At 62.8% G+C, this 110,958-nt stretch carries 109 protein-coding genes and 1 pseudogene (1 of these 110 only partly in view); 55 read left to right on the top strand and 55 right to left on the bottom strand.

What is annotated here, in order from left to right; genetic code table 11:
- The 5 genes in view from ACGYLQ_RS09230 to ACGYLQ_RS09210 are tightly spaced (at most 11 nt apart) and all read right to left on the bottom strand, a layout consistent with a single transcriptional unit that may run on beyond the window.
- Nucleotides 1-650, bottom strand: the 5' portion of a protein-coding gene (locus ACGYLQ_RS09230; protein ID WP_394442357.1) for a thiolase family protein. The gene continues 520 nt to the left of window position 1, outside the view; the window shows 650 of its 1,170 coding nt (coding positions 1-650); its start codon is at nt 648-650; its stop codon lies beyond the left edge, outside the window.
- Nucleotides 647-2,272, bottom strand: a complete 1,626-nt coding sequence (locus tag ACGYLQ_RS09225; RefSeq protein WP_394442355.1) for an AMP-binding protein — start codon at nt 2,270-2,272, stop codon at nt 647-649. Before ACGYLQ_RS09225 ends, ACGYLQ_RS09230 begins: the two co-directional genes overlap by 4 nt.
- Nucleotides 2,269-2,748, bottom strand: a complete 480-nt coding sequence (locus ACGYLQ_RS09220) for an aromatic-ring-hydroxylating dioxygenase subunit beta (RefSeq protein WP_394442352.1) — start codon at nt 2,746-2,748, stop codon at nt 2,269-2,271. Before ACGYLQ_RS09220 ends, ACGYLQ_RS09225 begins: the two co-directional genes overlap by 4 nt.
- Nucleotides 2,745-4,079, bottom strand: a complete 1,335-nt coding sequence (locus tag ACGYLQ_RS09215; RefSeq protein ID WP_067266528.1) for an aromatic ring-hydroxylating dioxygenase subunit alpha — start codon at nt 4,077-4,079, stop codon at nt 2,745-2,747. The genes ACGYLQ_RS09220 and ACGYLQ_RS09215 overlap by 4 nt, the downstream gene beginning before the upstream one ends.
- Nucleotides 4,080-4,090: 11 nt before the next feature.
- Nucleotides 4,091-5,041 (bottom strand): PDR/VanB family oxidoreductase, encoded by a 951-nt coding sequence (locus ACGYLQ_RS09210; protein WP_394442349.1) that lies wholly within the window; start codon nt 5,039-5,041, stop codon nt 4,091-4,093.
- 137 nt (nt 5,042-5,178) lie between these two features.
- Here ACGYLQ_RS09210 and ACGYLQ_RS09205 point away from each other — a divergent pair, with 137 nt between their 5' ends.
- From ACGYLQ_RS09205 to ACGYLQ_RS09185, 5 genes are all read left to right on the top strand, one after another.
- Nucleotides 5,179-5,673 (top strand): MarR family winged helix-turn-helix transcriptional regulator, encoded by a 495-nt coding sequence (locus tag ACGYLQ_RS09205; protein ID WP_394442346.1) that lies wholly within the window; start codon nt 5,179-5,181, stop codon nt 5,671-5,673.
- A 138-nt stretch (nt 5,674-5,811) separates the two neighbouring features.
- Nucleotides 5,812-6,831, top strand: a complete 1,020-nt coding sequence (locus tag ACGYLQ_RS09200; protein WP_271690273.1) for a TRAP transporter substrate-binding protein — start codon at nt 5,812-5,814, stop codon at nt 6,829-6,831.
- Between the two features lie 58 nt (nt 6,832-6,889).
- Nucleotides 6,890-7,393 carry a TRAP transporter small permease gene (locus ACGYLQ_RS09195; RefSeq protein WP_067266537.1) on the top strand — a complete coding sequence of 168 codons (504 nt, stop codon included), beginning with the start codon at nt 6,890-6,892 and terminating at the stop codon, nt 7,391-7,393.
- Entirely contained in the window at nt 7,390-8,703 is a 1,314-nt protein-coding gene (locus tag ACGYLQ_RS09190) for a TRAP transporter large permease (RefSeq protein ID WP_394442343.1), read from the top strand. Before ACGYLQ_RS09195 ends, ACGYLQ_RS09190 begins: the two co-directional genes overlap by 4 nt.
- Before the next feature lie 94 nt (nt 8,704-8,797).
- The gene (locus tag ACGYLQ_RS09185) at nt 8,798-9,850 is read left to right on the top strand and encodes a M42 family metallopeptidase (RefSeq protein WP_394442340.1); all 1,053 of its coding nucleotides are present in this window, start codon (nt 8,798-8,800) and stop codon (nt 9,848-9,850) included.
- Nucleotides 9,851-9,871: 21 nt separating this feature from the next.
- Here the strand turns inward: ACGYLQ_RS09185 and ACGYLQ_RS09180 are convergent, their stop codons facing one another.
- The 4 genes from ACGYLQ_RS09180 to repA form a co-directional block, all read right to left on the bottom strand.
- Nucleotides 9,872-11,848 (bottom strand): cache domain-containing protein, encoded by a 1,977-nt coding sequence (locus ACGYLQ_RS09180; RefSeq protein ID WP_394442337.1) that lies wholly within the window; start codon nt 11,846-11,848, stop codon nt 9,872-9,874.
- Nucleotides 11,849-11,990: 142 nt separating this feature from the next.
- A complete protein-coding gene (gene repC / locus ACGYLQ_RS09175; RefSeq protein ID WP_394442334.1) occupies nt 11,991-13,142 on the bottom strand; it encodes a plasmid replication protein RepC in 1,152 nt (383 codons plus the stop codon).
- A 178-nt stretch (nt 13,143-13,320) separates the two neighbouring features.
- Nucleotides 13,321-14,316 carry a plasmid partitioning protein RepB gene (gene repB / locus ACGYLQ_RS09170; RefSeq protein WP_394442331.1) on the bottom strand — a complete coding sequence of 332 codons (996 nt, stop codon included), beginning with the start codon at nt 14,314-14,316 and terminating at the stop codon, nt 13,321-13,323.
- Nucleotides 14,316-15,491 carry a plasmid partitioning protein RepA gene (repA, locus tag ACGYLQ_RS09165; RefSeq protein ID WP_394442328.1) on the bottom strand — a complete coding sequence of 392 codons (1,176 nt, stop codon included), beginning with the start codon at nt 15,489-15,491 and terminating at the stop codon, nt 14,316-14,318. Before repA ends, repB begins: the two co-directional genes overlap by 1 nt.
- 452 nt (nt 15,492-15,943) lie before the next feature.
- On the opposite strand from repA, the gene ACGYLQ_RS09160 reads away from it, so the two are divergent.
- The 3 genes from ACGYLQ_RS09160 to ACGYLQ_RS09150 are packed head-to-tail and all read left to right on the top strand — an operon-like array spanning nt 15,944 to nt 18,167.
- A complete protein-coding gene (locus tag ACGYLQ_RS09160; RefSeq protein ID WP_394442325.1) occupies nt 15,944-16,648 on the top strand; it encodes an ABC transporter permease in 705 nt (234 codons plus the stop codon).
- Nucleotides 16,645-17,358: an ATP-binding cassette domain-containing protein gene (locus ACGYLQ_RS09155; protein WP_394442322.1), complete on the top strand. Its 714-nt coding sequence runs from the start codon at nt 16,645-16,647 to the stop codon at nt 17,356-17,358. Before ACGYLQ_RS09160 ends, ACGYLQ_RS09155 begins: the two co-directional genes overlap by 4 nt.
- Entirely contained in the window at nt 17,355-18,167 is an 813-nt protein-coding gene (locus tag ACGYLQ_RS09150; RefSeq protein ID WP_394442319.1) for a substrate-binding domain-containing protein, read from the top strand. The genes ACGYLQ_RS09155 and ACGYLQ_RS09150 overlap by 4 nt, the downstream gene beginning before the upstream one ends.
- Before the next feature lie 42 nt (nt 18,168-18,209).
- Here ACGYLQ_RS09150 and ACGYLQ_RS09145 read toward each other — a convergent pair whose 3' ends face one another.
- Genes ACGYLQ_RS09145 through ACGYLQ_RS09125 form a run of 5 tightly spaced genes read right to left on the bottom strand, consistent with a single transcriptional unit; the run spans nt 18,210 to nt 22,675 of the window.
- A complete protein-coding gene (locus ACGYLQ_RS09145) occupies nt 18,210-18,695 on the bottom strand; it encodes a DUF6505 family protein (protein WP_271690283.1) in 486 nt (161 codons plus the stop codon).
- Nucleotides 18,692-19,408 carry a DUF4444 domain-containing protein gene (locus ACGYLQ_RS09140; RefSeq protein ID WP_394442316.1) on the bottom strand — a complete coding sequence of 239 codons (717 nt, stop codon included), beginning with the start codon at nt 19,406-19,408 and terminating at the stop codon, nt 18,692-18,694. Before ACGYLQ_RS09140 ends, ACGYLQ_RS09145 begins: the two co-directional genes overlap by 4 nt.
- The gene (gene apbC / locus ACGYLQ_RS09135; protein ID WP_394442313.1) at nt 19,405-20,475 is read right to left on the bottom strand and encodes an iron-sulfur cluster carrier protein ApbC; all 1,071 of its coding nucleotides are present in this window, start codon (nt 20,473-20,475) and stop codon (nt 19,405-19,407) included. The genes ACGYLQ_RS09140 and apbC overlap by 4 nt, the downstream gene beginning before the upstream one ends.
- 5 nt (nt 20,476-20,480) lie before the next feature.
- The gene (locus ACGYLQ_RS09130) at nt 20,481-20,684 is read right to left on the bottom strand and encodes a DUF6494 family protein (RefSeq protein WP_209219218.1); all 204 of its coding nucleotides are present in this window, start codon (nt 20,682-20,684) and stop codon (nt 20,481-20,483) included.
- A 26-nt stretch (nt 20,685-20,710) separates the two neighbouring features.
- The gene (locus ACGYLQ_RS09125; RefSeq protein ID WP_394442310.1) at nt 20,711-22,675 is read right to left on the bottom strand and encodes a 4Fe-4S binding protein; all 1,965 of its coding nucleotides are present in this window, start codon (nt 22,673-22,675) and stop codon (nt 20,711-20,713) included.
- Between the two features lie 381 nt (nt 22,676-23,056).
- Here ACGYLQ_RS09125 and ACGYLQ_RS09120 point away from each other — a divergent pair, with 381 nt between their 5' ends.
- The 12 genes from ACGYLQ_RS09120 (at nt 23,057) to ACGYLQ_RS09065 (ending at nt 34,014) form a co-directional block, all read left to right on the top strand.
- Nucleotides 23,057-23,596: a DUF3305 domain-containing protein gene (locus ACGYLQ_RS09120; protein WP_394442563.1), complete on the top strand. Its 540-nt coding sequence runs from the start codon at nt 23,057-23,059 to the stop codon at nt 23,594-23,596.
- Entirely contained in the window at nt 23,593-24,225 is a 633-nt protein-coding gene (locus ACGYLQ_RS09115) for a DUF3306 domain-containing protein (protein WP_394442307.1), read from the top strand. Before ACGYLQ_RS09120 ends, ACGYLQ_RS09115 begins: the two co-directional genes overlap by 4 nt.
- Entirely contained in the window at nt 24,222-24,830 is a 609-nt protein-coding gene (locus ACGYLQ_RS09110; protein WP_067266571.1) for a molecular chaperone, read from the top strand. Before ACGYLQ_RS09115 ends, ACGYLQ_RS09110 begins: the two co-directional genes overlap by 4 nt.
- Nucleotides 24,831-24,895: 65 nt before the next feature.
- Nucleotides 24,896-25,108: a twin-arginine translocation pathway signal protein gene (locus tag ACGYLQ_RS09105; protein ID WP_067266573.1), complete on the top strand. Its 213-nt coding sequence runs from the start codon at nt 24,896-24,898 to the stop codon at nt 25,106-25,108.
- 101 nt (nt 25,109-25,209) lie between these two features.
- Nucleotides 25,210-28,197 (top strand): formate dehydrogenase subunit alpha, encoded by a 2,988-nt coding sequence (locus ACGYLQ_RS09100; protein WP_394442304.1) that lies wholly within the window; start codon nt 25,210-25,212, stop codon nt 28,195-28,197.
- 12 nt (nt 28,198-28,209) lie between these two features.
- A complete protein-coding gene (gene fdh3B / locus ACGYLQ_RS09095; protein ID WP_067266580.1) occupies nt 28,210-28,803 on the top strand; it encodes a formate dehydrogenase FDH3 subunit beta in 594 nt (197 codons plus the stop codon).
- Nucleotides 28,804-28,870: 67 nt separating this feature from the next.
- Nucleotides 28,871-30,070, top strand: coding sequence for a formate dehydrogenase subunit gamma (locus ACGYLQ_RS09090; protein ID WP_394442301.1), 1,200 nt, complete (start codon nt 28,871-28,873; stop codon nt 30,068-30,070).
- A gap of 34 nt (nt 30,071-30,104) precedes the next feature.
- Entirely contained in the window at nt 30,105-30,230 is a 126-nt protein-coding gene (locus tag ACGYLQ_RS09085) for a hypothetical protein (protein WP_259950196.1), read from the top strand.
- A 17-nt stretch (nt 30,231-30,247) separates the two neighbouring features.
- Nucleotides 30,248-31,603: a sigma-54-dependent transcriptional regulator gene (locus tag ACGYLQ_RS09080; protein ID WP_394442298.1), complete on the top strand. Its 1,356-nt coding sequence runs from the start codon at nt 30,248-30,250 to the stop codon at nt 31,601-31,603.
- 243 nt (nt 31,604-31,846) lie between these two features.
- Nucleotides 31,847-32,605: an amino acid ABC transporter substrate-binding protein gene (locus ACGYLQ_RS09075; protein ID WP_394442296.1), complete on the top strand. Its 759-nt coding sequence runs from the start codon at nt 31,847-31,849 to the stop codon at nt 32,603-32,605.
- A 3-nt stretch (nt 32,606-32,608) separates the two neighbouring features.
- Nucleotides 32,609-33,283 (top strand): amino acid ABC transporter permease, encoded by a 675-nt coding sequence (locus ACGYLQ_RS09070; RefSeq protein WP_322329781.1) that lies wholly within the window; start codon nt 32,609-32,611, stop codon nt 33,281-33,283.
- Nucleotides 33,280-34,014, top strand: a complete 735-nt coding sequence (locus ACGYLQ_RS09065; protein ID WP_394442293.1) for an amino acid ABC transporter ATP-binding protein — start codon at nt 33,280-33,282, stop codon at nt 34,012-34,014. The genes ACGYLQ_RS09070 and ACGYLQ_RS09065 overlap by 4 nt, the downstream gene beginning before the upstream one ends.
- Before the next feature lie 237 nt (nt 34,015-34,251).
- On the opposite strand, the gene dctP is transcribed toward ACGYLQ_RS09065, so the two are convergent.
- Genes dctP through ACGYLQ_RS09050 form a run of 3 tightly spaced genes read right to left on the bottom strand, consistent with a single transcriptional unit; the run spans nt 34,252 to nt 37,172 of the window.
- A complete protein-coding gene (gene dctP, locus ACGYLQ_RS09060) occupies nt 34,252-35,340 on the bottom strand; it encodes a TRAP transporter substrate-binding protein DctP (RefSeq protein ID WP_067266589.1) in 1,089 nt (362 codons plus the stop codon).
- A gap of 19 nt (nt 35,341-35,359) precedes the next feature.
- Nucleotides 35,360-36,655 carry a TRAP transporter large permease subunit gene (locus ACGYLQ_RS09055; protein WP_067266597.1) on the bottom strand — a complete coding sequence of 432 codons (1,296 nt, stop codon included), beginning with the start codon at nt 36,653-36,655 and terminating at the stop codon, nt 35,360-35,362.
- A 16-nt stretch (nt 36,656-36,671) separates the two neighbouring features.
- Nucleotides 36,672-37,172 (bottom strand): TRAP transporter small permease subunit, encoded by a 501-nt coding sequence (locus tag ACGYLQ_RS09050; RefSeq protein ID WP_394442560.1) that lies wholly within the window; start codon nt 37,170-37,172, stop codon nt 36,672-36,674.
- Between the two features lie 242 nt (nt 37,173-37,414).
- Between ACGYLQ_RS09050 and ACGYLQ_RS09045 the strand changes: the two genes are divergently transcribed.
- On the top strand, nt 37,415-38,509 hold the full coding sequence (locus ACGYLQ_RS09045; RefSeq protein ID WP_394442290.1) for a TRAP transporter substrate-binding protein: 1,095 nt from the start codon (nt 37,415-37,417) through the stop codon (nt 38,507-38,509).
- Between the two features lie 288 nt (nt 38,510-38,797).
- On the opposite strand, the gene ACGYLQ_RS09040 is transcribed toward ACGYLQ_RS09045, so the two are convergent.
- From ACGYLQ_RS09040 to ACGYLQ_RS09005, 8 genes are all read right to left on the bottom strand, one after another.
- Complete coding sequence (locus ACGYLQ_RS09040) at nt 38,798-40,189, bottom strand: TRAP transporter large permease subunit (RefSeq protein ID WP_209219229.1); 1,392 nt, start codon at nt 40,187-40,189, stop codon at nt 38,798-38,800.
- Nucleotides 40,189-40,767, bottom strand: a complete 579-nt coding sequence (locus tag ACGYLQ_RS09035; RefSeq protein ID WP_209219230.1) for a TRAP transporter small permease subunit — start codon at nt 40,765-40,767, stop codon at nt 40,189-40,191. Before ACGYLQ_RS09035 ends, ACGYLQ_RS09040 begins: the two co-directional genes overlap by 1 nt.
- A 141-nt stretch (nt 40,768-40,908) precedes the next feature.
- The gene (locus tag ACGYLQ_RS09030) at nt 40,909-41,829 is read right to left on the bottom strand and encodes an isoaspartyl peptidase/L-asparaginase family protein (protein WP_394442287.1); all 921 of its coding nucleotides are present in this window, start codon (nt 41,827-41,829) and stop codon (nt 40,909-40,911) included.
- The gene (locus tag ACGYLQ_RS09025) at nt 41,826-42,725 is read right to left on the bottom strand and encodes a polysaccharide deacetylase (protein ID WP_394442284.1); all 900 of its coding nucleotides are present in this window, start codon (nt 42,723-42,725) and stop codon (nt 41,826-41,828) included. Before ACGYLQ_RS09025 ends, ACGYLQ_RS09030 begins: the two co-directional genes overlap by 4 nt.
- Nucleotides 42,722-43,474, bottom strand: a complete 753-nt coding sequence (locus ACGYLQ_RS09020) for an SDR family NAD(P)-dependent oxidoreductase (protein ID WP_394442281.1) — start codon at nt 43,472-43,474, stop codon at nt 42,722-42,724. Before ACGYLQ_RS09020 ends, ACGYLQ_RS09025 begins: the two co-directional genes overlap by 4 nt.
- Nucleotides 43,471-44,484, bottom strand: a complete 1,014-nt coding sequence (locus ACGYLQ_RS09015) for a ketopantoate reductase family protein (RefSeq protein ID WP_394442278.1) — start codon at nt 44,482-44,484, stop codon at nt 43,471-43,473. Before ACGYLQ_RS09015 ends, ACGYLQ_RS09020 begins: the two co-directional genes overlap by 4 nt.
- The gene (locus ACGYLQ_RS09010) at nt 44,481-45,182 is read right to left on the bottom strand and encodes a creatininase family protein (RefSeq protein WP_394442276.1); all 702 of its coding nucleotides are present in this window, start codon (nt 45,180-45,182) and stop codon (nt 44,481-44,483) included. Before ACGYLQ_RS09010 ends, ACGYLQ_RS09015 begins: the two co-directional genes overlap by 4 nt.
- Nucleotides 45,179-46,147 (bottom strand): GntR family transcriptional regulator, encoded by a 969-nt coding sequence (locus tag ACGYLQ_RS09005; protein WP_394442273.1) that lies wholly within the window; start codon nt 46,145-46,147, stop codon nt 45,179-45,181. Before ACGYLQ_RS09005 ends, ACGYLQ_RS09010 begins: the two co-directional genes overlap by 4 nt.
- Before the next feature lie 187 nt (nt 46,148-46,334).
- On the opposite strand from ACGYLQ_RS09005, the gene ACGYLQ_RS09000 reads away from it, so the two are divergent.
- The 6 genes from ACGYLQ_RS09000 to ACGYLQ_RS08975 all read left to right on the top strand — a co-directional run bounded on the left by ACGYLQ_RS09000 (nt 46,335) and on the right by ACGYLQ_RS08975 (nt 53,365).
- Entirely contained in the window at nt 46,335-47,906 is a 1,572-nt protein-coding gene (locus tag ACGYLQ_RS09000; RefSeq protein WP_394442270.1) for an ABC transporter substrate-binding protein, read from the top strand.
- 75 nt (nt 47,907-47,981) lie between these two features.
- Nucleotides 47,982-48,956: an ABC transporter permease gene (locus tag ACGYLQ_RS08995; RefSeq protein ID WP_394442268.1), complete on the top strand. Its 975-nt coding sequence runs from the start codon at nt 47,982-47,984 to the stop codon at nt 48,954-48,956.
- Nucleotides 48,956-49,888 (top strand): ABC transporter permease, encoded by a 933-nt coding sequence (locus tag ACGYLQ_RS08990; RefSeq protein ID WP_394442265.1) that lies wholly within the window; start codon nt 48,956-48,958, stop codon nt 49,886-49,888. The genes ACGYLQ_RS08995 and ACGYLQ_RS08990 overlap by 1 nt, the downstream gene beginning before the upstream one ends.
- Nucleotides 49,885-50,850, top strand: a complete 966-nt coding sequence (locus ACGYLQ_RS08985) for an ABC transporter ATP-binding protein (RefSeq protein WP_394442263.1) — start codon at nt 49,885-49,887, stop codon at nt 50,848-50,850. The genes ACGYLQ_RS08990 and ACGYLQ_RS08985 overlap by 4 nt, the downstream gene beginning before the upstream one ends.
- On the top strand, nt 50,847-51,872 hold the full coding sequence (locus tag ACGYLQ_RS08980; protein WP_394442260.1) for an ABC transporter ATP-binding protein: 1,026 nt from the start codon (nt 50,847-50,849) through the stop codon (nt 51,870-51,872). Before ACGYLQ_RS08985 ends, ACGYLQ_RS08980 begins: the two co-directional genes overlap by 4 nt.
- The gene (locus tag ACGYLQ_RS08975) at nt 51,869-53,365 is read left to right on the top strand and encodes a carboxypeptidase M32 (RefSeq protein ID WP_394442257.1); all 1,497 of its coding nucleotides are present in this window, start codon (nt 51,869-51,871) and stop codon (nt 53,363-53,365) included. The genes ACGYLQ_RS08980 and ACGYLQ_RS08975 overlap by 4 nt, the downstream gene beginning before the upstream one ends.
- Nucleotides 53,366-53,396: 31 nt before the next feature.
- Here the strand turns inward: ACGYLQ_RS08975 and ACGYLQ_RS08970 are convergent, their stop codons facing one another.
- Both ACGYLQ_RS08970 and ACGYLQ_RS08965 read right to left on the bottom strand, forming a co-directional pair.
- Nucleotides 53,397-55,781 carry a transketolase-like TK C-terminal-containing protein gene (locus ACGYLQ_RS08970; RefSeq protein ID WP_394442254.1) on the bottom strand — a complete coding sequence of 795 codons (2,385 nt, stop codon included), beginning with the start codon at nt 55,779-55,781 and terminating at the stop codon, nt 53,397-53,399.
- Nucleotides 55,782-55,859: 78 nt separating this feature from the next.
- Nucleotides 55,860-57,062, bottom strand: a complete 1,203-nt coding sequence (locus tag ACGYLQ_RS08965) for a methionine gamma-lyase (RefSeq protein ID WP_394442251.1) — start codon at nt 57,060-57,062, stop codon at nt 55,860-55,862.
- Nucleotides 57,063-57,156: 94 nt separating this feature from the next.
- Here ACGYLQ_RS08965 and ACGYLQ_RS08960 point away from each other — a divergent pair, with 94 nt between their 5' ends.
- From ACGYLQ_RS08960 to ACGYLQ_RS08945, 4 genes are all read left to right on the top strand, one after another.
- Entirely contained in the window at nt 57,157-57,636 is a 480-nt protein-coding gene (locus tag ACGYLQ_RS08960) for an Lrp/AsnC family transcriptional regulator (protein WP_394442248.1), read from the top strand.
- Between the two features lie 78 nt (nt 57,637-57,714).
- Entirely contained in the window at nt 57,715-58,788 is a 1,074-nt protein-coding gene (locus ACGYLQ_RS08955; RefSeq protein ID WP_394442245.1) for a serine hydrolase domain-containing protein, read from the top strand.
- Between the two features lie 16 nt (nt 58,789-58,804).
- Nucleotides 58,805-59,941, top strand: coding sequence for an aminotransferase (locus ACGYLQ_RS08950; protein WP_394442242.1), 1,137 nt, complete (start codon nt 58,805-58,807; stop codon nt 59,939-59,941).
- Between the two features lie 12 nt (nt 59,942-59,953).
- Nucleotides 59,954-60,916, top strand: coding sequence for a pyridoxal-phosphate dependent enzyme (locus ACGYLQ_RS08945; RefSeq protein WP_394442239.1), 963 nt, complete (start codon nt 59,954-59,956; stop codon nt 60,914-60,916).
- 21 nt (nt 60,917-60,937) lie between these two features.
- Here the strand turns inward: ACGYLQ_RS08945 and ACGYLQ_RS08940 are convergent, their stop codons facing one another.
- On the bottom strand, nt 60,938-62,266 hold the full coding sequence (locus ACGYLQ_RS08940; protein ID WP_394442236.1) for a DUF2793 domain-containing protein: 1,329 nt from the start codon (nt 62,264-62,266) through the stop codon (nt 60,938-60,940).
- 244 nt (nt 62,267-62,510) lie between these two features.
- Here ACGYLQ_RS08940 and ACGYLQ_RS08935 point away from each other — a divergent pair, with 244 nt between their 5' ends.
- Entirely contained in the window at nt 62,511-63,686 is a 1,176-nt protein-coding gene (locus tag ACGYLQ_RS08935) for a nucleotide sugar dehydrogenase (RefSeq protein WP_394442233.1), read from the top strand.
- 34 nt (nt 63,687-63,720) lie between these two features.
- Entirely contained in the window at nt 63,721-64,749 is a 1,029-nt protein-coding gene (locus ACGYLQ_RS08930; protein ID WP_394442230.1) for a P1 family peptidase, read from the top strand.
- On the opposite strand, the gene ureG is transcribed toward ACGYLQ_RS08930, so the two are convergent.
- From ureG to ACGYLQ_RS08880, 10 genes are all read right to left on the bottom strand, one after another.
- On the bottom strand, nt 64,746-65,390 hold the full coding sequence (gene ureG / locus ACGYLQ_RS08925) for an urease accessory protein UreG (protein WP_394442227.1): 645 nt from the start codon (nt 65,388-65,390) through the stop codon (nt 64,746-64,748). The genes ACGYLQ_RS08930 and ureG overlap by 4 nt on opposite strands.
- Nucleotides 65,387-66,034, bottom strand: a complete 648-nt coding sequence (locus ACGYLQ_RS08920; RefSeq protein WP_394442557.1) for an urease accessory protein UreF — start codon at nt 66,032-66,034, stop codon at nt 65,387-65,389. Before ACGYLQ_RS08920 ends, ureG begins: the two co-directional genes overlap by 4 nt.
- The gene (gene ureE / locus ACGYLQ_RS08915; protein ID WP_394442224.1) at nt 66,027-66,533 is read right to left on the bottom strand and encodes an urease accessory protein UreE; all 507 of its coding nucleotides are present in this window, start codon (nt 66,531-66,533) and stop codon (nt 66,027-66,029) included. Before ureE ends, ACGYLQ_RS08920 begins: the two co-directional genes overlap by 8 nt.
- A 10-nt stretch (nt 66,534-66,543) precedes the next feature.
- Nucleotides 66,544-68,268, bottom strand: a complete 1,725-nt coding sequence (ureC, locus tag ACGYLQ_RS08910) for an urease subunit alpha (RefSeq protein ID WP_394442221.1) — start codon at nt 68,266-68,268, stop codon at nt 66,544-66,546.
- Nucleotides 68,268-68,573, bottom strand: a complete 306-nt coding sequence (locus tag ACGYLQ_RS08905; protein WP_067263695.1) for an urease subunit beta — start codon at nt 68,571-68,573, stop codon at nt 68,268-68,270. Before ACGYLQ_RS08905 ends, ureC begins: the two co-directional genes overlap by 1 nt.
- The gene (locus ACGYLQ_RS08900) at nt 68,570-68,767 is read right to left on the bottom strand and encodes a hypothetical protein (RefSeq protein ID WP_073037937.1); all 198 of its coding nucleotides are present in this window, start codon (nt 68,765-68,767) and stop codon (nt 68,570-68,572) included. Before ACGYLQ_RS08900 ends, ACGYLQ_RS08905 begins: the two co-directional genes overlap by 4 nt.
- Nucleotides 68,768-68,775: 8 nt before the next feature.
- The gene (locus ACGYLQ_RS08895; RefSeq protein ID WP_067263701.1) at nt 68,776-69,078 is read right to left on the bottom strand and encodes an urease subunit gamma; all 303 of its coding nucleotides are present in this window, start codon (nt 69,076-69,078) and stop codon (nt 68,776-68,778) included.
- Between the two features lies 1 nt (nt 69,079).
- Nucleotides 69,080-69,877 (bottom strand): urease accessory protein UreD, encoded by a 798-nt coding sequence (locus ACGYLQ_RS08890; protein ID WP_394442218.1) that lies wholly within the window; start codon nt 69,875-69,877, stop codon nt 69,080-69,082.
- Nucleotides 69,878-70,127: 250 nt separating this feature from the next.
- Nucleotides 70,128-71,108 carry a zinc-binding dehydrogenase gene (locus ACGYLQ_RS08885; RefSeq protein ID WP_394442215.1) on the bottom strand — a complete coding sequence of 327 codons (981 nt, stop codon included), beginning with the start codon at nt 71,106-71,108 and terminating at the stop codon, nt 70,128-70,130.
- A gap of 11 nt (nt 71,109-71,119) precedes the next feature.
- Nucleotides 71,120-71,731: a TetR/AcrR family transcriptional regulator gene (locus ACGYLQ_RS08880; RefSeq protein ID WP_394442212.1), complete on the bottom strand. Its 612-nt coding sequence runs from the start codon at nt 71,729-71,731 to the stop codon at nt 71,120-71,122.
- 177 nt (nt 71,732-71,908) lie between these two features.
- Between ACGYLQ_RS08880 and ACGYLQ_RS08875 the strand changes: the two genes are divergently transcribed.
- The gene (locus ACGYLQ_RS08875; RefSeq protein ID WP_394442209.1) at nt 71,909-72,655 is read left to right on the top strand and encodes an SDR family oxidoreductase; all 747 of its coding nucleotides are present in this window, start codon (nt 71,909-71,911) and stop codon (nt 72,653-72,655) included.
- A gap of 4 nt (nt 72,656-72,659) precedes the next feature.
- Here ACGYLQ_RS08875 and ACGYLQ_RS08870 read toward each other — a convergent pair whose 3' ends face one another.
- The 4 genes from ACGYLQ_RS08870 to ACGYLQ_RS08855 all read right to left on the bottom strand — a co-directional run bounded on the left by ACGYLQ_RS08870 (nt 72,660) and on the right by ACGYLQ_RS08855 (nt 78,827).
- Nucleotides 72,660-74,108: an FAD-binding oxidoreductase gene (locus tag ACGYLQ_RS08870; protein ID WP_394442206.1), complete on the bottom strand. Its 1,449-nt coding sequence runs from the start codon at nt 74,106-74,108 to the stop codon at nt 72,660-72,662.
- Between the two features lie 12 nt (nt 74,109-74,120).
- Nucleotides 74,121-75,827, bottom strand: coding sequence for a thiamine pyrophosphate-binding protein (locus ACGYLQ_RS08865; RefSeq protein WP_394442203.1), 1,707 nt, complete (start codon nt 75,825-75,827; stop codon nt 74,121-74,123).
- 31 nt (nt 75,828-75,858) lie between these two features.
- A complete protein-coding gene (locus ACGYLQ_RS08860) occupies nt 75,859-77,733 on the bottom strand; it encodes a TRAP transporter permease (RefSeq protein WP_394442201.1) in 1,875 nt (624 codons plus the stop codon).
- Between the two features lie 134 nt (nt 77,734-77,867).
- Nucleotides 77,868-78,827 (bottom strand): TAXI family TRAP transporter solute-binding subunit, encoded by a 960-nt coding sequence (locus ACGYLQ_RS08855; RefSeq protein ID WP_067263721.1) that lies wholly within the window; start codon nt 78,825-78,827, stop codon nt 77,868-77,870.
- Nucleotides 78,828-79,080: 253 nt separating this feature from the next.
- On the opposite strand from ACGYLQ_RS08855, the gene ACGYLQ_RS08850 reads away from it, so the two are divergent.
- The 5 genes from ACGYLQ_RS08850 to ACGYLQ_RS08830 are packed head-to-tail and all read left to right on the top strand — an operon-like array spanning nt 79,081 to nt 82,366.
- Entirely contained in the window at nt 79,081-79,836 is a 756-nt protein-coding gene (locus ACGYLQ_RS08850; RefSeq protein WP_394442198.1) for a FadR/GntR family transcriptional regulator, read from the top strand.
- Nucleotides 79,833-80,618, top strand: coding sequence for an adenine nucleotide alpha hydrolase (locus ACGYLQ_RS08845; protein ID WP_394442195.1), 786 nt, complete (start codon nt 79,833-79,835; stop codon nt 80,616-80,618). The genes ACGYLQ_RS08850 and ACGYLQ_RS08845 overlap by 4 nt, the downstream gene beginning before the upstream one ends.
- Complete coding sequence (gene larB, locus ACGYLQ_RS08840; RefSeq protein ID WP_394442192.1) at nt 80,605-81,306, top strand: nickel pincer cofactor biosynthesis protein LarB; 702 nt, start codon at nt 80,605-80,607, stop codon at nt 81,304-81,306. Before ACGYLQ_RS08845 ends, larB begins: the two co-directional genes overlap by 14 nt.
- Before the next feature lie 3 nt (nt 81,307-81,309).
- Entirely contained in the window at nt 81,310-82,026 is a 717-nt protein-coding gene (locus tag ACGYLQ_RS08835; protein WP_394442190.1) for a FadR/GntR family transcriptional regulator, read from the top strand.
- A gap of 25 nt (nt 82,027-82,051) precedes the next feature.
- Nucleotides 82,052-82,366 carry an NIPSNAP family protein gene (locus ACGYLQ_RS08830; RefSeq protein WP_271690331.1) on the top strand — a complete coding sequence of 105 codons (315 nt, stop codon included), beginning with the start codon at nt 82,052-82,054 and terminating at the stop codon, nt 82,364-82,366.
- Nucleotides 82,367-82,404: 38 nt separating this feature from the next.
- Here the strand turns inward: ACGYLQ_RS08830 and ACGYLQ_RS08825 are convergent, their stop codons facing one another.
- Genes ACGYLQ_RS08825 through ACGYLQ_RS08815 form a run of 3 tightly spaced genes read right to left on the bottom strand, consistent with a single transcriptional unit; the run spans nt 82,405 to nt 85,708 of the window.
- On the bottom strand, nt 82,405-83,367 hold the full coding sequence (locus ACGYLQ_RS08825) for a 2-hydroxyacid dehydrogenase (protein WP_394442187.1): 963 nt from the start codon (nt 83,365-83,367) through the stop codon (nt 82,405-82,407).
- Nucleotides 83,364-84,905 carry an aldehyde dehydrogenase (NADP(+)) gene (locus tag ACGYLQ_RS08820; RefSeq protein ID WP_394442184.1) on the bottom strand — a complete coding sequence of 514 codons (1,542 nt, stop codon included), beginning with the start codon at nt 84,903-84,905 and terminating at the stop codon, nt 83,364-83,366. Before ACGYLQ_RS08820 ends, ACGYLQ_RS08825 begins: the two co-directional genes overlap by 4 nt.
- Nucleotides 84,902-85,708, bottom strand: coding sequence for an HpcH/HpaI aldolase/citrate lyase family protein (locus ACGYLQ_RS08815; RefSeq protein ID WP_394442181.1), 807 nt, complete (start codon nt 85,706-85,708; stop codon nt 84,902-84,904). Before ACGYLQ_RS08815 ends, ACGYLQ_RS08820 begins: the two co-directional genes overlap by 4 nt.
- Nucleotides 85,709-85,825: 117 nt before the next feature.
- Here ACGYLQ_RS08815 and araD point away from each other — a divergent pair, with 117 nt between their 5' ends.
- Genes araD through ACGYLQ_RS08800 form a run of 3 tightly spaced genes read left to right on the top strand, consistent with a single transcriptional unit; the run spans nt 85,826 to nt 89,199 of the window.
- Nucleotides 85,826-87,568 (top strand): L-arabinonate dehydratase, encoded by a 1,743-nt coding sequence (gene araD / locus ACGYLQ_RS08810; protein ID WP_067267661.1) that lies wholly within the window; start codon nt 85,826-85,828, stop codon nt 87,566-87,568.
- 12 nt (nt 87,569-87,580) lie between these two features.
- The gene (locus ACGYLQ_RS08805; RefSeq protein ID WP_394442178.1) at nt 87,581-88,492 is read left to right on the top strand and encodes a dihydrodipicolinate synthase family protein; all 912 of its coding nucleotides are present in this window, start codon (nt 87,581-87,583) and stop codon (nt 88,490-88,492) included.
- Nucleotides 88,489-89,199 (top strand): ribonuclease activity regulator RraA, encoded by a 711-nt coding sequence (locus ACGYLQ_RS08800; protein ID WP_271690337.1) that lies wholly within the window; start codon nt 88,489-88,491, stop codon nt 89,197-89,199. Before ACGYLQ_RS08805 ends, ACGYLQ_RS08800 begins: the two co-directional genes overlap by 4 nt.
- A gap of 1 nt (nt 89,200) precedes the next feature.
- On the opposite strand, the gene ACGYLQ_RS08795 is transcribed toward ACGYLQ_RS08800, so the two are convergent.
- Nucleotides 89,201-89,977: a GntR family transcriptional regulator gene (locus ACGYLQ_RS08795; protein WP_084729401.1), complete on the bottom strand. Its 777-nt coding sequence runs from the start codon at nt 89,975-89,977 to the stop codon at nt 89,201-89,203.
- A 93-nt stretch (nt 89,978-90,070) separates the two neighbouring features.
- Here ACGYLQ_RS08795 and ACGYLQ_RS08790 point away from each other — a divergent pair, with 93 nt between their 5' ends.
- From ACGYLQ_RS08790 to ACGYLQ_RS08775, 4 genes are all read left to right on the top strand, one after another.
- The gene (locus ACGYLQ_RS08790; RefSeq protein WP_394442175.1) at nt 90,071-91,618 is read left to right on the top strand and encodes a UxaA family hydrolase; all 1,548 of its coding nucleotides are present in this window, start codon (nt 90,071-90,073) and stop codon (nt 91,616-91,618) included.
- Between the two features lie 3 nt (nt 91,619-91,621).
- On the top strand, nt 91,622-92,956 hold the full coding sequence (locus ACGYLQ_RS08785) for a lactate racemase domain-containing protein (RefSeq protein WP_394442172.1): 1,335 nt from the start codon (nt 91,622-91,624) through the stop codon (nt 92,954-92,956).
- Nucleotides 92,956-94,137, top strand: coding sequence for a LarC family nickel insertion protein (locus ACGYLQ_RS08780; protein ID WP_394442169.1), 1,182 nt, complete (start codon nt 92,956-92,958; stop codon nt 94,135-94,137). Before ACGYLQ_RS08785 ends, ACGYLQ_RS08780 begins: the two co-directional genes overlap by 1 nt.
- A 71-nt stretch (nt 94,138-94,208) precedes the next feature.
- Nucleotides 94,209-95,117, top strand: a complete 909-nt coding sequence (locus ACGYLQ_RS08775; RefSeq protein WP_394442166.1) for a LysR family transcriptional regulator — start codon at nt 94,209-94,211, stop codon at nt 95,115-95,117.
- Here the strand turns inward: ACGYLQ_RS08775 and ACGYLQ_RS08770 are convergent, their stop codons facing one another.
- Nucleotides 95,118-95,843 carry an SDR family NAD(P)-dependent oxidoreductase gene (locus ACGYLQ_RS08770; protein WP_394442163.1) on the bottom strand — a complete coding sequence of 242 codons (726 nt, stop codon included), beginning with the start codon at nt 95,841-95,843 and terminating at the stop codon, nt 95,118-95,120. It lies immediately after the preceding gene.
- Between the two features lie 87 nt (nt 95,844-95,930).
- Between ACGYLQ_RS08770 and ACGYLQ_RS08765 the strand changes: the two genes are divergently transcribed.
- Genes ACGYLQ_RS08765 through ACGYLQ_RS08755 form a run of 3 tightly spaced genes read left to right on the top strand, consistent with a single transcriptional unit; the run spans nt 95,931 to nt 97,843 of the window.
- On the top strand, nt 95,931-96,794 hold the full coding sequence (locus ACGYLQ_RS08765) for a 3-hydroxyacyl-CoA dehydrogenase NAD-binding domain-containing protein (RefSeq protein ID WP_394442160.1): 864 nt from the start codon (nt 95,931-95,933) through the stop codon (nt 96,792-96,794).
- 24 nt (nt 96,795-96,818) lie between these two features.
- Nucleotides 96,819-97,646: a 3-keto-5-aminohexanoate cleavage protein gene (locus ACGYLQ_RS08760; RefSeq protein WP_394442157.1), complete on the top strand. Its 828-nt coding sequence runs from the start codon at nt 96,819-96,821 to the stop codon at nt 97,644-97,646.
- Nucleotides 97,647-97,684: 38 nt separating this feature from the next.
- A complete protein-coding gene (locus tag ACGYLQ_RS08755; protein WP_073037890.1) occupies nt 97,685-97,843 on the top strand; it encodes a peptidase M23 in 159 nt (52 codons plus the stop codon).
- Nucleotides 97,844-97,857: 14 nt separating this feature from the next.
- Here ACGYLQ_RS08755 and ACGYLQ_RS08750 read toward each other — a convergent pair whose 3' ends face one another.
- Nucleotides 97,858-98,436 carry a DUF1190 domain-containing protein gene (locus ACGYLQ_RS08750; protein ID WP_067267677.1) on the bottom strand — a complete coding sequence of 193 codons (579 nt, stop codon included), beginning with the start codon at nt 98,434-98,436 and terminating at the stop codon, nt 97,858-97,860.
- A 39-nt stretch (nt 98,437-98,475) separates the two neighbouring features.
- Nucleotides 98,476-99,702, bottom strand: a complete 1,227-nt coding sequence (locus ACGYLQ_RS08745; protein ID WP_394442155.1) for a glutathionylspermidine synthase family protein — start codon at nt 99,700-99,702, stop codon at nt 98,476-98,478.
- Nucleotides 99,703-100,019: 317 nt separating this feature from the next.
- Here ACGYLQ_RS08745 and ACGYLQ_RS08740 point away from each other — a divergent pair, with 317 nt between their 5' ends.
- The gene (locus ACGYLQ_RS08740; protein WP_394415047.1) at nt 100,020-100,304 is read left to right on the top strand and encodes a hypothetical protein; all 285 of its coding nucleotides are present in this window, start codon (nt 100,020-100,022) and stop codon (nt 100,302-100,304) included.
- Nucleotides 100,305-100,388: 84 nt separating this feature from the next.
- On the top strand, nt 100,389-100,874 hold the full coding sequence (locus ACGYLQ_RS08735) for a type II toxin-antitoxin system VapC family toxin (protein WP_394442152.1): 486 nt from the start codon (nt 100,389-100,391) through the stop codon (nt 100,872-100,874).
- Between the two features lie 849 nt (nt 100,875-101,723).
- Here ACGYLQ_RS08735 and ACGYLQ_RS08730 read toward each other — a convergent pair.
- Nucleotides 101,724-101,924 (bottom strand): hypothetical protein, encoded by a 201-nt coding sequence (locus ACGYLQ_RS08730; RefSeq protein WP_394415053.1) that lies wholly within the window; start codon nt 101,922-101,924, stop codon nt 101,724-101,726.
- Nucleotides 101,925-102,040: 116 nt separating this feature from the next.
- Between ACGYLQ_RS08730 and ACGYLQ_RS08725 the strand changes: the two genes are divergently transcribed.
- Nucleotides 102,041-102,520, top strand: coding sequence for a hypothetical protein (locus ACGYLQ_RS08725; RefSeq protein ID WP_394415056.1), 480 nt, complete (start codon nt 102,041-102,043; stop codon nt 102,518-102,520).
- Between the two features lie 414 nt (nt 102,521-102,934).
- Here the strand turns inward: ACGYLQ_RS08725 and ACGYLQ_RS08720 are convergent, their stop codons facing one another.
- The gene (locus ACGYLQ_RS08720; protein WP_394415059.1) at nt 102,935-103,618 is read right to left on the bottom strand and encodes an IS6 family transposase; all 684 of its coding nucleotides are present in this window, start codon (nt 103,616-103,618) and stop codon (nt 102,935-102,937) included.
- A 255-nt stretch (nt 103,619-103,873) separates the two neighbouring features.
- On the opposite strand from ACGYLQ_RS08720, the gene ACGYLQ_RS08715 reads away from it, so the two are divergent.
- Entirely contained in the window at nt 103,874-104,968 is a 1,095-nt protein-coding gene (locus ACGYLQ_RS08715; protein ID WP_394442148.1) for a Fic family protein, read from the top strand.
- Between the two features lie 113 nt (nt 104,969-105,081).
- Nucleotides 105,082-105,792 (top strand): annotated as a pseudogene (locus ACGYLQ_RS08710) (IS6 family transposase).
- A 67-nt stretch (nt 105,793-105,859) separates the two neighbouring features.
- Here ACGYLQ_RS08710 and ACGYLQ_RS08705 read toward each other — a convergent pair.
- From ACGYLQ_RS08705 to ACGYLQ_RS08690, 4 genes are all read right to left on the bottom strand, one after another.
- On the bottom strand, nt 105,860-106,363 hold the full coding sequence (locus tag ACGYLQ_RS08705; RefSeq protein WP_394415303.1) for a RidA family protein: 504 nt from the start codon (nt 106,361-106,363) through the stop codon (nt 105,860-105,862).
- Entirely contained in the window at nt 106,360-106,890 is a 531-nt protein-coding gene (locus tag ACGYLQ_RS08700) for a c-type cytochrome (RefSeq protein ID WP_394442146.1), read from the bottom strand. The genes ACGYLQ_RS08705 and ACGYLQ_RS08700 overlap by 4 nt, the downstream gene beginning before the upstream one ends.
- A gap of 4 nt (nt 106,891-106,894) precedes the next feature.
- Nucleotides 106,895-108,466: an NAD(P)/FAD-dependent oxidoreductase gene (locus ACGYLQ_RS08695; protein ID WP_394442143.1), complete on the bottom strand. Its 1,572-nt coding sequence runs from the start codon at nt 108,464-108,466 to the stop codon at nt 106,895-106,897.
- A gap of 579 nt (nt 108,467-109,045) precedes the next feature.
- On the bottom strand, nt 109,046-109,615 hold the full coding sequence (locus ACGYLQ_RS08690) for a hypothetical protein (protein WP_394442140.1): 570 nt from the start codon (nt 109,613-109,615) through the stop codon (nt 109,046-109,048).
- 1,122 nt (nt 109,616-110,737) lie between these two features.
- Here ACGYLQ_RS08690 and ACGYLQ_RS08685 point away from each other — a divergent pair.
- Nucleotides 110,738-110,958, top strand: a 221-nt coding sequence (locus ACGYLQ_RS08685; protein WP_394442137.1) for a transposase, incomplete at its 3' end; no start/stop codon positions are given.

Genomic DNA, 110,958 nt, shown 5'->3' with positions numbered 1-110,958 from the left:
GCCTCGGCCCCGGCGCAGGGCATGACGCAGTCGAATAGCGCGATGGGGTCTGAGATCATGCGCGCATCAAGGTATTGGTCGAGGGTCAGCGGCGTTTTCATCAGCGCATCGGGATAGCAGAGCGCATTGGCGCGTTGCGCCACGGCGATTTGGCCAAAGTCCTCTCGCGTGGCGCCGTATTCCTGCATGTAGCGGTCCATCAGCAGGGCGAAACTCGCGTTCGGGCCGCCGAAACCATAGGGAAAGGTTGCGTCCATCGAAAAGCGCGAAAAGCCGCTGAGCAGGGTGCGAAAGCTGTCGATCCGGTTCGCGTCTCCCGCCACGCAGGCCACCACATCCACGTCGCCCGCCTGCACCGCCCGCGCCGCGCGGCGCAGCGCGATGACCCCGCTGGCCCCACCCGTCGGCACGGTATCGAGCCAACGCGGGCTGAGCCCCAAATGCTGGGTCAACCCGACCGGCGTGTCCGGCGCAAGCGAGAAGCTGGAGACCGAGAAGCCGTCCAGTTCGCCCGGCACGATCCCAGCCTTGCCCAACATCGCGCGCAGCGCGCGGGCAATCCACCAATGGGCGGTCTCATTGCTATAGCGCGCATAGGGCACCGAGGTGGGCGCCGCGAGCACGACGCCGTCATAGCCCCTGCGCCTCATGCCGCCGTCCGTTTCTTTAGCCCGCGCAGGTCTTGCGTGCCGGGAGCGGCCAGCAGGTCGGTGGCCAGCGTTTTCAGCACCCCGCGTTGCAGTTTCTGCGTCGCCGTCAGCGGCAGCGCCTCGACAAAGGCGATAAAGCCGGGGGCTTTGTAATAGGCAAGTTGGGTCAGGCACCATTCGGTGATTTCACGGGCCAAGACGGCAGGGTCGGCACCGGCGTGCTTCGGCACGATACAGGCGAAAACCTCATCCCCCCGCACTGCGTCGGGCACGGCGGCCACGGCGGCGCTGGCCACGGCGGGGTGGCGCATCAGGGTCGATTCCACCTCGACCGCCGCGATGTTCTCGCCCGAGCGGCGGATCACGTTTTTTTTGCGGTCGACGAAATACATCGCACCATCCGGCGCGCGGCGCACGATGTCGCCGGTGTGAAACCAACCGCCCGCCCAAGCCTCATCCGTGGCTTCGGCATTTTTGAAATAGCCCGCAAAGAACCCGCGCCGCGGGTCGGCACCGGCGCGGCGCACCAGCAATTCGCCCTGATCGGCCTCTTCCCCGGCATCGCCGAGCAGCCGGACCTCCAGCCCCCCTTCGGGCGCGCCGAGGCAACTTTCGCCCACCCGGCGCGGTTCGCGGTTGGCGCAGATCACCGCCCCCGCGCCGGTTTCGGTCATGGCCCAAGCCTCGACCAATGGAAAACCGAAACGCGCCTCGAAGGCGGCGTGCAGTTTCGGGTCCACCCCCGCGCCGAAGCCAAAGCGCACGGCATGGTCGCGGTCGGCTTCGCTTGCTTCGGCCCCCATGAGCATCGACGGCATCACGCCAAGGTAGTGCAGACAGGTCGCCCCCGAGGCCCGGACCGAGGCCCACCAACTGCGGGGGTGGAAGCGGTCAAGCGCAGTCAGGCAGCCGCCCACGGCGATCATCGCCATGAAGGAATAGGCCATCGCGTTCATGTGGAAGATCGGCAGCGGCGTGATCATGCGCTCGCCGTCTTGCGAGAGGGCGCAAAGCCCGCCGGTGTCAGCGTACCACCGCCCGGCGTCCAGAAAGTAGGTATTGGTCAGGATGCAGCCCTTGGGCTGACCGGTGGTGCCCGAGGTGTAGAGCAATGCGGCCTCGGCTTCCCCCTCCCCGTCCTGCCGTACCGCGATGGTCTCACGCGTGACGGGTGCGGGCAAGGGATCCTCCGGCGCGATCACCGGCATGTCGCGCCCCGCTTGCCGTGCCGCCGCGCGCAGATCCTCACCCCGCGCGGGGATCGCCACGGCCAAGACCGGCTCGGCATGGTCGATCATATAGCTCAGCTCTGCCGCGCGCAGATCGGGGTTCACCGGCACGACCGACAGGCCCAAGCCGTTCAACGCCAGCCACCAGAGGAAGAAGGCCGGGCGGTTCTCCATCAGCAGCATCACGCGCTGCCCGGGCAGATAGCCCGCCGCCGAAATGCGCTTGCGCAGGGTTGCAACCTCTCGCGCGGCTTCGGCATAACTCACCTCCCCCGCCGCGAGGCCGTAGATGTCCGCCGTTTCCGGGAGGACATTCAGGAAACCCCGTTCGGGGTGCCGCGCGGCGGTGTCGTCAAAGGCCGCGAAGACCGTCTCAGTCTCTGCCCCGATCATGGCAGCAACTGGATGTTGCGGAAGGCCGCGTCGCAATTCACGATATCCACCCGTTTGTTGGCAATGCGCAGACGCCCCTCGACCAGCGCCAACTCATGCCGCGCGGTGACGGCGAGCAATTGCTGCTCGTCCAGCCGCGTCTCGACGTAGTGCATGAAGGTGGTCATGACGAAACGCCCGGCCTCCGTATCCATTTCATCCACGTAGGGCCGTTGGATCACATGGTGGCAGCGGCTTTTGGGCTTTTGGCTGAAGGTGCGCGCGCCATTCAGACGTTCGACACGCAGCTTAAGCATGAACATATCCTCATACATCAACGAGGTCTCGTTGATCGGGTCTTTCTGTTGATAGTCCAACGGCATCCAGTAGTGACCATCGGGCAGCCACAGATCGAGCCATTCGGTATAGCGCCCCTCGTCCAACATGCGCACTTCATCATAGATGAAGTCGATCAGGCTTTCGCGCGTCACACTCATTCCGCCGCCTCCGTCTTTTGGCCCATGGTCATGAACTTGACCCACGCGTGGAATTGGTTGCGCATCTGGCGTTCGGTTGTGCCGTTCTCGACCGCTTCGACCTCAAAGTCTTCGTCCTCTTCGATCAGTCGCTGGATGTTCACCCATTCCAGCCCGTCGACCATCAGCCCTTCCTGCGCGCGCTCGTACATTTCCAGATCGTCATGGCCGACGATGGAGGTGGGCGCGTTGATCATGCGGTTGTACATCGCGGTGCGGGCGGTCAGCTCATCGGGCGCGTCGACAAGGCGGTAGATGTAGCTTTCCACCACGGTCCGGTCGGCGGCGATGGGGATGAAGACCCGCAATTGCTGGATCGGCCCCTTGATCATGATGTTGGGGAAATAGACCGTGTTGTGGCGGTTCTCGTCGAGGATCGCCTTGGCCTTCTCCTCTCCGTAGCTGTCGCAGAGCGCTTCGAAATAACCGGGGATGGCGGAATAATCCGAGTGGATAGAGTGGTTTACGCCAGTGTGCCCATGCCCGTTGGGCCATGTGCGGATGCCCATGCCTTCGAAAAAGTCGTAAGGCGACATGAAGGGGGCGATGATCTCCATCGCGGGGGGTTTGGGCGCGTCCTCGGGCAGGCCCAGTTCTTCGTAGAGCTTCACCGCCGTCCCGGCAGAGCTTTCATGCGCCACCATCGGGTGGCAGGTGTCGGTCTGGTTTTCGACCAACATCTTCCAGTTGCAATGATGCATGTAGCGCAGCGGCGGGCCGACCACTTCAAGCCGTCCGGCAGGGGAGCGGTCAACCATATTGTCGAGCGAGGACAGGCTTTCGCCAAAGAACTCTTCGAAGCTCATGCCCTCTTCGGCCAAACGGGCAAAGATGAAGCCGCGGTAGTTTTTCACATCGCCGACGCTGCGCATCCCCTTGCCGCTGTCGGTCTCTTCCAGCCCGGTGTTCTGGTAGCCCTTCTTGAGCGGGATCGCCAAGAGGCAGCCATCGGTCTTGAAGCTCCATGCGTGATAGGGGCAGCGGAAGAATTTGCCGGTGTTGCCCTGCCGGTCGATCACAATCTTGGTGCCTTTGTGGGGGCAGCGGTTCAGCAGGACATGAATGTCCCCCGTCGAATGGCGCACCTGAATGACGGGCTGGGTGCCGATATGGGTGCTGAAATAATCGCCCTTGTTCGGGGTCTGGCTTTCATGGCCGACAAAGACCCAAGCATTGGCGAAGAGATGCTTCATCTCTTGCTGGAACACCTCTGGGTCGGTGTAGATATCGCGGTGCACCTGATGTGGCTGCACGAGGGCGGCCAAGGCCGCCGGGCTGTCGTAACGTCCCATGAGTTCCTCCCTCAGATGTCGAGCACAAGGCGCGGAGATTTCGCGCGGCTGACGCAGATTTGCATGACATTGCCTGCCGCGCGCTCGGCTTCGGACAGGACCACGTCGCGGTGATCGGGGGTGCCGCTGAGCACATCGCATTGGCAGATGCCGCAGTCGCCGCGCTGGCAGTCGTACATGACATCGACACCGCCCGCCTCCAGCACGTCGATGATGGATTGGCCGGGGGGGATGGTGAAAACCTCCCCGCTTGAGGCGACTTCGACCTCAAAGGCACTGTCGCCCTCTTGCTCCTGTGGCGCGTCGAAGAGTTCGAAATGGATGCGCTCGGCGGCGATGCCCGCGGCCTCGGCCTTTGCCTTGGTCGCGTCGATCAGCCCTTTGGGCCCACAGACATAGAGATGCGCTTGGGCCCCAAGGCTGTCGATCACCGCGCCTAGGTCCAGCGCCGTGGCGTCATCATCGCAATGCAGATGCAGCGCATCGCCGAAACTGTCGCGCAGGGCATCGCGGTAGGCCATGACGGGCGCGCTGCGGCCCGTATAGTGAAAGGTGAAGTCCTGCCCCGCGGCCTTGAGCGTCGCCGCCATCGAGATCATCGGCGTGATGCCAATCCCCCCCGCCAGCAGCACGGCGGGCGCATCCGGGGACAAGGGGAAATCGTTCTTTGGCGCGGCGCAGGTAATCTCTGCCCCCGGCTTCAGCCCGTGCATATGGGTCGAGCCACCCTTGCCCTCGGGCTCGCGTTGAACGGCGATGCGGTAGCTTTCGGGGGCCTCGGGGATCGGATCGAAGGTGATCAGGGAATAGGCGCGGGTGTCGCCATCGGGCAGATCGAAAAGCACATGCGCCCCGGCATCCCAGTTCGGCAACGGGCTGCTGTCGGCGGCTGCAATCTCGAATTCGCTGATGCGATCGGTCAGCGCTGTGACCCTGCGCACGATGGCGTTGATCTTCGACATGTGATGTCCTCCCCTGCCAAACAATATGATTTTTCATATAGTTTCGGTCAAGGGTTTTCTTGCCAAGCGCGAATTTGCCCGCCATTTAGAGAGGCCGAGGCGCAAGGGGCCCTCTTTCCATCAAAGGGTTAACTGGTGTGACGCAGCAAAAGACCGATGCAACCGCCCAAAAGGAGACGGGTCAAGAGGGGGGATTCGTCTCGGATTACCTGCTGTATCTCTTGGCGGCGGCCAGCGATGTGGCGAGCGCGCAGTTCCACGCGCAGGTGCGCAAGGCGGGGCTGCGGGTGCCGGAATGGCGCGTGTTGGCCTGCCTGTCGGACACTGATGGCGCGATGATCACGCAGCTCGCGCGCCGGGCGCTGGCCGAACAATCCCGCCTCACACGGATCATCGCCCAGATGGAGGAACGCGGCCTGCTGCTTCGCCGCAGCGACCCCGCCGATGGCCGCCGCGTGCGGGTATATCTGACCGACGCGGGCCGCGCGCTTGCCGCCGAACTAGTGCCGCAAGCGCGCCGCCATGAGGCGGCCTTGATGGAAATGCTGAAGGGCAATGAGGGGGCGCAGTTGAAGCCCGCGCTGAAATCGCTGCTCGCCGCCTTGGACGAAACGGGGGATCTTCGCGGCTGATCAGCGCCCTTGCCCCGGGCGCAAAAAATGGTTCCAATCGTGCTGTAAATGTGAATACATGAAAAAGCATATACTTGGCGATCCGGGTTTGGGAGAACCCCGCCAAGGCATATCGAACGGTATGGGGAGGAGCCCAAAATGACCAAATTCACCAAGTTTCTCACGACGAGTGCGCTTGCGCTCTGCACGGCGACCGGCGCTTTCGCCGCCGAGACGCTGACCATTTCCACATGGCTGCCGCCAAGCCACCCGGTCAACACCGGCATGTTCACCCAGCTGACCGACATGATGGCCGAGGCCAGCGATGGGCTGATCGAGACCGAGCTGAAAAACGGCCTCGCCCCGCCGCCCGCGCAGATGGACCTGCTGCTGGACGGTGCCGCCGATATCGCCATTCTGTTCCACGGCTACACGCCCGGTCGTTTCGTCGGCACGAAACTGGTGGAAATCCCCGGCTACGAAGGCAACGCCGAGGCCGCATCGGTCGCCCATTGGCGCGTGCATGAGGCGATGCTGTCTGAATTGGACGAGCACCGCGGCGTGAAGGTAATCGCGCTCACAACCCACGGGCCGGGGCAAATCCACTCCAACAAAGAGGTCAACACCCTCGACGATCTGCAAGGGCTGAAAACCCGCCTCGGCGGTGGTGTCTCGGCGGATGTGGGGGCGGAGCTTGGCCTCGTCGGCATTCAGGTGCCCGCGCCCAAGGTTTACGAAACACTCGATTCCGGGGCCGCCGATGCCGTGGCCATGAACATGGGCGAGCGGATCAGCTTCAAGCTCAACGAAGTGGCCAAGAACGTCTATGAAATGCCCGGCGGCTTCTACCGCGGTTCCTTCTCGGTCATCATGAGCCAAGAGACCTTCGACAGCCTGCCCGAAGACGTGCAGCAAAAGCTCGACAGCGAAGTCTTTGGCGAGACGGCGAGCCGCATGATGGGCGCCGTCTGGGACCAGAGCGACGTTGACGCGCGTGAGGCGACCGAGGCCGCGGGCGACAACAAGATCGTCACCGCCTCGGAAGAGGATCAAGCCCGCTTTGCCGAGATGGCCGCCAAAGTGCGCGACAAGGTGATCGCAGAGCTCGACGAGGCCGGTGTCGATGGGCAGGCCGCCTATGAGATGATGCGTGAGGAAATGGCGAAGGCCAGCCAGTAACCCCCACCGCCAAAGGGGCCGGGCGCAGAGGCGGTCGGCCCCCAGCTAGGGAACTGCCATGCGCTCTTTAATCCGCCTAACCACCGCCCTCTCGGCCCTGCCGATGACGATGGCCTCACTCGCGCTCTTCGCGCTGATGGTGCTGACCTTTGCCGATGTCATCATGCGGTCGGTCTTCAACGCGCCCATCGAAGCTGCGACCGAGCTGATCCGCATCGGCATCGCGCTAATCGTTTTCTCTGCTCTGCCGGTCCTGTCGGGCCGCGAGGGGCATATCGCCGCCGACCTTTTGGACCGCCCCTTTGAAAACTGGGGGCTGCAACGCTGGCGCGACGGGCTGGTGACTTTGGGCTGCGGGGTGATGCTGTGGTTTCCGGCGGGGCGGGTCGTCGACCTCGCCTACCGCGCGCTGAGCTATGGCGACGTGACCGAATATCTTGAAATCCCGACCTTCTACATCGGCATGTTCATCGCGGTGATGACCTATCTCACCGCTGTCGTGCTGATCCTGCGCGGGCTTCTGCGCCTCTTTGCGCCGCAACTTCTGGACCCTGCTACATGATCGCCTCTGCTATCGGCTTTGCCGCCGTTTTCGTCCTCGTCTTGCTGCGCTTGCCGATTGCTTTTGCCATGGGCCTCGTCGGGATGATCGGGCTGGTCTATGAGACCAGCTACCGCGCGTCGATCTCCATGGTGTCGCGGCTGATCATCGACACCAGCCAAGACTACGGCCTCTCGGTGATTCCGCTTTTCATCCTCATGGGGCTTTTCGTCAACAAAGGCGGCATCAGCCGTGAGCTTTACCAAGTCTCCAACGCCTTTTTGGGCCACTTTCGGGGCGGTCTGGCGATGGCCACCATCGTCGCTTGCGGGGGCTTCGCGGCGATCTGCGGCTCATCGCTTGCCACCGCCGCCACGATGTCCAAAGTCGCCATGCCTGAGATGCGCAAATACGGGTATGCTGACAGTCTTTCGACCGCCTCCATTGCCGCCGGGGGCACGCTCGGCATCCTGATCCCGCCATCGGTGATCCTCGTGATCTATGGCTTGCTGACCGAGACCTCCATCGGCGCACTGTTCATCGCGGGCATCGTGCCCGGCGCGCTCGGCATCCTGCTCTACCTCTGCGCGGTCCGCTTTTCCGTTGCCATGAACCCCGAGGCCGGCCCTGCTGGCCCCCGTGCGACTTGGGGCGAGCGGCTACGCGCGCTCAATCACGTCTGGTCGGTGCTGGCGCTTTTTGCGCTGGTTATCGGCGGGCTCTATGGGGTCTTGGACTTCTGGCCGATCCACCTCGCCTTCTCCCCGACCGAGGCCGCGGGCATGGGGGCGGCGGGGGCCTTCCTCATCGCTTGGGCGCGCGGCGGGCTCAGCTGGCGGGGCCTGCGTGAAGTGCTGGAGGAGACGACGCTCACCTCCGCCTCGCTCTTCTCTGTGCTGATCGGGGCGTGGATCTTCTCCAACTTCGTGAACCTCGCGGGGCTGCCCGAAGGGCTGCTGGCCACCGTCACCGCGCTCGACCTCGGGCCTTGGGTGGTCATGGGGTTGATCCTCGTGATCTACATCGCGCTCGGCTGCATTTCCGAGAGCATGTCGATGCTGCTGCTGACGGTGCCGATCTTCTTCCCGCTGGTCACGAGCCTTGGCTTCGATCCGGTCTGGTTCGGCATCATCGTCGTCGTCGTGACCGAAATCAGCCTGATCACCCCGCCCGTCGGCCTCAATGTCTTTGTCCTCAAAGGCGTGGTCGGCGATGTTTCCACCGGCACGATCTTTCGCGGCGTCACCCCGTTCTGGCTGGTCGATATTCTGCGGCTGATCCTGCTGCTCGTCTTCCCCGCGCTGGTGCTGTTCCTGCCGGGTCAGATGTAGCCCCCTGCCCTCTCAGCCTCATCGCGCCGCGTCTGTTTGCACTTCGGCAGGCGCGGCGCGATAGTGCGGCCAAATCACCAAGGATGAGGCCAGCATGAACATCGACCTACTCAAAGACCTTTGCGAAACACCCGGCGTTCCGGGGCGCGAACACCGCGTGCGCGATCTGATCACCCGTGAGATCGAAGGGCTGTTCGACCATGTGGAGACCGACGCCATGGGCTCCCTCCTCTGCCGCCGGGATGCGACGGCGGGCGATGGCAAGGCGCCCAAGATCATGCTGCTCTGCCATATGGACGAGATCGGCTTTCTGGTCAGCCATGTGTCGAAAGACGGGTTCCTCTACCTCCAGCCCGTCGGCGGTTTCGATCCGCGCAACCTCTTCTCGCGCCGGGTGCTGGTCTGCACCGATCAGGGCGATCTGAAGGGCGTGATGAACCCCGGCGGCAAGCCCATTCACATCTCCTCCCCCGAAGACCGCAAGAAGATCCCCGAAGTCTCGGAATTCTTCGTCGACCTCGGGCTGGGCGAGAAGGCGAAGGAGATCGTCAAGGTCGGTGACTTCGTCGTCATGGACGAGCCTTTCCTTGAGATGGGTGAGCAGTTCGTCTCCAAAGCGCTCGACAACCGCGTGGCCTGCTGGCTCGGGATCGAGGCGATCCGCAAGCTGGCCGACAAGGGGCGTGGCGCGGAGATTCATGTGGCCTTCACCTGTCAGGAAGAAGTTGGCCTGCGCGGGGCGCGCACGGCGGCCTATAAGGTGCAGCCCGACATCGGCCTTGGCATCGACACGACGCTGGCCTGTGACACGCCCGGCGTGCCGGAGCATCTCTCTACCACGCGGCTCGGCAAAGGCTTTGGCCTGCATGTCCGCGACAGCAGCTTCATCGCCGATGTGGACCTCGTGCGCGACATCGAAAAACTGGCCGAGGCGCGCGACATCCCCTTCCAACGCACCATGCTTGCCGCAGGTGGACAAGACGGCGCTGCGGCGCAGCAAGCCGCCGCTGGCGCGCGGGCTGTGGGGATCGTGGTCGGCACCCGCTATATCCACACGGTGACCGAGATGGTGCCGAAAGGCGACCTGCAAGCCGCACTCGATATCCTCGTGGCCTATCTTGAGGGCTTTGACGGTAAGGCAGCCTAAAGCCCCCTGCCCCCCTGCGCATCACGCGTGTTCAGGGGGGCCCGCATCCTCGGGGGCTTGCGGCAGCCAAACGGTAAAGGCCGCGCCCCCTTCCGCCCGATTGCGGACCGTGATGATCCCGCCGGCCCGCTGGATCAGCGTCTGAGAGATCGACAGGCCCAAGCCCGTCCCCTCCCCCGGTTTGGTGGTAAAGAAGGGATCGAAAAGCGAGCCGAGCAACGCCTCAGGCACCCCCGGCCCGCTGTCATGCACCGACAACGCCACACCGGCCACGCCGTCGCGATCCTCAGGGCTGAGGGACAATGCCAACCGCCCTGCCCCCTGCATCGCCTGCACCGCATTGACCACAAGGTTCACCACGACCTGCTGAATCTCACCGGAGTCCGCGCGCACTGGCGGCACCTCGTCCAGATCGCAATGCACCTCGATCCCGCCCCGGCTGATGAGGTGATCGACCAGTACGAGACAGTCCTGCACCAAGGGCCGAAGCGCAATATTATGTTCACAATCAGAAAACTCGGATGGCGCGGCGAACTTGAGCAATTTGCCGACGATGACCTCGATCCGTGACAGCTGCCGGTCGATCAAGCCGAGTTCCGTGGCCACCGGTTCTGCATCCGGGCCAAGCGTCTCCCGGATGACATCGACATTCCCCATGATGACCGCGACGGGGTTGTTGATTTCATGCGCGACCCCCGCGGTGATTTCACCGATGGAGGCGAGTTTTTCGCTCATCACCAATTGGCGAAAGGTCTGCTCCAGCTTCTCGTTCGCCTCGCGCAGTTCGGCAGTGCGCTGATCGACCCGCTGGTTCAACGCGTCATTCCAGCTGCGCAACTGCCGGTCGCGCTCCTGCACCTGCTCCAGCAGCCAATCGAGATGATGTGCCACGGCGCCGATCTCATCCCGTGCGGGGACCGCGCCGATCCGCGCCGAGAGTTCCCCCTTGCCGACGCGGTGCATGACTTTTGTCATCCGTTCAAGCGGTGAGAAGATACCGCGCGCCAGCCAAAGGAACACCGGCGCCGACAGCGCAAGCACGGCAAAGAAAGCAGCCAGCATCCACCAGAACGCCTCCCGCTTCGCCTGCGCGAAAGGTGCTTCGAGGAAGCCGACGTAAAGCATCCCCACCCGCTCGCCGAAACTATCCGTGATCGGCTGGTAGCCAGAGATGTACCAATCGTTCACAACGAAGGCCCGGTCGAGCCAAGTGCGCCCATCAATCAACACGGCCTCCCGCACCTCTGCCGAGACCCGGGTGCCGAGGGCGCGCACATCTTCGAAAAGACGCACATTGGTCGAGATGCGCAGGTCATCTAGGAAAAGCGTCGCCGTGCCCTGCCTGTCCCCACCGGTCACCGCATTGAGATAGACGAGGTCATTGATCGTATCGATAAAGTCGAGGTTGCGGTTCAACAGCATCCCGCCCACCAAGACCCCCTGCGTGCCGTCCAAATCAACCGGGCTTGCTGCGTGAACCACCATGCCGCGGTCTTCGGTCTTTCGGTCCGTCGGCACGGCGGCGGGGGTTTCGATCACCGGGACTTGGGCGCGGAGCGCGAGGGGGTCGTTCAACCTTGTCAGCCGCGCGCTGCTGAATACGTCGATCTCCGCGCCGCTCTGGCCCCGCGCGGCGCGGGCGATTACCGGCCAATCCTCTCCGTCTTCGATGGCGGCCTCAATGGGGAGAAACTGTAGAAAGTCCAAACCCAGCCGGTCCTGTATCTCGGTAAAGAAAGCCGCCTGCTCTGCCGTCGGGCTATCAAGCTGCCGGGAGAATTCGACGGACCCCGCGACGGCGTCCAACTCATTCCCCGTCTGCGCCAACAACCGGGCGAGATACTGGTTGGCGATCCTTAATTCGCTTTCAACATTCGCGATGAGGACTTCGTCATAATCCGCCGTCCAGCGTGACATGCCCAGAACCAACAGAAGCGGCATCAGCACAATGAGCGGTGTGAGCGCGAGGATAAGCAGGCGGAGGCGGACAGAGGTCATGGGTTTTCCCGAAGAACTTCACCTAAGTTAGCCGTTGAGCCAAGGAGGGTGAAGCATATGGAGGGATTTTGCCCGATAGAAGGCCCGATTTCTTAAATTGCCAGGTGCAAGTCAACCTAAGTGACTGTAAAACCTATGGTTTTCAAATTGTCAGCTGACAATTTCGCCGGTTTGCCAAGGCTGAGACCATCGGACCAAGGGAAAAGGCACCATTTCGGGCCATCTGCGTCAAACGCCTCAGATAAGCTCCGGGGCTACGGATTGTCGCGGCTTTCTCAAGCAAGCAAAGCACCGTTACCGCAGCGCTCTCCGCGCCCATGTCTCGTTTTGCCTCATTTAACACAGGCGGGTCAATCCCCAGCATCGGCGCAATCCGGTCTCCGACCCGCACAAGGTCTCCCCAGTTACGCATCGCACCCGGGAAAAAGCTCCGAGCCTCTGCGCAGGCGTCCACGACATCTGCGAATGATACGCTTTGTTCTTTCTCAGAATTATCAGGTTCGGATTTGTCAGCCGTACGATAGGCCACACCACCGTGGCCGCGCTCTTCAGAGTCAAAATAGGATTTATCTGAATCCTGTACGTGCCGCTCATTTTCACCGTCGTTGGCGCTCATTTGACCGGTAAGCAGGGCAGGGGAGACGGGTGCTGTTTCGCCCAGAGGTTCTTCTCCACGGGCATTTTCAAGAGCCACTCGGAGCGCCGTCTCAAGCTGAGACAACGCCATTTCATCTGGTTTGCGCCGCAGAACCCGGCCCGCCTCATCAGCCAATCCCTCGCCGCAACCCTCCCTGATCAGCGCATGTCGGAGGACCAGAATGCGGTCCCTCAGCGCCTGCAAGCGCTCCTGCTCTGCCTCGGCGGCCTGAGCAGTGCTTTCGATCATCCCCGCCTGAACGACAAGAGGGGCAAGATCAAACCCAAAGGCCAGCGCAATTGCACCGCCTTGGTTTCGTGCAAAACGCTTTCGGTTGGGGCTATCATGTCGCGCAATCAGGCCCACGCGGACCAACTGCGCCAGATGCCGCCTCAGAGTGCTCTCCGGCATACCGTGAAGCCGTTCGGAGAGCCGGGCGTTTGAGGCAAATACAATGCCCGCCGCACCATCAGGAATATGCCGGTTTGGTAGGAAACTCAGCAAAGCCTTCAATACGGTGAGAGTGCGGTGCGACAGATCGAAAGCCTCTGCCGCGGTTGTCAGCCGGTCGAGCAAAGCCCATTTGTCCGGCCCCTCGCATTTCACTTGGGTAGCCGATTTCGGCCGCCCGAACGCAGTTCGGAACGTGTTTTTCATCTAAAATCACGAAAGACAACAAATTACCGGCCCTATCCCATCGGGTAGAGTTGACATCGATAAATCTTTGGGGCTATCTCGAAGGTGCAAAGTTTGAGAAGGGCCTTCCGGGATTTATCCTGGGGGGCTTTTCTTTTGTGGTCTTGGATGTGCCTCCTGTTGCTACTTCCTCAATGTCTCACGCGCGGGTCTTCTGCCAGCGGTCGTGAATCTCCTGCAAAAGCTCTTCTGCATGTGCATCGAGCCATTTATCAAAACCCTCTGCCGCGCGGGCGGGCACGGTGACCGTGACACCACGCTTGCCGCTGCGAATGTCCGCCAGCGCCTTGCCCTCCCGACTCCGCAGCGTGCGGGGCTTGGCCGATGGGGCAGGGGAGGTGGCAGACTTTTCAGGGGTCGTCGAAGCCTCGGCGAAAATCGCCTCAAACCGCTCATCCGAGGTGAACCCGTCCCAATCGGGCCGCGCCATTCGTTTTACTGCCCGTTCTTTCGCGCCCGGTTGTTCAAACAATTTGACCAGTGCCATCCAGCGATCACGCCCGATGGATGGCGCCGACCCGATCTGACGCAGAAAGGGCAGATCGAACGCATGGCCGACCTTGAGCATCCGGCTGACCATTGGCAGGTCGATCGAAAGCGCATCCGCAATTGTCTGCCGGTCATGCCCCCCCGCATCGAGCTGAGCCGCAAAACTGGCTTTTTCGATGAAAGAGAGATCCTGACGGGCCGTGTTCTCTTGGCCCTGCGCCATTACCAAAGCGTGGTCATCCAATTGACGCACCATCGCTTTAACCGGCATCCCAAGCGCTTTCAGAGCCTGAAGTCGCCGCCGCCCGTAGACAATTTCGAACCGGCCCGGGGTTCCCGGATGCGGCCGAACCAGAACCGGGACCTGCTGGCCATAGGTCTTCAGACTATCATGAAGCTGTTTCTGAGCCTGCGTATCAGTCCCTAGCCGGTCTTCGACGCCGGCCATATCAATCAGGCTGCCGTCCAATTCTTGAACTGCATTCTCTTGCATCCGGTTCAACGACGACTGAAGCGCCCCAACAGCGCCGCGGGGCATAAGGCTAGGCTTGTTCCGGCTCTTATTCGGCTCTACCGCGGGCGTTTTAGGCGGCTCCGTCTTTGGAGATTTCGCTGGCGCAGATGATAGAATACCTTTACGTGCCATTACCGCCCCCATGCTTTCTGGATCATGCTTTCGATCTCATCATTCACAAGATTGAGTGAATCCACCGCGCGGTCATAGGTCGTCCGATGAAACTGCGACCGGTCGACCTCATAGATGGTCTGATGGGTCAGCCCCGCGTCAGAAATCGCAGTGGATTTCAGCATCGGGGCCACCATGACTTCCTCGTCAAAGAGTTGCCGCAAGAAGGATAGAACCTGCTGCTGCGGCCCGTCATTCGGCTCGTAACGATTGATGAGGAAGCGCAGGAAGTCGAACTCCATGCTCGCCCCTGCATTAGAGACGACATCAAGCAGATCGGCGCTCATCTGTAGAAATTGCGACATGGATGCGACGTCGAGCATGTTCGGGACCACTGTGATCAACACACCCGTCGAGGCGCAGAGCGCCGACATGGTTAGATAGCCCAATTGCGGCGGACAATCGAAGATAACCACGTCGTAATTCTGCTCTACATCCTGCAAGGAGGTCGCCAAACGCGCGAAAAATGGAGGCTGCGTATTGTTAAGCAGTGCCTGAGGCGTTTCGTGCTCGAACTCCTGTAGCATCAATCCGCCGGGGGCAAGATCAATACCCGTAAAGAAGGTGTTTTGGATCACATCGGCCAAGGGGACGGGATCACCATAGCGGATCGCATCGTAAATGGTGCCGGAGTTCAGGAAATCATACTCAGGCCGATAGCCAAACAGCGTTGTTAGAGACGCTTGCGGGTCGATATCGACACAGAGCACGCGGTAGCCTTTAAGGGCCAGCCGCTGTGCCGCATGGATCGCGCTCGTGGTTTTGCCGCTACCGCCTTTGAAGTTCAAAAAGGACAATACTTGCAGTTTGTCCCCTTCACGACGGCCGCGTTGATAGGCGCCGCGGGATTTAGCGGTGGATTCCAAAGTCCGTCGGATCGACAGTAGATCGTCCGCACTGTAGTGCCGCCGCCCGCCCGGGCTGGTCTGGACATCGACGATCTTATTGTCGAAATGGAGTTTGCGAAGGAAGCTCGTGGAAATGCCAAGCAATTCAGCCGCTTCCCCGGCGGAGAACCGGCGCAACTCCTTGCGCGCGTCGGGCGCAAAGACCTTCAGCATGTGACTTTCCAACGCCTCGGAAAGCGTTTCCGCATTACGGCGGATCCGTGTATTGATGTGTACCGTGTCCGTCACATCTGCCCTCGCTCTCAGTAACGCTATTATTCGGTAGCGCTTTTGTTTCCGTTACTTAATGCGATTGGAGCGAAGCTTGCAATAGATTCTTGCGGAAGGAGTGGGCAAGGCGGCATTAATTATCTGGGCCAAACGCAAAGATAGAATGTCCCATTCGACCGAAGTGACTGTAAATAAACAATAAAACTATTCTTGCGGCAACAGGCCCTCGCCAACCACGAGTTAACCCCACGGGCGAGTTCGCTTGCCCTTGTTAGAGCCACATCCTTCCTTTTGCGGGAATCACAGGCGGGTCAAGTTGACCTTCTGTCCTTCTGAGCGAGGTAAAATCAAAGCCAGCCTGTCTTCCTAGGTATTTTCACGCCCACAGGCTCTGGCGTCCGAAGGATAGTCCTGACACTCTGCGCGTGCGATGGGGCCGCGGGCTCCTATTCGGGGGAGGCCTCCGCGAGATGGTCGATATTTGGAGCGGTATCACGCAGGCCTTTTGGCTTGTCCTTACCTTCGATGCCGAGCTGGTGGAGATCGCCGGCCGGTCCCTTCGTGTCACCCTTTCCGCTTTGGCTGTCGCCTGCCTGATCGCGCTGCCCCTCGCCGCTTTGGTCGCCGTCAAACGGTTCCGCGCGAGGCGGTTGGTCATTGCGATATTGAACGCGCTCATGGGGCTGCCGCCGGTCGTGGTGGGGCTGATCGTCTATGTGGTTCTCTCCCGCTCCGGACCGCTTGGGGTGTTTGGGCTGCTCTTCACGCCGACGGCGATGATCATCGCGCAGGTGATCATTATCGTGCCGCTGATCGCTTCCATCGCGCATCAGTCGATCCGTGAGCTTTGGCAGGAATATCATGACCTTCTGATTTCGATGAATGTCACGCAGGGCCAGAAGATACGGACCCTGCTCTGGGACTCTCGCCGTGCGTTGCTGACTGCGGCACTTGCGGGGTTTGGCCGCGCGATTGGCGAGGTCGGAGCGATTATGATCGTCGGGGGCAATATCGACCATGCGACGCGGGTGCTGACCACGGCCATCGCCCTTGAAACCGGCAAGGGGGAGTTCGCCTTGGCGCTCGCCCTCGGGTTTGTGCTGATTGGGCTGGCGGTGGCGGTGAACCTCGCCATCCATTGGCTGGGCCGGACAGAGCGGGAGGGCCGGTGGTGACGCAGCTTTTCCCGATGCAAGCCAAAGCGATTGAAAGCCGCAGGCGGGGGCAGCGGCTGGTGGGGCCGATCGATCTGGCGCTGGACGGTCAGGGCGCTACGGTTGTGATGGGGCCGAACGGCGCGGGGAAGACCACGCTGTTGCAATTGCTGCACGGCACCGCACGGCTCTCGGTCGGAGAGATCGAGTGGGCTTGCTCGACCGAGGAGGCGCGGCATCACCAAGCATTTGTCTTTCAGCGCCCTGTTATGCTGCGTCGGACGGTACTTGAGAACCTCATCTACCCCTTGCGTCTGCGCGGCGTGTCAAAGGCCCACGCGCGAAAAGAAGCCGAGGAATGGGCCAACCGCGTCGGGTTAGAGCCACTTTTGGGCCGCGCGGCCCCGGTGCTCTCGGGCGGTGAGCAGCAAAAGTTGGCCCTTGCCCGTGCGCTGATCTGCAAGCCTAAATTGCTGTTTCTGGATGAGCCCTGTGCCGCATTGGACGGGCGCGCGACGCGAGAAATCGAGGCGATTTTGCAATCGGCGAAATCGACCGGCACGCGGCTGATCCTATCGACACATGACCTCGGCCAAGCACGCCGTTTGGCCGATGACGTTTTGTTTCTGCTGGGGGGCCGTCTGCATGAGGCCGGTCCCGCAAATGTGTTTTTCAACCGACCTGAGACCGCAGAGGCTCAGGCATTTCTAAGAGGAGATATCGTAGAATGAAACATTGGATGATCGGCGCAATTTCCGCGCTAGCGATGAGCAGTGCCGCGCAGGCCGCGGATGTGATGAAGATGGCGGTGACCACCTCGTTCAATAACTCGGGCCTTGCGGACGTGCTCTTGCCCGAGATCGCGGCGGACCTTGATCTGGATGTGCAACTGCTGGTCGTCGGTACCGGCCAAGCGATCAAACTAGGCGAGGCAGGCGACGTGGATGCGATCCTCGTCCATTCGCGCAAGGCGGAAGAAGCCTTTGTCGAAGGTGGCTTTGGCAGCCACCGGACCGAGATCATGTATAACGATTTCGTCTTCATCGGGCCGAAAGACGATCCGGCGGGCATCGAAGGGTCAGAGGCGGCCACGGCTGCCTTGAGCGCGATCGCCGAGGCGGAATCTGCCTTCGTAAGCCGGGGCGACGACAGCGGCACCCATAAAAAGGAACTGTCCCTTTGGGCCGAAGCGGGCCTTGACCCGGCGACATTCGGGGATTGGTACAACGCCGTTGGCGCGGGCATGGGCGCCGCGCTCAACACCGCGTCGGGGATGCCCGCCTATGTCATGTCGGACCGCGCGAGCTGGCTGAACTTCGGAAACAAAGGCGATCTGGCGCTGCTCTACGCGGGCGATCCGGTTCTGTTTAACCAATATGCCTATCTGCCGGTGAATCCCGAAATGCATGGGCATGTGAAAAACGATCTGGCCTTCAAGCTGGAGGATTGGCTGACATCAGACCGCGCGAAAACCTTGATCAATGACTACAAGATCAACGGTGAGACGCTCTTTGTCTTCAACGCGGCAGAGGCTGAATAGCCTTTGTTAGAGACCATCCGCGCCAGCCGGGGCGCGGGTGGTTTATTCGGGCAGGTCGCCGTGGATCGCGAATTGCTCAAGCCCCGCATCCTGCGGCTGGATCATGCGGAAGCTTTCGCGCACGCCCGCCTCGGTCAACTCGCGCGCCACGGTGAGCAGGCAATTGGGCGCGTGATCGGCGCAGAGGTCGACCATCTGCGCCAGTTCCTCTTTCGCCACGGGGCGCGCGGCATCGACCGAGGGCGCGCCGTAGTATGTCACGAAATGCTGCGCCAGCAGAGCCGTGAGCGCCTCGACCTCGGCCTCTTCGATTTGGGTGACGGCGACGAAGGTGACGCGGCCGAAGGTCTCCAGCCCCAGCCAGCCGTTGGCGAAAGCTTGGCGTGCCTTGCCGGTGAGATCACCCTCGGTCCAGTCCGAGAACTCGAACCCGCCCGAGATGCACCATTCGCCGGTGCGGGCGGGGGAGGCGAAGACATTGCGGTCGCTTTCGTCGAAATGGATCGCGCGGGCGAGTTTGAGGGTCATGGGGCGGGCTCCAATAAGCTGGTGAGCGGGATGAGGCGGGTGGTCTCACCGTCCCGCAGTAACATGCCGAAATCCTCGTCGACACCGATGAATGTACCGCTTTGGCCCTGCACGGTCACATGCGTATCGAGGTCGAAGACCAACCCGCGCCATTCATTATGCAGCGCCTTCGGGCCGAGGTCTTCCCAGCGGTTGATCCAATGCAAGCTGTGCCGCGCCCAGGATTCCACGAGGGCAGGGGGCTGGACCTCGGCGCAGCCTTCGGCATAGAGCGCGGTTTGATCAGGGGTGAGGCCGGTCCGGGCCATCTCGGGATCGTCTTCAGGGTAGAGCGGCAGGGTGAAGCCCACGACGAGCCAGTCGGGCACCGCCTGAGCGTCACTCGTGGATGCTACCATGCGAAAACGGCCACAGGAAGCGCCGTTGAGGCGAATGCCGCCGTCCCAGTCGAGCTGCACCGCCACCTCAGGCGGCGACAGCGCGCCGAGTGCATTTTGGAAGCCCACCCCGCAGAGCGGCAACATCGCCACGGCGCGCGCCAGCGGCACCTCGGGGGCGAAGACCAGCGCGGCCTCGATCTCCGTCTCGCCCAGCCGATAGCAAATCAGCCCCGCGTCGCAGCCCTCGGCCGCGCGGGTGCAGGCGGCGACGACGGCATCGCCGGCCACCGCCTCGCCCGACATCAGCGGCGGAAAGGACAGCGGTTCGCTCATGCCGCGCCGGCGTCCACGAGTTTCTTGGCGATGGCGTGGAAGGCCGCGGCCTGCTTGCTGTCGGGCTGGCTCACGGTGATCGGCGCGCCGCCGTCAGAGGCCAGGCGGATCTGCAGGTCGAGCGGCACTTCGGCGAGCAGCGGCACGCCCCATTTTTCGGCTTCGGAGGCGACACCGCCGTGGCCAAAGACATGTTCCTCGTGGCCGCAATTGGAGCAGACATGGGTCGACATGTTCTCGATCATGCCGATGATCGGCACCTTGAGCTGGTTGAACATGTCGATGCCCTTGCGTGCGTCGATCAGAGCCACATCCTGCGGGGTAGAGACGATCACCGCGCCGTCGACTTGCGCCTTTTGCGCCAGCGTCATCTGCACGTCACCGGTGCCCGGCGGCAGGTCCACGATCAGCACGTCGAGGGCGCCCCATTGCACCTGCGTCATCATCTGCTGCAGCGCGCCCATCAGCATCGGCCCGCGCCAGACCACGGCCTGATCCTCGTTGGTCATCAGACCGATCGACATCATGGTGACGCCGTGGTTGCGCATCGGCAGGATGGTCTTGCCGTCGGGCGAGGCGGGCCTGCCCGAAACGCCGAGCATCCGCGGCTGGCTGGGGCCGTAAACATCGGCATCCAAGAGACCCACGCGGCGGCCTTGCGCGGCCAGCGCACAGGCGAGGTTCGCCGATACGGTGGATTTGCCGACACCGCCCTTGCCCGAGGCCACGGCGATGATCCGGTCGACACCGGGGATCTTCTGCGGGCCCGTGGGCTCTGCCTTGCGTTGCGGCTTGAGGTCGGGCGGCGGGGCTTTTTCGCTGTGGCCGGTCAGCACGATGGAGACCTTCGAGACCCCCTCGACCTGCGCCAGTGCCGCTTCGGCTTGCGCCTTGGCTTCCTCGTAGGCCTTGGCCTGCGCGGGCGGGATTTCCATCACGAAACGCACCGCGCCGGTGTTGTCCACGTTGAGCGCGCGCATCACGCCGCTGGCCACTATATCGGTGCCCGTGGCCGGATCGGTCACGGTTTTCAAGGCGGTCAGGACCGCGTCTCTGCTGGCAGTCACGTCGCTTATGCCTCGCCCTTGTCCGCGCCGGCAATGGTGCCGTCGATGGTATGTTCGAGACCCAGTTCGGGGATCGAGATCACGGCCTTGACCGGGAAAGTCTTACCAGCGGTGTCATGCTCGCGCATGGCCTTTTCGATGGCCTGTTGCGAGGTCACGCCGACCTGCTTGAGAAACTTGCGCATCGACATGTTAAAGTCTTCGCTCATGGGTGGCTCCTGTGCTTGAGGGCGGCCTAGTGGTCGCGCCGTTTGGAGAGGTAATCGTCGGTGGTGCGGAGGCGGGGCCGCTCGGCGCCCGTCATCGGGTTATTGGTGCTGTGATACTGCGCATTGATGCGGCAGTCATCGCACATCTGGATCATCCGCAGCTTGGCCTCGTCGGCGAACATGGAATGGCTGCGCAGCTTGTCGGTGATCCGCTCGACGGTGGATTTCACGCCGAAGAGGCTGCCGCATTCCACGCAGGCAAAGGGTTCTTCCTCGTTCAGCACGCGCTGGCTCAGGGCCGCCTCGGTCAGGTCGAGCCGCGGCGCGAGGGTGATGGCATCCTCGGGGCAGACATTGGCGCAGAGGCCGCATTGCAGGCAGGCGTCTTCCTGAAAGCGCAGTTGCGGCAGGTCCGGGTTGTCGCCCAAGGCCCCCGAGGGGCAGAGCGACACGCAGGAGAGGCAGAGCGTGCAGGCGTTCTTGTCCACGAGCACGGCACCGTAGGGGGCACCGGCGGGCAGGTCGAGCACCTCCGCCTCGGGGTTGAGTGCGCGCGCGGATTGGCGGGCGATCTGGCGGCGGCTGCCCATGGGGCGCACGGGCTGGGCGACCGGGGCAGGGGCCGCGCCATCGTAGAGAATGTCGGTCAGCGCCTCGGGGTCGGGGGTGTCGATGAGCGACATCCGCGCTTCCCCCGCAATGGCGCGGGCCAGCGCGGTCTGGGTCTCGATGGCATCCCGGTCGGCCTTGGGGCCGAGGAGGAGCGAGACATGGGCGAAACCGGCGGCAAGGGCGGCGAGCGCCTCGGCATGGCCGAAGGCGGCGAGCGCGTCGAGTTCCATCGGGACGACGTCGGCGGGCAGCCCGCGCCCGTGCCGCGCGGCGAGGCGGATCATCTCGGCGCCGTGGGCGTCGTGGACCAAAAGGCGCGGCGCGTCGCCGCCCGCTTCAAGATAGGCGCGCGCCAACGTCTGCACCCGGCGCATCGTGAAATCTACGGGCGGCGCGTCATAGCTGATCGCGCCCGAGGGGCAGGCCGAGGAACAGGCGCCGCAGCCCGCGCAGATCATCGGATCGACGGTGACGTGATCGCCGTCGGGGGTGATCGCACCGGTGGGGCAGAGGTCGAGGCAGGCGGTGCAGCCGGTCTGACCGGCGCGGGAATGGGCGCAGAGCAGCGGCTCGGTACGCACGTAGAGCGGCTGCTCGAAGGTGCCGGTGAGATGCGAGGCGGCGAGCACGGCGGCGGCCACGGCGGGCGGGTGGCCCGGATCGGCGCGCAGGTAGCCTTCGCGTTTCTCATGGGCGGGGAACAGCGGCGTCTCGCCGCGCAGGTCGAGGATTATGTCGCACTGGCTGCGCGCGCCGTCGCGCGGTGCGGTCCAGCTTAGCGGGCCACGGCCGCGCGGATCGACCTGCCGCAGCGCGTCGATCACCACCTCGAACTGGCCGAGCGCACCCTTGGCGCGGCGGAGCTTGCCGGAAATGAGATCGAAATCGCGAACCTCGGGCAGGTTGTCCTCGGCCTCGGTCACCGCGTCGTCCATCAACAGCGTGACGCTGAGGTGGTCCTTGAGTTGCGCCGCCGCTTCCAGAGCCGCCGGGCCACGCCCGACGATCAGGCAAAGCCCTTCCGAGGCGACGTCGATGGTTTTCTCAGCCGGAACGTCCAACAGCGCTTCCGTCGCGAGGGCGGACATTTTGGGTAGTTTGTCCCGGGGGTCATCGGACCATCCGGCCCGGTCGCGCAGGTCCAAGAGGGGGGCAGGGGGCAGGCCCAATTCCTCGGCCAATTCGGTAAAGACCCGCTCTTCTTGGGTGCAGCATAAAATCGCATCGCCCGCGGTGAGCGCCTTGGCCGCGCGGTCGATCTGGGTGGTGCAAAGGGCCGAACAGGGGGGGGAGACCGCCAAACCGCTACGCTCGGCCAATGCATCGGAATCAATACGCTGCGACTCTGCGCAATCGCATGTTATCAATGTCTTGGCCATGAATTTTCCCTTATCTCGCCCGTCAATCCGCGGCCTCTCCGGCGGCGGCTGAGGCCCCAAGCTAGACGGGATTTGCCACCCCCTACAACCGAAATTCGCCCCGCGATCGCGTCGCGACAGGGGCGATCGGCGGGGCGGCGCGGCTCCTTGCGGCTCGGGTGATTCGATATCAGCGATTTGCCTGTTTTCCGATCAAAATACTCAAGTTAGACAAATAGGCCGAGGCTCCATTGATGGGCAGAACCGGCGGGCCATCTTGTCTCGAAAGCCGGGTTTTTCGGGCCTCGGCGCGGATTAGCGCTTCCCCCGGACCGGGCTTTCCGGCGAAGGTCTTCGAAACGGAGGAGCGACTTGATTCACAACCCGACAATGTATCGGACGATGCCCTTGGGCATTGTACTGCGGCGCGCGCCGGGTGTGACCCGTTGGGCCAAGTGGAGCTGGAAAGCGACCGCCGTGCTGCCCGGTGCGGAAAAGGCGGATTGGCGTGAACTGCGCCGCGAGGGTGAGACTGTCGAATACCACGCCGCGACCCTCAAGCTGGAGCTCCACGGCGCCGAGACCGAAGCCTATGTGCACGGGCTGGGCGCGGATGTGCCATGTGTCTATGTCGTGATGCGCCCCATTCCCGGCGCGACAGACCGACCCTTCAAGCTCGCCCTTGTGACCGCATCGCCCTATGAGGCGCAGGACTATTGCGACAGCGCCGAAGAGGTCGTGGAAAAGGTCGCGATGACGCCGGGGTTGATCGCATGGGCGCAGGAATTCGTCGAAGAGTTCCATCAAGAAGAAGCCTTCGTCAAACGCCGCCGGGATCGTCTGCGCACCGATCGCAAGCAAGACGGTATCGGCGACCCGCGCATCGAAAAGCCCGCCGACATCTACGCCTCGCCCGCGTTGAAACGAAAGCGTCTGGCATGAGCGGTTTCTGGCAAAAGCGCCGCGCCGCCGTCGCCGCCGAGGCGGAGGCCGAAGCGCGCCTTCACGAAGCCCGCGCCGCCGCCGCCGAAGAGGCCGCGCTGGCTGAGCGTAGCGATGATGATCTGCTGGCCGAGTTCGACCTGCCCGCGCCCGAGGATCTGGTAAGCGGCGAACAGCTGCGCGCCTTTCTCAAGGCGCAACTGCCGCAACGGCTCAAGACCCGTGCGCTGCGCAGTTTTTGGAAAACCAACCCGGTGCTCGCCTGCCTTGACGGGTTGAACGACTATGACGACGATTACACAGCGGCGGCCACCGCTGGAAAGCCGGTCAACACGATCTACAAAGTGGGCCGGGGCATGGTCGCGAAGGTCGAAGAGGTGCTGACCGCCGAGGCTGACGCGCCGGAAGAGATGGCCGAGGCAGAAGCGCCCGCGCTGGCACCGACCCATGATGTCGTCGTGCCGGGCCCGCGGCGCACCGAAACGGCTCTGGCTCAAGACGCGCCTTACGAGGCGCAGACGGTGACCCCCGAAGAAGACGCCGAGGCGCAGCCTGCGCCGACCCACCGCCGCATGCGGTTTCACTTCGCCAGCGATCTGGCACAGGACATGGAAGGTAGCAGCGCATGACCCAATTGGCCGCGACGCCCCTGCCCGAAGAAGACCGCCTGCGCGCGGACCTCTACAACTTCATGGGGCTTATCCTTTCCGGCCCGCCGGATCAGATCCTGCTGGATCAATGTGCCGCCCTGTCGGGCGACGACAGCGAATTGGGGCAGGGGTTTAAAGCGCTCTCCAAACTGGCCGCCAAGACCAAACCCGCGGGGGCCGAGAGCGAGTTCAACCGGCTCTTCATCGGTCTGGGCCGGGGCGAACTGTTGCCCTATGCCAGCTTCTACCTCACCGGCTTTCTCAACGAAAAGCCGCTGGCCGCACTGCGCCAAGACATGGTCGCACGCGGGTTGGAGCGGGCGGCGAATGTGTTCGAGCCGGAAGACAACATCGCCTCATTGATGGAGATGATGGGCGCGATGATCGCAGGCCGTTTCTCGGCCCCCGCGACGGTGGCGCAGCAAAAGACATTCTTTAACCGGCATATCGCGCCTTGGGCCGGGCATTTCTTTGCCGACCTCGAAGGCGCGAAAAACTCGGTCTTCTACGCCCCGGTGGGCAAGATCGGCCGGGCCTTCATGCAGATTGAGGCCGAAGCCTTCCGGCTGAGCAAAGACGACTAGACCAAGCGGGATGAGACAGGCGGGGCCGCGCGCCCCTGAACAAGAGACGTAACAGGAGAGAGAAGATGACACGCAAGCCAGAGGGATCCACCGACACAGCCGTTCGCAAGGATCGGCGCGACTTCCTGAAATTCGCGGGCAGCGCCGCGCCTTTGGCCGCCGTCGCCGTGGCCACCACAGGGACCGAGGCCGAAGCGGCCAAGGCGCCCGACCTGTCGTCGGACCGTATCCAAGACACCGAACACACGCGGGCCTATTACGCCGCTGCGCGGTTCTGACCAGATAACCGGGGCGCGGCCCCGAAAATTGGCAGGGCGACAACGCCCGCCGTTCAATAGCCACCTCAGGCGGGTCCAGCCCGCGCATAGGGAGTGAAGATATGTTGAGGAAAAAGACCAATGGGGTCGCGCGGTCTGCGCAGCGGACAGGCATCATGTCCGATGTGGCGCGCAGCGGTATTGACCGGCGCGCGTTCCTGCGCGGCTCGGGACTTGCCATCGGTGGACTTGCCGCAATCGCGGGCACCGCGGGCAGCGTGCAACAGGCCAGCGCCGACACCGCCGCTGTCAGCGGCAAGATGGAAGTCAAGAAATCCGTCTGCACCCATTGCTCGGTCGGTTGCACAGTCATCGCCGAAGTGTCGGACGGTGTTTGGCTGGGTCAGGAACCCGGTTGGGACAGCCCCTTCAACCTCGGTGCGCATTGCGCCAAGGGCGCCTCGGTCCGTGAGCACGCCCATGGCGAGCGCCGCCTGAAGTACCCGATGAAGAAGGTCGGTGGCGAATGGCAGCGGATCTCTTGGGATCAGGCGATCAACGAGATCGGCGACAAGATGCTGTCGATCCGTGACACCTCCGGCCCGGATTCGGTTTACTGGCTGGGCTCGGCGAAACACTCCAACGAACAGGCCTATCTGTTCCGCAAGTTCGCGGCCTACTGGGGCACCAACAACGTCGACCACCAGGCGCGGATTTGCCACTCCACCACCGTGGCGGGCGTGGCGAACACATGGGGCTACGGCGCCATGACCAACAGCTACAACGACATCCACAAGTCGCGTGCGATCTTCATTATCGGCGGCAACCCTGCCGAGGCGCACCCGGTCTCGCTTCAGCACGTGCTGAAGGCGAAGGAAGAGAACAACGCGCCGCTCATCGTCTGCGATCCGCGTTTCACCCGCACCGCGGCCCATGCCGACGAATATGTGCGCATGCGTCCCGGTTCGGACGTGGCGCTGGTCTGGGGCATCCTCTACCACATCTTCGAGAACGGCTGGGAGGATGAGGAATTCATCCGCACCCGCGTCTGGGGCATGGATGAGATCCGCAAGGAAGTCGCCAACTGGACGCCTGACGAGGTCGAGCGCGTTACCGGCGTGCCCGGCTCCCAGCTTGAGCGCGTCGCGCGCACGCTGGCCAACCACCGTCCCGGCACCGTGATCTGGTGCATGGGTGGCACACAGCACACCAATGGCAACAACAACACCCGCGCCTACTGCATTCTGCAGTTGGCCCTTGGCAACATGGGCACCGCGGGTGGCGGCACCAACATCTTCCGCGGCCACGACAACGTGCAGGGCGCGACCGACCTCGGCGTTCTGGCCGATACACTGCCGGGCTACTACGGTCTGTCCGATGGCTCTTGGGCGCATTGGGCGCGTGTTTGGGGAGAGGATCTGGAATGGATCCAGAGCCGTTTCGCCGCTTGGACCGATGGCGCAGGCGAAGAGCAGCGCATGATCAACCTCACCGGCATCCCGGTGTCGCGTTGGATCGACGGCGTGCTTGAAGATCGCGAGAACCTCGAACAGCCCGACAACACCAAAGCGATGGTACTCTGGGGCCACGCGCCGAACTCCCAAACCCGTCAGGGCGAGATGAAAACGGCGATGGAGAAACTCGACCTTTTGGTCGTGGTCGACCCATACCCCACCGTTTCCGCCGTTCTGCATGACCGCACCGAAGACACCTATCTTCTGCCGGCCTGTACGCAGTTTGAAACCTCCGGCTCGGTCACCGCATCCAACCGCTCGCTCCAGTGGCGCGAAAAGGTCGTGGAGCCACTGTTCGAAAGCCTGCCCGACCACACGATCCTCTATAAGTTCGCCAAGAAGTTCGGCTTTGAAGAACGCATGTTCCGCAACATCGAGGTGAATGGTGAAGAGCCGCTCATCGAAGACCTGACGCGCGAGTTCAACAAGGGCATGTGGACCATCGGCTACACCGGGCAGTCGCCCGAGCGGATGAAGATGCACATGCAGAACCAGCATACTTTCGACAAAACTACCCTGCGCGCCGTCGGCGGCCCGGCAGATGGCGATTACTACGGCATGCCGTGGCCCTGCTGGGGCACGCCCGAGATGAAGCACCCGGGCACGGCGAACCTCTATGACATGTCGCTGCCAGTTGCAGATGGCGGTCTGACCTTCCGCGCCCGTTTCGGCGTGGAACGTGATGGTGAGAACCTTCTGGCTGAGGGCGTCTATTCCAAAGGGTCCGAGATCAAGGACGGCTATCCCGAATTCACCATGCAGATGCTGATTGACTTGGGTTGGGACAGTGATCTGACAGCGGATGAGCGTCGCATCATCGAAGCCGTCGCCGGTTACGAAGCGCCGCAAAACGCCGATGACGGGCAGGCGGAAGTCGGTGAAACTTCGCAACAGGGTGAGATTGATTCCGATTACGTGGCCCAAGTCGGCGGCATCAACTGGAAGACCGACCTGTCGGGCGGCATCCAGCGGGTGGCGATCGCACATGGCTGCGCCCCCTTCGGCAACGCCAAGGCCCGCTGCGTGGTCTGGACCTTCCCCGATCCAGTGCCGAAACACCGCGAGCCGCTTTATTCCAACCGGCGTGATCTGGTGGCGGATTATCCGACCTATGACGACAAGACCTTCTGGCGGGTGCCGACGCTCTATGCATCGATCCAAAAGAACGACTTCTCGCAGGAATTCCCGATCATCCTCACCTCTGGCCGTCTGGTTGAATATGAGGGCGGCGGGGATGAGACCCGGTCGAACCCATGGCTGGCCGAGCTGCAACAGAACATGTTCATCGAGATCAATACCCGTGACGCCAACAACCTCGGTGTGCGCGACGGGTCCGATGTCTGGGTCGAAGGGCCCGAGGGCGGCAAGATCAAGGTGATGGCGATGGTGACCGAACGGGTGGGCGAGGGCGTGGCCTTCATGCCCTTCCACTTCGGCGGGCACATGGGCGGCGTCAGCCTGCGGGACAAATACCCCGATGGGGCCGACCCGATCGTGCTGGGCGAAAGCACCAACACCGTGCAGACCTACGGCTACGATTCAGTCACACAAATGCAGGAGACCAAAGCGACTCTCTGCAAGATCATGCCAGCGTAAGGAGACAAGAGAATGGCAAGAGCAAAGTTTCTCTGCGATGCCGAGCGCTGCATCGAATGCAACGCCTGCGTCACGGCTTGTAAGAACGAACACGAGGTGCCTTGGGGCATCAATCGCCGCCGCGTGGTGACCATTCAGGACGGCCAGCCGGGCGAACGCTCGATCTCGGTCGCCTGTATGCACTGCTCAGACGCGCCCTGCATGGCGGTCTGCCCAGTGGATTGTTTCTACCAGACCGACGACGGCATCGTGCTGCACTCCAAAGACCTCTGCATTGGCTGCGGCTACTGCTTCTACGCCTGCCCCTTCGGCGCGCCGCAGTACCCGCAGGCCGGCAACTTCGGCAGCCGCGGCAAGATGGACAAATGCACCTTCTGCGCTGGCGGCCCCGAGGAAAACCACAGCCAAGCCGAGTTCCAGAAGTACGGTCGCAACCGGATCGCGGAAGGCAAGCTGCCGATCTGCGCTGAAATGTGCTCGACCAAGGCGCTGCTGGCCGGTGACGGGGACATGGTCTCCGACATCTACCGCGAGCGCGTGGTCGCACGCGGCTTCGGCTCCGGCGCTTGGGGCTGGGGCACGGCTTACGAGCAAAAGGGCCAGTAACGGCTTTCGGGGGCGGCCTGCTCGGGCCGTCCCTTTTCTCCATATCTGTCTAGCCGGGGGATTTCCCATGCTGCGCCACCTGATGGCTTTTTTCATTCTCGCCTTGGCCGCGCTGCCGGTCAGCGTCACGGCGCAGGACGTGCGCCTGCCTGAGAACGCGACCCCTTCGGCCATCGACCGCGCCAGCACCGGCGGCGCGCAGAACTTGGCCGATATCGAACGGCGTCAGAACGGCGCAGAGATCGACGATGGGTTCCGGCGTAACAATCTGGGCGGTGATGCGGCCACGGTGCCAAGCCTTGGCCCGCTCGGCGGACGCTCCGACCCCGACCTCTGGCGCGGCATCCGATATAACGAATTGCCCGTGCGCGTCAGCACGATGAACAAGACGGGCCGCGTCCTTGTCCAAGACAACGGGATGTGGTGGCAGCAATTCCGCGAAGGCCCACTGGCGACCTATGGCGCTTGGCTGCTTGCCGGGACGCTGGCCGTGCTGCTGCTCTTTTACCTTTTGCGGGGCCGGATCCGCATCGAAGGCGGCAAGGTCGGGCGCACCGTCACCCGCTTTAAAGCCATTGAGCGTTTCGCGCATTGGATGCTGGCGGGCTCGTTCATCCTGCTCGCGCTGACGGGCTTGGCCACGCTTTTTGGCCGCAAGGTCGTCATCCCTCTGCTGGGGCATGAGTTCAACTCGACCCTGTTGACCGGCTCCAAGTTCATCCACAACAACGTCTCATGGGCCTTCATGATTGCGCTCGTCATGGTCTTCGTCATGTGGATTTGGCACAATATCCCGAACAAGACCGATTGGGTCTGGATCAAACAGGGCGGCGGTTTCATCGGTGACAAACACCCGCCCGCCAAGAAGTTTAACTTCGGGCAAAAGATCGTCTTCTGGGCCGTGATCCTGCTGGGCTTCTCGGTCTCGCTTTCGGGGCTGTCGCTACTCTTTCCCTTCGAAATTCAGCTTTTCGGGCATACGTTCAACATCATCAATGACATCGGCATGGCCGAGGCCGCGGGCTTTGGTCCGCTTCAGGGCGATCTGACGCCGCATGCCGAAATGCAATATGCCCAGCTGTGGCACGCGATCATCGGCTTTCTGATGATGGCGGTGATCTTGGGCCATATTTACATCGGGACGCTCGGCATGGAAGGCGCCTTTGACGCCATGGGCAATGGCGAGGTCGATGAGCGTTGGGCCGAACAGCACCACTCGCTCTGGCTCGATGAGGTCAAACAAGACAAACGGACCCCCGCAGAATGACGGGCGGCGGCGTTCAAATCAAAGGAGACGCGCGATGAAAGCCATGTTGGCAGGGTTTCTGGGCGTCGCGGTGATCGGCGTCGTGGCCTATTTCGGGCTGCATGAGATAGGCTTTTCCTCCGCCGAGGTCTATTCAGGTGAAAACGTCCGGCTCGACTGACACCAAAGAGGCATATCATGGCGGCAGGCGATGAATACGGCGGCACGCTCGAAGGCGCGTCGATCCTTGTGATCGACGATGAACCGGGGATGCGCCATTTCCTCACCAAGATATTGGAGCCGCGCGTCAAACGCGTGGCCCAAGCGGCCTCTCCTGCGGAGGCCACCAAACTTTTGGACGAGGCGCATTTCAATGTGGTCGTCTTGGACAATGTGATGCCCGGTAAGACCGGTCTGGAATGGGTCGTCGAACAACGCCGCAAGGGGTTCTACGCCGACACGGTCCTGATCACCGCCTATGCCGATCTTGAAACCGCCATTGCCGCACTCCGGGCGGGCGTGAGTGATTTCGTGCTGAAACCCTTCCGGGCGAACCAAATCCTCGGCGCGGTGTCGCGCACCTTGGATCGCAAGAACCTGCGCCGCGACAATACCCTGCTCCGGCGCGAATTGCAGGGTGGCACGGCGGTGCAGATGCTCGGCAAGTCCGAGGCGCTGTCGAAGGTGCGCGGCATGCTCAACCGTCTTGCCCCGGTGCCGACGCCGGTGCTCTTCACCGGTCCCAGCGGCACGGGCAAGGAGTTGGCCGCGCGGCAGTTGCAGCAAATGTCCGACCGCGCCGATAATCCCTTCGTCGCGGTGAACTGCGCCGCCATCACGCCGGACCGGATCGTCCCCGAACTCTTTGGCGCGGTGGAGGGGAACGAAACCCTGCAACCGGGGCTGTTCCTCTTGGCCGACGGCGGCACGTTGTTTCTGGACGAAGTGGCGCAGATGCCGGAGCAGCTACAGGCGGCGCTTTTGCGGGTGTTGGAAGACCAGCGCATCCGGCCCGACGGGGCAGAGCGGGAGATTCCGTTGAACCTGCGGTTCCTGTTCGCCACCAACGCCGACCTGCCCAAGGCGGTGGAAGAGGGGCGTTTCCGCGCCGACCTCTATCACCGCATGAATGTGGTCGAGGTCGCGATGCCGCCGCTCAAGGACCGGTCTGAGGATATCGTCGAACTGGCGGCGATGTTCATGCAGCAGTTTTCGACCGCGCTCGGCATGCCCGCGCTGCGTTTGGATGCGGAGACTTTGCTGAAACTGCGCCGTTACGACTGGCCCGGAAATGTGCGCGAATTGCGCAACCTGATCGAACGCTCGGTGATCCTCGGCAGCCTGCCCGAAGCCTTTGCGGGCCATGGCGCGGTCGATGGGCCACGGGCGATTGAAGATCTCGAACTGGTCACGCAGCGCCATATGCTGCACATCCTTGATCTGTCGAACGGCAACCGGGCCGAGGCCGCGCGCCGCTTGGGCGTGTCGCGCAAAACCGTCGACCGCAAGCTCGCCGCTTGGGCCGCCGAAGGGTTGGATATCGAGGCGTTTTGACGGATAAAGCTATGCGAAACGCGCATATCTGTTCCGCATGTGGGGAATCTGCATCGGATTCGCGGAATACCATTCTATCACGGGCGCTGTTGTAGGGAGGATATCCTTGCCGGGACCGCTCCTCTAAACCCGTTATTCCATCTGAACCGATCCTGCCCGTCAAACGTTCCTGTTTCAGCGACAGTGTTGAAGCGGGGGGCGCCCGGTGACATCTGAAGCGCAAGCGTTAGAGGAGTAAATTCAATGCTGAAACAGATCGTTACCGTCACCGCGCTCGCCGCGGTCACCGGCACCGCAGCCTTTGCCCAAGACAATGACACGCTCCGCGTCGGCATGTCGGGCGGCTATTTCCCCTTCACCTTCGTGAAGCAGGACGTGCTTCAGGGTTTTGAAGTCGATGTCATGAACGCCGTTGGCGAAGAGGCGGGTTTCGAGGTCGAGTTCGAGACCATGGCCTTCTCCGGCCTGATCGGCGCGTTGGACGCGGGCCGCATTGACACGATCGCCAACCAGATCACCATCACGCCTGAGCGTCAGGAAAAGTTCGCCTTTACCGCGCCTTATGTTTTTGACGGTGCGCAGGTCGTGACCAAAGAGGGCAACGAAGAGATCGGCGGCGTCGAAGACCTGCGCGGCAAAACCGTTGCGGTGAACCTCGGGTCGAACTTCGAGCAGCTTTTGAACGAGCTCGCCTTCGCGGATGAGATCGAGATCAAGACCTATGAGTCCAACATCGCCCAAGATACCGCGCTTGGCCGGGTCGATGCCTTTGTGATGGACCGGGTTTCTTCGGCGCAGCTCATTCAGGAAAGCCCCCTGCCGCTGCAACTGGCGGGCAAGCCCTTCTCCGAGATCCGCAATGCCCTGCCGTTCCAAGACAATGACGAAGGCCGCGCGCTGCGTGACCGTGTCAACACTGCGCTGGAATCCCTGCGCGAAGACGGTACACTGGCCGAAATCTCGGACAAGTGGTTCGGCACAGACATCACCAAAGCGGAGTAACCCATGCGGGCGCTAGACCTTGACTACATGCTGGGGCTGGTGCCCGTCATATTGGGCTACGTACCGCTGACCTTGTTCATGGCGGTGGCGGGGATGGTGTTTGCACTCATTCTTGCCTCGCTTTTGGCGGTCGAACGGGTTGTGAAAGTGCCCGTGCTCGACTGGTTCGTGATCGTTTTCATCAGCTTCTTTCGCGGCACGCCGCTGCTGGTGCAACTGTTTCTCTTCTACTTCGGTCTGCCGCAGGTGCTGTCGTTCCTGACCAATATCAGCGGTGTGACTGCCGCCATCATGGGGCTGACCCTGCATTTCGCCGCCTATATGGCCGAAAGCATCCGCGCCGCGATCATGGGGGTGGACCGCAGCCAATGGGAAGCGGCCCAGTCCATCGGCATGACCCAAGGTCAGATGATGTGGCGGATCATCCTGCCACAAGCCGCCCGGATCGCCGCGCCGACGTTGGTGAATTATTTCATCGACATGATCAAAGGCACCTCGCTCGCATTTACCCTCGGCGTGACCGAGATGATGGGCGCCGCACAGAAAGAAGCCGCCGGAAGTTTCCTTTATTTCGAGGCCTATCTCGTTGTCGCCATGATCTATTGGGTCATCGTCGAAGCGCTGAGCCAAGTGCAAAAGCGGCTTGAAACCTATCTGAATAAGGCGTTCGTGCGATGATCGATATCACTGGCCTGACCAAGGATTTCGGCGGCGCGCCGGTTCTGAACGGCATTGATTTTCAGATTGCCGAGGGCGAGCGGGTGGTCGTGATCGGCCCCTCCGGCACCGGCAAGTCGACCCTGCTGCGCTGTCTCAATTTCCTCGACGTGCCGCAAGAGGGGGTCATTCGCATCGGCGATGTGACCGTCGATGCCGCCAAGGCACGCAAGGCGGATATTCTGGCGCTGCGGCGTCGGACGGCGATGGTGTTCCAGAACTACGCGCTTTTCGCCAATAAGACGGCGAAAGAGAACATCATGGAAGCGCTCGTCACGGTGCAGAAACGGCCCAAGGCCGAAGCCGAAGAACGCGCGCTTTCGGTTCTGGCTGAGACCGGCTTGGCCGATAAGGCTGACAGTTTCCCGGCGGCGTTGTCCGGCGGGCAGCAACAGCGCGTTGGCATCGGTCGCGCCATGGCGCTCGGGGCGGAACTGATGTTGTTCGACGAGCCGACCTCGGCGCTCGACCCGGAATGGGTGGGGGAGGTGCTCGACCTGATGCGCGCGGTGGCAGAGCGCAAGCAGACCATGCTGATCGTGACCCATGAGATGCAGTTCGCCCGCGAGATCGCGGATCGGGTGATCTTTATGGACGGCGGGAAGATTGTTGAGAGCGGTGCGCCGTCGGAGATTTTTGGCGCGCCGAAGGATGCGCGTTTGCAGAAGTTCTTGAAACGGGTTGAGGGGTAGGGTGATTTTGCCACCGGGGCCCGGGACAAGCCGCAGGCGCCGGGCCATCGCCTGCCCGCCCGGACGGGTAGGCGATTTGGTGAGGCTGGGTGCAACCTCGCGAAGGCACATCATGGTTGAACCATGAAGTGGTACGAAGCGACGTTTGATCGCCAACCCGCGGGTAGGCGATGGCCCTCGTGAATGCAAAAAAGGCCCACCAATGGCGGGCCTTTCCATCAAAGCTAAACGCTCAAATCACTCCGCGCAGGCGCGGATCTTCTCGATGTCCGGACCATTCGGCGTGCGGCCAAGGTTGAACGGAGCCGACGCGTCACGCCATTTCGCGTAGTCGTTCAGATACTCCAACTGGCTCAGGTAGACTTTTGCGGAATCGGGGTTCTCGCAGGCGGTCTCTTCGATGGTCTCGTTCGCCATCTCCTGAACCTTGGTCAGCGTCTCGTCATCATAGCGGTTGATTTCGATGCCCGCGTCGAGGAACTGCTGGTAAGCTTCGGTCGCGCGCTTCTCGGTGAAAGACAGCGACCAAACGAGGTTGGCCTGCGCCGCAATCTCAAGCGCTTCGCGGGTCTCATCCGACAGGGCGTCCCATGCGCCTTTGTTGATCATCACACCGAAGATCGAGGCGGACTGGTGCCAGCCCGGTGTCGCCCAATATTTGGTGACCTGCTGGAAACCGCCCGAGAAGTCGACGTTCGGGGTCGAGAATTCCGCGCCATCGATCACGCCGCGCTCAAGCGACTGATAGATTTCACCACCAGCCATCGAGACCTGCGACCCGCCCAGTTTCTCCAACAGACGGCCCTGCTCCAGACCCGACAGACGCAAACGCTTGCCCTTGAGGTCCTCCAGCGTGACGATCTGCTCGTTGGTGCGGAAGCCGGATTCGTTGTTGGTCACGCCGTAGGGCAGATAGACCATGCCGAACTTGCCGTAGATCTCGTTATAAAGCTCTTTGCCGCCCCATTGTTCGATCCAGTTGACGTAGTCGACCGCGTTGAACAGGCTCGCCGTGGTCGCCAGCGGCGAGAAGGCAGAGTTGCGGCCCGCCCAGTAACCGGGCCAGTCGGCGCCAGCCTGCACGGTGTTGGATTCAACCGCGCCAAACACTTCGCCCGCGGGCACGAGGGAGCCACCTTCGAAAAATTCGATTGTCAGGTCGTCGCCGGTCAGCTTGTTGGCCAGATCGACGAAATGCTTGTCGATCTCGATCAGTTCCAGCGAAGTGGGCCATGTGGTGGTCATGGTCCAGCTGTCTTGGGCCGCGGCCTGCGTGGCGACGCCCGCGCAGAGTGCCAGGCCGGCAAGGGTTGATTTCAATTTCATAATCTCTCTCCTCCGTTGATTATTTTGTATAGAGCGTTTCCGGCAGCCAGGTGACAAGCTGCGGGAACAGGGCGATGGCCACGCACATCATCAGGATCAACCCGATGAAAGGCAGCACGCCGACGATGATATGCGACGTCTTGACCTCACGCGGGGCAATGGCGCGCAGGTAGAAGAGCGCATATCCAAAGGGCGGGGTCAAAAAGGACGTTTGCAGAACCACCGACATCAGGACGACGAACCACAGCAGGCTCACGTCCATCTCCTGCACGATCGGCAGGAAGATCGGGAAGGACAGCAGCACGATGCCGGTCCAGTCGAGGAAGGCCCCAAGGATGAAGACGATGAACATCATCATCGCAATCAAGAGCCAAGGCGCCATGTCGAGGTTGCGGATGATCTCCTGCGTGGCGCGCAGACCCCCGGTGATGTTGAACACGCCGGTAAAGGCCGTGGCGCCGACGACGATAAACAGGATCATCGCCGAGGTGCGCCCGGTCTCCAGCATCGCGCCGTAGAAGGAGGCCCAGCTGAACTTGCCGCGCATGATGACGATGACCAGCGCCAGCGCCGCGCCGATGGCGGAAGCTTCGGTCGCCGTGGCGATGCCCGCGAGCAGAGAGCCCAGAATGCCGAGGATCAGAACCAGTGGCGGCACGGCTTCGATCAGCAGCATACGCACAAGGGCGGGTTTCGAGATTTTCTCATCCGGCTCGACGGCAGGGGCCATATCGGGCCGTACCACGGCGACGACGAAAACCCAGACCGCATAGAGCAGCCCCAGCACCACGCCCGGCACCATGGCGCCCGCGAAAAGCTCCCCCACCGAGAGGGGGGAATAAGAGGCCATGAGGATCAACATGATCGACGGCGGGATCAGAATGCCCAAACAGCCAGAGGCGGCGATGACACCCGTGGTCAGCGTGGGGCTATAGCCATATTGCAGCATCGGGCGCAGGGCCATCACGCCCATCACGGTAATCGACGCGCCGATGATACCCGTGGTCGCGGCCAGCAGGATCGAGATGAAAACCACCGCCAGCGCCAGACCGCCGCGGATGTTGGACATCAAAAGTCGCAGTGATTCGAACATCTTATCCGTCACGCCCGAATCGGACAGGAACCGTGCCATCAAGATAAAGAGCGGAATCGCGATCAGCGTGAAGTTGTCGAGCACATCGCCGAAAATCCGGTTGATGACGATGCCCAGCACCATCGGTTTGCCGGCGATGACAGCGCCCAAAACGGCGGTGCCGCCCAGAACGAAGGCCAGTGGGTGGCCCATGAAAAGGCCCAGCAAAAGCAGGCCGAACATGGTGAGAGCAATGAGTTCAGGCGTCACGGGGCAGTTCCTGACGGTTAAGTACGAGTTTCAAAAATTCCGCCACGCCTTGCAGCAATAGCAGACCGGCGGCGAGGGCCATGGCCATCTTGAGCGGGTAGACCGGCAGCTGGACCGAGCCATATGTCGTCTCACCTTGGGCATAGGAGCGCATGGCGAATTCATAAGAGCGGGTGGTGAAGATCCAGGCGAAGGGGAAGAAAAAGATCACATAGCCCGCCGCTTCGACCCAACGGCGCAGGCTGGGGCCAAGGGTTTCGGTGATCAGATCGACGCGCACATGGGCCTGATGGCGCAGCGCATAGCCGCCCAGCATCACGAAATAGAAGCCATAAAGTTGTTTCGTGACGTCAAAGGCCCAGCGGGTCGGGTCATTCAGCGCATAGCGCATGAAGACGTCATAGATGATGATTGCGGCGAAAATGACGGCGACGACCGACACGATGCGCCCGACGAATTCGTTCATCTGGTCGATGAATTTTATCAAGATCTGAGCCCTCCCTGGCAGCTCGCACATTATTGGCCTTTCTGCCGAAAACAAGGCAAAAGACCATTAATAATGCTGCTTTAAGTAGCACTACGTATGCGGCTTGGGGCGGGATTGTCCAGAAGGTGAAATTTCAATTTGCCTAGGCCATGGACATTTTCGAAAAGCGACGATTATCTGCTGCGCATGGCCCTCCGCGTCGACGTCGGGGGAGGCTAAGCAAATATCCGTTTGGGAGGAAAAACATGGATCGTCGTTCATTTATCCGCAGAGCCGGTGTGATGGGGGCAGGTGCTGCCGCCACGACACTTGCAGCGCCCGCTATTGCGCAGGGCAACATCACCTGGCGCATGGTCACCACATGGCCCAAGAACTTCCCCGGTCTGGGTGTCGGCGCGCAGCGTCTGGCCGACCGGATCACCGCCGCCTCGGGTGGCGAGCTGACCATTCAGGTCTTTTCCGCCGGTGAGATGGTGCCGCCGCTGCAATCGCTTGACGCCGTGATCGACGGCACGGCCGAGATGAGCCATGGCGCCGCCTACTACTGGCAGAACAAGTCCCCTGCGCTGTCCTTCTTCACCGGCGTGCCCTACGGCATGACCACGCCGGAACTGACGGCATGGATGCGCTACATGGGCGGTCAGGAAATCTGGGACGAGATTTATGACCAGTTCGGCGTTCAGGGTTTCTTGTCGGGCAACACCGGCACGCAGACCGGCGGCTGGTTCCGCGATGAGCTGAAGAGCCTCGATGACGTTAAAGGTGTGCGCTTCCGGACGCCCGGCCTTGGTGGCCGCGTGTGGGAGAAATTGGGCGCGACCGTGACCAACATGGCCGCGGGCGAGATCTTCCAAGCGCTGCAGTCGGGCACGCTCGACGCTGCGGAATTCGTCGGCCCCTACAACGATCTGGCGCTCGGCTTCCATCAGGTGGCCAAGAACTACTACATGCCGTCCTTCGTGGAATCGGGTCTGGCGACCGAGCTTGTCGTCGACAAGAAGAAGTATCAGGAACTGCCCGAGAACCTGCAGGCGATCATCCGTGACGTCAGCCAAGCGGAGTACGATCAGGTGGCCGCGGACTTCTACGCCAACGACCCGCGCGCGCTGAAGACCCTGCAGGAAGAGCATGGCGTGACCGTGCGCAACTTCCCCGACGACATTATGGAAGCCGGTGCCAAAGCCTCGGGCGAAGTGGTCGAAGAGCTGCGCAACAGCGACGACCCGCTGGTCAAGAAGACCGCCGAGAGCTTTGTCGAAGCGCTGAACCTCGTCCGCACCCGGACCGAGAACATCGACAGCCCCTATGTGCAGGCCCGTCAGAAGTTCCTGAAGTACTGAGCTTCGCGCTGAATGTGATTGGAAAGGCCCGGTGGAAACGCCGGGCCTTTTTCATGGGCGAACCCCAAGAAATCTGTCCCGCCCGGTGGCACACCGGGCATCGCCCTCCCTCCCCCCGGAGGGCGATTTTGCAGCGTTTCGACAGCCGGATCGGGTGGCGAGATGGGCACCGGCGCAGCCCCTTTCACGGGTTCGATCGCCCACCAGGGAGGGCGATGCCCTTACCGCTCAATCAAAAAAGGCCCGGCGTTGCTGCCGGGCCTTTGAACGTCGGGGGGGGGGACTATTTCACCCCGCGATCACCTTAGGCAACCAAGTCACGATCTGCGGGAAGGCAAAGAGGATCGCAATCGCCACCACCTGCAACATCACGAAGGGCAGGATCCCTTTGTAAATCGCGCTCGTCGGCAGATCCGCCGGGGCCACCCCGCGCAGATAGAACAGCGCAAAGCCGAAGGGCGGCGTCAGGAAGGAGGTCTGCAAGTTCACCCCGACCAAGACGCCCAGCCAGATCGGATCGATGTCCAGCATCAACAGCACCGGCGCGGTGATCGGGATCACGATAAAGATGATCTCAAAGGTATCGAGGATGAAACCCAAGAAGAACATGATGATCATTACCACCGCCACCGCTGCCAAGGGGCCGCCGGGCAGGTTGCTGAGGAACTCATGCACCAGATTGTCGCCGCCCATCATGCGGAACACGATTGAAAAGACCGAAGCCCCCAGCAGAATGACAAAGACCATGCTGGTGATCGTGGCCGTGGCGATCATCGTCTCCCGCAGGATGCGGAAGGACAGACGCCAGCGCATGGCCGCAAGCACCATCGCCCCCACGGCACCGACAGAGGCGGCCTCGGTCGGGGTGGCGATGCCGCCGAGGATCGACCCCAGCACGGCGAGGATCAGCAACAGCGGCGGCATCAGGGCGACAAAGAAATCTCGCACCAGCTGGCTTTTCTCATCCGCCGGAACCGGCGTCGCGGGGCAGGAGGCGGGCGCGGTCGCGGCTTTGAAGAGAACGTAGCTGAGATAAAGCGAAACCAGCAAAATCCCCGGCAGCAACGCCCCGGCGAAAAGATCTCCGACCGAGACGGGCGTGGGGGCAAAGTTGCCCTTGGCCATCTGCACCTGAGAGTTAATGCCCGAAAGCATGTCGCCCATGAAGATCAACACGGTGGAGGGCGGAATGATCTGACCCAAAGTGCCACTGGCGCAGATCACCCCGGTGGCAAGTTTGGGGTCATAGCCCGCCCGCAGCATCGCGGGCAGAGAGATCAGGCCCATGGTGACAACCGTCGCCCCCACGACGCCCGTGGATGCCGCGAGCATCGCGCCCACAAGCACCACCGAGATCCCCAGACCGCCGCGCATATTGCCGAAAAGTTTGCCCATGGTGAGCAAAAGCTGCTCGGCGATCTGACTGCGTTCCAGCATCACCCCCATGAAGATAAAGAGCGGCACGGCGACCAGGACTTCGTTGGTCATAAAGCCGATGTAGCGGTTCGGCAGCGAGCCGAAGTTCGAGGGATCGAACACGCCGAACCCCATGCCCACGGCGCCAAACAGCAGCGACACGCCAGCAAGGGTGAAAGCCACCGGAAAGCCGAGCAGCAAAAAGCCGATCACGCCAAAAAACATGAGCGCGGCGAGCATCTCGCCAATGAAAATCGGATCCATCAAACGGCTCCCTGCGGATGGTCTGCGGGGATTTGGTCCCGGCTGTATTGCATGGATTTGGGCACCAGATCAGCATTGCCGCTGAGCACGAGGATGGAGCGGATGATCCATGCAATCCCTTGAATTGCGAGTAGAAATGCGAAGCCGATGATGAAGGCTTTGAGAATATAAAGCCCCGGCATTCCGCCCACATTGGCCGACCCTTCCTGATAGCCCCAAGCGCGGATCACGAAGGGGATCGAATAGGTGTAGACGATCCAGCAGAAGGGCAGCAGAAAGACGATGACGCCGATCAGGTCAATCAGCGCGCGGCGGGCCATGGTGGCGGGGCGGTAGAAGATGTCGACGCGCACATGGTCATCGCGCAGCAGCGCAAAACCGGCCACGGCCGTGAACATCGCACCGTTAAGCCAGATATAAAGGTCTTGCATCCAAACGAAGCTGATCGCGAAGACATAGCGCTGCACGACCACGGTGAAACAGACCAACACGATGCCGAGTGCGAGCCATGAGAAGAGATTGCCGATGACCAAGTTCACCGCGCAGATCACCCTGGCAATTGCTGCTAAAAAACGCACCTTGTCCCCTCTCCCGTCAAGTTCGTTTGATCGTCAATCAAAGGGAGGGGACAGAATGTCAAGATTTAGATGGCGGGCGGCTCTTCCCGGCTGCATTTGGCGCCTTCCCGTGGCAGGAAGGCAACCGAAGGGCCGCGCCGCTCAGTAGATGCTGGTTTCGGGCGCGCTGCCCTTGCGCACCATGCCGCGGTACATGCCCTGCGAGTTAAACGGCATGGCGATATTGCCCGCCGCATCCACCGCGATGATCCCGCCCGAGCCGTCGTTGGGCGCCAGATCCTGCATCACCACATGTTCGGCGGCGGTGGCCAGATCCTCGCCCGCGTGGCGCATCCGCGCGGCGATCTCCCCGGCGGCGTTCCAGCGGATGAAAATCTCGCCATGACCGGTGGCAGAGACCGCGCAGGTCGCGTTGTCGGCGAAGGTGCCCGCGCCGATCATCGGCGTGTCGCCAACCCGGCCCGGGGCCTTGGCGGTCATGCCCCCCGTTGAGGTGGCGGCGGCAATGTTGCCCGCCGCGTCGCGCGCCACGGCCCCCACGGTGCCATGCCGTCGCGCCGGATCGTCCGAAACCTCGCCCCGGGCGCGCATCTCGAGCGTCTCCTGCAATGCATCCCAACGGGACTGGGTGAAGAAATAGTCACGGTCGGCGAACTCGAGGCCCGCCTGCCGGGCGATTTCCAACGCGTTGGGGCCGATGAGGGTGACATGCTCGGTCCGCTCCATGACGGCGCGCGCCAGTTTCACCGGGTTCTTCGGCCCGAAAACACCGGCGACCGAGCCTGCGCGCCGGTCGGCGCCGTCCATCACGGCGGCGTCCATCTCCTGCACGCCTTCGGAAGTATAGACCGCGCCGCGCCCTGCGTTGAACAGCGGCTCATCTTCAAGCGCGCAGACCGCGGCCACCACCGCGTCCATCGCGCTGCCACCTTCGCGCAGCACCGCTTCGCCGGCTTCCAGCGCCCGGGCGAGGCCGTCGTAATAGGCGGCCTCCTTCTCGGGCGTCATGTTTTCCTTGAGGATGGTTCCTGCGCCACCGTGAATGGCAAGGGAATAGGTCATGTCTGTCCTTTCAATCCGGCCTGTTCGGCGCAATAGGCGGCGATCTCGGCATGGGTGGCGATCCAGCAATCGCCGCGGGATTTGATGTGGTCGATCAACTCGTCGAGGATGAAGATACGCGAGCGGTAGCCTGTCACATGCGGGTGCATGGTCAAGAGAAACAGACCGCCCTCGTCATAGGCCCCGTCGAACTCGCGCCGGAAGATATCGAGCACATCCGCAGGCGGCGTATAGGGCCTTTGCGCGCCAAAACGGTTCATCATGAAATAGACGGCGTCGTCGCGAATCCACTCCACTGGGAGTTCCACGATCCCGGTCGCCTCGCCCTTCTCGACGATCTCGTAAGGGTCGTCGTCCGAGAACAGGGAGCTGTCGTACAAGAGCCCCATCTCGCGGGCGATCGAGAGCGTGTGGGCGCTGTAGTCCCAAGACGGCGTGCGCATGCCGACAGGGCGCGTGCCGGTGATCTTTTCCAGCGTGTCCGAGGCGCGCAGCATCAGATCGCGTTCAGCCTCCGGCGGGACCTGCGTGTTGCGCTCGTGGATCCAGCCGTGAAGGCCGATCTCGTGGCCCTCCTCGGCGAGGCTGCGCTGCTCCTCCGGATGCAGCAGGGCAGAGACGGCGGGCACGAAGAAGCTCGCTTTCACCCCATGCCGGTCAAGGACGCGGCGAATACGGGGGATGCCGCGGCGCGCGCCGTATTCGCCCCAGCCGAGGCGCGCAATGCTTGTGCCGCCGTCGCGCAGCTCGTTAGTCTCGTGATCGCTGTCGAAACTCAGCGCCACGGCACAGCGCGCGCCGCCGGGCCAAGATTTCGGCAATAGGTTCTGCCCCGCGCGGACCTGTTCGACCAGCCCGCGCCAATGCGGCTCGTCCCATTCATGCGGCTCGCTCATGCGTGGCCTCCGTCGACGGAAAGGATTTGGCCCGTGATCCAACCGGCGCGGTCGGAGCAAAGGAAGGTGACCGCATCCGCGATGTCCTGCGCGCGGCCCAAGCGGCGCATATGGATGCCGCCGATGATCTGCTTCTGCCGCTCGGGGCCGAAGGCGTCCCATTGCTTCTCCGTCGAGGGGTTCGACAGGACGAAGCCGGGGGCCACGGAATTCACCGTGATGCCCTGCGGTCCCAGCTCAAGCGCCAGCTGCTTGGTGAGACCCACGAGCGCGTGTTTCGCCGCGGCATAGGCTTGGATGCCGGTGAGGCTGGGCTTCAGCCCCGCGCCAGAGGAGATGGTGACGATCCGGCCCGATCCCGCGCTCTTCATCGCGGGCGCGAAACCTTGCGCACACCACATGGCGGCATCGACATTGGCTTGAAAGATCGCCTGCCAGTCGGCCTCGTTGATCTCTTCCAGAGGGCGTCCGACCTGACCGCGGACGCCGCCGGCAGAAGTCACCAGCCCGTCGATCCGCCCGTGACGTTCGAGGATCTCGGTGCAGAGCGCGAGGGTCGTCTCGCGGTTGCCCAGATCGCCGCTATGCAGGGTCACGCCTTCAGCCTCCAGCGGGACGAGGCCCGCCACGTCGATGTCCATCGCGGCCACGGTGGCCCCGGCGGCGCGCAGTTCGGACAGGATCGCGGCGCCGATGCCCTGTGCTGCGCCGGTCACGGCAAAGACCTTGCCGGTCAAATCGATCTTCATGCCGCCACCAACTGGTCGACGAGGTCCGCGGATTGTTCGCGCTTGCCGTCCTCGATGTCGTGGATGAGGTCCACCATGCGCGCCAGTGTCGGCACCGCGATGCCTGCTTCACGGCCCAAGTCGACCATGACACCGATCTGCGCGTCGACTTCGGTCTTACGCTTGCGCACCGCGAGGTCGCGCCAGATGCCCGAGTGGGTCTTGGCGGTCTTGCGGTTGTGGGCGATCATCTTCTCCATCGCGGCGTCGATGGCGGCGGTATCGTTCTCGCGGAAGGCTTCCGGGACGAACCCGTTGAAACCGAGGGGGGAGACGCCCTCATGCGTGGCCAGTGTCATCACCTCGTGGCCAAGCGCGCGGTAGGCCGCGCGGTGTTCGTCGCGCGCCATGGCGTCGGACATGCTGTCGGGGGTGAGGGCGGTGCAAAAGAGCAGCGCACCGTAGCCCATCTTACCCCAAAGATAGCCCCAGATGTTGTCGGTTGCGACGGCCTCGGGCTCGACCAGTTTCAACAGCTCATGCACCTCGGCCACGCGGTCGCTCATGCGCCCGTCGAGTTCCCCCACAGCCACGGCGGCGCGGTTGCCGAAGAGGATGCGGCCCGGCTCCAGCCAATCGGCGCCGTAGTTGACGAAACAGCCCACCGTGTTCTCGGCCCCGATGCGCGCGGCGATGGCCTTTTCGTTGAGCCCGTTCTGGGCCGAGACGACATAGCCGCCCGGCGCGAGATGGGGGGCAAGCATCTCCAAAGCGGCGGCGGTGTGGTGCGCCTTCACGCAGAGGAAAATGCGGTCGTATTGGCCAGTCAGTTCGTCCGGCGTGCTGGCCGGGAGGACTTGGGTAAATGCTTCGACCGGGCCTTCAATGCGCAGCCCGCTGCTGCGCATGGCTTCGACATGCTCTTCCACGACATCGACCATATGCACGGCATGACCCGCGCGGGCGAAATAGGCGCCGAGGATGCCGCCGATGGCACCGGCGCCCCAGATCAGGATCGGCGTCTCGCTCATGCCCAATCCCCCTCGAGCTGCGCGCGGGTCTCGCGCACGGCGATCTCCCAAAGACGGTCGGTGTCGGCGTCGGGTTTTTGGTAGACGCCGCCGTAGTTGCCGTCCCCGATGAGCGCGCGCACGCCGGCGGCGTTGCGGTCGCGCAGGCGGTCGAAATCGACGAAGGGTTTCTGCTCGTCCGGCAACTCACGACCGGGCAGGCGGGTCCAGGGGAAGCTCTCCATCCAGGAGGCATGGCTTGCAACCGGGTCAATCTCCTGCACGCAGTTCCAGGTCTCGGGCGCACGCCACCAGTCATGGAAGCGGCAGCGGGCGCCTTCGTTGGCCTCCATCCACTCCATCGTGACGGGCTGCACCGGGCTGTTGCCGCCATGGCCGTTGACGATCAGCACGCGGCGGAAGCCGGTGGCATAGAGGCTGTCGAGGATGTCACGCAGAAGCGCCGCATAGGTCGAAAGCTTCAGCGAGACCGAGCCGGGGAAGCCCATGAAATAAGGCGTCAGACCATAGGCCACGGCCGGAAACACCGGCACGCCCAGAGGTTCGGCGGCATCGGCGGCGACCTTCTCCGACAGGATCGAATCGACCGAGAGGCTGAGATATGCGTGCTGCTCGGTGCTGCCGAGGGGCAGGACGCAGCGGTCGTCGGTCCTGAGGTATTCTTCGATCTCGAACCAATTGCTTTCGGATATCTTCATTCTTCGGCGGCCTTTGCGGATTTGAGAGAGGCCCGGCATGTCTCAATGGCGGGCAGGATTTCTGAACGGATGGCGTGTACGTCTGGGGTGTGACGGTATTCGAAAGCGGTCTGCTCGGCGCGCAACGCGCCACAAAGGTAGTCGGCACCGGTGGCATAGATGACCACATCTGCCTCGCGCATGGCCGATGACAGGCCATTCTCGTCACGGACCTTCATGGTCAACTGCGTGACATGGGGGGCAAACCGCAGGATGCCCGCTTTCATGATCGTAACGAAGCCGGGAAAATAGGAGTAGGCGAGCGTCTTGGCGTCAGGCGGGATCGAGGCCAGCGCCACGCGGGTCGCCTCGTTGGGGATGAGCGTCAGGCCCAGCACTTCGACATTCGGCAAGATTTCTCGCGTTTTGGACAGAAGGGTTTTGGGCGCGATAATCAGGTCGATGTCCTTGGGCGGATTGGGTGCGATCTCATCTAGAACGGCGGCGTCGATCTCATCGCCCTCGGGCAGATGCTGGCGCAGTTCATCGGCATAAGCGCGGGTCGCGTCGATGAAATTGCCGACCATCAGAATGCGCAGCGGGCGCGGGCTGGCGCTGCTGGCCATGGAAATGCGCACAGCCAGTTCCGACGCGCTGACGCCACAGGATTTCGCGAGGCTCAACAGTTCAGCGATCTGTTGATCAAGCTGCCGAAAGCGCCCGTCGTGGGCGCGGCTAGCACCGCCGCTGACGAATGTACCCGAGCCGACGCGCCCCTCGACCAACCCCGAGGATTGCAGCGCGGCGTAGACATTGCTGACCGTGACCGGGGAAATCTTCATCCGCGCGGCCAAAGCGCGGACCGAGGGCAGGCGCGCGTCGGAAGGCAACTCGCCCGACGCGATCCCGAATTCCAGCGCTCCGCGGAGCTGAACGGAAAGAGATACGGACGAACTGCGATCCATCGCCCGTACGATTCGATCCATTGCCCGTTCAAATTTTGCCTGTTTGTAACTCATGTCTGTAACACTGCCTCAAAAACAGTAGCGCGACAAGCTTATATATTGGGCTTATACGGCGGCCGAAGGTTCGAATGTTACATATTTGTGTTGACCGTCACAATTATAGCTGTCTAGTGTAACTCCAAGATATAACACATGGAGGTTTTGATCAATGAAGAAGCTTACCCTGAAATCCGCCGTAGCCGCATTGGCGCTGATCTCTGCCGCGCCAGCAGCGATGGCCGCCGATCTGGTGATCGGCCTGCGCGCCGGCCCGGATTCGATTGACCCGCATTGGTCGACCTTGGGCTCGCAGGCCGAAGCCCTGCGCCACGTCTTCGACACGTTGGTCGACGTCGACGAGAAACTGCAGCTGAAGCCCGGCCTTGCCGTGAGCTGGGAGCCGATCGACGATACCACATGGGAATTCAAGATGCGCGAAGGCGTGAAATTCCATGACGGCACCGACTTCACCGCCGAGGACGCGAAATTCTCGATCGAGCGTATCCCGCCGGTGACCGGCCCGATGCCGATGACCCTCTACACCAAATATGTCGACAGCGTCGAAGTGGTCGATGACTACACCCTGCGCGTGAAGACCAAGGGCATGGCGCCCTCGCTGCCCAACGACTTCACCCGTCTCTTCGTCGTGCCGTCTGAGACCGGCATGGAAGCAGGTAACGAGGAGTTCAACTCGGGCGAGAAGGCGATCGGCACCGGTCCCTACACCTTCGTCTCCTGGCAGCCCAAGGGCGATCTGGTGCTCGAGCGTTTCGACGACTACTGGGGCGGTCAGGCCACGTGGGAGACCGTCACCCGCCGCGAGATCCCCGAGGACACCTCGCGCGTCGCGGCTCTGCGTTCGGGTGAGGTTGACCTGATCAACTACGTGCCCGCCTCCGACTACCTCGCGATGAAGAACGATGGCGACATCGAAACATTCGTTTCCGACTCGGTCTATATCCTGAACATCGCGCCGTCGGTGAAGGATGAAGAGCCGCAGCCGATCAAGGTCAACGGCGAGGAGGTCGAGGGCAACCCGCTGCAGGATCTGCGCGTGCGCAAGGCGCTGGACCTGGCGATCAACCGCGACGTGCTCGTGAACGTGGTGCTCGAAGGTCTGGGCACGCCCGCCAACCAGCTGATGCCCGAAGGCTTCTTCGGCTACAGCCCTGAACTGGGTAAGCGCGAATATGACATCGAGAAGGCCAAGGAACTGCTGGCCGAGGCCGGCTACCCCGAGGGTTTTGAGATCGATTTCACCTGCACCAACAACCGCGTGCCCGGCGATGCCGTGGTCTGCGAGGCGCTGGCGCAGATGTGGTCGCGTCTGGGTTTGAAGGTGAACGCACAGGCGCTCAATGGCACGGTCTTCTTCCCCGCCGCCGCGCGTGAGGAATACACCATGACCATGTCCGCATGGGGCACGCTCACCGGTGAGGCCGCCTATACCTACGGCGCGCTGGTGCACACAAAGGACCCCGAGAAGGGCTTCGGCAACTTCAACCGCGCGGGCTATTCCAACCCCGAGTTCGACAAGGTCTTCGGCGAAGGTGCCCAGACCCTCGACCCGGAAGCGCGCAAGAAGCTCTATGAAGAGGCCTCCTTCATCGCGATGGAAGACCGCGCGCTGATCCCGACGGTGATCCTGCAGACCGTCTGGGCGGCCAATGCCGACACCATCGAAATGACGCCCCGCGTCGATCAGGAAACCCGCGCCTATGCGATCACCCCGGTCGAATAAGGCTGCATAACGCACCGGGCGCCCGCTGCTTGCCGGCGGGCGCCACTTTTTTTCAAGTCTGATGGGCGAGGTCGAATGCTCAGCTATTTTGTAACCCGGTTGGCACAGGCGATTGTCGTGGTCTTTGCCATGTCGGTGATCGTCTTTGTCGGCGTCTTTGCCATCGGCAATCCGATCGACGTAATGATCGATCCGGGCGCCACCGCCGAGATCCGCCAGAAGCTGATCGAGCAATACGGGCTCGATCAACCGCTGGCCGTGCAGTACTGGACCTTCCTCAAGAACGTGGCCCAGGGCGATCTGGGCACCTCGATGGTCTATAACATCCCGGTCGTCGACCTCGTCTTCTCGCGCTTTCCCGCCACGCTGGAACTGGTGCTGACCTCGGTGCTGATCGCCGTGGGCGTGGGCATTCCCGCCGGTCTCTGGGCCGGCTACCGCCCCGAGAGCCTCGGCGCGAAGATGATCATGGCGCTGTCGGTGCTGGGTTTCTCGGTGCCGACTTTCTGGATTGGCATGCTGCTGATCATGGGCTTCGCGGTTGAGCTTGGCTGGCTGCCCTCGGGCGGGCGCGGGGACGAGGCGACCTTCCTCGGCATCACCTCCTCGCTTTTCACCCCCGATGGCTGGAGCCATGTCATCATGCCCGCGATCAACCTGTCGCTCTTCAAGATGGGCCTGATGATCCGACTGACCCGCGCCGGCATGGTCGAGGCCATGGGCACCGATTACGTCAAATTCGCCCGCGCGCAGGGTCTGCCGGACCGGCAGATCGTCTTCCGCCACATCCTGCGCAACATCTCGATCCCGATCGTCACGGTGCTGGGGCTCGAGCTTGGCTCGACGCTGGCCTTCGCGGTGGTGACCGAAAGCGTGTTCAACTGGCCCGGCGTTGGCAAGCTGATCATCGACTCGATCCTGCAACTCGACCGCCCGGTGATGGTCTCCTACCTCATCATGGTCGTGATCCTCTTTGTCCTCATCAATCTCGTGGTTGATCTGGTCTACGCTCGACTGGACCCGCGGGTCCGCCTGAAAGGAGGCGCATGATGCCCGAGATCGTCGCTGAAAACACCATGGCCGTGCCCTCGGCCCCGCCGGTGGAGACCCGCGCCGAGCGGCTGCGCAACTTCTGGTCGGACTTCCGCGAAAGCTGGGTCGCCGTGGGCGCGCTCATCGTGATTGCCGTGCTGCTGTTCCTCTCCTTCGGGGCGCCGCTGGTTTCGCCGCAGGACCCCTACGACATGGCCGCGCTCGATTGGCTCGACGCCTTTCTGCGCCCGGGCACCGAAGGCTCGGGCGGCTATGTCCATCTGCTGGGCACCGACAACGCGGGCCGCGACATGCTTTCGGCCATTTTCTACGGGCTGCGCACCAGCTTCGTGATCGGCCTGTCCGCCGGGGCACTGGCGCTGTTGGTCGGCATTGCGGTTGGTCTTACCGCGGCCTATTTCGGGGGGCGCATCGAAGCGTTGTTGATGCGTGTCGTCGATCTGCAACTTTCAATGCCCGCGATCCTGCTGGCATTGGTGCTGGTGGCGATGCTGGGGCAGGGGATCGGTCAGATCATCCTCGCCCTCGTTGTCGCGCAATATGCCTATTTCGCGCGCACCACCCATGGCGCGGCCAAGGTCGAACGCGGCAAGGACTATATCGAGGCCGCGCGCTCCACCCCGCTGCCGACGCATCGGGTGCTTTTCAAGCACCTGCTGCCCAACGTGCTGCCGCCGCTCATTGTCGTGGCGACGGTGCAGGTGGCGAGCGCAATCGCGCTCGAGGCCACGCTGTCCTTCCTTGGCGTGGGCCTGCCGCTCACTGAACCTTCGCTGGGATCGCTGATCTCCAACGGGTTCAAATACATCCATTCGGACCGCTACTGGCTGTCGATCTATCCCGGATTGGCACTGATGGTGACCGTTGTCGCAATCAACCTCGTGGGCGATCAGGTCCGCAAGGTGCTCGACCCGAGGAACAGCCGATGAGCGCCGCACTGGAGGTCAGGGGACTGACCACGCAATTCAGCACCCGCAAGGGACATGTCACCGCCGTCAACGACGTGAGCTTTTCGGTCCAGCCGGGGCGCATCCTCGGGCTGGTGGGCGAGAGCGGCTCGGGCAAGAGCGTCACCGGTTTTTCGATCATGGGGCTTATCGACGAACCCGGTCGGATCACCGCAGGCGAGGTTCTGGTGCAGGGCACCGACATGCGCAGCCTCAGCGCCGAAGGCCGACGCCAGATGCGCGGTCGCAATGTCTCGATGGTGTTTCAGGACCCGATGATGACCCTCAACCCCGTGCTGCGGGTGGGCGATCAGATGGCTATGGCGGTGCGCGTGCACGACAAGGTCAGCAAGGCCGCCGCATGGGACCGCGCCCGCGAGGCGCTTGAGATCGTCGGCATCCCGGCCCCCGCCGAGCGGTTGCAGGCCTATCCGCACCAGCTCTCGGGTGGCATGCGCCAGCGCGTCGCCATTGCCACGGCCCTGCTGCACCGGCCTGCCGTGATCCTCGCCGATGAGCCGACCACCGCGCTCGATGTCTCGATCCAGGGCCAGATCCTTGCCGAGGTGCGGCGATTGGCGGATGAGACCGGCACCGCCATCGTCTGGGTCACCCATGACCTCGCCGTGGTCTCCTCGCTCGCCGACGACATCGCGGTGATGTACGCAGGCCGGATCGTCGAAAGCGGCACCGCGGAGGAGGTCATCGCCCGTCCGCGCCATCCCTACACGCGCGGGCTGATTGACTCGGTCCCCGGCCTGCACGAGCCGGGCCGCGACTTGCCGCAGATCCCGGGCTCGACCCCGCAGCTGGCGAACCTGCCCTCGGGCTGCCCGTTCCGCCCGCGCTGCCCGCGGGCCACGGACATCTGCGCGATGATCCCACCCAACACTGGAACCGAGGCACATTCCGTCCTGTGCCACCATCCGATCGAGGCCACATGACCGATCCCATTCTGAAAATCGACGGCGTCTCGAAGCGGTTCACCCGCAAGCCGGGGCTGGTCGTCCGGGGGCTGGACCGCCTGTCGGGGCGCGACTCCACCCAGACCGTTCACGCGGTCAATGACGTCACCTTAAGCGTTCCGCGCGGCGAGGTGCTGGGCATCGTGGGCGAGAGCGGCTGCGGCAAGTCCACGCTGGGGCGCGTCGTCTCGGGCATCTATGCGCCGAGCGCGGGCAGCGTCACGCTCGAAGGCCAGCCGGTGGCGCGCGACCATCGCGGCAATGTCGACAAGCTCACCACCCGCGTGCAAATGATCCACCAGGACCCTTTCGCGAGCCTCAATCCGCGCATGAAGGTGGGCGAGATCATCGCCGAAGGCCCGAGCATCCACGGGTTGATCCCCGCGCGCGAGGTGCAGGAGCGCGTCCGTAGCCTGCTCGAACAGGTGGGGCTGGAGGGCGCCTATGCCAATCGCCTGCCGCACCAGTTCTCCGGCGGCCAGCGCCAGCGTGTCGCCATTGCCCGCGCACTCGCCATGCAGCCCGAGCTTCTGGTGCTGGACGAGGCCGTGGCCTCGCTCGACGTCTCCATCCAGGCGCAGGTGCTGAACCTCTTCATGAAGCTGCGGCGCGAGTTGGACCTCACGGCGCTGTTTATCAGCCACGACCTGTCGGTCGTGCGCCACGTCTGCGACCGGGTGGCGATCATGTACCTCGGCCGCGTGGTCGAGACGGCGCCGGCGGATGAACTCTACGCCAAGCCGCTGCACCCCTATACCGAGGCGCTCTTTGCCTCCGTGCCGACCCTTGGCACCGGGCGCGCCAACTTCCACCCGATCAAGGGCGAGATCCCCTCGCCGATCAACCCGCCCAAGGGCTGCGCTTTCCACCCGCGCTGCCCGCTTGCGGGCCCGCGTTGCAAGGTGGAGGTGCCGCGCCTCGTGAACCCGAAAGACAATCGCAGCGTCGCCTGCCACCTGCATGATGGGGGCACCGGCGCCGAAACAGGAGCCGCCGCATGAGCCTGACCCTGACCGACCGCGTGGGGCGGCTGAACGACGTGCTTGTCTCCGTGAACCTGCTCAATTGGGACGCGCGGGTGATGATGCCCAAGGGCGGGGCCGAGACGCGCGGCCACCAGATCGCGACTCTTATGGGCATCGCGCGGGAGATGATCCTCGACCCCGAGATGGGCAAGGTCGCCGAAGCCGTGCTCAACAGCGACGCGCCCGAGATCGAGCGCCGCGCCGCGCAATCGGTGCAGGAGGCGCGCACCCACCACGCCCGCATCCCCGCAGCCTTGCTGCGCCGGCAGGCCGAGCAATTAATCACCGCCGGCGCCGCCTGGACCGAGGCCCGCCGCACCGGCGACTTCGGCCTGTTCCAGCCGCATCTTCAAAGCATCGTCGATCTGGCGCGCGAGAAGGCCGAGGCGCTCGGCCATGACGGCCACCCCTACGATCCGATGGCCGATGTCTTCGAGCCGGGCGCCACGGCGGTGCAGCTCACGCGGTTCTTCGACCAGCTCCGGGACGGCATCCGCCCGATCCTCGACGCGGCGTTTGCCCGGCCCGCGCCGCGCAGCGATTTCCTGTTCCGCGACTATCCCGTGGCGGGCCAGCAGGCCTTCTGCGCCTATATCGCCGAGGCCTTGGGCTATGACATGGGCCGCGGGCGGCTCGACACGGCGGTGCATCCCTTCGAGATTTCCATGACCCGCAACGACGTGCGGATCACCTCGCGCTGGAACCCGAACTACCTGCCGATGTCGATCTTCGGCACGATCCATGAGGCGGGCCATGCGCTTTACGAGATGGGTGCCGATCCGGCGCTAACCCGTGGGGCGCATGCGACGGATATGATCGGGCTCTATGCCGTGGCGGGGACCAGCTTCGGGATGCACGAGAGCCAGTCGCGCCTGCTGGAGAACCACATCGGCCGCTCGCCCGCCTTCTGGTCGGTGCATTACGGAGGCCTGCGTGACACCTTCCCCGAGCAGTTGGGCGACGTGAGCGAAGAGGAATTCATCGCCGCGATCAACCGTGTCTCCCCCGGCCTCACCCGGGTCGAGGCGGACGAGCTCACTTACGATCTGCATGTCATGCTGCGGGTGAAGATCGAGATGGCGCTGATGGACGGCTCGCTGAAGGTCGCCGACGTCCCCGAGGCGTGGAACGCGGCGATGCGCGAGGATCTGGGGCTGGAGGTGCCGGACAACGGCGCGGGCTGTCTGCAAGACGTGCATTGGTCGCACGGCTACATCGGCTCTTTCCCGACCTATACGGTGGGCAATTCGACCGCCGCGCAGATCATGGCGCATCTGGATGCCACGAAGCCCGAGGTACGCACAGGCGTCACGGCGGGAGACTACGCCCCCTTGCAGGCGGCGCTCGGTGATCTCGTCTGGCAGCACGGGCGTTCGCGCAGCCGGGCCGAGATCCTCGCCGGGATCGGGGCAGGGGCCTACGACCCGACGGCCTATCTGGCCTATCTGCAAGCCAAGTTCGGCAGGTGATGAGGGGGGCAGTTTGCCCCCCCTTCGAACCTTAGCCCGCCACCCGGTGCAGCATCTGGCGGCCCGGAGTCAGGCCCTGCACCTTTTCCACGATGGAACGCGCGTCGATGCCGAAATGCCGGTAGAGGTCCGCGATGGCGCCGGTCTGGCCAAAATGTTCGACCCCGAGCGGCACCGTCTGGTGCCCCACGACCGACCCCAGCCACGACAGTGTCGCCGGATGGCCGTCGATCACCGTCACCAGCTTGCAGTCGCGCGGCAGTTGACCCAACAACGTTTCGATATGGCTCTGCGCCGCGTGATTGCCGCGCGCCCGGGCGCGCTGTGCCGCGGTCCAGCCAGCGTTCAGACGGTCGGCGGAGGTCACCGCCAGCACGCCCACGTCGCGCCGGCCCTCGGCGATGCTGCCGGCGGCCTTGATCGCCTCGGGGGCCACGGCGCCCTGATAGGCGATCACCACGTCGCAGTTCGGCCCAGGCTTGCGCAGCCAATAGGCCCCGTCGATGGCACCTTGGCGGAAGTCCTCGTCGACGCGCTTGCCGGGCTGTTCGATGGGATTGGTGGTGAGCCGCAGATAGACCGAGCCGCCGGTCTCGTCGCGCAGCCACGTGCGCTCGTCCGGGTCGCCCTCGCCGTCGCGTTGGAGGTAGTCGAAGGCCCAACGCATGATGACCGTCAACTCGTCGGCGAAGGCAGGCTCGAAGCTCGCCAGCCCGTCCTGGCTCATGCCGATGAGCGGCGTGCCGATGGATTGATGCGCGCCGCCCTCGGGCGCGAGCGTCACGCCCGAGGGGGTGCCCACGATCATGAAACGTGCATCCTGATAACAAGCGTAGTTCAGCGCGTCCAAGCCGCGGGCGACGAAGGGGTCATAGACCGTGCCGATGGGAATGACCCGCTTGCCGAAGAGCGAATGCGACAGGCCCGCGGCGCCCAGAAGCAGGAAGAGGTTCATCTCGGCGATGCCCAACTCGATATGCTGGCCCTCGGGCGTGAACTCCCATTTCGCGGTGGAGGGGATCTTCTCGTTGATGAAGGTGTCGGCCTGTTCCTTGCGGGCAAAGAGCTTGCGGCGATTGACCCATGGCCCAAGGTTCGTGGTGCCGGTCACATCAGGCGACATGGTGACGATGCGGGAGGCGAGATCGCTGTCGCCCTTCGACAGATCGTCGAGGATCTTGCCGAAGGCCATCTGCGTGGAAATTTCGCGGTCGCTCGACAGTTCGATCCGCGGCACCGGCAGCGTCGCATCATTGTAGCGGCGACGGCCCTTGGCGAAGAAGGGCACGCGGTCGAGCGCCGCTTGCAACGCTTGCGGGTCGTCGACGGTGGCGAAGGGCTCCCATTCCTCCCCCTCGGCCACGCCCATGTGCTTTTGCCAATCGGCCATCTGGCTTTTGGTCATCAACCCGCCATGGTTGTCCTTGTGCCCCGCAATCGGTGTGCCCCAGCCTTTGATGGTATAGGCCAGAAAACAGACCGGGCGGTCGTGGTCGATGGCGGCGAAGGTTTCGGCCATGGTCTGCACACAGTTGCCGCCGAGGTTTTCCATCAGCGCGGCCAGTTCGTCATCGCTGCGCGCGTCGATCAGCGCCGTGACATCGCCCTGATCGCCAAGCGCCTCCATCAACCGTTCGCGCCAGACCGCGCCGCCCTGATAGGTCCGCGCCGAGTAGAGCTGGTTGGGGCAATTGTCGATCCAGTCGCGCAGCTTGTCGCCACCGGGTTCCTCGAACGCCGCACGCTGCAACGCGCCGTATTTCACCTTGACCACGTCCCAGCCGAAGGCGTCGAAAATCTGCTCGATGCGCTTGAACAGACCCTCGCGCACCACCCCGTCGAGCGACTGGCGGTTGTAGTCGATGATCCACCATGTATTGCGCAGGTCGTTCTTCCAACCCTCCTGCAGCGCCTCGTAGATGTTGCCCTCGTCCAACTCGGCGTCGCCGACCAGCGCAACCATGCGGCCCAGATCAACTTCCCCGCCCCAGTCTTTCGCGGTGATGTAATCCTGCACCAGCGAAGCGAAGGAGGTCACCGCCACCCCAAGCCCGACCGACCCCGTGGAGAAATCCACGTCGTCCACGTCCTTGGTGCGGCTGGGGTAGCTCTGCACGCCTTGGAACCCGCGGAAGTTCTCCATCTTCTCGCGGGTCTGGTTGCCCATCAGGTATTGCATCGCGTGGAAGATCGGCGAGGCATGCGGCTTCACCGCCACCCGGTCCTCGGGCCGCAGGGCGCTGAAAAAAAGCGCCGTCATGATCGACACCATCGAGGCCGAGGACGCCTGATGCCCGCCCACCTTGATCCCGTCCACCTTGGGCCGAATGTGGTTCGCGTTGTGGATCATCCAGTGCGACAGCCACAGCAGACGTTGTTCGATGGTCTTCAGCTGGGCAGGGGCGAGAGCGGTCATGGCAGGTCTTTCATTCTGAGGATCCCTCGGGCGGTGCCCTCCTCGACACCGCCCGCGACTGGTCCGGTTCGTGCCGGATCAGGCCGCTTGCATGTTATGCGCCCCTAGCGCGGCGTAAAGGTCATCAATGATGTCTTCCGCCGATTCCAGCCCGACAGAAAGCCGCACCAACCCCTCGGCGATGCCGTGCTGGGCGCGTTCCTCGGGCGAATAGGTGGAATGGGTCATGCTGGCGGGATGCTGGATCAGGCTCTCCGCATCGCCAAGGCTCACCGCGCGCTGAATGAGGTTCAGCCGGTTCATGAAGGCGATGCCGCCCGCCTTGCCGCCCTTGACCTCGAAGGGGATCATGCCGCCGAAGTTGCCCATCTGCCGCCGCGCGAGTTCGGCCTGCGGGAAGCTTGCCAGCCCCGGGTAGGCGACATGCAGCACCGCCGGGTGCTGCTCCAGCGCCTCGGCGACCTTGGCAGCGGTGGCGCAGTGGCGCTCCATGCGCAGTTCCAGCGTCTTGATCCCGCGCAAGAGCAGCATGGCCGTGAGCGGCGACATCACCGCGCCGGTCATGTCTTTCAGACCCACGAGCCGCACCTGCATCATGTCCTCGGCATTGCCCACAACGAGGCCCGCCACCACGTCGCCGTGACCCGAAAGGAACTTCGTCGCCGAATGCAGCACGATGTCGGCGCCATGTTCGATGGGGCGGGTGATGACCGGCGTGGCATAGGTGTTGTCGACAACCACCTTGGCGCCCACGCGATGCGCGATCTCGGAGATGGCGGCGATGTCCACCAGCCTGTTGTTCGGGTTCGCGGGGGTTTCGAAATAGACCACCTTGGTCTGGTCGCTGATCACCTCGGCGAGGTTTTCGGGCTCGGTCATGTCGACCAGCGTCACCTTGACGCCAAAGCGCGGCAAGCCATGGGTCATGAAGGCGAAGGTGCAGCCATAAAGCGTCTTGTCGATGATGATCTCGTCGCCCGCCTGCAGGAAGGACCAGAGCGTCGAGGTGATCGCCCCCATGCCCGAAGCGGTGGCAAGCCCGGCCTCGGCGCCTTCGAGGTTGGCGATACGTTTTTCAAGATGGACCAGCGTGGGGTTGCTGATGCGGGTGTAGAAATGCCCTGCACGCTCGCCCGCGAACATGTCGCCGCCCGCCTCCGCGGTCTCGAAGGTGAAGGTCGAGCTCATGTAGATCGGCGGGTTCAGCGCGCCCTGTTCGTCCTGCGCGTCATAGCCGTGGTGGATGGCGCGGGTGGCAAAGGATTTCTGGTTCTCGGTCATGGCTGGCCCCTGTCTGATTTTCCGGCATGATCCGATGGCACAAGGGGCATTTGGTTGCTAATATATGCGTAAATTGCAGGAGATTTGGCATATCATGCCCCAAACGCCCCGATTGGACGCCACCGACCGCCGGATCATCCGCGCGCTGCAGCGCAATGGCCGGATGACCAACCTTGATCTGGCTAACGAAGTCGGTCTCTCGCCTTCGCCCTGCCTGCGCCGGTTGCGCGCGCTGGAGAAAAACGGCGCGATCCGGGGCTACAGCGTGGAGGTCGATGCCAAGGCCTACGGCCTGCCGGTCACGGTCATGGTGCGGGTGACGCTGGACGGTCACGACGAGGGCACGGTGCAGCGCTTCGAAAGCCAGATCCGCGCGATCCCGGAGGTGCTGGAATGTTTCGTGATGAGCGGGCTGTCGGACTACCTGCTGCGCGTCGTGGTGGGCGATCTCGAGGATTACGAACGCTTTGTGCGGGCGCGGCTGCATCCCATCGGCGGCATCGGGTCGATCGACACCAGTTTTGTCTACGGCGTGGTCAAGCGCTCTCAGGTCTACCCCGACATCGGCGATTGAGCGGGGGTAAAACAATTTAACCGGTTTACAATCCCGTCCCCCTTGGGAAATCTGCGCCCGAAGTTCCGAGGAGCCCCCATGACATTCGCCGCCACCCCCGCCCTGCAAGCCGTCGTTGATCATGCGCAAGCACATGAGACCGATTGGCCCCGCTCGATGTACCATGCCGACGGCGCCTATGTCGGCAATCGCGAGTGGAACGAAAGCGGCCCTTGGACTGAGATCGTGGGCCCCGTCAAACCGCGCGGCGGCCCCGCGGGGGTGATCCTGCATCGCGGTGAACGCGTAGCCGATTGGGGCGATACGACGCGCGCCGACATGACCTTCTCCATCGCCAAGAGCTACCTGTCGGTGCTGGCGGGGCTGGCGGTGAAAGACGGGCTGATCGCGGACCTCGACGCGCCCGTGGGCGACAGCGTGCCGGGGCCGTATTTTGCGGGCGATCACAACGGGCGCATCACCTGGCGGCAGATGTTGCAGATGAACAGCGAATGGCGCGGCGAGATTTTCGGCAAGGACGATCAGGTCGACCACTACCGCCAGATCGGCCCGGGGGCGGACAACAGCCGCAAGGGGCAGCTGCGCGCGGTCGGTGCGCCGGGCAGCCACTATGAGTACAACGACGTCCGGGTGAACGCGTTGGCCTATGCGCTGATGATGCGTTTTCGCCGCCCTTTGCCGGAGGTGCTGCGCGAAAGGATCATGGACCCGATCGGGGCCTCCGCTGACTGGCGGTGGGAGGGCTATTCGACCTCATGGGTCGAGGTGGATGGCAAACGGATGCAGTCGGTCACCGGCGGCGGGCATTGGGGTGGGGGCCTCTTCATCTCTGCCGAGGATCACGCAAAGTTCGGCCAGTTCATCTGCCAGAACGGCGCGTGGAACGGCGAACAAATTCTGCCCGAGGACTGGATGCAGCGGTCCCTGATGCCGACACCGACACTCGACAAATACGGCTTTCTGTGGTGGCTGAACCGCGGGGCGGAAGCCGATCCGAAACTGCCCGATACCGCCTTCAGCGCGCAGGGCGCGGGCGGCCATACGATCTGGATCGCGCCCGAGCACGAGATCGTCGCCGTGATGCGCTGGCTCGCGCCGACCGCCACGCCGCAATTCCTCCGCCGGCTTTTCGCCGCGCTGACCGAGAGCTGACACGAAAGGAAACCCCATGCATATCAAGACCTTCGGCGTCGAAATGTGGATGAACGAATTCGAGAACCACTGCCGCTACAACCTCGCCGAGACCTGCGTGGACTCGATCACCCTAGGCGAGCTGATCGACATGGCGGGCGTCGACAATTCCGTGCTGGGCGAATTGCGCGGCATGCGCATGGGCTATGGCGCGATCGAAGGCTTAGACCGGCTGCGCGACGCAGTGGCGGGGCTTTACGAGAACCAGTCCCGCGAGAACGTGCTGACCACCCACGGCACCATCGGGGCCAATGCGCTGGTTCATCAGACGCTGGTCAGCCGCGGCGATCATGTCATCGCCATCGTGCCGACCTACCAGCAGCATTACTCGATCCCCGAGAGCATCGGTGCCGAGATCGAACTGCTGCACCTGCGCCCGGAGAACGGCTTCCTGCCCGACCTTGATGAGCTGCGCGCGATGATGCGGCCCGAAACGCGGATGATCGCCACCAACAATCCCAACAACCCCACCGGCGCGCTGATGGACCGGGCGATGCTGGCTGAGATTGCCGAGATCGCGCAGGGCAGCGGCGCATGGGTGCTCTGCGACGAGGTCTATCGCGGCACCGATCAGGCGGGTGATGGCTATACCGCCTCGATCTGCGATCTCTACGAGCGTGGCATCAGCACGGCGGGCATGTCCAAGGCCTATTCGCTGGCCGGGTTGCGCGTGGGCTGGGTCGCAGGGCCGAAGACCCTGCTGGAAGACATCATGATTCACCGCGATTACAACACGATTTCCGTCGGGCGGATTGATGAGTATTTCGCGGCCCTTGCCCTTGAAAACCGCGCCCAAATCCTCGCCCGCGCACATCGGATCACCCGCGAGAACCTCGCGATCCTGTCGGATTGGGTCGAGGCCGAGCCGCTGATCTCATGGGTGAAGCCTCAAGCGGGCACCACGGCGCTGCTGAAATACGACCTGCCGCTGCCGAGCCGTGATTTCTGCACGCAATTGCTGGAGGAAGAGGGCGTTCTCTTCACCCCCGGCAGCGCCATGGACATGGAGGGCTGGCTGCGCATCGGTTTCGCCAATTCGACGGCGGACCTGCGCGACGGGTTGGCGCGTGTCTCCGCTTTCCTCGCGCGTCACGGCGCGGCACAGTCAAGCTAGATGGAGCCCATCATGCCGTCAGCCTCAGACCTGATCGCCAAAAGCGCCGCCCGTTCCTGCGTGGTTCATCGCAAAATCGCGGGCGCGGTTTACCGCACCCCGGTGATCGCCTCCCGCTTGCCAATGGCAGAGGGTTCGCGGCTGTTCTACAAGACCGAGAACTTCCAGCATACCGGGTCATTCAAACTGCGCGGCGCCAGTGCAAAACTCACTACGGTGCCGCTCGACCGGCCTGTCATCACCGCATCCTCCGGCAACCACGGCATCGCCTGCTCGCTTGCGGCCCAGACCACGGGGCATGAGTTGATCGTGGTACTGCCCGAAACCGTCGTCGCCAAGAAACGCAAGATCATTGAAAGCTACGGCACTAGGGTCGTGATCCATGGGGCCGATGCCTCGCTTTCTGAGCTACACGCGCAGAGTTTGGCTGAGGCTGAGGGCTATACCTATATCTCACCCTACAACGATGCCGAGGTGATCGCGGGGCAGGGCACCGCCGCGCTGGAACTGCTCGAGCAGATCGAAGGCATCGACAATGTCTTCATCTCGATGGGCGGTGGCGGGCTGATCTCGGGCATGGGATCGGTGATCAAGGAATTCTCACCGCGGACCCGCGTGATCGGTGTGAGCGCTGCGAATAGCTGCGCGCTGGCCGCGTCGATCAAAGCGGGCAAGATCGTCGAAACGGAACATCTCGACACGCTGGCCGATGGCGTGGCGGGCGGGGTCGATGCGGACTCGATGACCCTGCCGCTCGCAAGCGCGGTGATCGACGAGATCGTCCATTGCGACGAGGATCAGATCGCCGAGGCGTTAAAAGTGTTGGCTTGGGAAGAGAACATGCTGGTCGAAGGGGCCGCCGCTTTGGCGCTGGCGGCCTATCTGGCAGGGCCGCAGAACTTCGCGGGCCAGACCTCTGTCGTTCTGCTATGCGGTGGCAATTATGAGGTCGAGCAGTTGCGCGGAATCATCTGACGGCTGCCCGGCCATTTCCCCTCAGCGCATGTCGAACCGCAGGTCGACCCAACGGCCCTCGGGAATGTCCCGCGGCGCACCGCCAGCCCAGCCGGCCTGCCAGATCACCTCGCGGGTGCGGATATCGAGCGTCCCCGCATCATAACTGCACGCGACATGAACCAGCCGGTTGCCATTCGCATCCTGCGGCGCTTCGATCTGCCAGCCGCGGCTGGCGAGCGGCGGCACATTCGACAATCGGTAATGGCCAAGCACGACCCGTTCGAACCCTGCGCCCAAAGGCACCGCAGGCTCTTCACTGCCATCGCGGAACAGGCGCACGATCGGGCTGGCTTCCTTGATGAACCCATTGGCATCCACGGTTGTATTTGCGCCGGACCACAAAGGCTGCCACGCGCCCCATGCCCCCGTCGCCCGCACACGAAAGGCCAGACCCGGTGTGTCGATGCCCAGTGCGATCTGCCACAGATAGGCGCTCTGCCCGCCCAAGGTGCTATTGCCGCAGAGCAGGCCGAAGACCCCATTCAGCGCCGGGAAAGGGTTGGCCCCGACAGGCGCCTGCGCATGAGCGCCGCCATAGCTTGAAAAACTGCCCGAAAGATCATGCGCGTCGAGATCGGTCACCAACGGCCCCGCGTCAGCGCCGATGCCGAAATCCCCGACCCGCAGCAGCCGACCCACGGTCGCATCATCCACGCCCTGCGTCAGCGCCGCGCCCGAGTCGATGCCGCTCGCTGCGTCAAAGGCCAGCGCGGTGGGCCAACTGCTGCCATCGGCGCTGACCTTGATGGCGAAATCATCCTGCCCCGCCGTGCCCATCTCGGCCCGGCCAGACCAATCGGTTTGAAACAGCAGGCTCGCGGTATCGGCGGCGCTGGCCTTGTTGAGTTTTAGCTGATGCCCCGCCCCTTCGTGGGTAAACAGGCTCGCCGGGGAGGAGACCGACAAGCGATTGCCACTGTCATGATCCGTATTAACCCCCAGCCCGGAGAGGTTCGCCAGATCGGGGGGCGAGACTTCGGTCCACGCCCCAGCCCCCCAACGGTGCAGAATCCCTGTCGATTTATCCAAGGCGACCCAGCCGTCCTGCGGGGCGGTGAACTGCCAGGTCTCTCCGACCCACGCGGCGAGTTCACCGGGATGACCCGCCCAAACCTCTGTCGGCGCATCACCGAGCGCATGAACCTCCCCCGCCTGCGGTAGGGCGGGTGGCGTGTTGGCGTCAAAGCCTTCGACCGCAAGCTGCACCAGAAGATCGAGCCGTTGCAGCGCTTCGTTATGGGTCACATGTTTTTGCGCCTGTGCGGGCATCAGATAGGGCAGGGACAGGCGCTCAGAGGTGTCGGGCATCGGGGCTCTCCGCGTTATGGGTTGCCTGAGACTGTGAGAAGGAAGTCTTGCCAGCCTGACAATCCACCGTTCGGGCCGCGCGCAACAAACGGCGGTTCTGCCACATCGCACGGCACGGGCGGAAGGTGCGCGCCCCGGCTTTCACTTTCGCCCAACCGCCCTAACTCCCTGTCAGGCGGTGCCTTTTCAAAACGAAAGCCGCAGTTTAACATCACGCCACGCCGCGCAAGAAAGGCCCACGCTTATGTCCAAGACCAAGATCGCCGTTGTCGGTATCGGCTACGTCGGGCTTTCGAATGCGGTGCTTCTGGCGCAGCACAACGAAGTAACAGCGGTCGATTTGAACGCAGAACGGGTGGCGCAAGTGAATGCCCGCCGCGCGCCAATCGTCGATCCTGAGATCGAGCAATATCTCGCGGAAAATCCCCTCACCCTCCGGGCCACGACCGACGCAGAGGCGGCATATCGCGAGGCCGATTACGTGCTCATCGCTACGCCGACCAACTATGACCCACGCACCAATGTCTTCGACACCTCCAGTGTTGAGGCCGTGGTGCGGGATGTCTTGGCGGTCACGAAAACGACCACTATCGTCATCAAATCCACCGTTCCGGTAGGCTATACCGCGGGCCTCTCCGCCGAGTTGAACAGCGACCAAGTCATCTTCAGCCCGGAATTCCTGCGTGAGGGCCGCGCGCTCTACGACAACCTCCACCCCTCGCGCATCGTCGTCGGCGAAGACAGCCCGCGCGCCCGGCGCTTCGCGGAATTGCTGGCCGAGGGGGCAATCGATGACGACATTCCCATGCTCTTTACAGGCCCGTCCGAGGCAGAGGCGGTCAAGCTCTTCGCCAATACCTTCCTCGCCATGCGGGTGGCCTATTTCAACGAATTGGACAGCTACGCGCTGACCAATGGTTTGGACACGCGGCAGATCATCGACGGTGTCTGCCTCGACCCGCGCATCGGTGGGCATTACAACAACCCGTCGTTTGGGTATGGCGGCTACTGTTTGCCCAAGGATTCCAAGCAGTTGCTGGCCAATTACTCTGACGTGCCGCAAAACCTGATCAACGCCGTGGTCGAGGCGAACCGCACCCGCAAGGATTTCGTCTCAGAGCAGATTCTGGCGCTTGGCCCTCAGCGGGTGGGCATCTACCGGTTGGTGATGAAGGCCGGGTCGGACAACTTCCGCCAAAGCTCGGTCCAAGGGATCATGAAGCGGCTCAAGGCCGAGGGTATCGAGGTGATCGTTTATGAGCCCGTATTGCAAGAGGAACGCTTCTTCGGCTCCGAAGTCACCCGCGATTTGGAAGCGTTCAAGACGCGCGCGGATGTGATCGTGGCCAACCGCAATCACCCGGATCTGGCGGATGTCCCCGACAAGGTCTTCACCCGTGATCTTTTTGGCGCGGATTGACGCACCAACGGCACCCCAAACTCTCGAAGGCAAAATGCGCAATACGATCGACAGCAAGAACTGGTGGACCCTGCCCACGGGGCCACGAAACACCATCTGCGATGTCGCGGGGGTGCGCGTGGGCAGCCAAGACCTACGCGGGGAGGGGCTTTGCTCCGGGGTGACGGCGGTTCTGCCGCATGAAGGTGATCTCTTCCGCAATCCGGTGCCTGCGGGCGTTGCGGTGCTGAACGGTTTCGGCAAAAGCGCGGGCCTGATGCAACTGGCCGAATTGGGCCAGATCGAGACGCCGATCCTGCTGACCAACACTTTTGGCGTCGGCCCCTGTAGCACAGCGCTGATCCGGCGGGCGATTGCAGAAAACCCCGAAATCGGGCGGGGCCTTTGCACGGTCAACCCGCTGGTTTTGGAATGCAACGACGGCACGGTGAACGACATTCAGGCGCTGGCGGTGACCGAGGATCACGCGCAGGCGGCGATTGCGGCTTGCGGGCCAGCGTTTGCGCAGGGCACCGTCGGGGCCGGTAGCGGGATGAAGACCTTCGGCTATGCTGGTGGTCTCGGCTCCGCTTCGCGGCGGGTCGCCCTGCCGGGCTGCGCGGGGTTCGACCTTGGCGCGCTGGTCTTGTCGAACTTCGGCCAGCAAAGCGCGCTGCGCGTCTTTGGCCAACAGCTGCCGCCACCGGGGCCGGGGGATGACCCCGACAAGGGCTCGATCATCATCATTCTGGCGACCGACGCGCCGATGGGCTCGCGGCAGTTGACCCGCATGGCCCGGCGCAGCGCCGCGGCCCTTGGCCGGTTGGGCAGCCACATCGGCCATCAAAGCGGCGACATCGCGCTGGCCTTCTCAACCGCCAACCGCATCACCCGTGGCGGGGCTGATACGCAGAGCGTCGAGCGGTTGAACGAAGACCGGATGGATGCCTTCTTCATCGCCGCGGTCGAAGCGGTTGAGGAGGCGATCCTCAACGCGCTTTGGCATGGCGTCCCGCACCGGGGCTATGATGGCAGCCTTCTGCCCGCCTTCCGCGACCGGATGGCTGAGGTCTACCGCGATTAAGCCGCGCTCATCGGGTCCATTGGAGCGAGGTCGAGCCCCCCGACCCGCGCCAGATGCGCCAGCAGCGCGTCGATCCCCTCTCCGGACTTCAACGCGCAGAAGACCGTCGGCAGGTCCGGGCGCATCCGCGCGCTGTCGCGTTGCATGACGTCGAGCGATGCGCCGACATGGGGGGCGAGGTCGGTCTTGTTAATGACCAAAATGTCGGACTTGGTGATCGCCGGGCCGCCCTTGCGGGGAATCTCCTCCCCCGCCGCCACGTCGATCACATAGAGCGTCACATCCGCCAGTTCAGGGCTGAAGGTGGCCGACAGGTTGTCGCCGCCGCTTTCGATCAAGACCACTTCCACATCCGGGTGCCGCGAAACCATCTCCGCCACGGCAGTAAGGTTGATCGAGGCATCCTCGCGGATTGCGGTATGCGGGCAGCCGCCGGTCTCGACCCCGATGATCCGGTCTTGGGGCAGCACCTGCATGCGCATCAGCGCCTCTGCATCCTCTTGGGTGTAGATGTCATTGGTGATTACGCCGATCGACAGCCGATCCCGCAGCGCGCGGCTGAGCGCGGCGGTCAGCGTGGTCTTGCCCGCGCCCACGGGGCCGCCGATGCCGACGCGCAAAGGGCCGTTGTTGCGTTTCATGTGCGGAAAATCCTTGAATATTGGGTTTCGTGTTTCATCGCGGCGATGTCGCTGAGAAAGGCGGTGGAGGAGAGATCGTCGAGCGTGCCGTCCTCTGCCGCCGCGGCGACCTCAAGACAGAGCGGCGCAAGGTCGCGAATGACGATCTGCCCCTCGGTCTGCCCTAAGGGGATCAGGCGCATGCCAGCGGTGGCGAGGTTGGCGGTAAAGGCGTGCAAAAACATCTCAAGCGTTTGGCGCAGCGGCAGCCCTTGCAGCCGTGCGGCGCGTCCGACGGCCACGGGATAGCAAAGCGGCGGCATGTCCTGCTGCCAGATCGCGGCGCTGGCGCGGGCAAAGGCTTCGCCCTGTAGCACGGTTTCTTTCAACCGCTCGGCAGAGGCGGCAAAGGCGCGGGCCTGCGCGTCGATCTCCGATGGGTCATCCGCGCGATAAGCCGCCGCAAGGAAAAGCGCATCCGTCTGCCCCGCCCCATGCCGCAACACGCCGCCCAGCCAGTCGGCCAAGCTGTCTTGCCCCGTCACATCACCGTTCTGCACCGCCCATTCCAACCCATGGCTATAGGCGAAGGCCCCCACCGGGTAGGAGGGCGACAGCATCTGCACCAAGGTCAGAAGCGCGTCGGCCTGTAGGGTGTCAGCCATGCGCATGATCATGCGGGTGGTCGTGATCGTGAACGGCGTGGTGAACATGGCCGTGGTCATGCCCATGGGTGCGCCCATGGCCATAGGCCCCGCCTTCGGGGCGGAAGGGGCCGGTGATCTCTCGCGTGGTGGCACCGATCTGGCCGAGCATCTTGGCGATCACATGGTCGCGCTGAATCACCAGCCGGTCGGCGTCGATCTGGCAGGGGGTATGGCGGTTGCCGATGTGCCACGCGATGCGGGGCAGGTCGGGGCCGGTCACCTCCAGCAGGGCTTCGTCGGCGGCCACTATTTCGACCAGACGCCCGTCGGCCAGCACGAAAGCATCGCCGTGGTCGAGCGAGGTGGTCTGTGCAAGATCGACCAGAAACGCCAGCCCGTCCGCCGTGGTCAGCACCTTGCGGCGCAGAAAGCGCCCGTCATAGGTCAGCTCGACCCGGTCACTGGCATCGGACCACGCTCCGGCGCGGCGCATGTCTTGGCAAAGAATTGGGGTCATCTCGGTCTCTTCAAAACAGGAAATAGCGCTGCGCCATGGGCAGCACGGAGGCGGGTTCACAGGTCAACAATTCACCATCCGCGCGCACCTCATAGGTCTCGGGGTTGACCTCAACCTCGGGCAGCGCGTCGTTCAACTTCAGATCGCGCTTGCCGATCTCGCGGGTGTTGCGCACCGCAAGCGTCTGTTTGGCAAGGCCAAGGCTGCCGCCTACTCCCGCGGCCTCTGCCGCTTCGCTGACAAAGACCACGGCGGAATTCTCGACCGCCCGGCCATAGGCACCGAACATGGGCCGCGAATAAACCGGCTGCGGCGTGGGGATCGAGGCGTTGGGGTCGCCCATCTGCGCGCAGACGATGCTGCCGCCGAGCAAGACCATCTCGGGCTTCACCCCGAAAAAGGCGGGGTTCCAGAGCACCAGATCGGCACGCTTGCCCTCTTCGATGCTGCCGATATGGGTCGAGATGCCATGAGCGATGGCGGGGTTGATGGTGTATTTCGCGATGTAGCGGCGGACGCGGAAATTGTCGTTGTCGCCCGTCTCTTCGGGCAGCCGCCCGCGCTGCTTTTTCATCTTGTCAGCGGTCTGCCATGTGCGGATCAAGACCTCTCCGACCCGGCCCATGGCCTGACTGTCGGAGGCGATAATCGAGAACGCCCCCATGTCATGCAGGATGTCTTCGGCGGCGATGGTCTCTCGCCGGATGCGGCTTTCGGCAAAGGCCACATCCTCGGGGATCGACTTATCAAGGTGGTGGCAAACCATGAGCATATCCAGATGCTCTTCCAACGTGTTGACCGTGAAGGGCCGCGTGGGGTTGGTCGAAGAGGGCAGCACATGCTCTTCGCCGCAAATCTTGATGATGTCCGGCGCATGGCCCCCGCCCGCGCCTTCGGTGTGGAAGGCGTGGATCGTGCGGCCTTTCATGGCTTTTACGGTATGTTCGACAAAGCCGCTTTCGTTCAGCGTGTCGGTGTGGATCATCACCTGCACATCCATCGCATCGGCCACGCCAAGGCAGCAGTCAATCGCGGCGGGGGTGGTGCCCCAATCTTCATGCAGTTTCAGCGCACAGGCGCCTGCGTTGATCTGCTCTTCCAGTGCGGCGGGTTGCGAGGCATTGCCTTTCCCCGCGAAGGCGAGGTTCATCGGGAAGGCGTCGGCGGCCTGCATCATGCGCCCGATATGCCAGCCGCCCGGTGTGCAGGTCGTGGCCAATGTGCCATGTGCAGGGCCAGTGCCGCCGCCGAGCATGGTGGTCAGCCCCGAATGCAGCGCGTCTTCGATCTGTTGCGGGCAGATGAAATGGATATGGCTGTCAAACCCCCCGGCGGTGAGGATGCGCCCCTCGCCCGCGATCACCTCGGTGCCCGGCCCGATGATGATATCGACCCCCGGCTGCGTGTCGGGGTTGCCTGCCTTGCCGATCTTGGCGATGCGCCCGTCTTTCAGCCCGACATCGGCCTTGTAGATGCCGGTATGGTCAACAATCAGCGGATTGGTGATGACCGTATCCACGGCGCCGCCCGCGCGGGTGACCTGCGACTGGCCCATGCCGTCGCGGATCACCTTGCCGCCGCCGAACTTGACCTCTTCGCCATAGGCCCGGCCCTCACCGGTGGTCAGGTCACGCTCGACTTCAATGATAAGGTCCGTATCGGCCAGCCGCACCCGGTCGCCCACCGTGGGGCCGAACATGGCGGCATAGTCACCGCGTTTGATCTGTGCAGGCATCAGAGGTCTCCCATCACCGCGCTGTTAAAGCCAAAGACCCGCCGCGCCCCGCCGATCGGGATGAGCGCGACCTCGCGCCGTTGGCCGGGCTCAAAACGCACCGCAGTCCCCGCCGCGATGTCCAGGCGCAGGCCCCGCGCGGCGGCGCGGTCGAACTCAAGCGCCGGGTTGCTCTCGGCAAAATGGTAGTGGCTGCCCACCTGCACCGGGCGGTCTCCGGTATTGGCGACCATCAGCGTGATCGCCGTGCTGTCGGCATTGAGGGTCAACAGGCCCTCCGCCGGAATGATCTCTCCCGGGATCATGCTTTGGCGGTCTTCAGACGCCGCAGGACGAGGATCCCCCCCGACAGCGCAAAGGCCGCGGCGGCGATCAGGTAGACGGCGAGCGATCCGTCGCCCTCTCCGCCGTGGCTGTGGGGGAGCGGCGCGCTATGGGCGAAGGCCGCCATGGCGAGCGACATAAGCGGCAGGGCAAGAAGGGGGGCAAAACGCGGCATGGGATATCCTATCTGATGGGGTTGTGCACGGTGACCAATTTGGTCCCGTCGGGGAAAGTGGCTTCGACCTGCACCTCGGGGATCATTTCGGCCACCCCTTCCATACAGTCGTCGCGGGTGATGACATGGGCACCGGCCTGCATCATATCGGCCACGCTGCGGCCATCCCGCGCGCCTTCGACCACGGTGTCGGTGATGAGGGCAATGGCCTCGGGGTGGTTCAGCTTGACCCCCCGCGCAAGGCGCTTGCGGGCGACCTCGGCAGCCATGGAGATCAGCAGTTTGTCTTTTTCTCGCGGGGTCAGTTGCACGTCAGGTCATCCATGATCGGGGAAGGGTGTCACCGCTCAGCGCGCCCAAAATCGGGACGAGTGATTGGCGAAGGTCGAAACTATCTGCGGCGAGGATCCGAGCGACCAGCAGGTCAGGGCCGATCAGGCTGGCCCCGGCGCTGTCGGGCAATTGGGCGCGGAGCCGGGGTAGCCGCGCTTCGGCATCGGGGGCCACATAGATCAGCGTGGCAAGGGCACCTGCCCCGGCCGCGATGTGCGGGGCCGCCAGATGGGCGGTGACATCGCCGCTGAGTGTCATCGCGTCGTGAAAAAGCGGCTGGCCCGCGCGGTTGACCTCGATCCGGTCGCGGAAATAGGCATGACGCAGGGTTTCGCCCATAGCGGCGCGGCCAAAGACCAGCGGCTCCACCAGCAGGAGAGAGGCGTCTTGCGCCAGGTCGACCGTCAGATGCCGCCGCAGGGCGCATCCGTCGTAGAGAATGGTCTCTTGCGGCAGCCAATGCAGCGTCGCGCCGGTGTCGACGGTGAGGGTGTTGCGCAGCGCTGCCACTTGCCCCGGTTGCGCGCGATAGGCGCGTTCGGCGGCCTGCGTGGTGAGGCTGAGCGCCGCTTGCGCCTCTGCACGGGCCGTCAAGGAAAAACTATCGCCGCCGGTGATGCCGCCTGCGGAATTAATGATGATTGCTTGCAACAGCGCGGGGTCGGGGCGGGGGAAGAGAAGTTTCATCGCGCCCGACTGGCGCAATTCGCCGATTGTCGACCCGCCCCGCGCAGCCTTGGCCGAGACCATCGCAGCACCAATAGCGCGCGGCTGCACCGGGGTCGCTTGGGGGCTGTTTATGCTGCTGTCGATGAGAATGAGGAACGCTCCGCCCGGTAAAGTCTGATGATTTTTTAATCACCATAGAGACGGGGGAGAGTCATCGCCGAGGCGGTTCAGAGCCGCCTGCAGGGCGGGTTTGCTTGAAAAATGGGCGACAAATCGCGGTGCTGTCTGAAACTTGGGCATTCCGCGCATGGGGCGGCGGCCCCGGGGAGGGAGGGCCGCCGCTGTCGTCAAATCCCGATCACGGGCGCAGCATGACCTTGCCGCCACGGCCCGTGGTCAGCGCGGATTTCATCGCTTCGGTCACCTCGGCCAGCGGGTAGATGCCGCCGGTGTCGAGGGGCAGTTGGCCCTTCGCGGCCAGTTGCACCAATTCGCCAATCAGGCGGCCCCGCGTCTCAGCCGCCATCTCGCCGCTCACGCGCGAGCCCCAGAAGCCTTTGACGGTGATGTGCTTCATGATCAATTCGCCCGAAGACATGGAGAGCGGCTGGCCCGTCGCCGTGCCGAAGACGATCAACTCACCGTCCTTGCCCAGCAGTTCGACCAGTTGACCGCCCAACTCACCGCCGACGGAATCAATGGCCGAGACCGCGCCCTCTTTGCCGATCAACTCACGCGCTTTGCTCTGCCAATCCGCATCTTCGGTGGAGAGGACATGTTCCGCGCCGGTGTCGCGCATCTCTTCGGCGGCACCTTCGCGGCGGACGAGGTTCAGCAATTTGACACCCCGCGCCTTGGCCAGACCGACCATGATTTTGCCGACTGCGCCATTGGCGGCGGTTTGGACCAGCCAATCGCCTTCGCCGACCTTGAGGGTTTCCAACAGGGACAGGGCGCTGAAGGGCATGGCGATCAACTGCGCGCCCGCTTCGTCCGAGATCGCCTCAGGCAGGGGCAGCAGGCCCGCGGCGGGGGCGGTGAAATATTCGGCCCATGCGCCGTGGAAGCCAGCGGCGGTGACGCGTTTGCCGATCAGCGCCTCATCAACGCCTTCGCCCACGGCTTCGACAATGCCAAGCGCTTCGGAGCCGCCGATGGCGCCGGGCAGGTCGGGCTTGTAGCCATAGTTGCCGCGCACGGTCCAAAGGTCGTGGTTGTGGATGGGCGAGAGCACCATGCGCAGCAGCGCTTCGCCAGCGGCGGGCGCGGGCTTGTCGGTTTCGCGGGTGGTCAGAACCTCGGCGGGCTCGCCGAATGTGTCGTGGATGGCAGCGAACATGCTGTTTCCTTTCAGGTTGGGAATTGGCCCCCAGTGGGGGAGAGTTGGGCAGAGGTTTCAGCGCGCGCCATGCGCAGGGGCGCATCGCTGCGTGCCAGTTTGGCCAGCACCGCAGCGCCGAGCCATTTCGCATAGAGCATGCGGGCTGTGGTCTCGGGGTTTTCGAGCACACGAACGGTCCCATCCTCTGCGCCTTGGCGCAGCAATTGGGCAATGCGGGCGACCAAAGCATCGACACCCTGATCGAGCGTTTCGCGCATCGTTTCCGACAGGTCGGCGACTTCGGATCCAAGTTTCACCACCAAACAGGCGCTGGCGATCCCCGGGGCGCTGGATTGGCTGAGCCATGCATCCCAGAAACTGTCGAGCTTGTCGCCCGCCGTTCCCGGAGCCGCGATCAGCGCATCGACGCGATCGAGATAGGCCTCGACGTAATCTGCCAGCATTGCGGTGCCAAAAGCCTCTTTCGACGCGAAGTAATAGTAGAAAGAGCCCTTGGGCACGCCGCTTTCGCTCAGAATGCGCGACAGGCCAACGCCAGAGAACCCGTGCCGCAGCACGAGGCTGCGCCCTACGTCCAAGATGCGTTGCCGCGTCTGATCTGATTTCTTTGCCTCTGTCATACCGGGGCATCTAAGGAATAATAGACCGGTCGTCTAGTGCGCTCGCGCGAATGTGAGGCGGCCAAGTTGAACGAGGCGCCAAACCAGAAAATAGCGAAAAAACCTATTCTTGCGCGATCATATATATTAGATTCCACACAACGGCCCGCAGGGCGATGACAGGGATGGAATGAGAAGATGGATCAAAAGATTGCTCTGATAACAGGGGCCGGAAGCGGGGTGGGCCTTGCCTGTGCGCAGCGTTTGGCGAAGGACGGTTTCACCCTCGTGCTCACGGGGCGGCGGCAGGATAAGATCGACGCAGCCTGCGCGACGCTCGACGGGCAGGGGCATATCGCCGTGGCCGCCGATGTGGGCGTCGAGGCGGAGGTCGACGCGCTTTTCGAGCGGGTGGAGACGACCTTTGGGCGGCTGGATCTGCTGTTCAACAATGCCGGGCGCAATGGCTCGGCGGTCGAGGTGGACGGCTTAAGCGTGGCGGAGTGGAACGACATCGTCGCGACCAATCTGACCGGGTCATTCCTCTGCGCCCGCGCGGCTTTTGCCCTGATGAAACGGCAGAGCCCCAAGGGCGGGCGGATCATCAACAACGGCTCGATCAGCGCCCATGTCCCGCGCCCTCTGTCGGTGCCCTATACGGCGACGAAACATGCGATCACCGGGTTGACCCGCGCGCTGTCGCTCGACGGGCGGGCGCATGACATCGCCTGCGGACAGATCGACATCGGCAATGCGGCGAGCGAGATGACCGAGCGGATGGCAGACGGCATTCTGCAACCCAACGGCAGCCGCATGTCCGAGCCGCGCATGGATGTGAACGATGTGGCCGAAACGCTGTCCTACATGGCAAAGCTGTCGCTCGACTCCAATGCCATGTTCGTCACCGTGATGGCCACCAAAATGCCCTTCGCGGGGCGCGGCTAAGCGGTCAAAGCACCTTGCCCGGGTTCATCAAATGGCCCGGGTCGAGGGTGGCCTTGATCTGCGCCATCAACTCCAGCGCGACCGGGTCTTTATACCGGCGCAGCTCGGCGCGTTTAAAGGTGCCGATGCCATGTTCCGCCGAGAAAGAGCCGCCCATCTGGTGCACGATATCATGCACGATCCGGTTGAAGGCCCCGTATTCGGCAAGGAACGCCGCATCCGCCATATCCACCGGGCGCGACAGGTTGAAATGCAGGTTGCCGTCGCCGAAATGGCCAAAGGGGCAGGGTCGCAGGCCGGGCATGTGATCCATACAGGCTTGGGTCGCCTCGCGGATGAAATCTGCCACGCGCGACACCGGGACCGAAACGTCATGTTTGATCGACGCGCCTTCGGGTTTCTGCGCCTCTGACAGGTTCTCTCGCAGCGCCCAAAGCGCGTCTTTCTGCGCCTCCGAGGCGCCGATCACGGCGTCGATGATCTCCTCCGCCTCGAAAGCCGCTTCCAATGCGGTTTCCAGCCGGGCGTCGAGGTCTGTCTGCGCGCCATTGCCGGTGAGTTCGATCAGGCAATAGGCGGGATGCGCCTCGGCCATCGGATCGCTACAGCCGGGCGCGTGGTCGATCACCATTTGCAGGCCCAGCCGGTCGATATACTCGAATGTCGAAAGCGTGTCGGCGGTCTGGCCGCGCATCCGCGCATAGAGCGCGAGCGCCGGATCGGGGCCGGTGCAGGCCACCAGCGCGGTGGCCCGGGCGGTGGGTTTGGGAAAGAGTTTGATCACCGCCGCTGTGATGATGCCAAGCGTGCCTTCGGCGCCGATAAAGAGGTGTTTGAGGTCAAAGCCGGTGTTGTTTTTCCGCAGGCCGTTCAGGTCATTCAGCACCCGGCCATCGGGCAGCACCGCTTCGATCCCCAGCACGAGGTCGCGGGTATTGCCATAGCGCAGCACCGCCGTCCCGCCCGCGTTGGTCGAAAGATTGCCGCCGATCTGGCAGGACCCTTCAGAGGCGAGCGAGAGCGGAAAGAGCGCGTCGACCTCATCCGCCGCCGCTTGGATATTGGCGAGGATGCAGCCCGCCTCGACCGTCATCGTGGCATTGGTCGGATCGACCGCGCGGATACGGTTCAGCCGGTCGGTCGTGAGGATAATGCCGCCATCGGGCACGCCGCCCCCCGCAAGGCCGGTGTTGCCGCCCTGCGGCGTGACCGGCACCTCAGCGGCATGGCACAGACGCATGCAGGCGGCGACCTCTTCGGTTGAGCCGGGGCGGATCAGCGCCAGCGCCGTGCCGCGCCGCAGCCCGCGGTCTTCAATCAGCCGCGCATCGAAATCCTTGGCGTCGGTCACCACATGGGCAGGGCCAATGGCATCGCGCAGCGCATCGAGCAAGGCGGCGTGGTCTTGCGCGTCCGTATCATCTGCGCGGCGCGGCGCGGTCAGGGTCGTCATCTGGGTCATCCTTCAGCGCTGGTCGGCATCGACTTTTTTCTGAGCCGCGGCGCGCAGCTTGCTGATCGTGGTGCGGGTCGAGATCTGCTCGGGGTCGGTCACCAGTTCGATCAGCGCCGGACGGCCACTCTCGCGGGCGCGGGTGAAGGCGGCGGCGAAATCCTCGGTCTTGGTCACCCGTTCGGCATGGGCGCCCAGACCTTCGGCCATCTTTACGAAGTCTTGGTTCTGCAAGGTGGTGCCCGAGATGCGTTCGGGGTGGTCGCGTTCTTGGTGCATGCGAATGGTGCCGTAGATGCCGTTGTTGAACAGCAGCACGATGGGCCGCCCGCCATATTGCGCGGCGGTGGCGAGTTCATTGCCGCTCATCATAAAGCCGCCATCGCCCACAAAGGACAGCGTCAGACGCTCCGGTTCAGCAATCGAGGCCGCGACGGCGGCGGGCACGGAATAGCCCATCGCGCCACAGGTGGAGCCGACGATCCGGCCCGGGCGGCCAAAGCGCAGGAACCGCTGCGCCCAGCCGGTGTGGTTGCCCGCGTCGAGCGTGACCACCACGTCGTCGGGCAGCTCATCGCGCAGTTGCGCAAGGGCCACCCCCATGTCGAGATCCCAGTCGCCGCCATTGGGTGCTTCGGTATCGGTGAGGTAATCGGCATGCAGCTTGTCGCACCAATCGCCCCATGCTTCTGCCCGGCCCAGATCGACGCCGGACAAGGCAGCGGCCACAGCGACGGGCGCCGCCGCGATGCCCAAATCCGGCGAATAGACGCGGCCGATCTCATCCGCCTCCGGATAGAGATGCACCAGGCGGGTCTCGGGGTTGGGCGATTGCATGGTGGTGTAGGTCTTGGTCGTCATCTCGCCCAAACGCGCGCCGATCACGATGAACAAATCCGCTTCGCGTTGATGCGCGTAGAGGCTGGGCGCGGTAGAGGTGCCGAAATCGCCTGCATAGACCGGCGAGAGGTTGTTCACGATGTCCTGTCGCCGGAAAGAGGTGGTGACGGGGATCTTGTTGGCCTCGGCAAAGCGGGTGATGGCCGCCGCACTCTCATCCGACCAGCCGGAGCCGCCGAGCAGCAGCAGGGGCCGTTCGGCCTGCGCGATCTCGGTCTTGAGCATATCGAGGCCATCGGGCGATAGCCCCGCATGGGTGGCCGTATAGGGCCGCGCATCGGCCACGGAAACCACCTCGGTTAGCATGTCTTCGGGCAGGGAGATCACCACCGGGCCGGGGCGGCCCGAGGTCGCCACGCGGAAGGCGCGGGCCATATATTCCGGCACCCGCGCCGGGTCGTCGATCTGGGTGGCCCATTTGGCGATGGGGCCGAACATGGCGCGGTAGTCGACTTCCTGAAAGGCTTCGCGGTCGGTGGTGTCGCGGGCGATCTGGCCAACGAGCAGGATCATCGGCGTGCTGTCTTGCTGCGCGATATGCACCCCGATGGCCGCGTGGCAGGCGCCGGGGCCGCGGGTGACCATACAGATGCCGGGTTTGCCGGTGAGCTTGCCATAGGTCTCGGCCATATTCGCGGCCCCGGCTTCGTGCCGCGCGTTGATCAGGTTGAAACGGTCCTGCACGTCATGCAGCGCGTCCAGCACCTCAAGGTAGCTTTCGCCGGGCACGCAATAGGCGGTGTCGGCGCCGTGGATCAAAAGCTGATCCACAAGGACCTGTCCGCCGGTCCGCGCCTTGAGGGATGTTTTTTGCAGCATGGAGAAGGCTCCGTTTCGTTCGTTCTGAGATTTAAGTATGTGTGGCCGCTTGGCTTTTCGGGCTGGGGTTCCTGGCCTTTTGGAAGGCCAAGATAACGCCCGCGATGACCAGCCCCGAGGCGGTGAGCCGCAGATCGGGATAGATCAGCAAGAGCGACGCCGCGAAAAGCACCACCGACAGCACATTTGACAGTTGGCCAAAGTAGTAGCGTTGCAGGGCGGCGGCCAGCAAGATGACGCCAATGGTGGCCTGCAACAGGACCAAGGTGATTTGGGTGGCCGAACCCTGCATCAGGATCGCCGGTTCATAGACGAACATGAAGGGCACGATAAAGCCGGTCGCCCCGAGTTTCACCGCGGCCCAGCTCGCCTCGACGATCTTGGCGTGCGACAGGGTGTTGGCCGCATAGACCGCCATGGCGACGGGGGGTGTGATGGCCGACAGGATGGCGAAGTAGAACACGAAGAGATGCGCCGCTTCGACCTGCACGCCCAGTTTCACCAGTGCCGGCACCAGCAGGGCGACCTGCACGATATAGGCCGGTGTGGTCGGCATCCCCATGCCAAGGATGATGCCCGCGATCATCGACAGGAAGAGCGCGATGACCAGCGTGTCTTGGGCCGCTTCGATCACGAAGTTCGAGAAGGTCAGGCCAAGGCCGGTGATGTCGATCACGCCGACGACGATGCCCGCACAGGCACAGGCCGCGGCAATCGCCAGCACGTTACGGGCACCGCCTTCGAGCGCTTCGAGGATGTTGTCGACGGTGACGTAATGCCGTGTCGTCTTGCGCAGCGCCGCCACGGGCACGACCGACACAATACCGCAAAGCGCCGCATAGGGGGCCGAATAGCCCAGCATCAACACGCCCACGATGATCGCCAGCGGCAGGAACAGGTGGCCGCGTTCAAGCAGCACGGTTTTCAGCGGCACTTGATCCTCTTTCGGGACCGAACCGATGCCCTTGCGCTTGGCCTCAAAGTGGACCGCAGCGAAGAGGGCCACATAGAACAGGATCGCGGGCGCCAGCGCGTATTTCGCAACCGTGAGGTATCCCACGCCGAGGTATTCGGCCATGACAAAGGCCGCAGCCCCCATGACGGGCGGCATGATCTGCCCCCCGGTCGAGGCCACGGCTTCGACTGCGCCGGAGAAGGCGGGTTTGAACCCCATGCGTTTCATCAGCGGGATGGAGAAGGTGCCGGTCGTCATCACATTGGCTACGGCAGAGCCGGACACCGACCCGAAGAGGCCCGAGGTCACACAGGCCACCTTGGCCGGACCACCGACCTGCCGCCCGGTAAGCGCCACCGCGAAATCCATGAAGAGCTGGCCCACGCCCATCCGCTCGACCAAGGAACCGAAGAGGATGAAAAGCACCATATAGGTCGCGGAAACCGCGATCGGGATGCCGAAGATGCCTTCGGGCGTCATGAACAACTGCTCAAGGATCACCGAGGGCAGGGTCGAGGTGAAGGCGAGGCCGTAGCCGAGAAACAGCAGCGCCGTGATCGGCAGCATCGGCCCCAGCATCCGGCGCGTGGCCTCAAGCAACAGGACGACCAGCGTGATCCCCACCACAATGTCCATCGGCATCAGCGGATCGACGTAGAGAAAGCGCTGCGTGATGTAGTTGAGGTTGAAGGACGGATAGAGCGCCGCGCCCAAGGCAACCAGCCCAAGCACCACGTCATACCAGCGCGGCACATCGTTGCGCAGCCCCTTGCGGTTGACGGTCAGGAAGATCAGCAAAAGCGCCAGAGCGACGTGCACGCCGCGCATGATATAGGGGTTGGGCGGGCCGACGAAGGCGACGTAGAGATGCCACACAGCCATACCGACCAGGATCAGCCTTGCTATGCGGGTAATCAGGGGCATCTTGTCCAGAAGGATCGACAGTTGCATGGGGGTTCTCGCGTCTAGAGTGGAAGGCGGCCTCTGTGTGTCAGCGCGCGGAATGCACGGGGCGCAGGGACCTTATGGATGTGGGCCGGACGAAGCGCTTGGCTCCGACCGACCCGTTTCGTGTCGGAAGGGAATTACATCCCCGAGACGCCACGCTCTGCGTAGAACTCTTTCGCGGCGGGGTGGAAGGGCACGCCGATGTCGGTGGCCATTTCCTCGACCGTCAGGTTCGCCATGGATTTGCTGATCGCGGCGAAGCTGTCGTTGTTGTCGGCAATCGCGGCGAGCACGGATTTGACGATCTCACCGTCATAGTCGCAGGGCGCGACCATATGGGTGTCGTAGCTGATCGCATGCACGGTCTCATCGAAACCGGGGTAGGCGCCTGCCTTGACTTCGCGGCGCTGGAAGGCGGCGTTCTTGTCTTTGAAGTACTGGAAGGTCTCTTCATCCACGTCGATCAGGCGAATCTTGCGGGAGGACGCCAGATCCATGACCGAACCTGTCGGCAGCGACGACCCCAGCGTGAAGAAATCGGCCTGACCGTCTTTCATCTGCGAGGCGGAGTCGGAATAGGAAGTGTTGGCGACGCTGTCGAGGTCATCAAAGGTCATGTCGGCGGTCGACAAAAGCTCGCGTGTCAGGAATTCGCCAGTGTTGCCAAGCTGTTGCGTGGTCAGGCGTTTGCCCTTCATGTCGGCGATCGTCTTGATGCCCGAATCCTCAAGCGCGACGATCTGGAAATACTGCGGATAAAGAATGCCAAGGTTGCAGACATTGGTCGTGGCCTTGCGGAACGGCTCTTTGCCCGACAGGCTATCCACGGTCGAGATCGAGTTGGCGAAGGCGATGCCAAAGCGGCCCGCGTCCACGCCGACCACATTCGACACGCCCGCACCCGGCGTGACGGTGATGTCCATATCGGGGTTCTCACGCTCCACAATCGCCTTGATCGCGCCGCCCACGGGATACCACGACCCGCCCTGCTGGCCGGTCGCCATGACAAAGCTCTGCGCATGGGCGGCGGCGCCTGCGACGGCGAAAAGGATGGTGGCCGCTGTGGTGCGGCGGATCGATTTGAAGAACGGTGACATAGAAACTCCTCCCGAGTTTTGACTGTGTGTCGGCAGCTACTGGATGGGTTCCGGGCTCCCCCCTGACATCCTCTTGCCGTGATCCGCAGACTGCGGGGGAATCTCTAGCCTGTCAATTAAAAATACAAATTTATGGGGATTTCATCTTACTTGTAATGTTGTATTCTGGTTGTAATGCTGGGAATGACCCTACCTTCTGATTATTGACAGCTTGTCATACAGGTGGTCCAATCGGTGAAAAGAAGTTGTTATTATGGCTGCAAATCTTCAGGCGACCGTGCCCCTCGTCGATGGTGCCACGCTAAGCGATCAGGTGACGGAGGTGCTGCGCCACAACGTGGTGAACGGCGTGTGGAACGTGGGCGATGTGCTGCCCTCCGAAACCACATTGGCCAGCGATTTCGACGTGAGCCGCACGGTGATCCGCGAGGCGGTGTCGCGCCTCAAGGCCGAAGGCATGTTGTCGAGCCGTCAGGGCCGGGGGGCCTTTGTCGCCAGCGACCGGCCCCGTCAGGGCTTTGCGATTCCTGAACGTGACATGGAAAGCCAGCGCAAGCTCGAACAGATCCTAGAGCTGCGCATGGGGCTTGAGATCGAAGCCGCTGCCATCGCCGCCGCCCGCGCCACCCCAGAGGCCCGCGCGGAGATTGAGCGTGCCGCCGCCGCCTATGATCAAAGCAACAAGATCGGTGGGCCGGCAGTGGCGGCAGGGGTCACTGCCGACCTCGATTTTCACCGCGCGGTTTGCGAGGCGACGGGCAACAGCTATTACCTCAGCCTGTTCAACTATCTTGTCGCCAGCCTGCGCGAGACGATGCTGGCCGGGCGGCTGCAAGCGTTGAAACGCGGTGGCGAAAGCCGGGATGCGATACAGGAACACTACGACATCGCAGCCTCTATCCTTGAGGGTGACGCGGAACGCGCCCGCCAGCGGATGCGCGACCACCTCCAGATGTCGAGCGGGCGGCTCTTGGCACAGCTCAAGACCGAGGACGGGCTGGCAGAGTGACCATTCCTGCCGCCCTCCACGCCGCCCTCGCGCGGCCCGCCTCACTGACCATCGCGCTCAGCGGGGGGATCGACAGCCTGACGCTCTCGGCCGCTGCGGCCAAGGTGCGCGGCGCGGCGGGCGTGACGCTTTGCCATGCGGTCTCACCCGCCGTTCCGGCGGCGGCAACCGCGCGGGTGAAGGATTTCGCCACCGAATGGGACCTGCCGCTGAAGCTGGTTGACGCGGGGGAGTTCGCCGATCCCGCCTATCGCGCCAACCCGTTCAATCGCTGTTATTTCTGCAAGTCGAACCTCTATGGCACCTTGGCGCGGATGGGGCCGCTGGTGGCGGCGGGCACCAATACCGATGATCTGTCGGACTACCGCCCCGGCCTGCAAGCCGCGGCGGAACACGGCGTGCTGCACCCTTTCGTTGAGGCGCAGATGTCCAAGTCGGATGTGCGCGCCTTGGCCCGCGCACTTGGGCTGGGGGATCTGGCGGAACTGCCAGCCGCCCCCTGTTTGGCCAGCCGGATCGAGACCGGTCTGCGGGTGGAGCCGGCGAATCTGGCGGTGATCGACCGGGTAGAGACCCTGCTGCGTGCAGAGTTGGGCAATATCACCCTGCGCTGCCGTCTGCTGCGTGGGGGCTGGGTGGTGGAGCTTGATCCGTCTGTTTACGAAGACCTCTCCGCCCAGAAACGTGCAGCGATATTGACGCAGGTTCGGCAGGCCACGGATGACGGGCGCGCGGTCGATCTGCGGGCCTATTCAAGAGGAAGTGCATTTGTCCATCACTAAGACCGGCCCCGACGGGCATCCAGACGTGACCTTTGACCGGGGCCGCGGGGGGCGTATCGGCATCGAAGAGGCCGTGCTTTGTGAGCATAAGTCGGTGGCGCAGATCGCCGCGATCATCGGCGATGCGGCGGCAGAGGGGCGCAGGCTGTTGCTGACCCGGCTGACGGCAGAGCAGTTTGCCTCCCTGCCCGCCGACGCGGCGCAACAGGTCGATTACTGCGCCGCCTCGCGCACTGCCATTTTGGGAGAGATCGGGTCCTTGGCCAGCACCCCGCGCATCGCCCTCGTCAGTGCGGGCACCTCTGATTACGCCCCCATGGCCGAGGCGCGGCGCACGCTGGCCTATGGCGGGATGGCGGCGACCGAGGTTTCGGACGTGGGCGTGGCCGGGCTGTGGCGTCTGCTCGCGCGGGAAGAGTTGCTGCGCGAGATGGACGTGGTCATCGTCTTTGCCGGGATGGACGCGGCCTTGCCTTCGGTCGTGGCGGGGCTGGTGCCGGGGGTGGTCATTGGTGTGCCGACCTCCGTCGGCTATGGTGTCGCCCGCGGCGGGAGGGTCGCGCTCGATTCGATACTCGCCAGCTGCGCACCGGGGGTGACGGTGGTGAACATCGACAACGGCTATGGGGCCGCAACATCGGCGCTGCGGCTGGCCAATATGATGCGCCGCGCCGCGGCGGGAGGGTAGCCGGTGACAGCACCGAAACTGAAGATCAAGAAACGGCAGACTTTGGCCGACCAGCTCTACGGGCAGGTCCTTGAGCAGATCGTGTCTAACAAGCTGGTGCAGGGAGAAAAGCTGCCTTCGGAGAACCAGATCGCCACCGCCTTTGGCGTGTCGCGGCCCGTGGTGCGTGAGGCGCTGCGCAAGCTGCAAGAGGACGGTCTGGTCGAAGCGCGGCGCGGCGTGGGCACCTTCGTGCGGCGGCGGCCTTCGGAAAAGCTGATCGAATATGCCACGGCGGGTTCCGTCGCCGGGCTGATGCGCGCGATGGAGGCGCGGATCACGATCGAAAAGGCCACCGCCCGCATGGCCGCGCAGCGCGCCAGCCCCAAGGATATCGCCCGGATCGAGGCAGCCTTGCAGACGCTGGAGGCATCGATGCAGGCGCGCGACCCGTCCTTTGACGCCGATTTCCAATTCCACCGCGCCATCGCGGCGGCTTCGGGCAATGAGGTTTTCGTGCAGATGCTGGATTGCGCCCGCGGTTCGATCGAACAGGGGATCGACGTGGCGCAAAAGCTGACGCGCCAAGGCTCCCAGGCGCGGATCGACGTGGTGATCAGCGAACATCGGCAAATCCTCGAAGCGATCCGCGCGGGCGACAGCGAAGTCGCAGGCGTGTCGATGGCCTATCACCTTTTGCAGGCGCGGGCCCGGATCACCGACCACGCCGGTATCGCATGACCCAAGCAAGCAGAAAGACCACCCCATGATCTACGACCACCGCACCTATTGCTGCCGCCCCGGCACGATCAAGAAACACCTCGCGCTCTATGCCGAATTCGGCTTTCCGGCGCAGCGCCGCATCCTGGGCGAGCCGGTGATCTATGCGCAGGTCGAGACGGGCGACGTGAATTCCTTCGTGCATATCTGGGCCTATAAGGACGCTGCCGACCGTGCCGCCCGTCGGGCGCAGATGGCGGCGGATCCTGAGTGGCAGGCCTATCTCAAGAAAAGCGCCGAGGCGGGGTATTTGGTGAGCCAGACCAATAAGATCCTGATGCCCGTGCCGCTAGAGGGTTAAGCCGCGCCCCGGCCTGAGAGGTCAGGCCGGGGCAGTCTTCAGGTCACGAGGCAGGCCTCGTCGATGCCGCGCCCTTCGTGGAAGGCGCGGATGTTGCCCGCCCAATGGCCGACCATGCGCCTGAGGTTGTCCTCACTATGGCCGCCGATATGCGGCAGCGGCAGGACGTTATCGAGACGTAGCAGCGGGTTGTCCGGCTCCACCGGTTCTTGGGTAAAGACATCCAGTGCCGCCCCGGCGATACGCTTGTGGGTCAACGTGTCGATCAGGACCGCCTCGTCGATCAGCCCGCCGCGCCCGGTGTTCACCAAGAGGGCATCCGATTTCATTCGCGTCAGTTCATCCGCCCCAATAGTGTGGTGTGACGCATCGGTCAGCGGCATGTGCAGGCTGACGATATCGCAGGTTTCAAGGATTTCATCGCGGTCTGCATAGCGCGCGCTGGTGCCTTCGGCGGGCCCCGAGCGGCGATAGTAGAGCACCTCGCAGTCAAAGCCCGTCAGCCGTTTCGCGACAAGCTGCCCAATGGCGCCAAAGCCGATCAGCCCGACCTTCTGACTGCTGAGATCCCGCGCCCCGGGGACGATTTCGGGCACGATCCATTTGCCCGCGCGGGTGTTGTTGTAGTGCAGCGGAATGCGGCGCAGCGCGGAGATCATCATGCCGATGGTCAGATCCGCGATGGTGGGCGCGTTGACCCCGGGGCTGCGCGCGACCGGAACACCCATCTCGCGCGCGACATCCAAGGGGATTTTGTCATACCCGGTGCCCCATTGATGCACGAGGCGCACGCTATCGGCCCCCCGCAAGACCTCAGCCGGAAGCCCCCGCCCGCGTGGGACGATATAGGCTGCCCCCTTTACCGCTTCGGCAAAGTCCGCTTCCGAGAAAGAGGCCGCAAAGCGCAGGTCGAGCCCTTCGGCATAGCCGCGCACCTTGTCTTGCATGTCCTGCGGCATCGCGTCGAGCACGGCGACGGGGCCGATCAACCCGCCGCTCATGCCGAGGCTCCGCGCAGGTCTTCGGGCAATAGCGCCTCGGGCAGGTTTTGGTAGGACACGGGCCGCAGGAAGCGGCGGATCGCCATGGTGCCGACGGAAGTCGCGCCAAAGTTGGTAGAGGCCGGGTAGGGGCCGCCATGCACCATGGCGTCACAAACCTCGACCCCGGTGGGGAAGCCGTTCACCAGCACCCGGCCCGCCTTGCGTTCAAGGATGGGCATCAGCGCCTTGGCGGCGTCGGTGTCACCCTCGTCCATCTGGAGCGTCGCGGTCAATTGCCCCTCGAACCCTTTGGCGAGCTCTTGCATCTCATCGCCCGAGGACACCCGCAGCACCAGTCCCAAGGGGCCAAAGACCTCCTCCCCAAGCGCGTGGTCTTGCAGGTAGGTATCGGCGTCGGTTTCAAACAGGTTCGGCTGGGCGGCGCGGCCGTCGCTGTCGGTGCTGACCAGCGCGCGGACGGCGTTGCGCCCGGTGAAACGTTCCTTGCCGTCGCGGTAGGCTTGGGCGATGCCGTCGGTCAGCATGACCTGCGGGCCGACCTGCTCAAGCGCCTCTTTCGCGGCGGCGACGAATGCGTCGCCTTCGGCCCCTTTGGCCACGACCGCGATGCCGGGGTTGGTGCAGAACTGCCCCGCGCCCATGGTCAGCGACCCGGCCCAGCCAGCGCCGATTTCCGCGCCGCGGTTTCGGGTGGCCTCGGCCAGAACGAACATCGGGTTCACCGATCCCAACTCGCCAAAGAAGGGGATCGGCTCGGGGCGTTGGGCGCAGAGATCAAAGAGTGCGCGCCCCCCGCCGAGCGATCCGGTAAAGCCCACGGCCTTGATCAGCGGGTGCTGCACCAGCGTCTGCCCCACCTCGCGGCTGTTGGCGTGGATCAGAGAGAAGACGCCGGGGTGGATGTCGCATTTCTGGATCGCCGCGTGGATCGCTTCGGCGACGATCTCCCCCGTGCCAGGGTGGGCGGAGTGGCCCTTGACCACGACCGGGCAGCCCGCCGCCAGCGCCGCGGCGGTGTCGCCGCCCGCGGTGGAGAAGGCCAGCGGGAAGTTCGACGCGCCGAAGACTGCAACCGGCCCGATGGGGCGCTGGATCATGCGGATGTCGGGGCGCGGCATCGGCTGGCGTTCGGGCAGGGCGCCGTCAACGCACCGGTCGAGATGCGCGCCTTTGCGGATGTGATCGGCAAAGAGGCGCAGCTGCCCGGTTGTCCGACCCCGTTCGCCCTGAAGACGGGCTTCGGGCAGGCCGGATTCGCGTGTGCCGATCTCGGTAATGGTCTCGGCGCGGGCCTCCATCTCATCCGCGATGGTGTCGAGGAAGGCGGCGCGGGTCTCGCGGCTGGTATGGGCGTAGGACCAAAAAGCCTCCTCCGCCGCTTGGCAGGCCCGGTCGACATGGGCCGGGGTGCCGCTTTGGAATTGGTCGCTTTCGCCGGTGGCGGGGGAATTGGCGAAGGTCTCTCCGCCGCCGACCCATTCGCCGGCGATCAGATGCTTGCCGTGGGGGTGAAATCTCTTGCTGTCCGCGGTCATGATCCATCCTTATGGGTTTGCTGTGTCAAAGTGGGGGTGGGCTGCGCCATGGTCTGCACCAGCGCATCCATCTGCCGCGTGAGCAGCCAAGCGTCGCCTGCGATGGCGACGAATTCGATACCCTCATCAAAGTACCGTTGCGCAAGATCGGCACCATAGCCGAGGATGCCCGCAGGCAGCCCGGCGGCATGGATGGCCGCGACCGCCTCGCGGATTTTGTCTTGGACATCGGGGTGCATCGGGTTGCCGGTATGGCCCATCGCAGAGGAGAGGTCCCCCGGCCCGATAAAGATCGCATCGACCCCCGGCACGGCGGCGATGGCGGGGATTTCGGCCACCGCTTCGGGGGTTTCGACCTGCACGATCACGCATTGCGCCTCTGCATAGGTGCTGAGGTAATCGGTTTGCCGCGCGTAATCATTGGCGCGGATCGTGGCCGAGATGCCGCGCAGCCCTTCGGGCGGGTAGCGGGTCCATGATACGGCTTGGCGGGCGGCCTCGGCAGTCTGGATCATCGGGAACATCAGGTTGCGCACGCCGATATCCAGCAGCCGTTTGGTCATCGTCTGATCGGAAGAGGGCATCCGCACGATCATCTGCGCATCGGGATTGGCACTGCCTGCCGCGCGCAGATGGTCGGTGATTTGGCTGAGATCGTTGGGCGCATGCTCCATATCCAACAACAACCAGTCGATCCCGCTGCCCGCCGCGATCTCGGTCACCGTAGGAGAGCAAAGCGAGAGCCAAAAGCCCGACAGGCGGCTGCCGGGGCGGAGCGTGTGTTTCAGTGGTTTTGCCGACATTTTCGCGGCTCCTCCCTCAAATGGTATCGACAACTGGGGTGATACGGTAATATATCAGTTCGAGCAAGATGTGTTTTCCAACCTTTTTGCGATGATGTTTTAGCTGGCGAGGATTCCATGACCGAGACCAAGAAAACCGCCGATCAGCTGCGCAGCGCGCGCTGGTTCGCCCCCGACGATCTGCGCAGCTTTGGCCATCGGTCGCGCATGATGCAGATGGGTCTGGGCCCCGAGGATTGGGAGGGGCGCCCGGTGATCGGCATCCTGAACACTTGGTCCGAGATGAACCCCTGCCACCTTCATTTTCGCGACCGCGCGGAGGACGTGAAGAAAGGAATCGCGCAGGCCGGGGGGCTGGGGCTTGAGATCCCGACGATCTCGATCGACGAGAGCTTCACCAAGCCGACTTCGATGCTCTACCGCAATATGATCGCGATGGAGACCGAAGAGACGATCCGCTCGCACCCGCTTGACGGAGTAGTCCTCATGGGCGGCTGTGACAAATCCACGCCCGGTCTGACCATGGGCGCGATCAGCGCAGGCGTGCCGTTCATCTTTTTGCCCGCGGGGCCGATGCTGCGGGGCAATTACGCGGGCCGGGCGCTTGGCTCTGGCTCGGACGCCTGGAAGTTCTGGGACGAGCGCCGCGCGGGCACGATCTCAGCCGAGGAATGGGTCGGCGTCGAAGGCGGCATTGCGCGGTCCTACGGGCATTGCATGACGATGGGCACCGCCTCCACCATGACCGCGATTGCCGAGGCGATGGGGCTGACCCTGCCGGGGGCGACCTCGATCCCCGCTGCGGATGCGGGCCACAAACGGATGAGCGCCTCTTGCGGGCGGCGCATTGTCGATATGGTTTGGGAGGACCTGACGCCCGACAAGATCATCACCCCCGCCGCCGTGCAAAACGCGGCGACCGTGGCGATGGCGACGGGCTGTTCGACCAATGCGGTGGTGCATCTCTTGGCCATGGCGCGCCGCGCCGGTGTGGCGCTGGAGTTGAGCGATCTCGACGCTCTGGGCCGCATCACGCCGCTGATCGCCAATATCCGCCCCTTGGGCAGCAGCGAATATCTGATGGAAGATTTCTACTTCGCGGGCGGGCTGCGGGCGCTGATGGACCAGTTGGGCGACAAGCTTGACCGGTCGGCCATCACCTGCACCGGCAAACCGCTGGAGGAGGGGATTGCGAATGCGCCTGTCTATAATGACGACGTGATCCGGCCCCTGTCGAACCCGGTTTATAAAGAAGGCTCGCTTGCCGTGCTCAAGGGCAACCTTTGCCCCAATGGCGCGGTGATCAAACCGGCGGCCTGCGATCCAAAATTCCACCACCACGAAGGTCCGGCGTTGGTCTTTGACAGCTACCCCGAGATGAAGGCCGCGATCGATGACGAGAACCTCGATGTGACGCCCGACCATGTGCTGGTGCTGCGCAACGCAGGGCCGCAGGGCGGGCCGGGGATGCCGGAATGGGGGATGCTGCCGATGCCCAAGGCGCTTCTGAAACAGGGGCACCGCGACATGCTGCGGATCTCGGATGCGCGGATGTCGGGCACCTCTTACGGCGCTTGCATCCTGCATGTCGCGCCGGAGTCTTTCGTGGGCGGGCCGCTGGCGCTGCTGAAAACGGGGGACATCGTGCGCATGGATCTTGAGGCGCGCACCCTCGACATGCTGGTGGATGAGGACGAACTCGCCGCCCGCCGCGCCGCGTGGAAAGCGCCGGAGCCACGGTTCGAGCGGGGCTGGGGCTACATGTTCCAGCGCCATGTGGGGCAGGCCGATCAGGGCTGCGACTTCGACTATCTCACCGCGGCCTTCGGCCAAGCGGCGGGCGAGCCGGATATCTTCTGAGAGGGGCTGGCAATGACACATGATCTATCGAAAGCGCTTACCGGCATCTCGGGCATCCTCGTGACGCCCTATGACGCGGGCGGAGAGATCGCGCCGCGCAAGCTGGCGCCGATCATTGACCGCGCGCTTGCCGCCGGGGTGCATATCCCGGTGGTGAACGGCAATACCGGCGAATATTACGCGCTGACCAATGATGAGGCCTGCACCATGGTACGCGAGGTGGCGCAGATGGTCGATGGGCGCGCGCCGCTGCTTGCGGGTGTCGGGCGCGGCATTCGCGATGCCTGCGCGCTGGCCAAGGCAAGCGCCGAGGCGGGGGCGGATGCGCTGATGATCCACCAACCGCCCGATCCCTTCGTCTCCCCCCGCGGTACGGTCGATTATGTGCGCGCGGTGCGGGATGCCTCGGGCGGGCTGCCGGTGATGCTGTACCTGCGCAATGACGCGATGGGGCCCGAGGGCATCGCGCGGCTGTGCGAGGTCGACGGGGTGAAGGGCGTCAAATGGGCCACGCCGAACCCCTTGAACCTTGCCCGCGCGATCGAAGCGGCGCCGAAAGACATTGTCTGGGTCGGCGGTCTGGCCGAGGTCTGGGCGCCGCCGCTCTATGCCGTGGGGGCGCGGGGCTTCACCTCGGGCCTTATCAACGTCTGGCCCGAGCGCTCGGTCGCCATCCACGCGGCACTCGATGCGGGCAACTACGGCGAAGCGAACCGCCTCATCGCCGGGATGCGCGCCTTTGAGGACATCCGCGCGGAAGAGCATAACGGCACCAATGTCACCGGCGTCAAAGCGGCTCTCATGGCCATCGGACAGGATTGCGGCCCCACGCGCCCGCCGTCCGCATGGCCGCTGACGGAACAGCAGCAGGCGGTGTTGGATCAATTCGTGAAAGACAATCAACTGAAGGGAGAGGCGGCATGAGCCCCGAACTACGCGAGAAACTCCAAGCGGTCTCGGTCGCGACATTGGCGACGGCGCTGTATAAGCGTGGGCTGCGCAATCAGGTGGTGCAGGGGGTCGGCCCCGTGGCCGCCAAGGGGCGCAACATGGTCGGCCCTGCCTTTACCCTGCGCTATATGCCCGCCCGCGAAGACCGCAACCAACTGGTCGAATTCCGCAATCCCGAGCATCCGCAGCGCGTCGCGATCGAGACCTGCCCCGAGGGCCATGTGCTGGTGATGGACAGCCGCAAGGATGCCCGCGCCGCCAGCGCCGGTGACATCCTGATCACCCGGCTGATGATGCGCGGCGCGGCGGGTGTGGTGACCGACGGGGGCCTGCGCGATGCCGCGACCATCGGCGCGCTTGAGATCCCCGCCTATCACGCGCGGCCCTCCAGCCCCACGAACCTGACGCTGCATGAGGCGATTGAGATCAACTGCCCCGTGGGCTGCGGCGATGCCCCGGTCTTTCCCGGTGATATCGTGGTGGGCGACGACGACTGCGTTATCATCATCCCCGCGGATATTGCCGAAGAGGTGGCCGAAGAGGCTGTCGAGATGACCGCCTATGAGGATTTCGTGGTGGAGCAGGTCAAAGATGGCGCCGGGATCATCGGGCTCTACCCCGGCACCAAGCAAGAGAACCTTGATAAGTTCGCCGCGTGGCGCAAGGCCAACAACCGCTGACTTAAGGCTTTTCCGGGGTGAAATACTCCGGGAACGCCGCCCGTTTCTCGGTCATCCGGTCGACGGTGCGTTGCAGGTGCTGGCGCAGCGCCTCCATCGCCGCGGGCGCATCGCCCGCTTCGATCCCGTCGAGGATGCGGCTGTGGCCGCCGATCACGTCCTTGTTGTTCAGAATGCGTCCCGCCTCATCAATGTCGTCCAAATGCAGGCGGCGCAGGCGTTCCAAATGGCCCGCATGGCTGCGCATGATGCGCTGGCTCTGCACATGACCCGCCGCCACGAAGAGGGTCTGGTGAAACACCTCGTCCAATTCCTGAAAGGTCGGCACATCGCCGGGCTGGTCCGAGATGCTGCTTTGCAAGGCAACGATGCTGCGCAAACGGGTGAGGGCTTCGGGCGCGATCTCATCGGCCAAACGGCGCACGACTTCTGTCTCAAGCGCGATGCGCATGAACTGCGCTTCGCGGATTGCCGACATATCGATCGGTGTGACCAGCGTGCGCGATTGCGGGTAGATCTTGACCAGCCCTTCTTTGGCCAGCTGTTGCAGCGCATCGCGCAGCGGCGTCAGGCTGACGCCATGGGTCTCGGCCAGTTCGGCACGCAACAGCGGTGTGCCGGGCGGCAGGTCGAGCCTTACGATCTGATCGCGCAGCGTGGCGTAAACCCCGCGCCCCGTCGGCCCGCCCTCGAACAGTCCCAAGTCGGCCCCGCCGCCAAGGATGCTTTTGGCAAGGGTCTGTGCGCTCTGCGCGGCGGGTTTCTTCGATGCGGTCATGCGGGCTCTTCCATAGCTGTTAAATCTAATATATCAGTTAATGACATCTTACCGAAGCGGTTTTTTCGACACCCAAGGGAGGGGGAGCATCCGATGGACAGCCAGACCATGCAAGAGGACAGACGCGCAAAGGTGATGCTGCTATCACCGACGGATAACGTGGTCGTGGCAACCGCGGCGGTTCCCCGTGGCGCGGTATTGCCGCAAGACGGGCTGCGTGCCAACCATGATACGCCCCAAGGTCACAAGATCGCGATCCGCCCGATCCAGCGCGGCGCGCCGATCCTAAAATTCGACACGGTGATCGGCTATGCGGCAGAAGAGATCGCCGCAGGCGATTGGTTGCACAGCCATAACATCAAGTTCGACGCGGTTGACAAAGACTATGCCTTCGCCCGCGATTATACCCCGACCAAGCTGCTGCCACCGCAAGAGCGCGCCCAGTTCATGGGCATCCGCCGCGCCAATGGCCGGGTGGGCACGCGCAACTACATCGGGCTTTTCGTCACCGTGAATTGCTCAGCCACCGTGGCGCGTAAGATCGCCAATTACTTCGACGAAGAGCGGATGGAGGCATGGGAGAACGTCGACGGGGTGATCCCCTTCATCCACGAATCCGGTTGCGGGATGGAGCTTACGGGCGAGCCGATGGACCTGCTGCGCCGCACGCTCTCGGGCTATATCCGCCACCCCAATCTGGCCGGTGCCGTGGTCCTGTCGCTGGGTTGCGAGCGCAACAACCTCGCCCAGTTCTTTGAAGAGGAGGGGTTGGCCGAGGGCAAGATGCTGCGCTGCGTCACCATGCAACATGTCGGCGGCACGGCCCGCGCGATTGCCGAAGGCAAAGAGGCGGTGCGCGAAATGCTGGATCAGGCCAATGCCGTCCGGCGTGAGCCCTGTTCGGCGGAACATATCACCATCGGGATGCAATGCGGCGGGTCGGACGGGCTTTCGGGGCTCTCGGCCAACCCCGGTCTGGGGGCGGCGGCGGATATCCTCGTGCGCAACGGCGGCACGGCGATCCTTTCGGAAACGCCCGAGATTTTCGGCGTCGAACACCTGCTGACCCGCCGCGCCCGCAGTGAAGCGGTGGGCCGCAAGCTGGTCGAACGCATGGATTGGTGGCTGGACTATACCAAGGGCCGCGACACGCAGATCAACGGCGTTGTCAGCCCCGGAAATCAGGCGGGCGGGCTGGCGAATGTGCTGGAAAAATCGCTCGGCGGGGCCAAGAAAAGCGGCAGCACGGGGCTGATGGAGGTCTACCGCTATGCCGAACCCGTGACGCAAAAGGGGTTGGTCTTCATGGATACGCCCGGCTTCGATCCCGTCTCGGCCACCGGGCAGATCGCGGGGGGCGCGAACCTGATCTGCTTTACCACCGGGCGCGGGTCTTGCTTTGGCTCTTACCCCTCACCGACGATCAAGCTCGCCTCCAACACGCCGATGTTCACCAAGATGCAGGACGATATGGACATCAACTGTGGCACCGTGATCGACGGGGAGCAGAGCCTAGAGGAGTTGGGCCAAAGGATCTTCGAGCGCATCCTCGCCATCGCCTCGGGGGAGCCGAGCAAGTCCGAAGCGCTCGGCGTGGGCGAAGAGGAATTCGCGCCTTGGCCGATTGGGGTCACGGGGTAACAGATGTCGAAGGGGACAGCGCAGATGAAACCGAACTATGTGAAACTGGTCGAGGATACGCCGCTGCCGCGCATGGCGCTTTGCCGTCAGACCTTTGCCGCAACCCAGATCGACGACCCGCGCGCCGCCGTGGCAGAGGCGATGCAGGCCGATTGCGCGGGCAAGATCAAACCGGGCATGTCCATCGCCATCACCGCGGGCAGCCGCGGGCTGGCGAACCTGCCGGAACTGCTGGCCGCCATCGTGGCCGAGGTCCGCGCGCGCGGGGCGCATCCCTTTGTCGTGCCCGCCATGGGCAGCCACGGCGGCGCCACCGCAGAGGGGCAAACCGCGCTGCTGGCGAAACTGGGCGTGACCGAAGAGAGCCTCGGTTGCGAAATCCGCTCTTCGATGGAGACCGATGAGATCGGCGTGCTCGACAACGGCATGTCGGTGCGGATGGACCGCCATGCCAATGCCGCCGATGGGATCATCCTGTTCAACCGGATCAAGCCGCATACCTCTTTCCGCGCGCCGAACGAAAGCGGGCTGGCCAAAATGCTCTCGATCGGGTTGGGCAAGCAATCGGGGGCCGAAACCTGCCATTCGCGCGGCATCGATAACGTCGGCATCTTCGTGGCCAAAATGGCGCGGATGAAGCTGGAACGTTGCAAGGTGCTGTTCGGCATTGGCACGATTGAGAATGCCTATGACGAACTCTCGCAGGTGGTCGCGCTCGACAGTGACGGGATGCTGGAGGCCGAAGCGCCCTATCTGCAAGAGGCGATGCGCAACATGCCCCGTCTGCCGCTGGGGCCGCTGGACGCGCCTTCGGCCTCGGGCGATCTGGATGTGCTGGTGGTGGATGAGATCGGCAAGGAGTTCTCAGGCACCGGGATGGACCCCAATATCACCCATCGGTTTTCGAGCGAGAAGATGCAGGTCCATCTGCATATCTCGCGGCTGGTGGCGCTTGGCCTTTCGCCGCGCAGCAACGGCAATGGCAATGGCGCGGCGCGGGCGGATGTGATCACGCAGCGGTTGGAGCAGGATTTCGACCGCGAGGCGGTCTATGCCAATGCCATCACCTCGCAGGTGTTGAAACAGTCGAAAATTCCGATGGTCATGCCCTGCGACCGCACCGCGATCCAGACGGCGGTCAAGACCTGCGGGGCCGAGGATATCACCAAGGTCCGGCTGCTGCGTATCCCCAACACGCTGAAGCTTGAGTATCTCTATGCTTCCGAGGCGATGCTGCCGGAACTGCGCGACCGTCCGGGGCTGGAGGTGATTGGCGATCTGCAAGAGATGCAGTTCAACGACGGCCTGCTGCGCAACCCTTGGCCGGAGGGGCATTGATGCGGGGGCAGGGGCTTCACCTACACCTCGATCCCGTTGGCGGGGCGGCGGGGGATATGTTCATCGCCGCGATGTTGCATGCCTTCCCCGATCTGGCCGAGCGCGCCTTGGCCGATGTCGCCGCCGTCCTCCCCGCCGAGGTGGGCCATGCGGAACTGAGCGAACATGTCGCCTCGGGCATTACCTCGCGGCGGTTTGAGCTGGTGCTGACAGCACCCGACGCCGGCAGGCGGCACGGTGCCGAAACGACCTATCGCGCCATGCGCAATTTGCTGGAAAACGCAGCGCTGTCAGAGGGCACGGCGGAGGCCGCCTGCGCCATCCTTCACCGGATCGCCGAGGCCGAAGCGCAGGTCCATGACATCCCCATCGACCGGGTGCATTTCCACGAGATCGCGGATTGGGACGCGCTGATGGATGTGACCGCCGCAGGCAGCATCTGCGCCACGCTGGCGGGGGCGACATTCTCGCTTGCGCCGCTGCCGCTCGGCGGCGGGCTGGTGGAAACGGCGCATGGCAAACTGCCCGTTCCCGCGCCCGCCACGGCGCTGATCTTGCAAGGCTATGATTGGCATGACGACGGCGTGCCGGGCGAGCGGGTGACACCCACGGGGGCAGCGATCCTTGCCCATCTTACCTCCGGTAGCCCTATCGCCAGCCGTCCACCGGGGCGGCTGCGCTGCACCGGCTCGGGCGCGGGGATGCGGGTGATGAAAGGCCTGCCGAATATCCTCCGCGTGAGCGTCTTTGACACCGCCACGGCGGGCATCGCGCAGGACAGTCTCGTGCAATTCGCCTGCGATATTGACGACATGACAGGCGAAGAACTGGGCGCGGCGGTGGATCGGTTGCGCTGCATGGAGGGCGTGGTCGATCTCATGATGCTCAGCGGGCAGGGCAAGAAATCCCGCCCCGTCACGCGGCTTGAGTTGCTGGTCCAGCCGCAAGAGGCTGACGCGGTCGCCGCGCGGGTCTTCGATCTGACCTCGACCCTCGGCCTCCGCCGCACTTTGGTCGACCGGCTGATCCTCCCACGGGAAAACGATGACAGCGGGCCGCTTCGGCGCAAGCGCGCACGGCGCCCCGGTGGGCATGAGACGGTTAAGGTCGAAAGCGACGATCTGGCCGATGCCGAGACCCTGCACGCCCGCCGCAGCCGCGCCCGCGCGGCGGAGGGGTAGGGGCCGGTGATCTAACTTGCTTATCACCGGCCCGCGTGTGAAAACCCTCTGACGTCAGTTCAGGGGGCCGCATGGAAACGCCACTCACCGCCACGTTGCGCCAGTATGAGGTCTTCGTCGCCATCGCGGAAACGCTGCATTTCGGTCAAGCGGCAGCCGCGCTCGGCGTGGCGCAACCGGCGCTGACGCAGCAGCTGAAACATCTTGAAACTGCCTTTGGCGGTGAGCTTCTCTTTGACCGCAACCGCCGCAGGGTGATGCTGACGGACTTCGGCAAGTCGCTCCTGCCCGAGGCCCGTGCCCTGCTGCAACAGGCCCGGCGGGTCGAGGCATTGGCCGAAGCGGCGCGCAGCGGCCAGCGCGGGCGGATCGAATTGGCCTATGTCGGCTCGGCCTCCTACGCCGGGATCCTCGGGCGGCTCCTGCGCGAATTGCGCGCGGGCGCGGCAGAGGTGGATCTGATCCTGCGCGAGTTGGACATGGACCTGCAAATCGCCGAGATCGTGGCGGGCAGGCTCGACGCGGGTTTCGTGCGCCTGCCGCTTTCCGGCGTGCCAGAGGATTTGGCCACGCGCACCGTCCATACCGAGGATATTCTGCTGGCCGTCCCACCCGACCACCGTCTTGCCGGGGTGCCTTCGGTTTCCATGGCAACGCTGCGCGAGGAGAGTTTCATATTCAGCCATCTCGGCCCCGATATGGGTTTCGCGGCCTGCGCCTATCAACTCTGCGCCGATGCCGGTTTCGCCCCCCGCGTGGCCCATCGCGCACCGCAGTTCACCGCCATTGTAAACTTCGTCTCGGCGGGTCTGGGGGTGGCTTTCGTCCCCGCCTCCGCCGCGCGGATGAAGGATGCGGGCGTGTCCTTTCTGCCGATCCGTGACGCCAAGGTGCAAAGCCGGATCGGGCTGGCCTATCTGCGCGATGCGCGCAATCCGGTTCTGCGCAGGTTGCTTGCGGCCCTCGCCCCCGAGGGCTGATTACCCGACCGCCGTGCCACCACAGACAAAGACCGTCTGCCCGGTGATAAAGCCGCTGCGCGGATCGGCAAAGAAGGACACCGCCTGCGCCACATCTTGAGGCGTTCCCATCCGGCCCACCGGCACCGCATCGACGATGGCGCGGGTTTCCGGCGCGTCTTCGGGGTTGTTCTCCCAAAAGGCGGTGGTGGCGATGGGGCCGGGGGCGACGCAGTTCACGGTGATCCCGTCGCACGCCAGCTCCAACGCCCAAGTCCGTGCCATCGACTGGATCGCGCCCTTGCTCGCGGAATAGAGCGTGCGGTCGATCTTGCCCTTGGTGACGCGGCTGGTGTTCATCACGATCCGCCCAGCCCCCGCCGCGCGCATCCCCGGCACGACCAGTTTCGCCGCCAAAATACTGGGCCGCAGGTTCAGATGCATGATGGAGTCGAAATCGTCGAGGTCGACAGCGTCGAAAGACGCAGGTTTCACGATGCCGACGTTATTGACCAGACAGGTGACCGGCCCCTGCGCGAGGATGTGTTGGAGGGCAGCCGTGGTCGCCGCGATGTCCGTCAGATCTACGCGCTGCGCGTCGGCCTGAAGTGCTGGGTCTTCGGGCTCTTCGATATCGAGGACGAAGACACGCCAGCCATCTTCACGCAGCCTGCGCGCGATGCCGAGGCCGATGTTGCGCGCCCCGCCGGTGACGAGCGCATGGCGCGGAGAGGGGTCTTGGGTCACGGGGCGGTATCCTTTTTCCTATTCGCTGTTTACTTATCACTACGCGCTGGTGATAAGTAAACAACTGATATCCGGGAGGGGGATTACATGGCCAAAGGCATCATCATCGTGGGGGCGGGCACGATGGGCCAATCCATCGGCAGGCTCTTTGGCCAGCACGGCTGGAGGGTCCAAGCGGTCGACCCGACCGAGGCCGCGCGGGAGGCATTTTTGGCCACGGTGCCGGGGGCGACCGCTTGCGCTGCGTTGGAGGGGGCAGGGCAGGCCGATCTCGCGCTGGAATGCGTGCCGGAAGACCTCGCGCTGAAACGCCGCGTGCTCGCCGCCTTGGAGGGGGCCGTGCCAGAGGGCGCGCCGATCTTGTCCAACACCTCTGGCCTGACGTTGGAAGAGATGACGGCGGATATGGCCCGGCCCGAACGCGCCGTGATCACGCATTTCTTCAACCCCGGCGATGTGATCCCCGCCGTCGAAGTCGTCGCAGCTGAAGACGCGCCCGAAGGGCTTTGCGCCGAGGTCATGACCCTGCTGCGCGGGTTGGAGCGGCGGCCCGTGCGGCTCGATCACGCGCCGCCCGGTTTCGTGGCCAATCGCATTCAACATGCCATCATGCGCGAATGTCTGCATTTGGTGGACCAAGGGGTCGCCAGCCCGGCGGAGATCGACGAGATCGTGCAATGGTCCGTCGGCGTGCGCATGGCGCTTTCCGGCCCGTTCCGCCAGCGCGATCTGAACGGGTTGGGCACCCATCTGAGCATCGCCGCATACCTCTACCCGGACCTTTGCGACCGGCACGACCCTTCGCCCAGCCTCACCGCATTGGTCGAGCGGGGGCATCTTGGCAAACGCAGCGGCAAGGGGTTCTACGACTGGCCCGTGGGGGAGAGCTCGGGCCCGACGGAGGAAGCCCTCCGCCGTGTCATCGCCCTTGCCCGCGACAGCGCCGATTGATTTTCCAGAAAGCCGAGGACACCCATGACCGATAACCCAGCCATCATCTGCGTGGCCATCACCGGTTCGCTGCCGACCAAAGCCGACAACCCGGCGGTGCCGATCGACATCAGCGAACAGATCGAAAGCACCCATGCCGCCTTTGAGGCCGGGGCGACGATCTGCCATGCCCATGTGCGCACCGCCGATGGCACCCCCACGGCGGACCCCGACCGTTTTGCGCGGCTGCAAGAAGGGCTGCGGGAACATTGCCCCGGCATGATCGTGCAATTCTCGACCGGTGGGCGTTCGGGCGCGGGCAAGAACCGGGGCGGGATGTTGCCGCTGCGGCCCGACATGGCCTCGCTTTCGGTGGGGTCGAACAACTTTCCCAACCGCGTCTATGAGAACCCGCCCGAGCTTGTCGATTGGCTGGCGGAAGAGATGATGACCTATAGCGTGCTGCCCGAGATCGAAGTCTTTGATCTCAGCCACATCCTACAGGCCAAGGCGATGGCCGAGGCGGGCAAGATCCCGGCCCGGCCCTATATTCAATTTGTCATGGGCGTGAAAAACGCCATGCCAGCGGATCGGGAGGTTTTTGATTTCTATATCAAAACCGTCAAACGGCTCTTCGGCGATATCCCGTGGTGCGCCGCCGGGATCGGGCGGCATCAGGCCGAGTTGAACGCATGGTGCGCCGCCGCGGGGGGCCATCTGCGCACGGGGCTGGAGGATAACATCCGGCTGGACAAACAGACCCTCGCCCCCTCTAATGCCGCCCTCGTGACCCGCGCGGCCGATATCTGCGCCAAGGCCGGTCGCCCTGTCGCCACCCCGCAGCAGGCGCGCCAGATTCTGGGGCTGGCCTGAGGCCGCCCGGTCCACCGTGATAGATCAAGGAGATTGAGATGAAGAAACTGACATTCGCCCTCGCCACCTTTGCCGCACCGCTGGCGGCGCATGAGGGCGCGCATGTGCACCCCCATGGCAACGATCCCTTCTGGGCGGTGGCGATGCTGTCGCTGGCGATCGTGATCCTTGCCGCGGCGGTGCTGCGCCGCAAGTAGGGCGTCAGCGCCGATCAGCCACCAAAGCCGCGCGATCCGCCCGCCCGGCCAAAGCCGCCGCGCGATGCGGCGGTGGCGCGGGTCATCGGTGTTTTGCCGATGGTGGTGCTGGGGCGGGTGAATTGCGATGTGCTGAGCTTGGCCGCACCGCGATTTGTCGAATAGGTGCTGGAGCGCGCGGCATTGGTGAAGCGCCCATCGGAGGTTTTGTAAAGCGGCTGCGCCGCCGCCATGCCGGCGCGGTTGCTCATCATATTGCCGATCAGATAGCCCGCCAGCAGGGGCATGAAGATGCCACCCGATCCGCCTTGGGTCGCTGCCTCTTCCGAGCCGCAGGCGCCTTCGCCATGCTGCTCTTCGCAGACCTCAAGACTGTCGTAGCGCGGGGCGGATTCCACATGAAGGGTTTGCGCCGCGTCAAAGGCGGTTTCGCATTCCTGTTCGCTGTACATACCGCCACGGGCGGCGTCGGCAAGACAGCTTTGCAGGTCGGGGAAGGCGGCGGCGTCGACCTTTTCCTCCTCACAGCCGGCAAGGGTGAAGGCGGCGGCGCCGACGATGGCGATGGAAACCCGTTTCGAGCGTTTGGTCATGATGGTTGTCTTTCTGCCAAGGGGCGGCGGAGCGGTGGGCTATGCCAGAATGTAGTGCGGTTTGAAGCGTGACAAATCCTGCGTGATGCGCGATCGGTCTTCGCGGATGCCGATGCCCGCGCAGGTCTCGCCCACGATCCAAGAGCCGATCACCGGGCGGAAGCCGTCGAAGGTGGGCAGCGGGGCATAGGCCTGCACGATGCGCGGATGCTCGGCGTAATCAGAGTTTTGCGACTGTTCGATCACCTTGCCGGACTGGTGGATCGTGACCGACGCCCCCTCGCGCGAAAGGATCGGCTTGCGCACATGCGCCTCGGCCAGTTCCGCCGCCGCCCGGTCAAAAGCGTCGGCGCAGGCGGGGGCGGCGGGGCCGCGCCCGGCGAGCGCATCGGCCACATCAGCCTCGAAAAACGCGGGCAGCAGATTGGGGTGGCCTTCGAACATCTGCCATAGCACCGGCAGAAGGCCCTTGTTGGACAAAAGCGCTTTCCACGCAGGCTCAAGAAACAGACAGCCCGAGCCTTGGATATGGGCGGCGTAGTCGTCGCGCAGCAGGTCTTCCCAAGGGTAGAGTTTGAACAGGACGGCAATGCGGCGGTCTTGATCATCAAGGAAGTGGCCATCGTCGCTCAGCCCGATCGTTTCGAGATCGCAGTAATGCGCGCCCAGCCCCGCCTCGCGGGCGGCCCAGCCCATGGCTTCGACGGTGCCGTAGTCTTCGGGGTTGTCGGCCACGGCGGTGAAATGCAGATCGCTGTCCTGCTCGAAGACATCGCCAAAACGGGCGACCAGCGCCTCATGAATGCCGTTGACCTGATCCGTGCCCTCGGGCAACAGGCCTGCTTTCAACTGGTCCTCAAGCCACTGCCACTGAAAGGCCGCGCTTTCGTAAAGCGATGTCGGCGTGTCGGCGTTATATTCCAACAGTTTGGCCGGGCTTGTGCCGTCATAGGCCAGATCGAAACGGCCATAGATCTCAGGATCGCCCCGGCGCCAGCTCTCGGCCACAAGATCGCGGTGGGCATCTGGAATGGCGAGCCGGGACATCAACTCTTCGCTGGCGATGATCTCGGCCACGGCCTCGCGGCACATGGCGTGAAGCTCGGTCGAAGGGTCTTCGATGTCATTCTCGATCTGGGTGAGGGAGAACGCATAGGCCGAGGTTTCGTCCCAATAGGGTTCGCCATGCATATCGGCAAAGGTAAAGCCCACCTCTTGCGCATGGGCGCGCCAGTCGGGTCTTTCGGGCAATGTGATCTTTTGCAACGGTTCGCTCCCCCGGTTTCGCCTTTGCTTTTAATCGGCTTTGGGCCAAGCGGCCAGAGGGGGCGGCGGTTGGACGCGGCTGTGCTGCTACACGCATTTCGTGTTGGTAAGTTTAGACAGTGCGTAAGACATCGCCTGGCGGCACCTTCCCGATACGGGCGATGAACCACTGCAAATACCCTTCGAGATACTTTGACACCGGTCCCCTGAATGGCATCGCCTTCACCTCAGGAGCGCGTCCAGGTTGCCGAAAACGATGCCATGTTTGACAAATCGCAAAGAATGTAATACATCCAAGAGGGATAGGAGAATGAGCCATGGCACCGCAATCCGCAGAAGCGACCGACACTCCGATTAGGCACCGCCTCGCAATGGTCTTGGAGAGCATGCGTGAGCTTCACCTGCTGGAGCGCAAGTCGGAGACCGTGACCGCACGGATCAACCCAGAACTGCTCCGGCTTGCCAAGGAACGAGCAGGGGTAGAAGCCAACAGTGCCCTCGTCGAGCTTGCCATCGCCAACCTCGCGGCCGAAGACGGCTTCCCGGGGGCATTCACCCGCGCGCGAGGACGCGTCCCCGCGGACATCGATCTCAGCATCTGATCGAGCGGCTCATTGAATATTCGAAAGGTTCTTCGCGCGACCCGCGCTGCGCGCAAGACACGCTCGCTCCCCACCCGGACTGACTTGGATCTCCTCTTCATGGAGGGCCTGCCTGTGGCCGGAGGCGCCATCATGCTGGATGCATGCGTCTATATCGATCAGCTCCAAGGCAAGCTACCTGTCGCTGTCGAGGCGCGCATCACAGCCCGCAGCATTTTCCACTCAAGCGTTGCGCTCTCGGAAATATGTTTCCCCTTCGGTCGCCTCAATCCAGCCGATCCGCGCACATCTTCGGCCCTTGCAACCATCGAGGCCTTGATCGACGCTATTCCTCAACGCCGCATTCTGCCTGTGTCTCCCACGGCACAAGCCCGGGGTGCCATCCTGGCAGGGGTCATGGCCAGGGAGCTGGGTTTCGATGAAGGTCAGAGACGCAAGTGCTTGATGGATGCCATGCTTGCCGCCCACTCAGTCGAAGAGCAACTCACGCTCGTCACGCGAAACGTCGCTGACTTCGATCGGCTGAGCCAGCTTGAACCAAAGCTCAAGGTCGTCTTCTACCGGCACTGACCTTGTCATCGTGGTGGTCTGCCCGGGTTACTGAAAACCAGGACACATCCGCCCGGAACCCCGGCGGATAAGTGCGGGCCCAAGAGCCCGCACTGCGCTCGATCAAGCCTCTGCGCGACTATTCCGCCGTCGGGTCGGATGGATCTTCGTAGTAGCCCTCCGGGATGATCAATCGGCTCAGATCAGCAGCAAGTGGCATTGCATCCTCAGCGCTTCCGAAAGTTTCAAACGACGTGGGCCCTTCCAAGTTGACCACCCAGTCAGGCGATGTCCCACGCGCTGTCTAAACTTACCAACACGAAATGCGGACACTGCTATACTTTTTGGACCCTTGGACATTGGCGGGGTCTCAATGGCACGGCTATCGGTAGATGCGTGTGTCAATGATAGCCATTGAGTGACCAACTGCTCGTCTACCTCTCAACGCTCGCGATCGTCTCTTCCGGTATTGTTTGCAACGCTGTGACTTTGCGCGGACCATCTGATATGATCTCCATGCTCGTACGAGCACCTTAAGCGCTACAACGATGAGATCCCGAAGACCCAGTGGCTGCACATCCATTTGTAGGGAGGTAAACGACGATGGACTCCGCATCTAAGGTTCTTGAAACTGTGAATGCTCCGTACAGTGCGAACCTTTCCGCATATCAGCTTGCCTACGCAATCTCGGATTTTAACGCAGGTGAGGCCGCGATGGGCCCCGCTTTCTCCTTCTTCTCTGAAGTCCCTCTCGAACTTCAGATGTCATTTGTTGCAGAGTTGAACCTCCCGCACCACAAAGTACAGCAAGTCGCTAAGCACTTTCAGTCGCTTTGCCCGTTTCCTTTGGCATACGCTACGGTCACCCTCTCAACACTTAATGCGAGCGATAGGGATCCCAGCTTCTCCGAGTAAGTGGTACGGGGCATTTCGAACCGCTGCATTGACGTCAATTGTTCTTTTTGGCTTTTTTCGCGTGAGCCATAGAGCGAGCAAGCTCGCCACGATGATCCCTGAGCTGATGGAGATCAGCGAGATTTCAGCAAGCAGGATTGATGAGATGCTATCCATTAATTCCTCCTTCAGAGAGGACTCTCATTTTGACGATAGGCTCTGACGTAGACCTTAGCATAGGTTGCGGATACGCGGGCACGAAAGACAGACAGAGTGATGGGGGTGCGGCATTGATGACCGGGACGAAGGTCGACATTCCGATCATGTCAGCGGTGTCGAACATGCAGGGCAACACCCCGTTGGAAGAGGCCATGCAACAGGCGATGGACGTGCTGGGCGGCGTGCCTTTCGACGATGCTGATAGTGCCTATGCCGCGCGCATTCAGGCCACGCTCAGCGATGAGGACATCAATGCCGAGTACCGCCAGAACGGACTGGCGCCGCGCAAGGATTCATCGTTGTGCGACTACATCGTGCCGCCGCAGTCGCGCGGGCCGGCGATGATGGGGTCAACGGATGTGGCCGACGTGTCTTGGGCCGTGCCCACGGTGCAGGCGCGGGTCGCCACCCATGCCATCGGCACGCCCGGTCATTCGTGGCAGATCACGGCGCAGGGCAAGGCCGGGGCGGCGCATAAGGGCCGGAGCGAAAAAATGCGCTCTGGCTCACTCTTTTGCATGTTCATCAAATCTGGTCGGAAAAAAGGTTTGTGAACACCGTCATATGGTAGGAACCTTGGCCTGGCCGGGAACAGGGAACACGTTCTGATCATTATCGACAGCCTTGTTTGCCTGTGCGTGACATGGCGCGCATGTTCACAAATCTCTTCTTTCATCAGTACACGATAAGGCTCGCGGATCATCCATCTGATGAACAACGCCGACCAGGTGCGTGACATCTTTTATGCAAGAGAGTTGGCCCGTGCCACATAGAACAATTGGCCAGGCGTTCATCTCAACCAAAACCACAGGCAGAGCAATATTCACGGTGAATATGGGTGGGCTTAACCTTGGCCGGAGCCTCAGGCGGAGCGTTATTCACGGTGAATATGGATAGGTCTAACCTTCGCCGGAGGGTTCCGTCGCAAACTTTCCGGCAGCATGAAGGGGGCCGACCGGCGGACATGATTATGCCGCGATCTTCGCGAATGTCTGGAAGGCGGTGGCGCCATCGGCGGGGATCTGCCCCTTTCGGATCATGTGGGCGGTCTCGATCCCTGCGATGGTGGCTGCGGCCGAGTGGAAAGCCTTGAAGCCCATCATCGGGCGGGTGATCCGCTTGATGAAGCGGTGGTCCTGTTCAAGGATATTATTGAGATATTTGATCTGCCGGATCTCGATTGTGCGGCCTTCGCCGGTGAATTTAAGGATCACGTTGACCGCCTGCAGGCCAGCCAAGTTGGCACCGCTTTTGTCGATGACGACCCGATCTGGCACGCCGTTGGCGGCAATCGCTCGCTTGAAGAAGCGCCGGGCGGCGGACAGATTTCGGCGTTCTGACAGCAGGAAATCAAGGGTTTGACCGTCGCGATCGACGGCGCGATAGAGAAAGGTCCATTTGCCCTTAACTTTGATGTACGTCTCGTCCATCCGCCAAGAGGGGGCGGTCGGCCGTTTCCTCGTTTGCGCCCGGGCTGCGATCAGCGATGCGAACTTTACCACCCAGCGGTTCAGCGTGGCATGATCAACCTTCACCCCGCGCTCGGCCATGATCTCTTCAAGGTCCCGGTAGGAAACGGCGAAACGAACATAGAAGAAGACCGCGTGCAGGATCACCGATTTCGGGTAATGCACGCCCTTGAACTCGATCACGTCAACTGCCTTTCACCAACTCCCTGACAACGCTGACATACCCGAGTAAAAGAGGGAAACGGAAACTTTGCGACACTACCGTTTCTATGGCCGGTTGAGCGGACAGGCCGCGTGAAGCAATGCGCAAGCACCAGCGGTCCAAGTTCCAGGCGGGGCATGCGGAGATTGCCGTCTGTATTCTCCGCAGGTTTTGCGGCGGTTATTGTTGTCTTGCGGAGAAAAAGCGGTATAATATCCGCAAAGAGTGCGTAATATATGACCTACATCCACGAACTCCCTGATTGGCCGCAGTTTATCTGGGATAAGGCCAAGCTGTCTTCACAACTTGCCGCGGTCCGTCACCGTCAAGGCAAGCTTTTGGGGCGCATGGAGGGTCTGGGCTTTGATCTTCGCAACGAGGCAATGCTGCGCACTCTTACCAGTGATGTCGTGAAAAGCAGCGAGATCGAGGGGGAGATGCTCGACAAGGATCAGGTGCGCTCGTCCATCGCGAAGCGGCTCGGGCTCGAAATTGGTGGACTGATCCCGTCTGATCGCCATGTTGATGGTGTCGTGGAGATGATGTTGGACGCGACCCAAGCGTATGACCAGCCGCTGGATGCTGAGCGCCTGTTCGGCTGGCATGCAGCTCTCTTTCCGACCGGGCGAAGCGGAATGACCCGGATCAGGGTGGGAAATTGGCGTGACGGTCCGATGGAGGTTGTATCAGGACCCTATGGCCGCGAACGCGTGCATTTTGAGGGGCCTGCGGCCAACCGACTGGAAGCGGAGATGGCGCGGTTTTTGGAATGGTTTGACCAGCCCCCCGAAACAGATCCCGTCATACGTACCGCCATCGCTCATCTGTGGTTTGTCACCATCCACCCCTTCGATGATGGCAATGGGCGCATTGCGCGCGCGATCGCAGACATGGCCTTGGCGCGATCGGAAGGCAGCGCCCAGCGGTTCTACAGCATGTCGACGCAAATTCGGCAGGAGCGGAGCGACTATTACGACATGCTCGAGAAAACGCAGAAAGGCGGGCTTGATGTCACGGCGTGGCTCGTTTGGTTCCTTGCTTGCCTGGACCGCGCATTCGATGGTGCAGAAATCATTCTTGAGGCTGTGTTCCAGAAGGCGCGGTTCTGGGAGACATACGGAGCGGCCAACATAAACGACCGCCAACGGGACATGCTCAACCGCCTGCTGGATGGGTTCGAAGGCAAACTCACGACGTCGAAATATGCAAAGATCGAAAAGTGTTCGCAGGACACAGCATATCGCGACATCCTCGATCTGATCGACTTGGGCGCCTTGGAGAAAGACGAGGCTGGTGGACGCAGCACCAGCTATTCCCTGACGGCGACGTAAAGAGGCTTGTCACACGCGAAGCCCGAAACGCGGACTCCAAGGAAGTGTCAGCCAAGTACCGGTGAGGGCATTGCCAGCTTGCTGCCACACCTTGGTACGACTAGCGTTTTGTCATGAGAATACCATCTGAGTTGCCGCGCCTGAAGGGCTATCGTTTCCCCCGTGAAGTCGTGGCCTATGCGGTCTGGGTCTATCACCGCTTCGCGCTCAGCACGGCGGATGTCGAGGACCTGCTGGCTGAACGCGGTGTAACCGTCAGCCGGGAAACCGTGCGCAAATGGGTGAATCGATTTGGCCGGCATTTCGCCGATTGCATCAAGCGTGACCGACCCACCGCTGCAGACAAATGGCACCTAGACGAAGTCGTCGTTCCGATCAACGGCGTGAAGCAGTGGCTGTGGCGAGCGGTGGATGCAAACGGGGACGTGCTGGATATCCTTGTGCAGCCGCGCTGAAATGCCAAAGCCGCCAAGCGTTTCCTTGCTAGGTTGATTGCCCGGTTTGGCAAGCCTCGTGTCGTCGTGACTGACAAATTGCGCAGTTACATCAAACCGATCCGGGCTCTTGCGCCTGAAGCTGATCATCGGGCACACAAAGGGCTCAACAATCGCATCGAGGGGTCGCATCGGCCGACCCGCAAACGGGAGAAGGTCATGGGCCGGTTCAAATCGATCCGACAGACGCAAAGGTTCCTCGCGGCCCACGATCAAATCAACACAATATTCAGACCCCGCCGCTACCGCCTTTCCACCGTCTCATACCGCCACGCAAGGTCAGATGCCTTCGACCTGTGGCACGGTTATGCGCTCAAAATGACAGCCTGAAGAAATCACACTCGGCGAACTTCACAGGTCAGTGTCGCTAAGTTGGCAATGCCGGTACAACTGATATTCAATCCTGTCTTACCGCCACTACCTCAATCTCTACCAGCCATGCGGGGTTTGCCAATCCTGCGACCTCAAAGACCGACCGAGTTGGGAGCTCAGGTTGTTCTTCGGTACCAAAGTACTGAGTGTAACCCTCCATAAAACCTTGGAAATCCATCCCGTCGCTACCCTCTGGAGCAACAAGATAGGCCTGCATTTTGATGACGTCCCCCATGTCAAGATTGAGCCCGGCAAGCTTTTTCTCAATTGAAGCGAGCACACTGGCGGTTTGGGTTGCCGTATCGCCGAAGTATTCGGGTGAACCCTTCTCGGCCGCCTCATCGGCGACCGTCGGCACGGTGCCACTGAGGTAAACCAAGGTTGCATCCGCGGGCACTTCAACGGCCTGCAAGATCGGGAAGTCTGAATCCGGCAAACCGTGGCGAACAACTTCCGAGCTTTGAGCGTATACGCTCGTGGTCATAAGTGCTGCGACAGCGGCGAGGGGGGCGATAAATTTGCGGATCATTCGTGTTCCTCCGTGTTCTGATCTACGGGTTCGGCCGGCCGGGCGTCGGCCACGGCGTCGAGCGTACCATCGGCCTCATAGTCGTTGCCGAGGTTCGTCTGAATATAGTCTGTGATAGCCAATACTTGTTGGTCATCGAGAAAATGCCCAAGGCTTGGCATTGCAGCCTGGCCGTTGATGATGATGTAGGTCGCATACCCGGCATATTCGAGGTTGGGGTTGCCTCTAAGAGCTGGGTACTTCCCAGCCCCAATGGCCCCCGACCCGTCAGCCATATGACAGCCGGAGCAGAGCGTTTGATACAACTCTTCGCCATCTTCGCTGACATATTCTTCTACCCATTCACCGCCATCCGCCATAGCGGTTATGTCACGCTCTTGTGGACGGGCTTCGCCCTCGGGAGAGGTCTCGCCGGTTTCAGGCGCCGTGGCTTGCGCGGGGCGCGTGTTTGCGTCGTTGTCTTGGGCATAGAGCGGCAGAGCGCCGAGAATGCCTACGATCGTCGCTGAGAAAACTATCTGTCGCATGGCTTCACCCGTTGATTACTTTGTCATGGAGGCGCGAGATCGCATCAAGCGAGGAGAGGATCGCCCCTTCTTGCCACGCAGGCAGGTAAGAAAGGTGCTCGCCTGCGCAGACGACGCGATTGTCGATCTTGATGGCGTCCTCGTAATTGTCGCGATCTTCCCAAACGCCTGAGCACCCGAGAACCCATGGCACCTTGTGCCACACAACGCTTACACCGGTCTTAAACTCATCCCGATACTGAGGGTGGATTTTGGCACCCTGTCTTAGCGCCCATTCCAAGCGCTCGTCAGGCTGCATGGCATTGAACTTGTAGGAGTTCTCTCCGCGCCATGTATAACCGCCCAGCAACACGGCCGGCCCATCGGAGAAATAGCCGGTCGAAGGGTAGCTGATCTGACCGATGGCGAGATCGGTGTAGCTGATACCGCCGTAGATATCTTCGTCTTCTTCCCAAAAGCGGCGTTTGAATTCCAGGCCCCATTTCGTCGATCCGTTGTAGTACATCGAACTGATCGCATTGGACAAATCACCAGAAAGGTTGTGGTCGATCTGCCCGAGGATGGAGAAAGGAATGGTACAGACACAATAGTCCGCTTTGCTGGTCTGCTGGCCTCCACCGGCCGTGTCTTCCCATGTCACCGTTACCCCGCTCTCGTCCTGCTGTAGCGAGACGACTTTGGCGTTATAGGTAATAAGCTCTCCGACCTCGCGCTCGAACCCTTTGGCGATACCATCCATCCCGCCGACCGGCTGAAACATGGGTGCCTGGTGATCCACAGTTTCATGGGTGGCGAGATACTCCCAAAGGCGCGACTGCAGCACCTCCTGCGGGTTAAGCAAGTCCGAAGCTTCAGGCGCTGCCCCGACACCGCCGCCCGGCTGCTTTGCGTAGCCGCGATAATGGCTGGTGTCCAAGCTCTTCACGTATTCATTCTGTTCGTTCAACACGCCGAAAGCTCGCAGGCTTTCCAGTAGGACTTCTCGGTCTTGTGCGGTGACCAGTTCATCAAGTCTTCCCTGATTGACGGCCTTGGCCAACAACTCCGAGATATGGCCACGATAGTCGGTTTTGATGTCTTTCAGGCGCTGTGGCTTGCCACCATAGGCGTCCGATCGATGCAGATAGGAGTTATAGTTCAGCTGGATAAATGGCTCGAGAGGGACTTTGAGCCGCTTACAATAGTCTAAAACGGCATGGTGGTTATGCGGTAGCCGCCATGGGCCAGGGTTGATGTAATTGCCTTCAGCAAAATCGACGTTCTGGGTTGCGCCACCGAGTTCAGTGTACTCGTCACCCGAGCGCAGGGTCCAACATCGTCCGCCCGCCTTCTCACGGAACTCCAGCACTTCGACCTCATAGCCTGCTGCCCGCATTTCATAGGCGGCGGTAAGCCCGGCCAGGCCGGCGCCGAGAACCAGAACCTTCGCTCCCTGGGGATCTCCGTCTAATTTAATAGGTCCGCTATAATCAGAGGGTGCTGCAAAACCCATTGAAGTCATAGCATGATACATAGCGGCACTGCCTGCGGCAGTGCCGATCATCGTTAGAAGATTGCGGCGTGTGATTTCACTCATGGAGCCCCCCTCATCGTAAAAACGATAAGCGCTCTCGATCACTGCGACACGAGCGCGCTAGTTCACGGATTAAGTAATTCTATGGGGTCAACCGTTCGCAAAAGTGCAGGGTTCCAAGAAATCAGGTTTTCTTTTTTGGGGTGAACTAAAAGAGCGTTCCATCTGGTTTCCCAAGTGCACTTTGAGCGTGCCATGTCATGGATGATCGAAAGCGCTTTGACTGTCGAAGCGCGAGTCCCCTTTTAGAGCGGTGCGATTTCAATGAGGGCCAAGAAATCGCCGCTCGGCCAAAGAAAGATGCCGTTCCTTGTGGCGCAAAACATAAAACGGGCGCTGCGGTAGCTTGAAATCCATTAAAACCAGCCGGCTTGCCTTGACCGCCGGGGCGACCATGAGCCAACCGGGTTCCGGAGTCTGCCACTCACTTTCCGCTGTTATCTTATCCGTCTCATAGGTGCCAGATCAGCCGGGCGCCTATGAGACGGATAAAACCTTCCAAGGCTCTATCTGCCACTTATTAAATGTGAAGGATAGAATTTTGGGGCTGCAAAATTACAGCCCCAAAGAAAGGGCAATCAATCATTGCCCCCAGTTGTATGCGATTTCAACAAGGATTCGTCGTCCTGGACCGTAGTTTCTACCCCGAAAGTCTATAATCATTTCGTCACCGCGTGTATCAAAATGATTTTCATGCCTTGCTCCCAGAAGGGCTGTGGATTTGAGGTCAGCGAGGTAGGCTGTTAGCTCTTGCGCTGAATAGTGTTGTGAAGCGTCAAGATGGGCGCGGATTTGGCGGCCTAGAACCTCCTCGAGCGCATCTGTCTGACCGGTGGTGATTGCCTCAAGAGCCACCGTTTCCGGAACGTCTAGACCGCAAGCTATCTTAAGGAAGATATCCTGGAATCCAACTCCTGGCTTGAGCCAGATTGAATGGCGGTCGATTTCGTCTGTGGCTTTCTCAAAGCTTTCCGATACCATACCGAATAGCTCGAAGGTCGGATCGGCGTCGGGGTCGTCATACCCGTAATCAAACTCCTGGAAGCAGTGGTCTTTGACCACCTCAAACAGCGCTTCTGCCGTATAGTTTGGCGGGAGTGAGAAGTCGGCTTCGTCGAATAGAAGTCCCTTATTGCGTAGGTCGTTTCCCATATCGCTCTCCTTCATAATAATTATAGCTTGGAATTGTCAAACGCGATTGGCAGTGAATTTGTTCAATAGTTTTATGTGGATAACTTATATTTCACGATATAGAAGGCACTCGGATGCGGAATACCATGGCCTTGGCGTCTCTTAAGAACTGAAAAAATAGCTTCGCATTTCGCCGATTTAGTAGAAGAAATGGTACCCTTATCGCTATTTCTTTGCGGTCACGAATCCTTTCTGATAGGGTTTGTTGGGGCCCTCGCGCGATGATCTTATGCTTTGGCGGACGGGAGCTTTATGGTCTAATCGAAGCTCCTTTTTGGCCCTATGGAGGGGTAAGGGACACGTAAGTTGCTATAAATACGTGGAATTTTAGGACAAATGTGCGGTGAGGGGCTGCAATCTGATTAGCTAGGATACCTCAGGAAGTTCGTAGCCGTTCTGGCGGATATCCCCTTCTGATAAGGAGTTTCTAGCCTTTTTCAGCTACATATATCTGTTGTCTTGACCGGTTTTTGACCCGTTATTTAACTCTATACTCAGGTGGTGCAGGAGAGAATATTCTGGCGGTCGTCGGCATATGTTATTGGTTGTTTGACTATTTTGCTGCGAGGTTCTCACTATCTTTTCGATATGGAATTCAAGTCGTGACAAGAGTGGTATGCCGAACCGGCCTCCATCTGGACCGGGGTCCTTTGGTGCAGTTCAATCGGCTTCATGCATTCTCAATACGGTCTCGTGAGGCGCGCTCGGCGCCTGACCTACGTGATTGAGTTTGAGTGTTTCGGATCGATGGTTTGTGTCTCATATTGGCGCGAATGTATGCGAGAGCGAGAGGACTGACCCTCGCATATTGATACTGCACGTGAGGCTTCGTGCTTTAGCTTGGTGCGCCTATGATCTGGTCGCCGAGGGCGGTGAACGGCAGTTCTGGTGTTCCAGTGATCAAGGTGCACAGCATTTCGGCAGGTCCTGTCCCAGGGAGAGGTGTAACTTCTGGTAGCGCTTTTGGTGGCGTCCGCGCCCTTCATGAGGCGCCGTAGGACGTCATCAAAGGCGCGGTGGTCATCGGTGAATTTTCGGTAAGGTCGGGTTGCGAACATCAACCTGAACCGAAGGAAGACCCCGATGACCAAACCTATGATGGACCTGAAAGAGCTTGTCGAGAAGAGCGCGGATGCCGATCTTCTTCGAGATATGATCGGTTTTGCCGCCGAAAGGCTGATGGAATTGGAGGTTGGCGCAAAGACCGGTGCCGACTATCATCAGAAGACGCCGGAGCGGAAGGCGCAGAGAAACGGCTACCGCGAACGCGATTGGCAGACGCGGGCCGGGAACGTGGAACTGCG

Source organism: Sulfitobacter sp. 1A12779, from assembly GCF_043557315.1.
Classification (GTDB): domain Bacteria; phylum Pseudomonadota; class Alphaproteobacteria; order Rhodobacterales; family Rhodobacteraceae; genus Sulfitobacter; species Sulfitobacter faviae.
Note: the sequence above shows the minus strand (reverse complement) of the source record. Positions and strands in the feature narration are given on the sequence as shown.

What these genes read in the sequence shown, in the direction of transcription:
- ACGYLQ_RS09225 (WP_394442355.1), bottom strand. Translation starts at nt 2,272, where the DNA reads ATGATCGGGGCAGAGACTGAGACGGTCTTCGCGGCCTTTGACGACACC.
- ACGYLQ_RS09220 (WP_394442352.1), bottom strand. Translation starts at nt 2,748, where the DNA reads ATGAGTGTGACGCGCGAAAGCCTGATCGACTTCATCTATGATGAAGTG.
- ACGYLQ_RS09215 (WP_067266528.1), bottom strand. Translation starts at nt 4,079, where the DNA reads ATGGGACGTTACGACAGCCCGGCGGCCTTGGCCGCCCTCGTGCAGCCA.
- ACGYLQ_RS09210 (WP_394442349.1), bottom strand. Translation starts at nt 5,041, where the DNA reads ATGTCGAAGATCAACGCCATCGTGCGCAGGGTCACAGCGCTGACCGAT.
- ACGYLQ_RS09200 (WP_271690273.1), top strand. Translation starts at nt 5,812, where the DNA reads ATGACCAAATTCACCAAGTTTCTCACGACGAGTGCGCTTGCGCTCTGC.
- ACGYLQ_RS09195 (WP_067266537.1), top strand. Translation starts at nt 6,890, where the DNA reads ATGCGCTCTTTAATCCGCCTAACCACCGCCCTCTCGGCCCTGCCGATG.
- ACGYLQ_RS09190 (WP_394442343.1), top strand. Translation starts at nt 7,390, where the DNA reads ATGATCGCCTCTGCTATCGGCTTTGCCGCCGTTTTCGTCCTCGTCTTG.
- ACGYLQ_RS09185 (WP_394442340.1), top strand. Translation starts at nt 8,798, where the DNA reads ATGAACATCGACCTACTCAAAGACCTTTGCGAAACACCCGGCGTTCCG.
- ACGYLQ_RS09180 (WP_394442337.1), bottom strand. Translation starts at nt 11,848, where the DNA reads ATGACCTCTGTCCGCCTCCGCCTGCTTATCCTCGCGCTCACACCGCTC.
- repC (WP_394442334.1), bottom strand. Translation starts at nt 13,142, where the DNA reads ATGAAAAACACGTTCCGAACTGCGTTCGGGCGGCCGAAATCGGCTACC.
- repB (WP_394442331.1), bottom strand. Translation starts at nt 14,316, where the DNA reads ATGGCACGTAAAGGTATTCTATCATCTGCGCCAGCGAAATCTCCAAAG.
- ACGYLQ_RS09160 (WP_394442325.1), top strand. Translation starts at nt 15,944, where the DNA reads ATGGTCGATATTTGGAGCGGTATCACGCAGGCCTTTTGGCTTGTCCTT.
- ACGYLQ_RS09150 (WP_394442319.1), top strand. Translation starts at nt 17,355, where the DNA reads ATGAAACATTGGATGATCGGCGCAATTTCCGCGCTAGCGATGAGCAGT.
- ACGYLQ_RS09145 (WP_271690283.1), bottom strand. Translation starts at nt 18,695, where the DNA reads ATGACCCTCAAACTCGCCCGCGCGATCCATTTCGACGAAAGCGACCGC.
- ACGYLQ_RS09140 (WP_394442316.1), bottom strand. Translation starts at nt 19,408, where the DNA reads ATGAGCGAACCGCTGTCCTTTCCGCCGCTGATGTCGGGCGAGGCGGTG.
- ACGYLQ_RS09130 (WP_209219218.1), bottom strand. Translation starts at nt 20,684, where the DNA reads ATGAGCGAAGACTTTAACATGTCGATGCGCAAGTTTCTCAAGCAGGTC.
- ACGYLQ_RS09125 (WP_394442310.1), bottom strand. Translation starts at nt 22,675, where the DNA reads ATGGCCAAGACATTGATAACATGCGATTGCGCAGAGTCGCAGCGTATT.
- ACGYLQ_RS09120 (WP_394442563.1), top strand. Translation starts at nt 23,057, where the DNA reads ATGCCCTTGGGCATTGTACTGCGGCGCGCGCCGGGTGTGACCCGTTGG.
- ACGYLQ_RS09115 (WP_394442307.1), top strand. Translation starts at nt 23,593, where the DNA reads ATGAGCGGTTTCTGGCAAAAGCGCCGCGCCGCCGTCGCCGCCGAGGCG.
- ACGYLQ_RS09110 (WP_067266571.1), top strand. Translation starts at nt 24,222, where the DNA reads ATGACCCAATTGGCCGCGACGCCCCTGCCCGAAGAAGACCGCCTGCGC.
- ACGYLQ_RS09105 (WP_067266573.1), top strand. Translation starts at nt 24,896, where the DNA reads ATGACACGCAAGCCAGAGGGATCCACCGACACAGCCGTTCGCAAGGAT.
- ACGYLQ_RS09100 (WP_394442304.1), top strand. Translation starts at nt 25,210, where the DNA reads ATGTTGAGGAAAAAGACCAATGGGGTCGCGCGGTCTGCGCAGCGGACA.
- fdh3B (WP_067266580.1), top strand. Translation starts at nt 28,210, where the DNA reads ATGGCAAGAGCAAAGTTTCTCTGCGATGCCGAGCGCTGCATCGAATGC.
- ACGYLQ_RS09090 (WP_394442301.1), top strand. Translation starts at nt 28,871, where the DNA reads ATGCTGCGCCACCTGATGGCTTTTTTCATTCTCGCCTTGGCCGCGCTG.
- ACGYLQ_RS09085 (WP_259950196.1), top strand. Translation starts at nt 30,105, where the DNA reads ATGAAAGCCATGTTGGCAGGGTTTCTGGGCGTCGCGGTGATCGGCGTC.
- ACGYLQ_RS09080 (WP_394442298.1), top strand. Translation starts at nt 30,248, where the DNA reads ATGGCGGCAGGCGATGAATACGGCGGCACGCTCGAAGGCGCGTCGATC.
- ACGYLQ_RS09075 (WP_394442296.1), top strand. Translation starts at nt 31,847, where the DNA reads ATGCTGAAACAGATCGTTACCGTCACCGCGCTCGCCGCGGTCACCGGC.
- ACGYLQ_RS09070 (WP_322329781.1), top strand. Translation starts at nt 32,609, where the DNA reads ATGCGGGCGCTAGACCTTGACTACATGCTGGGGCTGGTGCCCGTCATA.
- ACGYLQ_RS09065 (WP_394442293.1), top strand. Translation starts at nt 33,280, where the DNA reads ATGATCGATATCACTGGCCTGACCAAGGATTTCGGCGGCGCGCCGGTT.
- dctP (WP_067266589.1), bottom strand. Translation starts at nt 35,340, where the DNA reads ATGAAATTGAAATCAACCCTTGCCGGCCTGGCACTCTGCGCGGGCGTC.
- ACGYLQ_RS09055 (WP_067266597.1), bottom strand. Translation starts at nt 36,655, where the DNA reads ATGTTCGGCCTGCTTTTGCTGGGCCTTTTCATGGGCCACCCACTGGCC.
- ACGYLQ_RS09045 (WP_394442290.1), top strand. Translation starts at nt 37,415, where the DNA reads ATGGATCGTCGTTCATTTATCCGCAGAGCCGGTGTGATGGGGGCAGGT.
- ACGYLQ_RS09040 (WP_209219229.1), bottom strand. Translation starts at nt 40,189, where the DNA reads ATGGATCCGATTTTCATTGGCGAGATGCTCGCCGCGCTCATGTTTTTT.
- ACGYLQ_RS09030 (WP_394442287.1), bottom strand. Translation starts at nt 41,829, where the DNA reads ATGACCTATTCCCTTGCCATTCACGGTGGCGCAGGAACCATCCTCAAG.
- ACGYLQ_RS09025 (WP_394442284.1), bottom strand. Translation starts at nt 42,725, where the DNA reads ATGAGCGAGCCGCATGAATGGGACGAGCCGCATTGGCGCGGGCTGGTC.
- ACGYLQ_RS09020 (WP_394442281.1), bottom strand. Translation starts at nt 43,474, where the DNA reads ATGAAGATCGATTTGACCGGCAAGGTCTTTGCCGTGACCGGCGCAGCA.
- ACGYLQ_RS09015 (WP_394442278.1), bottom strand. Translation starts at nt 44,484, where the DNA reads ATGAGCGAGACGCCGATCCTGATCTGGGGCGCCGGTGCCATCGGCGGC.
- ACGYLQ_RS09010 (WP_394442276.1), bottom strand. Translation starts at nt 45,182, where the DNA reads ATGAAGATATCCGAAAGCAATTGGTTCGAGATCGAAGAATACCTCAGG.
- ACGYLQ_RS09005 (WP_394442273.1), bottom strand. Translation starts at nt 46,147, where the DNA reads ATGGATCGAATCGTACGGGCGATGGATCGCAGTTCGTCCGTATCTCTT.
- ACGYLQ_RS09000 (WP_394442270.1), top strand. Translation starts at nt 46,335, where the DNA reads ATGAAGAAGCTTACCCTGAAATCCGCCGTAGCCGCATTGGCGCTGATC.
- ACGYLQ_RS08995 (WP_394442268.1), top strand. Translation starts at nt 47,982, where the DNA reads ATGCTCAGCTATTTTGTAACCCGGTTGGCACAGGCGATTGTCGTGGTC.
- ACGYLQ_RS08990 (WP_394442265.1), top strand. Translation starts at nt 48,956, where the DNA reads ATGCCCGAGATCGTCGCTGAAAACACCATGGCCGTGCCCTCGGCCCCG.
- ACGYLQ_RS08985 (WP_394442263.1), top strand. Translation starts at nt 49,885, where the DNA reads ATGAGCGCCGCACTGGAGGTCAGGGGACTGACCACGCAATTCAGCACC.
- ACGYLQ_RS08980 (WP_394442260.1), top strand. Translation starts at nt 50,847, where the DNA reads ATGACCGATCCCATTCTGAAAATCGACGGCGTCTCGAAGCGGTTCACC.
- ACGYLQ_RS08975 (WP_394442257.1), top strand. Translation starts at nt 51,869, where the DNA reads ATGAGCCTGACCCTGACCGACCGCGTGGGGCGGCTGAACGACGTGCTT.
- ACGYLQ_RS08970 (WP_394442254.1), bottom strand. Translation starts at nt 55,781, where the DNA reads ATGACCGCTCTCGCCCCTGCCCAGCTGAAGACCATCGAACAACGTCTG.
- ACGYLQ_RS08965 (WP_394442251.1), bottom strand. Translation starts at nt 57,062, where the DNA reads ATGACCGAGAACCAGAAATCCTTTGCCACCCGCGCCATCCACCACGGC.
- ACGYLQ_RS08960 (WP_394442248.1), top strand. Translation starts at nt 57,157, where the DNA reads ATGCCCCAAACGCCCCGATTGGACGCCACCGACCGCCGGATCATCCGC.
- ACGYLQ_RS08955 (WP_394442245.1), top strand. Translation starts at nt 57,715, where the DNA reads ATGACATTCGCCGCCACCCCCGCCCTGCAAGCCGTCGTTGATCATGCG.
- ACGYLQ_RS08950 (WP_394442242.1), top strand. Translation starts at nt 58,805, where the DNA reads ATGCATATCAAGACCTTCGGCGTCGAAATGTGGATGAACGAATTCGAG.
- ACGYLQ_RS08945 (WP_394442239.1), top strand. Translation starts at nt 59,954, where the DNA reads ATGCCGTCAGCCTCAGACCTGATCGCCAAAAGCGCCGCCCGTTCCTGC.
- ACGYLQ_RS08940 (WP_394442236.1), bottom strand. Translation starts at nt 62,266, where the DNA reads ATGCCCGACACCTCTGAGCGCCTGTCCCTGCCCTATCTGATGCCCGCA.
- ACGYLQ_RS08935 (WP_394442233.1), top strand. Translation starts at nt 62,511, where the DNA reads ATGTCCAAGACCAAGATCGCCGTTGTCGGTATCGGCTACGTCGGGCTT.
- ACGYLQ_RS08930 (WP_394442230.1), top strand. Translation starts at nt 63,721, where the DNA reads ATGCGCAATACGATCGACAGCAAGAACTGGTGGACCCTGCCCACGGGG.
- ureG (WP_394442227.1), bottom strand. Translation starts at nt 65,390, where the DNA reads ATGAAACGCAACAACGGCCCTTTGCGCGTCGGCATCGGCGGCCCCGTG.
- ACGYLQ_RS08920 (WP_394442557.1), bottom strand. Translation starts at nt 66,034, where the DNA reads ATGGCTGACACCCTACAGGCCGACGCGCTTCTGACCTTGGTGCAGATG.
- ureE (WP_394442224.1), bottom strand. Translation starts at nt 66,533, where the DNA reads ATGACCCCAATTCTTTGCCAAGACATGCGCCGCGCCGGAGCGTGGTCC.
- ureC (WP_394442221.1), bottom strand. Translation starts at nt 68,268, where the DNA reads ATGCCTGCACAGATCAAACGCGGTGACTATGCCGCCATGTTCGGCCCC.
- ACGYLQ_RS08905 (WP_067263695.1), bottom strand. Translation starts at nt 68,573, where the DNA reads ATGATCCCGGGAGAGATCATTCCGGCGGAGGGCCTGTTGACCCTCAAT.
- ACGYLQ_RS08900 (WP_073037937.1), bottom strand. Translation starts at nt 68,767, where the DNA reads ATGCCGCGTTTTGCCCCCCTTCTTGCCCTGCCGCTTATGTCGCTCGCC.
- ACGYLQ_RS08885 (WP_394442215.1), bottom strand. Translation starts at nt 71,108, where the DNA reads ATGTTCGCTGCCATCCACGACACATTCGGCGAGCCCGCCGAGGTTCTG.
- ACGYLQ_RS08880 (WP_394442212.1), bottom strand. Translation starts at nt 71,731, where the DNA reads ATGACAGAGGCAAAGAAATCAGATCAGACGCGGCAACGCATCTTGGAC.
- ACGYLQ_RS08875 (WP_394442209.1), top strand. Translation starts at nt 71,909, where the DNA reads ATGGATCAAAAGATTGCTCTGATAACAGGGGCCGGAAGCGGGGTGGGC.
- ACGYLQ_RS08870 (WP_394442206.1), bottom strand. Translation starts at nt 74,108, where the DNA reads ATGACGACCCTGACCGCGCCGCGCCGCGCAGATGATACGGACGCGCAA.
- ACGYLQ_RS08865 (WP_394442203.1), bottom strand. Translation starts at nt 75,827, where the DNA reads ATGCTGCAAAAAACATCCCTCAAGGCGCGGACCGGCGGACAGGTCCTT.
- ACGYLQ_RS08860 (WP_394442201.1), bottom strand. Translation starts at nt 77,733, where the DNA reads ATGCAACTGTCGATCCTTCTGGACAAGATGCCCCTGATTACCCGCATA.
- ACGYLQ_RS08855 (WP_067263721.1), bottom strand. Translation starts at nt 78,827, where the DNA reads ATGTCACCGTTCTTCAAATCGATCCGCCGCACCACAGCGGCCACCATC.
- ACGYLQ_RS08850 (WP_394442198.1), top strand. Translation starts at nt 79,081, where the DNA reads ATGGCTGCAAATCTTCAGGCGACCGTGCCCCTCGTCGATGGTGCCACG.
- ACGYLQ_RS08830 (WP_271690331.1), top strand. Translation starts at nt 82,052, where the DNA reads ATGATCTACGACCACCGCACCTATTGCTGCCGCCCCGGCACGATCAAG.
- ACGYLQ_RS08825 (WP_394442187.1), bottom strand. Translation starts at nt 83,367, where the DNA reads ATGAGCGGCGGGTTGATCGGCCCCGTCGCCGTGCTCGACGCGATGCCG.
- ACGYLQ_RS08820 (WP_394442184.1), bottom strand. Translation starts at nt 84,905, where the DNA reads ATGACCGCGGACAGCAAGAGATTTCACCCCCACGGCAAGCATCTGATC.
- ACGYLQ_RS08815 (WP_394442181.1), bottom strand. Translation starts at nt 85,708, where the DNA reads ATGTCGGCAAAACCACTGAAACACACGCTCCGCCCCGGCAGCCGCCTG.
- araD (WP_067267661.1), top strand. Translation starts at nt 85,826, where the DNA reads ATGACCGAGACCAAGAAAACCGCCGATCAGCTGCGCAGCGCGCGCTGG.
- ACGYLQ_RS08805 (WP_394442178.1), top strand. Translation starts at nt 87,581, where the DNA reads ATGACACATGATCTATCGAAAGCGCTTACCGGCATCTCGGGCATCCTC.
- ACGYLQ_RS08800 (WP_271690337.1), top strand. Translation starts at nt 88,489, where the DNA reads ATGAGCCCCGAACTACGCGAGAAACTCCAAGCGGTCTCGGTCGCGACA.
- ACGYLQ_RS08795 (WP_084729401.1), bottom strand. Translation starts at nt 89,977, where the DNA reads ATGACCGCATCGAAGAAACCCGCCGCGCAGAGCGCACAGACCCTTGCC.
- ACGYLQ_RS08790 (WP_394442175.1), top strand. Translation starts at nt 90,071, where the DNA reads ATGGACAGCCAGACCATGCAAGAGGACAGACGCGCAAAGGTGATGCTG.
- ACGYLQ_RS08785 (WP_394442172.1), top strand. Translation starts at nt 91,622, where the DNA reads ATGTCGAAGGGGACAGCGCAGATGAAACCGAACTATGTGAAACTGGTC.
- ACGYLQ_RS08780 (WP_394442169.1), top strand. Translation starts at nt 92,956, where the DNA reads ATGCGGGGGCAGGGGCTTCACCTACACCTCGATCCCGTTGGCGGGGCG.
- ACGYLQ_RS08775 (WP_394442166.1), top strand. Translation starts at nt 94,209, where the DNA reads ATGGAAACGCCACTCACCGCCACGTTGCGCCAGTATGAGGTCTTCGTC.
- ACGYLQ_RS08765 (WP_394442160.1), top strand. Translation starts at nt 95,931, where the DNA reads ATGGCCAAAGGCATCATCATCGTGGGGGCGGGCACGATGGGCCAATCC.
- ACGYLQ_RS08760 (WP_394442157.1), top strand. Translation starts at nt 96,819, where the DNA reads ATGACCGATAACCCAGCCATCATCTGCGTGGCCATCACCGGTTCGCTG.
- ACGYLQ_RS08755 (WP_073037890.1), top strand. Translation starts at nt 97,685, where the DNA reads ATGAAGAAACTGACATTCGCCCTCGCCACCTTTGCCGCACCGCTGGCG.
- ACGYLQ_RS08750 (WP_067267677.1), bottom strand. Translation starts at nt 98,436, where the DNA reads ATGACCAAACGCTCGAAACGGGTTTCCATCGCCATCGTCGGCGCCGCC.
- ACGYLQ_RS08740 (WP_394415047.1), top strand. Translation starts at nt 100,020, where the DNA reads ATGGCACCGCAATCCGCAGAAGCGACCGACACTCCGATTAGGCACCGC.
- ACGYLQ_RS08730 (WP_394415053.1), bottom strand. Translation starts at nt 101,924, where the DNA reads ATGGATAGCATCTCATCAATCCTGCTTGCTGAAATCTCGCTGATCTCC.
- ACGYLQ_RS08725 (WP_394415056.1), top strand. Translation starts at nt 102,041, where the DNA reads ATGACCGGGACGAAGGTCGACATTCCGATCATGTCAGCGGTGTCGAAC.
- ACGYLQ_RS08715 (WP_394442148.1), top strand. Translation starts at nt 103,874, where the DNA reads ATGACCTACATCCACGAACTCCCTGATTGGCCGCAGTTTATCTGGGAT.
- ACGYLQ_RS08705 (WP_394415303.1), bottom strand. Translation starts at nt 106,363, where the DNA reads ATGATCCGCAAATTTATCGCCCCCCTCGCCGCTGTCGCAGCACTTATG.
- ACGYLQ_RS08700 (WP_394442146.1), bottom strand. Translation starts at nt 106,890, where the DNA reads ATGCGACAGATAGTTTTCTCAGCGACGATCGTAGGCATTCTCGGCGCT.
- ACGYLQ_RS08695 (WP_394442143.1), bottom strand. Translation starts at nt 108,466, where the DNA reads ATGAGTGAAATCACACGCCGCAATCTTCTAACGATGATCGGCACTGCC.
- ACGYLQ_RS08690 (WP_394442140.1), bottom strand. Translation starts at nt 109,615, where the DNA reads ATGGGAAACGACCTACGCAATAAGGGACTTCTATTCGACGAAGCCGAC.